This is a genomic window from Kitasatospora sp. NPDC056446, from assembly GCF_042796115.1.
Classification (GTDB): domain Bacteria; phylum Actinomycetota; class Actinomycetes; order Streptomycetales; family Streptomycetaceae; genus Kitasatospora.
Map to the genome: position 1 here is coordinate 25588 of NZ_JBHTRF010000020.1, position 98474 is coordinate 124061.

Annotated in this window: 81 protein-coding genes, 3 tRNA genes and 3 pseudogenes; 38 read left to right on the plus strand and 49 right to left on the minus strand. The window is 73.2% G+C overall.

The genetic code is table 11. The features are described from left to right. Positions 1-129: 129 nt before the first annotated feature. Complete coding sequence (locus tag ACFQ6N_RS15035) at positions 130-645, minus strand: hypothetical protein (protein WP_380649361.1); 516 nt, start codon at positions 643-645, stop codon at positions 130-132. A 436-nt stretch (positions 646-1081) separates the two neighbouring features. Between ACFQ6N_RS15035 and ACFQ6N_RS15040 the strand changes: the two genes are divergently transcribed. Then, positions 1082-2200, plus strand: coding sequence for a nucleotide disphospho-sugar-binding domain-containing protein (locus ACFQ6N_RS15040; protein WP_380649362.1), 1119 nt, complete (start codon positions 1082-1084; stop codon positions 2198-2200). A gap of 66 nt (positions 2201-2266) precedes the next feature. Here ACFQ6N_RS15040 and ACFQ6N_RS15045 read toward each other — a convergent pair whose 3' ends face one another. Next, the gene (locus tag ACFQ6N_RS15045) at positions 2267-3424 is read right to left on the minus strand and encodes a M20 family metallopeptidase (protein WP_380649363.1); all 1158 of its coding nucleotides are present in this window, start codon (positions 3422-3424) and stop codon (positions 2267-2269) included. Positions 3425-3686: 262 nt separating this feature from the next. Between ACFQ6N_RS15045 and ACFQ6N_RS15050 the strand changes: the two genes are divergently transcribed. Beyond that, on the plus strand, positions 3687-5789 hold the full coding sequence (locus tag ACFQ6N_RS15050) for a BTAD domain-containing putative transcriptional regulator (protein ID WP_380649364.1): 2103 nt from the start codon (positions 3687-3689) through the stop codon (positions 5787-5789). A 294-nt stretch (positions 5790-6083) separates the two neighbouring features. Continuing rightward, complete coding sequence (locus ACFQ6N_RS15055; RefSeq protein WP_380649365.1) at positions 6084-7406, plus strand: MFS transporter; 1323 nt, start codon at positions 6084-6086, stop codon at positions 7404-7406. Positions 7407-7457: 51 nt separating this feature from the next. On the opposite strand, the gene ACFQ6N_RS15060 is transcribed toward ACFQ6N_RS15055, so the two are convergent. Continuing rightward, positions 7458-7531: transfer RNA gene (locus tag ACFQ6N_RS15060), tRNA-Gly, on the minus strand. Between the two features lie 275 nt (positions 7532-7806). Here ACFQ6N_RS15060 and ACFQ6N_RS15065 point away from each other — a divergent pair. Together ACFQ6N_RS15065 and dcd are read left to right on the plus strand one after the other, a co-directional pair. After that, positions 7807-8028, plus strand: coding sequence for a hypothetical protein (locus tag ACFQ6N_RS15065; RefSeq protein ID WP_074001850.1), 222 nt, complete (start codon positions 7807-7809; stop codon positions 8026-8028). Positions 8029-8099: 71 nt separating this feature from the next. Next, entirely contained in the window at positions 8100-8675 is a 576-nt protein-coding gene (dcd, locus tag ACFQ6N_RS15070; protein WP_380649367.1) for a dCTP deaminase, read from the plus strand. A 137-nt stretch (positions 8676-8812) separates the two neighbouring features. Here dcd and ACFQ6N_RS15075 read toward each other — a convergent pair whose 3' ends face one another. The 4 genes and pseudogenes from ACFQ6N_RS15075 to ACFQ6N_RS15090 all read right to left on the minus strand — a co-directional run bounded on the left by ACFQ6N_RS15075 (position 8813) and on the right by ACFQ6N_RS15090 (position 14890). Beyond that, positions 8813-9703: a metal-dependent hydrolase gene (locus tag ACFQ6N_RS15075; protein WP_380649368.1), complete on the minus strand. Its 891-nt coding sequence runs from the start codon at positions 9701-9703 to the stop codon at positions 8813-8815. 87 nt (positions 9704-9790) lie between these two features. Beyond that, positions 9791-10930 (minus strand): Yip1 family protein, encoded by a 1140-nt coding sequence (locus ACFQ6N_RS15080; RefSeq protein ID WP_380649370.1) that lies wholly within the window; start codon positions 10928-10930, stop codon positions 9791-9793. A 255-nt stretch (positions 10931-11185) separates the two neighbouring features. Beyond that, positions 11186-12259, minus strand: a pseudogene (locus ACFQ6N_RS15085) (sugar phosphate nucleotidyltransferase); the annotation flags it as partial. Positions 12260-12664: 405 nt separating this feature from the next. Further along, the gene (locus tag ACFQ6N_RS15090) at positions 12665-14890 is read right to left on the minus strand and encodes a (Fe-S)-binding protein (protein ID WP_380649371.1); all 2226 of its coding nucleotides are present in this window, start codon (positions 14888-14890) and stop codon (positions 12665-12667) included. Between the two features lie 365 nt (positions 14891-15255). Here ACFQ6N_RS15090 and dnaK point away from each other — a divergent pair, with 365 nt between their 5' ends. The 6 genes from dnaK (at position 15256) to ACFQ6N_RS15120 (ending at position 22102) form a co-directional block, all read left to right on the plus strand. After that, a complete protein-coding gene (gene dnaK / locus ACFQ6N_RS15095) occupies positions 15256-17100 on the plus strand; it encodes a molecular chaperone DnaK (protein WP_380649372.1) in 1845 nt (614 codons plus the stop codon). Beyond that, positions 17097-17714, plus strand: coding sequence for a nucleotide exchange factor GrpE (grpE, locus tag ACFQ6N_RS15100; RefSeq protein WP_380649373.1), 618 nt, complete (start codon positions 17097-17099; stop codon positions 17712-17714). The genes dnaK and grpE overlap by 4 nt, the downstream gene beginning before the upstream one ends. Positions 17715-17985: 271 nt before the next feature. Next, a complete protein-coding gene (gene dnaJ / locus ACFQ6N_RS15105) occupies positions 17986-19143 on the plus strand; it encodes a molecular chaperone DnaJ (RefSeq protein ID WP_380649374.1) in 1158 nt (385 codons plus the stop codon). 34 nt (positions 19144-19177) lie between these two features. Then, complete coding sequence (locus ACFQ6N_RS15110; protein WP_380649442.1) at positions 19178-19717, plus strand: heat shock protein transcriptional repressor HspR; 540 nt, start codon at positions 19178-19180, stop codon at positions 19715-19717. Positions 19718-19931: 214 nt separating this feature from the next. Next, entirely contained in the window at positions 19932-20927 is a 996-nt protein-coding gene (locus ACFQ6N_RS15115) for a helix-turn-helix domain-containing protein (protein WP_380649375.1), read from the plus strand. Positions 20928-21484: 557 nt separating this feature from the next. Beyond that, positions 21485-22102: a hypothetical protein gene (locus tag ACFQ6N_RS15120; protein ID WP_051709310.1), complete on the plus strand. Its 618-nt coding sequence runs from the start codon at positions 21485-21487 to the stop codon at positions 22100-22102. A 202-nt stretch (positions 22103-22304) separates the two neighbouring features. Here ACFQ6N_RS15120 and ACFQ6N_RS15125 read toward each other — a convergent pair whose 3' ends face one another. Continuing rightward, positions 22305-23297: a LuxR C-terminal-related transcriptional regulator gene (locus ACFQ6N_RS15125; RefSeq protein WP_380649376.1), complete on the minus strand. Its 993-nt coding sequence runs from the start codon at positions 23295-23297 to the stop codon at positions 22305-22307. A gap of 774 nt (positions 23298-24071) precedes the next feature. Beyond that, complete coding sequence (locus ACFQ6N_RS15130; protein ID WP_380649378.1) at positions 24072-25184, minus strand: TDT family transporter; 1113 nt, start codon at positions 25182-25184, stop codon at positions 24072-24074. Positions 25185-25255: 71 nt separating this feature from the next. Here ACFQ6N_RS15130 and ACFQ6N_RS15135 point away from each other — a divergent pair, with 71 nt between their 5' ends. Both ACFQ6N_RS15135 and clpB read left to right on the plus strand, forming a co-directional pair. After that, positions 25256-26320 (plus strand): LysR family transcriptional regulator, encoded by a 1065-nt coding sequence (locus tag ACFQ6N_RS15135; RefSeq protein ID WP_380649379.1) that lies wholly within the window; start codon positions 25256-25258, stop codon positions 26318-26320. An 84-nt stretch (positions 26321-26404) separates the two neighbouring features. Next, positions 26405-29026: an ATP-dependent chaperone ClpB gene (clpB, locus tag ACFQ6N_RS15140; RefSeq protein ID WP_380649380.1), complete on the plus strand. Its 2622-nt coding sequence runs from the start codon at positions 26405-26407 to the stop codon at positions 29024-29026. Between the two features lie 147 nt (positions 29027-29173). On the opposite strand, the gene ACFQ6N_RS15145 is transcribed toward clpB, so the two are convergent. Continuing rightward, the gene (locus ACFQ6N_RS15145) at positions 29174-29461 is read right to left on the minus strand and encodes a helix-turn-helix domain-containing protein (RefSeq protein ID WP_380649381.1); all 288 of its coding nucleotides are present in this window, start codon (positions 29459-29461) and stop codon (positions 29174-29176) included. Positions 29462-29828: 367 nt separating this feature from the next. Between ACFQ6N_RS15145 and ACFQ6N_RS15150 the strand changes: the two genes are divergently transcribed. Further along, positions 29829-30386, plus strand: a complete 558-nt coding sequence (locus ACFQ6N_RS15150) for a YbjN domain-containing protein (protein WP_380649382.1) — start codon at positions 29829-29831, stop codon at positions 30384-30386. A gap of 170 nt (positions 30387-30556) precedes the next feature. Continuing rightward, positions 30557-31717, plus strand: coding sequence for a pyridoxal phosphate-dependent aminotransferase (locus ACFQ6N_RS15155; protein ID WP_380649383.1), 1161 nt, complete (start codon positions 30557-30559; stop codon positions 31715-31717). 135 nt (positions 31718-31852) lie between these two features. Here the strand turns inward: ACFQ6N_RS15155 and ACFQ6N_RS15160 are convergent, their stop codons facing one another. The 3 genes from ACFQ6N_RS15160 to ACFQ6N_RS15170 are packed head-to-tail and all read right to left on the minus strand — an operon-like array spanning position 31853 to position 34506. Next, positions 31853-32437, minus strand: a complete 585-nt coding sequence (locus ACFQ6N_RS15160) for a hypothetical protein (RefSeq protein WP_380649384.1) — start codon at positions 32435-32437, stop codon at positions 31853-31855. After that, on the minus strand, positions 32434-34188 hold the full coding sequence (locus ACFQ6N_RS15165) for an alpha/beta hydrolase (protein ID WP_380649385.1): 1755 nt from the start codon (positions 34186-34188) through the stop codon (positions 32434-32436). The genes ACFQ6N_RS15160 and ACFQ6N_RS15165 overlap by 4 nt, the downstream gene beginning before the upstream one ends. Next, positions 34189-34506, minus strand: a complete 318-nt coding sequence (locus tag ACFQ6N_RS15170) for a hypothetical protein (RefSeq protein WP_380649386.1) — start codon at positions 34504-34506, stop codon at positions 34189-34191. Between the two features lie 701 nt (positions 34507-35207). Here ACFQ6N_RS15170 and ACFQ6N_RS15175 point away from each other — a divergent pair. The 4 genes from ACFQ6N_RS15175 to pyrE all read left to right on the plus strand — a co-directional run bounded on the left by ACFQ6N_RS15175 (position 35208) and on the right by pyrE (position 39403). After that, positions 35208-35738 carry a DUF2617 family protein gene (locus ACFQ6N_RS15175; RefSeq protein ID WP_380649387.1) on the plus strand — a complete coding sequence of 177 codons (531 nt, stop codon included), beginning with the start codon at positions 35208-35210 and terminating at the stop codon, positions 35736-35738. Positions 35739-35892: 154 nt separating this feature from the next. Beyond that, a complete protein-coding gene (locus ACFQ6N_RS15180) occupies positions 35893-37536 on the plus strand; it encodes a polyamine aminopropyltransferase (RefSeq protein ID WP_380649388.1) in 1644 nt (547 codons plus the stop codon). A 179-nt stretch (positions 37537-37715) separates the two neighbouring features. Then, complete coding sequence (locus ACFQ6N_RS15185) at positions 37716-38810, plus strand: CoxG family protein (protein ID WP_380649389.1); 1095 nt, start codon at positions 37716-37718, stop codon at positions 38808-38810. Between the two features lie 56 nt (positions 38811-38866). Beyond that, the gene (pyrE, locus tag ACFQ6N_RS15190; RefSeq protein ID WP_380649390.1) at positions 38867-39403 is read left to right on the plus strand and encodes an orotate phosphoribosyltransferase; all 537 of its coding nucleotides are present in this window, start codon (positions 38867-38869) and stop codon (positions 39401-39403) included. Positions 39404-39530: 127 nt separating this feature from the next. Here the strand turns inward: pyrE and ACFQ6N_RS15195 are convergent, their stop codons facing one another. Beyond that, positions 39531-40247, minus strand: coding sequence for a DedA family protein (locus ACFQ6N_RS15195; RefSeq protein ID WP_380649391.1), 717 nt, complete (start codon positions 40245-40247; stop codon positions 39531-39533). Between the two features lie 353 nt (positions 40248-40600). Between ACFQ6N_RS15195 and fbaA the strand changes: the two genes are divergently transcribed. Next, a complete protein-coding gene (gene fbaA / locus ACFQ6N_RS15200) occupies positions 40601-41623 on the plus strand; it encodes a class II fructose-bisphosphate aldolase (RefSeq protein WP_380649393.1) in 1023 nt (340 codons plus the stop codon). 73 nt (positions 41624-41696) lie between these two features. Here fbaA and ACFQ6N_RS15205 read toward each other — a convergent pair whose 3' ends face one another. Next, the gene (locus tag ACFQ6N_RS15205) at positions 41697-42116 is read right to left on the minus strand and encodes a DUF3151 domain-containing protein (RefSeq protein ID WP_380649394.1); all 420 of its coding nucleotides are present in this window, start codon (positions 42114-42116) and stop codon (positions 41697-41699) included. A 331-nt stretch (positions 42117-42447) separates the two neighbouring features. Between ACFQ6N_RS15205 and ACFQ6N_RS15210 the strand changes: the two genes are divergently transcribed. Continuing rightward, positions 42448-43251 (plus strand): DUF3152 domain-containing protein, encoded by an 804-nt coding sequence (locus ACFQ6N_RS15210; protein WP_380649395.1) that lies wholly within the window; start codon positions 42448-42450, stop codon positions 43249-43251. Positions 43252-43316: 65 nt separating this feature from the next. Here the strand turns inward: ACFQ6N_RS15210 and ACFQ6N_RS15215 are convergent, their stop codons facing one another. The 4 genes from ACFQ6N_RS15215 to purS all read right to left on the minus strand — a co-directional run bounded on the left by ACFQ6N_RS15215 (position 43317) and on the right by purS (position 47396). Then, the gene (locus tag ACFQ6N_RS15215) at positions 43317-44129 is read right to left on the minus strand and encodes a sterol carrier family protein (RefSeq protein WP_380649396.1); all 813 of its coding nucleotides are present in this window, start codon (positions 44127-44129) and stop codon (positions 43317-43319) included. Between the two features lie 83 nt (positions 44130-44212). After that, positions 44213-46468 carry a phosphoribosylformylglycinamidine synthase subunit PurL gene (purL, locus tag ACFQ6N_RS15220; protein ID WP_380649397.1) on the minus strand — a complete coding sequence of 752 codons (2256 nt, stop codon included), beginning with the start codon at positions 46466-46468 and terminating at the stop codon, positions 44213-44215. Next, positions 46468-47145, minus strand: a complete 678-nt coding sequence (gene purQ, locus ACFQ6N_RS15225; protein ID WP_380649398.1) for a phosphoribosylformylglycinamidine synthase subunit PurQ — start codon at positions 47143-47145, stop codon at positions 46468-46470. The genes purL and purQ overlap by 1 nt, the downstream gene beginning before the upstream one ends. After that, positions 47142-47396: a phosphoribosylformylglycinamidine synthase subunit PurS gene (purS, locus tag ACFQ6N_RS15230; protein WP_049654013.1), complete on the minus strand. Its 255-nt coding sequence runs from the start codon at positions 47394-47396 to the stop codon at positions 47142-47144. Before purS ends, purQ begins: the two co-directional genes overlap by 4 nt. Positions 47397-47863: 467 nt before the next feature. Between purS and ACFQ6N_RS15235 the strand changes: the two genes are divergently transcribed. The 7 genes from ACFQ6N_RS15235 to ACFQ6N_RS15265 all read left to right on the plus strand — a co-directional run bounded on the left by ACFQ6N_RS15235 (position 47864) and on the right by ACFQ6N_RS15265 (position 52523). After that, positions 47864-48181: an Lsr2 family protein gene (locus ACFQ6N_RS15235; RefSeq protein ID WP_030056585.1), complete on the plus strand. Its 318-nt coding sequence runs from the start codon at positions 47864-47866 to the stop codon at positions 48179-48181. Positions 48182-48325: 144 nt separating this feature from the next. Continuing rightward, positions 48326-48398 (plus strand) — tRNA-Gly (locus ACFQ6N_RS15240). A 39-nt stretch (positions 48399-48437) separates the two neighbouring features. Further along, positions 48438-48510: transfer RNA gene (locus ACFQ6N_RS15245), tRNA-Gly, on the plus strand. A gap of 198 nt (positions 48511-48708) precedes the next feature. Continuing rightward, the gene (locus ACFQ6N_RS15250; RefSeq protein ID WP_380649399.1) at positions 48709-49710 is read left to right on the plus strand and encodes an ABC transporter ATP-binding protein; all 1002 of its coding nucleotides are present in this window, start codon (positions 48709-48711) and stop codon (positions 49708-49710) included. Beyond that, complete coding sequence (locus tag ACFQ6N_RS15255) at positions 49707-50552, plus strand: ABC transporter permease (protein WP_380649401.1); 846 nt, start codon at positions 49707-49709, stop codon at positions 50550-50552. Before ACFQ6N_RS15250 ends, ACFQ6N_RS15255 begins: the two co-directional genes overlap by 4 nt. Positions 50553-50646: 94 nt before the next feature. Then, complete coding sequence (locus ACFQ6N_RS15260) at positions 50647-51876, plus strand: sensor histidine kinase (RefSeq protein WP_380649402.1); 1230 nt, start codon at positions 50647-50649, stop codon at positions 51874-51876. A 23-nt stretch (positions 51877-51899) separates the two neighbouring features. Next, positions 51900-52523, plus strand: a complete 624-nt coding sequence (locus tag ACFQ6N_RS15265; protein WP_380649404.1) for a response regulator transcription factor — start codon at positions 51900-51902, stop codon at positions 52521-52523. 98 nt (positions 52524-52621) lie between these two features. Here ACFQ6N_RS15265 and ACFQ6N_RS15270 read toward each other — a convergent pair whose 3' ends face one another. The 4 genes from ACFQ6N_RS15270 to purD all read right to left on the minus strand — a co-directional run bounded on the left by ACFQ6N_RS15270 (position 52622) and on the right by purD (position 58722). Continuing rightward, positions 52622-53521, minus strand: coding sequence for a phosphoribosylaminoimidazolesuccinocarboxamide synthase (locus tag ACFQ6N_RS15270; protein WP_380649405.1), 900 nt, complete (start codon positions 53519-53521; stop codon positions 52622-52624). Positions 53522-53609: 88 nt separating this feature from the next. Further along, a complete protein-coding gene (locus ACFQ6N_RS15275; protein ID WP_380649407.1) occupies positions 53610-55148 on the minus strand; it encodes a N,N-dimethylformamidase beta subunit family domain-containing protein in 1539 nt (512 codons plus the stop codon). A 219-nt stretch (positions 55149-55367) separates the two neighbouring features. Next, positions 55368-56951 (minus strand): hypothetical protein, encoded by a 1584-nt coding sequence (locus tag ACFQ6N_RS15280; RefSeq protein WP_380649408.1) that lies wholly within the window; start codon positions 56949-56951, stop codon positions 55368-55370. Between the two features lie 523 nt (positions 56952-57474). After that, positions 57475-58722, minus strand: a complete 1248-nt coding sequence (gene purD, locus ACFQ6N_RS15285) for a phosphoribosylamine--glycine ligase (protein WP_380649409.1) — start codon at positions 58720-58722, stop codon at positions 57475-57477. Positions 58723-59089: 367 nt separating this feature from the next. Between purD and ACFQ6N_RS15290 the strand changes: the two genes are divergently transcribed. Next, positions 59090-59875, plus strand: a complete 786-nt coding sequence (locus ACFQ6N_RS15290) for an SLATT domain-containing protein (RefSeq protein WP_380649411.1) — start codon at positions 59090-59092, stop codon at positions 59873-59875. A 32-nt stretch (positions 59876-59907) separates the two neighbouring features. On the opposite strand, the gene ACFQ6N_RS15295 is transcribed toward ACFQ6N_RS15290, so the two are convergent. The 3 genes from ACFQ6N_RS15295 to ACFQ6N_RS15305 form a co-directional block, all read right to left on the minus strand. Further along, positions 59908-60555 carry a hypothetical protein gene (locus tag ACFQ6N_RS15295; protein ID WP_380649412.1) on the minus strand — a complete coding sequence of 216 codons (648 nt, stop codon included), beginning with the start codon at positions 60553-60555 and terminating at the stop codon, positions 59908-59910. A gap of 112 nt (positions 60556-60667) precedes the next feature. Next, positions 60668-61699 (minus strand): GntR family transcriptional regulator, encoded by a 1032-nt coding sequence (locus ACFQ6N_RS15300; protein ID WP_380649414.1) that lies wholly within the window; start codon positions 61697-61699, stop codon positions 60668-60670. A gap of 137 nt (positions 61700-61836) precedes the next feature. Beyond that, positions 61837-62634 carry a carbon-nitrogen family hydrolase gene (locus tag ACFQ6N_RS15305; protein WP_380649415.1) on the minus strand — a complete coding sequence of 266 codons (798 nt, stop codon included), beginning with the start codon at positions 62632-62634 and terminating at the stop codon, positions 61837-61839. A gap of 173 nt (positions 62635-62807) precedes the next feature. On the opposite strand from ACFQ6N_RS15305, the gene ACFQ6N_RS15310 reads away from it, so the two are divergent. Together ACFQ6N_RS15310 and ACFQ6N_RS15315 are read left to right on the plus strand one after the other, a co-directional pair. Next, entirely contained in the window at positions 62808-63629 is an 822-nt protein-coding gene (locus tag ACFQ6N_RS15310) for a maleylpyruvate isomerase family mycothiol-dependent enzyme (protein ID WP_380649416.1), read from the plus strand. Positions 63630-63880: 251 nt separating this feature from the next. Continuing rightward, positions 63881-64624, plus strand: a complete 744-nt coding sequence (locus tag ACFQ6N_RS15315) for a Bro-N domain-containing protein (protein ID WP_380649443.1) — start codon at positions 63881-63883, stop codon at positions 64622-64624. Between the two features lie 9 nt (positions 64625-64633). On the opposite strand, the gene ACFQ6N_RS15320 is transcribed toward ACFQ6N_RS15315, so the two are convergent. From ACFQ6N_RS15320 to pdhA, 6 genes are all read right to left on the minus strand, one after another. Further along, on the minus strand, positions 64634-65959 hold the full coding sequence (locus ACFQ6N_RS15320; RefSeq protein WP_380649444.1) for a nitrate/nitrite transporter: 1326 nt from the start codon (positions 65957-65959) through the stop codon (positions 64634-64636). A 165-nt stretch (positions 65960-66124) separates the two neighbouring features. Then, positions 66125-67303, minus strand: a complete 1179-nt coding sequence (locus ACFQ6N_RS15325) for a M64 family metallopeptidase (protein WP_380649417.1) — start codon at positions 67301-67303, stop codon at positions 66125-66127. Between the two features lie 304 nt (positions 67304-67607). Then, entirely contained in the window at positions 67608-68831 is a 1224-nt protein-coding gene (locus ACFQ6N_RS15330; RefSeq protein ID WP_380649418.1) for a benzoate/H(+) symporter BenE family transporter, read from the minus strand. A 213-nt stretch (positions 68832-69044) separates the two neighbouring features. Then, entirely contained in the window at positions 69045-70490 is a 1446-nt protein-coding gene (locus ACFQ6N_RS15335; protein ID WP_380649419.1) for a dihydrolipoamide acetyltransferase family protein, read from the minus strand. Positions 70491-70505: 15 nt separating this feature from the next. Beyond that, complete coding sequence (locus tag ACFQ6N_RS15340; RefSeq protein WP_380649420.1) at positions 70506-71480, minus strand: alpha-ketoacid dehydrogenase subunit beta; 975 nt, start codon at positions 71478-71480, stop codon at positions 70506-70508. After that, the gene (gene pdhA / locus ACFQ6N_RS15345; RefSeq protein WP_380649421.1) at positions 71480-72634 is read right to left on the minus strand and encodes a pyruvate dehydrogenase (acetyl-transferring) E1 component subunit alpha; all 1155 of its coding nucleotides are present in this window, start codon (positions 72632-72634) and stop codon (positions 71480-71482) included. The genes ACFQ6N_RS15340 and pdhA overlap by 1 nt, the downstream gene beginning before the upstream one ends. 425 nt (positions 72635-73059) lie before the next feature. Between pdhA and ACFQ6N_RS15350 the strand changes: the two genes are divergently transcribed. Then, complete coding sequence (locus ACFQ6N_RS15350; RefSeq protein WP_189913240.1) at positions 73060-73719, plus strand: response regulator transcription factor; 660 nt, start codon at positions 73060-73062, stop codon at positions 73717-73719. 65 nt (positions 73720-73784) lie between these two features. Then, complete coding sequence (locus ACFQ6N_RS15355) at positions 73785-74885, plus strand: phosphotransferase (protein WP_380649422.1); 1101 nt, start codon at positions 73785-73787, stop codon at positions 74883-74885. 5 nt (positions 74886-74890) lie between these two features. Here ACFQ6N_RS15355 and ACFQ6N_RS15360 read toward each other — a convergent pair whose 3' ends face one another. The 11 genes and pseudogenes from ACFQ6N_RS15360 to ACFQ6N_RS15410 form a co-directional block, all read right to left on the minus strand. Then, positions 74891-76624, minus strand: coding sequence for a protein kinase (locus ACFQ6N_RS15360; RefSeq protein WP_380649423.1), 1734 nt, complete (start codon positions 76622-76624; stop codon positions 74891-74893). A gap of 112 nt (positions 76625-76736) precedes the next feature. Then, entirely contained in the window at positions 76737-78164 is a 1428-nt protein-coding gene (locus ACFQ6N_RS15365) for a protein kinase (protein WP_380649424.1), read from the minus strand. Positions 78165-78447: 283 nt separating this feature from the next. Continuing rightward, entirely contained in the window at positions 78448-79062 is a 615-nt protein-coding gene (locus tag ACFQ6N_RS15370) for a bacterial proteasome activator family protein (protein WP_380649425.1), read from the minus strand. A 277-nt stretch (positions 79063-79339) separates the two neighbouring features. After that, complete coding sequence (locus ACFQ6N_RS15375) at positions 79340-80161, minus strand: hypothetical protein (protein WP_380649426.1); 822 nt, start codon at positions 80159-80161, stop codon at positions 79340-79342. Positions 80162-80339: 178 nt separating this feature from the next. Next, a complete protein-coding gene (locus ACFQ6N_RS15380) occupies positions 80340-81317 on the minus strand; it encodes an NAD(P)H-quinone oxidoreductase (RefSeq protein ID WP_380649427.1) in 978 nt (325 codons plus the stop codon). Positions 81318-81365: 48 nt separating this feature from the next. Continuing rightward, positions 81366-82355, minus strand: a complete 990-nt coding sequence (locus ACFQ6N_RS15385) for a potassium channel family protein (RefSeq protein WP_380649445.1) — start codon at positions 82353-82355, stop codon at positions 81366-81368. Between the two features lie 53 nt (positions 82356-82408). Next, a complete protein-coding gene (locus ACFQ6N_RS15390; protein ID WP_380649446.1) occupies positions 82409-83521 on the minus strand; it encodes a molybdopterin molybdotransferase MoeA in 1113 nt (370 codons plus the stop codon). Between the two features lie 92 nt (positions 83522-83613). Beyond that, positions 83614-83896: pseudogene (locus ACFQ6N_RS15395) on the minus strand (DUF6457 domain-containing protein); the annotation flags it as partial. Positions 83897-84047: 151 nt separating this feature from the next. Further along, positions 84048-84617: pseudogene (locus ACFQ6N_RS15400) on the minus strand (molybdenum cofactor guanylyltransferase); the annotation flags it as partial. Between the two features lie 108 nt (positions 84618-84725). Continuing rightward, positions 84726-85691, minus strand: a complete 966-nt coding sequence (locus tag ACFQ6N_RS15405; RefSeq protein WP_380649428.1) for an MBL fold metallo-hydrolase — start codon at positions 85689-85691, stop codon at positions 84726-84728. A 211-nt stretch (positions 85692-85902) separates the two neighbouring features. Further along, positions 85903-86667 (minus strand): polyprenol monophosphomannose synthase, encoded by a 765-nt coding sequence (locus ACFQ6N_RS15410; RefSeq protein ID WP_380649429.1) that lies wholly within the window; start codon positions 86665-86667, stop codon positions 85903-85905. A 331-nt stretch (positions 86668-86998) separates the two neighbouring features. On the opposite strand from ACFQ6N_RS15410, the gene manA reads away from it, so the two are divergent. Then, positions 86999-88189, plus strand: coding sequence for a mannose-6-phosphate isomerase, class I (gene manA, locus ACFQ6N_RS15415; RefSeq protein ID WP_380649430.1), 1191 nt, complete (start codon positions 86999-87001; stop codon positions 88187-88189). Between the two features lie 159 nt (positions 88190-88348). On the opposite strand, the gene dnaB is transcribed toward manA, so the two are convergent. Beyond that, on the minus strand, positions 88349-89965 hold the full coding sequence (gene dnaB / locus ACFQ6N_RS15420) for a replicative DNA helicase (RefSeq protein ID WP_380649432.1): 1617 nt from the start codon (positions 89963-89965) through the stop codon (positions 88349-88351). Positions 89966-90415: 450 nt separating this feature from the next. Here dnaB and ACFQ6N_RS15425 point away from each other — a divergent pair, with 450 nt between their 5' ends. Next, positions 90416-91756 (plus strand): MATE family efflux transporter, encoded by a 1341-nt coding sequence (locus ACFQ6N_RS15425; protein ID WP_380649433.1) that lies wholly within the window; start codon positions 90416-90418, stop codon positions 91754-91756. A gap of 115 nt (positions 91757-91871) precedes the next feature. Here the strand turns inward: ACFQ6N_RS15425 and rplI are convergent, their stop codons facing one another. The 4 genes from rplI to rpsF form a co-directional block, all read right to left on the minus strand. Beyond that, entirely contained in the window at positions 91872-92318 is a 447-nt protein-coding gene (rplI, locus tag ACFQ6N_RS15430; protein ID WP_380649434.1) for a 50S ribosomal protein L9, read from the minus strand. 17 nt (positions 92319-92335) lie between these two features. Then, on the minus strand, positions 92336-92572 hold the full coding sequence (gene rpsR, locus ACFQ6N_RS15435) for a 30S ribosomal protein S18 (protein WP_030059640.1): 237 nt from the start codon (positions 92570-92572) through the stop codon (positions 92336-92338). A 79-nt stretch (positions 92573-92651) separates the two neighbouring features. Further along, a complete protein-coding gene (locus tag ACFQ6N_RS15440; RefSeq protein WP_380649435.1) occupies positions 92652-93269 on the minus strand; it encodes a single-stranded DNA-binding protein in 618 nt (205 codons plus the stop codon). Positions 93270-93365: 96 nt separating this feature from the next. Further along, on the minus strand, positions 93366-93656 hold the full coding sequence (gene rpsF / locus ACFQ6N_RS15445) for a 30S ribosomal protein S6 (RefSeq protein ID WP_063348486.1): 291 nt from the start codon (positions 93654-93656) through the stop codon (positions 93366-93368). A 318-nt stretch (positions 93657-93974) separates the two neighbouring features. On the opposite strand from rpsF, the gene ACFQ6N_RS15450 reads away from it, so the two are divergent. The 3 genes from ACFQ6N_RS15450 (at position 93975) to ACFQ6N_RS15460 (ending at position 96634) form a co-directional block, all read left to right on the plus strand. Next, positions 93975-94274: a hypothetical protein gene (locus ACFQ6N_RS15450; protein ID WP_380649437.1), complete on the plus strand. Its 300-nt coding sequence runs from the start codon at positions 93975-93977 to the stop codon at positions 94272-94274. A 193-nt stretch (positions 94275-94467) separates the two neighbouring features. After that, complete coding sequence (locus ACFQ6N_RS15455) at positions 94468-95586, plus strand: lipid II:glycine glycyltransferase FemX (RefSeq protein ID WP_380649438.1); 1119 nt, start codon at positions 94468-94470, stop codon at positions 95584-95586. Between the two features lie 13 nt (positions 95587-95599). Next, on the plus strand, positions 95600-96634 hold the full coding sequence (locus ACFQ6N_RS15460; protein ID WP_380649440.1) for an alanine racemase: 1035 nt from the start codon (positions 95600-95602) through the stop codon (positions 96632-96634). Between the two features lie 61 nt (positions 96635-96695). On the opposite strand, the gene ACFQ6N_RS15465 is transcribed toward ACFQ6N_RS15460, so the two are convergent. Next, positions 96696-98282, minus strand: a complete 1587-nt coding sequence (locus tag ACFQ6N_RS15465; RefSeq protein ID WP_380649441.1) for a glycosyltransferase family 87 protein — start codon at positions 98280-98282, stop codon at positions 96696-96698. Positions 98283-98474: the final 192 nt, after the last annotated feature.

Sequence of the window (98474 nt, forward strand, 5' to 3'; positions counted from 1 at the left end):
GGGGGGGGGCCCCCCCCCCCCCGCCTCCCCGGCCCCTTCCGCCGTCGGCCGGGCACCGCGCGCCGGCCACCGGCCACCGGGCAGCGGGCGTTCGCCGCCCGCCGCCGACTGCCGGCTGTTCGCCGCCGGCTACGCCAATGAGCTCCAGTACGGGCAGCAGACGTACGGCAGTGGCGCCGGGCCGCCGTCACCGTCGCCCGGCAGCACAGCGAACCCCTCCGACCGGGCCACCCCGGGGGAGCTCACCGTCAGCCCGGCCCCGCCCGACTCCCCGAAGCCCAGCGCCAGCCGGTACCCGTCCCGGGTGGTCGCGGTGACCCGCGGGCGCTCCCGGCCGCCGTCCGGCGGGATGCCGACGCCCGGCGGGATGCCGGTGTCCAGCGAGGTGATCGTCCAGCCGCGCCGCCGCCAGTGCCGCTCCACCACGCCCACCAGCTCCGCCCGCCGGGGCAGCGAGACCACCGTGAGGACGTCGCGGCCCCGGGTCACGTACCAGAGCACCTCCGGCCCGGCCCCCGGCTGCGGCAGCCGCGCGCCCGCCCGGGGCACCGCCTCCCGCGAGGCCAGCACCGGGTCGACGGCGTCCAGCGTGTCCCGGAGCAGCGTCTCGCAGCGCTCGGCGGCGTCGAGCTGGCCGGCCGTCACGCCGGGCTCCAGCTCCGCCCACCAGGCGGGCACGGGCGGCGCAGCGCCGGGGGGACCGCCCTGGCATCCGACGTTCAGTTCGGCACCACCTGACTGCACAGGGCCCTCCGTACTCCTCCCGGCGTTCAACCCGGGGCAGGGATCGCGTCACTCCTTGGACGGCACACGGGCACCGACAGGTTCCGGTCCACACCGTTCCCGCACGCTCCGCCCGCCCCGACGGCGGGTCCCGCCGCCCCGCACGGCGCCCCCGCACGGCGGCCCGTACGGCGGCCCACGGCGGTGGCGGGACCGGCGCGGAGCACACCGCCGCCCCGGTGGCAAGGCCCTGCGCAGAACGGCCGATAACCGCGCATGATGATCGGAATGAAATTGACTGCATGTCAACTTTCAAGGTGAGACTGCCATGTCAGCCTCATCGGCAAGGAGCGAAACCATGCGCATACTCTTCACCGGCCCCGCCGCGGCCGGTCACCTGTTCCCGATGGTGCCCACCGCCCAGGCGCTGCGCGCCGCCGGGCACGAGGTGCTGTTCGCCAGCGGCAAGCCGCTCGACCAGCTCCGCACCGCGGGCTTCCCGATCGTCGAGATCGGCGACGGCCGGGAGATCCGGGCGCTGTTCGAGGAGCGCCTCGACGGCAAGAAGATCGAGTACGTCAACCAGGGCCGGACGCAGGACGAGATCTTCGACCTGGCGGCCGGGATGTTCGCGCACGCCTCCCGACCCGGCGTCGACGGGCTGCTGGCGGCCGCCGCCGACTGGGGCGCCGACCTGATCGTCTACGACTCCTTCCAGGGGTCCGCCCAGCTCGCGGCGACCGTGCTCAAGATCCCGTCGGTGGTCCACAACTTCGGGGTCAGCGCCGGCCTCCCCATGGCCGCCCGGCTCACCTCGCACCTCTCCGACCTCTACGAGAAGCACGGCCTGACCGGCCCGGCCGCCTCCACCGCGATCAACGTCGGCCCGCTCGGCGGCGACCCGGACGGCCTGCCGATGCGCTACGTCCCGTACAACGGCGGCGGCGTGGTCCCGCCCGAGTTCCTGCGCCCGGCCGACCGCCCGCGCGCGGTCGTCACCCTCGGCACCGTCCTCACCCAGCTCGACGGCGTCCGGGCCGTCGTCCGCCTGGTCGAGTCGGCGGCCGAGGTCGACGCGGACTTCCTGCTCGCCGTCGGTGACGCCGACCTCGCCCCGCTCGGCACCCTGCCCGCCAACGTCCGTGCGCTGCCCTGGGTCCCGCTCAACGAACTGCTCGGCCGCGCCGACGCGTTGATCCACCACGGCGGCTCGGGCACCATGCTGACCGCCCTCCAGGCCGGCCTGCCCCAGCTGCTCCTCCCGCAGGGCGCGGACCACTTCGTCAACACCGAGGCCGTCACCGCGACCGGCGCCGCCCTGAGCTCCACCTCCGACGCCGTCGACACCCCGCTCCTCGACCGCCTCCTCACCGACCCCGCCCTCCGCGAGGCCGCCCACCGCCTCCGCGACGACAACACCGCCCTGCCCACCCCGGCCGCCCTGGTCCCCATCCTCGAAGCGCTCGTCACCCGCTGAACCGCGGGCCGGGGCGGGCCGGCCTGGACCGGTCGCCACGACGGGCGGCCGGGTCCGGCCGCCCGCTCAGTCCCGGTCGGCCGCTCGGTCCCGGGCGGCCGCGTGGGGCCGGCCGCCCGGCACGGGCTCGTCCCGGATCGCGTTCACCAGCCCGGTCACCAGGCGCGCCCGCGGCACCATCGCGTCGACCACGAGGTACTCGTGGTCGGCGTGGGCGCCCCCGCCGACCGCGCCGAGGCCGTCGAGCGTCGGCACGCCCAGGGCGGCGGTGAAGTTGCCGTCGCTGCCCCCGCCGACCGCCGTCCCCTCCAGGCCCGGAAGCAGTCGGCGCGCCAGCCGGAACAACTGCTCCGACGCCGACTCCGGCATCGGGGGCCGGCCCACGGAACCCCGGACCACGATCTCGGCCCCGTCCAGGTACGGGCGCAGGTCCGCGAACGCGGACTCGATCCGCGCCGTCTCCTCGGCCGACTCGACGCGGACGTCGACGGTCACCGTCGCCTCCGCCGGCACCACGTTGTCGGCGGTCCCCGCCGACGCCAGGGTGGGTGTCACCGTCGTCCCGGTCTCCGGCCAGCTCAGCGCGGCGAGGTCCAGCACCTGGTGCGCCGCCTCGACCAGCGCGTTGACCCCCGCCGCGGGTTCCAGCCCGGCGTGCGCCGCCCGCCCCCGGATGGACAGCTCGAAGGTGCCGCAGCCCTTGCGGCCGGTCTTCAACGCGCCGCCCTCGGCCGCCCCCTCGAACACCAGCACCGCCCCGCAGGCACGGGCCCGCTCCTCGATCAGGACCCGCGAGGAGCCGGAGCCGACCTCCTCGTCCGCGGTCACCAGGATCTCCACGCCGGTCGTGTCGTCCAGCGCCGCCAGCCCGTGGACGGCCTGCACCAGACCGCCCAGCATGTCGAAGACGCCGGGTCCGGTGGCACGGCCTTGCGCCACCCGGAAGGGACGGCGGGCCAGCGTGCCGAGCGGGAACACCGTGTCGTGGTGGCCGAGCACCAGCACCCGGGGATCACCGCCGCCCGACCAGTGGACGTGCGGACCGGCCCCACTCTCCACCAGGACGGCCCGCCCTCCCAGCCGGCTCTCGATCATCGCCGCGACGGCCTCCGCGGAGGCCCGCAGCGCGTCGAGGTCGCGGGACGGGGACTCGATCCCGACGAGTGTGCGCAGATCATCGAGCATCGCGTCGACTCGTACGGCGGTACCCCTGTGCATCGTCATCTCCCGGACATACGGGGTGAATCGCCCGCTGGCGGGCGAAGGACTCCCCCATCGAACCCGGTCGGGTCCGGGCCCGGGCACCCGGGGGCGGTGGAGGGCGGGCCGGAGGGGGCTGCGGTGGCGGTGCTCGGCCTGGCGGCGGGCCCGGCCCGACCTGGCGGCCCGTCCCTTGTCCGGCGCATTGGTCTGGTCCACACTGATCACCGGCCGCGGTCTCCGCAGCGAGTCGGCCGCGCGCGGCCGCCGGACGAGGGGGGATGCCATGGCGGAGCGGACATCGGCCACCGGCCTTCCTACTGCGAGTGCGGAGCAGGGACGGGCAGGACGCCCGGACCCGACGGAGGACCCGACGGAGGAGCCGGACCCGTTCGGCCCACGGCTCCGGTCGTTCCGCCGCAGGGCCGGACTGAGCCAGGAGACGGCCGCCGCCCGGGCCGGGATGAGCACCCGGGCGCTGCGCGACATCGAACAGGGACGGGTCCGACGGCCCCGACCACGCACCCTCCGTCAGCTGGCCGAGGCCCTGGACCTGACCGGCGGCGAACAGGCCGACCTGCTGGCCGCCGCCCGCACCGCCCCGACGCCCGACGCCGACCGGCCGCACCTGCTGATCCTCGGCCCGCTCGCCCTCCGGCACGGCCGGACCCCCGTCCCGGTCACCAGCCCGATGCTGCGCCGCCTGCTCGGACTGCTGGCGCTCAAGCACCCCGGGCCCGCCACCCGGCAGGAGATCACCGACGTCCTCTGGCCGGCCGGGCCGCCCGGCTCCCACCAGGGCCTGGTCCACACCTACGTCAGCCAGGTCCGCCGGCTGCTGGCACCGGACGGCCCCCGGACCGCCCCACCGCCGACCGTCATCCGGACGCCCACCGGCTACCTGCTGGAGGCACCCCGGTCCCGGACCGACCTCGGCCACTTCGACGACCTGCTGGCCCGCGCCGGGTGCGTGCGCCACTCACCGGACCCGGAGGCCGCGTACGACACCCTCTCCCGGGCCCTGCGCTGGTGGCGGGGCCCGGTGCTCGCGGACGCGGACCTGGTGCTGCGCGAGCACCCCGCCGCGGTGGCCGCCAACGAACGGCGGACCAGGGCGGCACTGCTGCACGCCGACGCGGCACTGCTGCTGCGCCGCCCCGCGGAGGCCGTCCCGGTGCTGGGGGAACTGGTGGGCACCGAGCCCCTGCACGAGGGCCTGCACGCCCGGCTGATCCGCGCCCTCGCCGACAGCGGGGAACAGGCCGCCGCGCTCGACGTGTTCGGCCGCCTGCGCGCCCGGCTGGACGAGGAGCTGGGGATCGCGCCCGGCCCGGAGGTCCGCGAGGCCCACCTCCGGGTACTGCGCCGACAGCCGCCCGTCACCCGGCGCTCCGGCCGGCCCGCACCGGACCCGGTCCCCGCACCGGGCCGCGCACCGGTCCCGCACCCCGTACCCGCACCGCCTCCCGGCCCGTCCGGCCGCACGGCGCCCGCCGCCCGGTGCCACCCGCCGAAGCCCGGCCCCTCCGCCGCTCCCTTCTCGGAGACCGCCCGCGACGTCACCGTCCGGGGGCTGGTCTGCTGGAAGCTCGGGCGGCTGCACGAGGCCGCCGAGCACTTCTCCCGGGTCGCCCGGCTCTTCCACGGCCTCGACTCGACCGATGAGGAGGCGGTCTCGCACACCAACCTGGGGGTCGTCCACCGAGCGCTGGGACGCCCCAGGGACACCATCCGGATGCTCGGCGAGACCCTGCCGATCCACCTGGGGACCGGCAACAGGTTCAGCGAGTCGGTGGCACTGAACTGCCTCTCGGGCGCGTACACCGACCTGGGCGACCACGCCACCGGACGGCTGCTGGCCCACACCGCGCTCGCCGCCGCGCAGGCGCTGCGCGACCGCGCCCTGGAGGCCCATGCCCTCCTCGCCCTGGGCGCCGCCCAGGCGCGCGCCCACGACCCGGCCGACGCCGCCGACAGCTACCGGGAGGCGCTCCGCCGCGCCGAGGTCGCGGACGACCGCTTCCCGCAGGCCGCCGCACTGGTCGGGCTCGCGGCGATCCAGGCGCACCGGGAGCCGCGGACCGCCCTGCACACCGCGGAGCGGGCCGTCGCGCTCTCCCGCGAGGCGGAGTTCCGGATGCTCGAAGGCTGCGCGCTCGACGTGGTCGCCCGCGTCCGGGTGCGGCTGGGCGAGTCGCGGACCGCCCTGGAGGTGGGGCGCGACGCACTCGCCCTGCACCGCCAGACCGGGCACCGGCCGGGCGAGGTACGCAGCCAACTGGCCCTCGGCTACGCCCAGTCGGCGCTCGGCGCGCGGAGCAAGGCGTTCGGGCACTGGCGCGAGGCGCGGCGGCTCTCCCGGGCGATGGGTGGGGTCCCGATCCGCTGACCGCCGTGCCGAGCACACCGGCAGTTTCCCCGGTTCTGCCGGTCCCCGCCCACCCCCTCGCCGACCCCTACCCGAATCCCCTTGCGGCACCTGCGAGTTCGGCCCCCGGCGCCCCCGGAACCACCGCCCCGGCAGTGCCCGCACTCCCCCGCTCCGCCTACAGGAGCCCGACCAGACCGGCTCCGTACGGTGGTCGCACCGCAGATCCCGTCACCGCCCGCCCGCCCGCCCGTCCGCCCGTCCGCGTACGGCCGAACTCGCCGCGCACCACGATGCCTGAAGGACCGACCAGCCATGCCAGAACACCCGGCCGACCGCACGACCGCGGCGGCGACATCCGTCCGCAGCCAGGACCGGCCCACCCCGACGGAACCGCCTCTCGCACCGGCCCTCGAACCGGCCCTCGAACCGGCCCGCGAACCGGCGATCTGGTCCGCCGACTTCCGCCGCTACTTCACCGCCCGCAGCGCGGGCCTGCTCAGCTGGGCCATGCTGCCCGTCGCGGTCTCCGCCGGACTGCTCAGCGGCGGGTACGGCCTGGACACCGCAGGGTACGCGATGGCCTTCCTGGTGGGCCCGTTCGCGGGCCTGGTGCTGTTCGGCGGGGTGCTCGCCGACCGGTTCACCGCCCGCCGGATGATGATCGCCGCCGACCTGGCCAACCTCGGCGCCCATGTCCTGCTCGCCGTCCTCTTCATCCACGGCATCGACCACCTCTGGCAGTTGTACGCGCTGCTGACGGTGGCCGGCACCGCCAACGCGATGTTCCAGCCGGGCGCCTCCTCCACCGTCCCCCTGGTGGCCCGGGACGTGCAGGGCGCCAACGGGGTGCTGCGCACCTCCGAGGCGCTCACCGGCCTGGGCGGCCCGGCCCTGGCCGGCGCCCTGGTCGGGCTCGGTGCCACCGGCTGGGTGATGGCGGTCTCCGCCGTCGCCTACGGGACCAGCGCGTTCTGCCTGTTCACGCTCCGGCTCGGCCCGGTGCCCGCCCCGCCGGCCGACCAGGGCCTGTGGCGCAACCTGGTGGTCGGCTGGCAGGAGTTCCGCGCCCGCAGCTGGCTCTGGGGCGTGATCGTGATCTGGATGGTCTTCGCGGTGCTCTCCTGGGGGCCGCAACTCTCGGTGGCCGCCGGGGTGATCGTGCCCGAGCACGGCGCGACCGCCTTCGGCCTCCTCAACTGCGCCCTGGGCGCGGGCACCGTGGCCGGCGGCCTGCTCGCGATCCGCTACAAGCCCGCCCGCCCGCTCGCCGCCGGGGCGGTGGCCACCCTGACCTATCCGCTCTACCCGCTCGGCATCGTCCTCGGCTGGCCGGTCTGGCTGCTCGCCGCCGCCCAGGTCGCGGTCGGCGCGGGCATCGGCGTCTGGGGCGTCATGTGGGCCACCAGCGTGCAGACCCAGGTCCCCGGCGAGGTCCTCAACCGCGTCCACGCCTACGAGGTCGCCGGCTCCGTCGGCATGTACCCCGTCGGCAGCGCCCTGGCCGGCCCGGCCGTCACCGCGTTCGGCACCGACCGGGTCCTCCTGGTCGGCATCGCGGTCGCCCTCCTCACCAGCACCGCCCTCCTCGCCGCCCGCCCCGTCCGCACCCTCCCCCGCGCCCAGCCCCGCCCCTGACCCCCCGGACAACACGAAAGCCGCAGGTCACATGACCTGCGGCTTTCGGTATGGAGCGGGCGACGAGAATCGAACTCGCGCTATAAGCTTGGGAAGCTCATGTTCTACCATTAAACTACGCCCGCCTGATGAGCCGTCAGAGACCGCTCGATCCAGTCTCACTGTACCCCATCCGGGACGGTGGTTGCACGGAGCCCCAGGCGCGGCGGTGCCGGGTGGGGGCGGGTGCGGGGGCGTACTGTGTGGGCCGCGTACGAGTGCTCCGGTGGGCGGGATCGGGGCGGCGAGCCACGGTGAGGAATGTCCGGAGCATCCCCTAATGTGACGCTGTCCCGGGGCTCGGCCGCCGGGGCGCGTGTGAGTACGGGTGAGTACTGGGTTAGGGATGGGAAGGGGATCGATGGAGCAGCGCGCCGTCGTTCGTTGTGCCGAGGGGCACCTGTTCAGCACCACGACGTTCCCGATGCAGAACCTCGGTCCGGGCCGGCTCGGGCCCGGGCGGTTGATCCGGTGCCCGCAGTGCGGGCGGATGCGGAGCTCGGTGCTGGCCGACGTGCGGGAGCTGTCGGAGCCGCAACTGGCGCGGGCGATGCGGCTGGAGGCCGCGGAGTTCCTGGCCTGACGGCCGGCGGACGGGCAGGTGGGCCCCGGGCGGATTCGTCCGGGGCCCTTTCCTGCACGTAACCTCGAAGCGTGCTGCTCTCTGACAAGGACATCCGGACCGAAATCGACCTGGGCCGGGTCGTCGTCGACCCGTTCGACCCCTCGATGGTCCAGCCGTCGAGTATCGACGTGCGCCTCGACCGCTTCTTCCGCGTGTTCGAGAACCACAAGTACCCGCACATCGACCCCTCCGAGGAGCAGCCGGACCTGACCCGGCTGGTCGAGCCGGAGGGCGACGAGGCGTTCATCCTGCACCCGGGCGAGTTCGTGCTGGCCTCGACGTACGAGGTCATCTCGCTGCCCGACGACGTGGCCTCCCGGCTGGAGGGCAAGTCGAGCCTGGGCCGGCTGGGCCTGCTCACCCACTCCACGGCGGGCTTCATCGACCCCGGTTTCAGCGGCCACGTGACGCTGGAGCTGTCGAACGTCGCGACGCTGCCGATCAAGCTGTACCCGGGCATGAAGATCGGGCAGCTCTGCCTGTTCCGCCTCTCCTCGCCGTCGGAGCACCCGTACGGCTCGGAGCGCTACGGCTCGCGCTACCAGGGCCAGCGCGGCCCGACGCCGTCCCGCTCGTACCTGAACTTCCACCGCAGCGACATCTGATCCGGCGGGTCCGGTCCGGCAGGTCCGGTCCCGACGGGTCCAGGCCGGCAGGTCCGGTCCGGGAGACCGGAGGATCCGCGGAGCGCACGCCGACGGGCGGCCGCCCCTCATCGCGAGGGGTGGCCGCCCGCGGCGTTTCAGGCCCGCTTGGGGCTGGTGACGGCGACCAGCTCGGTGCCGTCCTCGGACAGCCGCAGCTCGGTGCGCAGCTCGGCCAGCTCGCCGAGGTGGTGCAGGTGGGTGCCGCCGCAGAAGATCCGGGCGCCGCCCTCGGGCAGCTCGCAGTGCCACTGGCGGCGGGCGGTGAGCTCGGGGCCGGGCGCCTCGATGGTGACCGGGGCGTCGGCGGCGACCCAGGCGGCGAGCCGGGCGTTGACGTCCTCGGTGAGGGCGGGCAGGGCGTCGGCGAGGGCGGGGAAGTCCTCGGTGGCGTCTGCGGTGAAGCCCTTCTTCTTCAGCGACTTGCCGAGCCGGTAGGTGTCCGTGCTGGCCTCGGTGTCCATCACCGAGGTGTCCATGGCGAGGCTGTCGAAGTCCGGGCTGCCGAAGGCGTCCGAGCGGCCCGGGTCCTTGCGCCAGCGCGGGGCGAGCGCGGCGTTGAGGGCGAGGGCGAGCAGGTGGCAGCCGCTGTGCGAGGCGCTGAGGGCGGCCCGGCGCTCGGTGTCGACGGCAAGCGCGGCGGTGCGGCCGGCGATGTCGCCGGGGTCGGTGTCGAGGACGTGCAGGACCAGCCAGGACCACGCCTCGTCGCCGCGCCGGACCGGGATGTCGGCGCCGACCAGCAGGGCGTCGTCGTCGGGGCCGACCGCGCCGGTCAGGCAGTCGACGACGGCCAGCTCGGTGCCGTCCACGGTGAGGGTGCCGTGGTCGGCCGGCTGGTCGGGCCAGGTGTGGTCGAGCGGGTGGAACGGGGTCGCCTCGGTGACGACGGCGTACCGGCCGTCGGCCAGCGGACGCACCGCGAGTACCGGGGACTCGCCGGTCACCGCCCCGGTCGGGAAGCTGACGTGGGTGGTGGGGAGGGTCATGCCTGGCTCCGGTGGACGTAGGGCGAAGAGGGTGGACGGGACCCCGGCGCTCGGCTGCGGCCCGTCCACCATTCTGCCCTTCGCACGTCAGCCCAGGGTCGGCAATTTGATCAGTACCAGCAGCGCCAGCAGTTGCAGCGCCGAGGCGGCGGCGGCCTTGCCCCAGGGCAGGTCGTGCAGCCGCCGGACCATGCTCGCCAGCAGGTAGGCGCAGAGCATCCAGGTCGCCCAGCCGACGACCTGGACGACGGGGCTGCCGGAGGGCAGCACCAGGTCGAGCAGCAGCCGGGGCGCGTCGGTCAGCCAGCCGATCAGCGCGGCCAGTCCGACGGTGGACTTCCACGGTCCGTCGCCGCCCAGTTGGCGGGCCAGCGCGTAGGTGACCCCGCCGAAGATCGCGCCGGCCACGGTGAAGCCGACGGCGGCGGCCAGGATGCCGGTCAGCGCCACGGTGAAGGTCGAGTTGACGATGTCGTCGTGGGTCAGCCCGATGCCGAGCACCGCGAGCGCGCCGTACAGCAGCGAGACGGTGAGGGCGGGCAGCCAGACCTGGTGGTCGCGGGTGCGGTCGAAGATCGCGGTCGGGCTGCGGAAGAGGCCGACGACCAGCTCCCGCCACTGCGGCCGGGGGCCGGCGACGTGCGGGGAGGACTGTCCGCCGGCCCGGTAGACGGCGACGTTGTCCTGGCCGTACGGCGCCTGCCGGTCGTCGCCGTACGCCTGCTCGCCGTACGCCTGGTCGTGGCCGTAGCCCTGGTCCGGACGGTAGCCCTGCTCGTGGCCGTAGCCCTGCTCGTTGCCGTAGCCCTGCTCGTGGCCGTACGGCGGTGGCTGCCGCTGCCCGTAGCCGTCGTCGTGGTAGCCCTCGTGGCCGTACGGCGGCTGCTGCCCGTACGGCTGCTGCGGGTACGGGGCCGCGCCCGCGAACGGGTCGCCGGTGGTGGGGAAGGCCCGGGTGCTGCCGGGCCGCTCGGCGGCGTACGGGTCGTACCCGCCGCCCGCCGGCCCGTTCGCGGGCGCCGGCCCGGGCCCGGCCGCCGGGTGCCCCGGTCCGCCGGGGTTGTTTCCGGGCGCGCCGGACGCGCTCGGGTGCGGGGCCGTGAAGTACTCCGGCCCGTCCGTCTCCCCGTACCCCCCGGGCGCCCCCGCCGGCGGCGGCGGAGGGGCCGACCACCCGCCGTGCGGGCGGTCGGCGCCCTGACCGCTGTCGTATCGATTACCAGCCACGTTCCGAAGGTACCCGTCCGGCCCAACCCGCGTGGGTCCCGGACGAAGCCGGGGCCGGTTTGCAGCGAGGCTGAGACGAACGGGGCCGAAAGGCCGTGCCCCGGAAGCACCGGCAGGCCCCAGGAGCTGTCGGATGTCCCAGGAGCAACGGAGGCCCCAGGGCCCCGGCGCGGGCCGCCGCTACCGCTGCGCGGTGACCGCCGGCCCGTGCACCGCCGCCGCCGCGCTGGTGCCGGCCGGGCACCCGCCCGGGCCGGCAGAGGTGCGGACCGCGCCGACCGGCAGCAGGGTGCCGCAGGCGATCCGGATGCCGTTCGGCAGCTCGTTGTCCGACTGCACGATCGCGCCGTCGCCGATCACCGCGCCGTCGAGCACCGAGCGGTCCCCGACGCTGGCGAAGGCGCCCACGATCGAGTCCTTGACCATGCTGTCCGGGCCGATCACCGCGCCCGGCAGGATCACGCTGCCCTCGACGATCGCGCCGGCCTCGACCACCGCGTCCTCGGCGATCACGGTGCCGCCGCTGAGCACCGCGCCCGGGTGGACGGTGGCGCCGGGCAGCAGCAGGGCGTCGCCGGTCGGCCCGGGGACGGCCGGGGAGTCGACCTTGCCGAGCACCAGGTCGGCGGAGCCGCGGACGAAGGCGGCCGGGGTCCCGAGGTCCAGCCAGTACGAGGTGTCGACCACGCCGCGCAGCAGGGCGCCGGTGGCGAGCAGTTCGGGGAAGGTCTCGCGCTCGACGGACACCTCGCGGCCGGCCGGGATGCGGTCGATCACGGACCGGGTGAAGACGTAGCAGCCGGCGTTGATCTGGTCGGTGACGATCTGCTCCGGGGTCTCCGGCTTCTCCAGGAACTCCAGCACCCGCCCGTTCCCGTCGGTCGGGACGAGGCCGAAGGCCCGAGGGTCCTCGACCCGGGTGAGGTGCAGGGTGACGTCGGCCCCGGCGGCCACGTGGCCGTCGCGCAGGGCGGCGATGTCGACGCCGGAGAGGATGTCGCCGTTGAAGACCAGGACCGGCTCGTCGGGGCCGCAGGTCAGCCCGGAGGCCGCGTTGCGGATGGCCCCGCCGGTGCCGAGCGGCTCGCGCTCGGTCAGGTAGACCAGCTCGATCCCGTACGGGGTGCCGTCCTGGAAGTGGTCCTCGAACACCTCGGCCAGGTACGAGGTGGCCAGCACGACGCGGGTGACGCCGGCGGCGGCCGCACGGGCCAGCTGGTGCGCGATGAACGGGACGCCGGCCACCGGCAGCATGGGCTTGGGGGTGTGGGTGGTCAGCGGACGCAGTCGCGTGCCCTTACCACCGACCAGCATGATCGCCTCGGTCATGGTCTGCGCTGTTCCCCTTGTGCTCGCTGCGGCCCGGCCCTGCGGGCCGATACCTCCGTCGGTGGTCTGGACCCGTCCGGAACGGGTCGACCGGCTCACAGCCGGTCCGGCGCCTACTGTATTTCCTTCCGACCGAATGCCCGTCCGGCGCCTGTGCGACAGACGTCACTCCCCGTCCTCCGGGAGTACCGCCGCCGGCCGCCGTGGCGCCCCAACAGCCGGGCCCGGAAGGCGCGTTGGCGGCGTCCACCGGGCCGGACATCTGTAGCAGAACTGTCGAACAGCAGGCCTGTCAAGAAGCGGCCCCGCTGCTTGACCCACGGGTCAAGCAGCGGGGCCGTCAAGCAGCGGGGCCGTGCAGCAGCGGGGCCGTCACGCCTCAGGGCGCCCCGGGCAGCGGACCGGTCAGGCGCCCACCGTCGCGGGCTGGTCCTCGGCCTCGGCCGGCGGGATGGCCTTCACCGAGTCGAGCAGCAGCTGCGCCACGTCGACCACCTTCAGGTGCTCCTTGGCCGCGCCCTCGTTCTTCTTGCCGTTGACAGAGTCGGAGAGCATCACCAGGCAGAACGGGCAGGCGGTGGAGACGATGTCCGGGTTCAGCGACAGCGCCTCGTCCACGCGCTCGGTGTTGATCCGCTTGCCGATGCGCTCCTCCATCCACATCCGGGCGCCGCCGGCGCCGCAGCAGAAGCCGCGCTCCTTGTGGCGGTGCATCTCCTGCTGGCGCAGGCCGGGGACCTTGTCCATGATCTCGCGCGGCGGGCTGTAGACCTTGTTGTGGCGGCCCAGGTAGCAGGGGTCGTGGTACGTGATCAGGCCCTCGACCGGGTTGACCGGGACGAGCTTGCCCTCGTCGATCAGGTGCTGCAGCAGCTGGGTGTGGTGGATCACCTCGAAGTGTCCGCCGAGCTGCGGGTACTCGTTGGCGATGGTGTTGAAGCAGTGCGGGCAGGTGGCCACGATCCGCTTGGCGGGGGCGTCCTCCAGCGCGGCGTTCAGCGTCTCGACGTTCTGCGCGCCGAGCATCTGGAAGAGGAACTCGTTGCCCAGGCGGCGCGGGGAGTCACCGCTGCAGGTCTCCTCCTTGCCGAGGATCGCGAACTTCACGCCCGCGGTGTGCAGCAGTTCGGCGAAGGCCTTGGTGGTCTTCTTGGCGCGGTCCTCCAGGGCGCCGGCGCAGCCGACCCAGTAGAGGTACTCGACCTCGGCGGGGTCGATGTCCTCGCCGATCACCGGCACCTCGATGCCGGTCTCCTTCTTGAGCTCCTTGACCCAGTCCAGGCGGGCCTTGGTGGCCATGCCCCACGGGTTGCCCTTGTTCTCCAGGTTCTTGAGCATCGTCCCGGCCTCGGTCGGGAAGTTGCTCTCGATCATCACCTGGTAGCGGCGCATGTCGACGATGTGGTCGATGTGCTCGATGTCCACCGGGCACTGCTCGACGCAGGCGCCGCAGGTGGTGCAGGACCACAGCACGTCCGGGTCGATGACGCCGTTCTCCTCGGCGGTGCCGATGAGCGGGCGCTCGGCCTCGGCGAGGGCGGCCGCCGGCACGTCCTTGAGCTGCTCGGGGGTCGCCTGCTCGACGCCCTCCATGTCCTTGCCGCCGCCGGCCAGCAGGTACGGCGCCTTGCCGAAGGCGTGCTCGCGCAGGCTCATGATCAGCAGCTTGGGCGAGAGCGGCTTGCCGGTGTTCCAGGCCGGGCACTGCGACTGGCAGCGGCCGCACTCGGTGCAGGTGGAGAAGTCGAGGATGCCCTTCCAGGAGAAGTGCTCGACCTGGGAGACGCCGAAGACGGCGTCGTCGGCCGGGTCCTCGAAGTCGATCGGCTGACCGTTGCTGGTCATCGGACGGAGCTCGCCGAGGGCGGTGGAGCCGTCCTCCTCGCGCTTGAAGTAGATGTTGAAGAAGCCGAGGAACCGGTGCCAGGCCACACCCATCGAAGGGTTGATGCCGATGGTGGTCGCCCACGCGAACGAGATGCAGATCTTCAGCATCGCGAACAGGTAGATCAGGTTCGCCAGCGTGCCGTGCGACAGCCCGCCGAGCGCGGAGACCAGCGGGTACGAGACCAGGTGCTCCGGCCCGTACGAGTCCACACCGTTGAGGGCGCCCTCCAGGCCGCGCAGCATCAGGATGCACAGGCCGATGCCGAGGATCGTGTACTCGACGTAGAAGGCCTGCCAGGCGATCGAGCCGGCGAACCGGGACTTGCGGCCGGACCTCGACGGGAGGCTCATCAGCCGGATCACGATCAGGGTCAGGATGCCCAGCGTGGTGAGGGTGCCGACCAGCTCGACGAAGAGCTGCCAGATCATCCAGTGGCCGATGACCGGCAGCGCGAAGTCGGCGTCGAAGAGCTGGCCGAAGGCGTTGACGATGGTCAGCACCAGGCTGAAGAAGCCGACGGCGACGAACCAGTGGGCGATGCCCACGATCCCCCAGCGGTTCATCCTGGTGTGGCCGACGAACTCGACGGCGACGGTCTTCACGCGCTGGGCGGGTTGCCCGAAACGGGTGGAGTCCGCCGCGCCGGTGCGGACCACCTTGTAGATGTACAGCGCCGCACGGGCGGCGAGCGCGGTGCCGATCACGAATGTGACCAGCGAGATGACGATCGCTGCTAGCTGCATCGGCTCTCCGTCTCCTGCGGCTTTGCGGTTGAGCAGTGTCTGCGGTTCTACGGTCGGACTTGAGTGTACTGGTCGGTAACTTGCCGGGCCGACGGCCCGGACATTACCGGTCGGTGACAGTTCTCCAGAAGGTTCCCAAGCTATGGCGGCAGTCACGTGACCGCACCCCCGCCACGGCGTGACCCCGCCCCCGCGACAGCATGACCCACCCCCGGAGCGACCGGGGCCGTCCGTACCCCACCGGCCCGACCGCACCGTCACGCTCAGCAAAGTTGAGCGACCCGCACTCATGGCTGTTGACGCTTTCGCCCGGGTCATGCATCCTTGAGCCTGTAAAGCTCAACTCTTCCGTGGAGGTATTTACGATGGCACGCGCGGTCGGCATCGACCTCGGCACGACGAACTCGGTCGTCAGCGTTCTCGAAGGTGGCGAGCCCACCGTCATCACGAACGCCGAGGGCGCGCGGACCACGCCGTCCGTCGTCGCCTTCGCAAAGAACGGCGAGGTCCTGGTCGGCGAGGTGGCCAAGCGTCAGGCGGTCACCAACGTCGACCGGACGATCCGTTCGGTGAAGCGCCACATGGGCACCGGGTGGAAGATCAACCTGGACGGCAAGGACTTCAACCCGCAGCAGATCAGCGCCTTCATCCTGCAGAAGCTGAAGCGGGACGCCGAGGCCTACCTGGGCGAGACCGTCACCGACGCCGTCATCACCGTCCCGGCGTACTTCTCGGACTCCGAGCGCCAGGCCACCAAGGAGGCCGGTGAGATCGCGGGCCTCAACGTCCTGCGCATCGTCAACGAGCCGACCGCGGCCGCCCTGGCCTACGGCCTCGACAAGGACGACCAGACCATCCTGGTCTTCGACCTCGGCGGCGGCACCTTCGACGTCTCCCTGCTGGAGATCGGCGACGGGGTCGTCGAGGTGAAGGCCACCAACGGTGACAACCACCTCGGTGGTGACGACTGGGACCAGAAGGTCGTCGACCACCTGGTCAAGGTCTTCCAGAGCGGCCACGGCGTCGACCTGTCCAAGGACAAGATGGCCCTGCAGCGTCTGCGCGAGGCCGCCGAGAAGGCCAAGATCGAGCTGTCCTCGTCCTCCGAGACCTCGATCAACCTGCCCTACATCACGGCCTCCGCCGAGGGCCCGCTGCACCTGGACGAGAAGCTCACCCGCGCCCAGTTCCAGCAGCTCACCTCGGACCTGCTGGAGCGCTGCAAGATCCCGTTCCACAACGTGATCAAGGACGCCGGCATCTCGCTCTCCGAGATCGACCACGTCGTCCTCGTCGGCGGCTCGACCCGTATGCCGGCCGTCGCCGAGCTCGTCCGCGAGCTGACCGGCGGCAAGGACGCCAACAAGGGCGTCAACCCGGACGAGGTCGTCGCCATCGGCGCCTCGCTCCAGGCCGGTGTCCTCAAGGGCGAGGTCAAGGACGTCCTGCTGCTCGACGTCACCCCGCTGTCCCTCGGCATCGAGACCAAGGGCGGCATCATGACCAAGCTGATCGAGCGCAACACCACGATCCCGACCAAGCGCTCCGAGATCTTCACCACGGCCGAGGACAACCAGCCGTCCGTGCAGATCCAGGTCTACCAGGGCGAGCGCGAGATCGCCGCGTACAACAAGAAGCTCGGCATGTTCGAGCTGACCGGCCTCCCGCCGGCGCCGCGCGGCCTGCCGCAGATCGAGGTCACCTTCGACATCGACGCCAACGGCATCATGCACGTCGGCGCGAAGGACCTCGGCACCGGCAAGGAGCAGAAGATGACCGTCACCGGCGGCTCCTCGCTGCCGAAGGACGAGGTCGACCGCATGCGCCGCGAGGCCGAGCAGTACGCCGAGGACGACCACAAGCGCCGCGAGGCCGTCGAGACCCGCAACTCCGCCGAGCAGCTCGTCTACTCGACCGAGAAGTTCATCGCCGACAACGCCGAGAAGCTCCCGGCCGACGTCAAGACCGAGGTCGAGACCGCCATCGGCGAGCTCAAGGAAGCCCTCAAGGGCGAGGACATCGCGAAGATCCGCGAGGCCTCGGAGAAGGTCTCCACCACCGCGCAGAAGCTCGGCCAGGCGCTGTACGCCAACGCCGACGCCCCCGCCGGTGCCGCGGCCGGCGACTCCGCCCAGGCCAAGGCCGAGGACGACGTCGTCGACGCCGAGATCGTGGACGACGAGAAGCCCAAGGGCGGTGCGTCGGCATGACGGACAAGCCGCAGGGCGGCAAGCCCGGCGACGACTCCGCCGCCGAAGAGGCCGTGATCAAGGCTGCCGAGGAGGCCGCGGCGGCCGGTGCCGCCGAGGGCTCCACGGACGAGCTCGCCACCGCCAAGCGCGAACTGGCCGAGCGCACCGCGGACCTGCAGCGGCTGCAGGCCGAGTACCAGAACTACCGCAAGCGGGTCGAGCGCGACCGGCTGACGGTCCGCGAGATCGCGGTCTCCAACATCCTGGAGTCCCTGATCCCGGTCCTGGACGACATCGGCCGCGCCCGCGAGCACGGCGAGGTCACCGGCGGCTTCAAGTCGGTCTCCGACTCGCTGGAGACGGTCGTCGCCAAGCTGGGCCTCCAGCAGTTCGGCAAGGAGGGCGAGCCCTTCGACCCGACCATGCACGAGGCGCTGATGCACAGCTACTCCTCGGACGTCACCGAGGACACCTGCGTGCAGATCCTCCAGCCCGGCTACCGCATCGGCGAGCGGATCATCCGCCCGGCGATGGTCGCCGTCGCGGAGCCCCAGCCGGGCGCCCAGGCGGCCCCGGACGCCGAGGCCAAGCCCGGCGAGGCCGACAAGTCCGAGGGCGACCCGGACAACTGACAACCAGTGACAGCTGACAGTCCTTGACAGCTGACAACCAGTGCGCTGCGGAGTCGTACGCCGGACAGTACGGCGGCCGGCTCCGCAGCGCTCTGTCGGCGGCGGCGCCTTCACCCGCGAGCCGGCAGCCCAGTGACGACGGACATCGGGAGGTGGCGGGAGCCGTGAGCGAGCGCAGCATGGGGGTCCCCCCGGCCGAGGGCCGGCGGAGAACCGTTGAGGGATGCGTCGACCGCTCAGCGGCTGCCGAGCACAGCGGGGTGGCGGACGCATGAGCGGCAAGGACTACGTGGAGAAGGACTACTACAAGGTCCTCGGCGTGCCCAAGGACGCCACCGCCACCGAGATCAAGAAGACCTACCGCAAGCTGGCGCGCGAGTTCCACCCCGACGCCAACAAGGGCGACGCCAAGGCCGAGGAGCGGTTCAAGGACATCTCCGAGGCGTACGACGTCCTCTCCGACGAGAAGCGCCGCAAGGAGTACGACGAGGCCCGCAGCCTCTTCGCCAACGGCGGCTTCCGGTCCGGCGGCGGCCCCGGCGGCACCGGCAGCTACAGCTTCGACTTCGGCGACCTCTTCAGCGGAAACCAGAGCAACACCGGCGGCGGCCTCGGCGACGTCTTCGGCGGCCTCTTCAACCGCGGCGGCCCCCGGCAGGCCCAGCCCCGGCGCGGCGCCGACGTCGAGACCGAGGTGACGCTCTCCTTCGAGGAGGCGGTGGACGGCGCGACCGTCCCGCTGCGGATGACCAGCCAGGCCCCCTGCCGCAGCTGCAACGGCACCGGCGCCAAGACCGGCACCACCCCGCGGGTCTGCCCGACCTGCGTCGGCGCGGGCACCGTCAGCCGCGGCCAGGGCGCCTTCGCGCTCTCCGAGCCGTGCAAGGACTGCCGCGGCCGGGGCATGATCGTCGACGACCCGTGCACCGACTGCCACGGCAGCGGCCGGGCCAGCTCCGCCCGCACCATGCAGGTCCGCATCCCGGCGGGCGTCCAGGCCGACCAGCGCATCCGCCTCAAGGGCAAGGGCGCCCAGGGCGAACGCGGCGGCCAGCCCGGCGACCTCTACGTCACCGTGCACGTCGACCCGCACCCGGTCTTCGGGCGCAAGGGCGACAACCTCACCGTCACCGTCCCGGTCACCTTCCCCGAGGCGGCCCTCGGCGCCACCATCGAGGTGCCCACCCTGGGCGGCCCCGCCGTGAAGCTCAAGCTGCCCCCGGGCAGCGCCAACGGCCTCACCATGCGCGCCCGCGGCAAGGGCGCCACCCGCAAGGACGGCACCCGCGGCGACCTCCTCGTCACCGTCGAGGTCGTGGTGCCCCAGCACGTCGCCGGTGACGCGCTGAACGCCCTGGAGCAGTACCGCGAGGCCACCGCCTCCGACGATCCGCGAGCAGCCCTCTTCCGGGCGGCGAAGGGAGCGTGACGACCAGATGTCCCCGATGAATCCGCTGAACCCGATGGGTCCGCTGAACCCCGACAGCCCGATCGGCCCCGGCGGCCCGATCGGCCCGGGCCTCGGCGAAGGCCTGCCCGGCGACGGCACCCGGCGCACCCGCCGGGCCGCCCCGGCCCAGCCGGCGTACGTCCTCACCGAGGACACCCCGGTGTACGTCATCTCCGTCGCCGCCGAACTGTCCGGGCTGCACCCGCAGACCCTGCGCCAGTACGACCGCCTCGGCCTGGTCTGCCCCGACCGCACCGCCGGCCGCGGCCGCCGCTACTCCGCCCGCGACATCCAGCAGTTGCGCGAGGTCCAGCGGCTCTCCCAGGACGAGGGCATCAACCTGGCCGGCATCAAGCGGATCATCGAGCTGGAGAACCAGGTCACCGCCCTCCAGTCCCGCATCACCGAACTGGTCGACTCACTGGAAGGCGCCGCCAGCGCCCTCCGGCAGCGCGAGGCCGCCGTCCACGCCTCCTACCGCCGCGACCTCGTGCCGTACCAGCCCCCCACCCCCCAGTCCAGCGCCCTCGTCGTCTGGCGCCCCAAGCGCTGACCCCGCGCACCCGCACGCCAAGGCCGCCGGCCCCCTCCTGTTCGGGGGGTGCCGGCGGCTCTTTTGCAGTGAGAGAGTGCTGTCCTGGGCAAGAATCGTCGATCTACCTGCGACAAGGCATCTCTTCGGCCGGCTCGTGACCGCCGCCTAAGATCCATGTCACAGCAGACGACAATCGCGTTGACTACGTGACGGTCAGCACTAGGAGCCGAAGATGAGTGGGCAAGAGCACGCAGGGCCTGGACCCAGCGCGTCACGCATCCTGTCAGAGGACGCCCGGAAGCTCTACCTGCAGGCCGTGAACGAAACCGGTCGTCTCACCCAGGACGCGGTCTCGGCAGCCGGAAGCCTCGCTCTCGAAGAACTTCTCGATCTCGGACTGCTCATACCCGACAGCGAAGAACCGGGCGCGCTCCTGGCCGCCGATCCGGCTCAACTCGCCAGCAGCCTGAGTTCAGCATGGCAACGACAAGCACTCGATTTGCTGTCGAAAGCGGTTTCCCTGCCGGCGGACCTCAACGAACTTTCCGAGGCGTTCCACGCCCCGGACACCACCGGCGGCTCGGTCGAATATGTCCACGGAAAGGCTCTGATTAATCAGAGACTTCAGCAGTCGGCAGCCCCGGGAGTCATGGAAGGACTCTCCATGCAGCCCGGCGGACCGAGGCCCGCCGAAATGCTCACCTCGTTCCTGGAACGAGACCTGGAAATTCTCCGCCACGGCGCCTCGATGCGGACGATTTACCACGCGAGCACCCGCTACCACCAGCCAACACGCGACTATGTGGCGCAATTGACGGCAGAGGGGTGGCAGTTTCGGACTCTCGACGAACCGTACGCCCGACTGATCATCGTGGATCGCCGCGTTGCCGTCATCCCGGTCGCCTCCGACTACAGCCAGGCGGCGTTCATCCACGATCCGGCCGTCATCAGCTTCCTGATCGAGGAGGTCTTCGAGAGGAGCTGGGGCAGGGCGCTGGAATTCGACGGCAACCGGGCCGTCCCGCACCAGGTGGTCTCCAGGCTCCGGCAGACCATCATCGACCTCATGCTCTCGGGCACGAACCATCGGGCCATCGCACGAAGGCTCGGGATCAGCGAGCGCACCCTCGCCCGCCACATCGCGGAGATGAGAGAGGAGTACAACGTCGACTCACTCTTCCAACTCGGGTACGTGCTCGGCCGATCACCGAAAGCAGAGGTCGACTGAAACGACCGAATCCAGACATACCGACCGCGACGCCGGGCCCGTTCCCCCCACGCGCCGCCCCGGTCGGAAGTCATCGGGAGTCAAATGCCAGGCTCAGCTCCAGTGCAGGTCATCGGCAACGGCTGCGATTGCGCCGGTGGTCACGGTCGTCTGCCCGTCACTGAAGGGGAGAAGGCCGGTGGCGAGCACAGCTGCTCCGATAAGGATCGGAAGCGCAACCTTACGGACGAGTCGACGTACGGACACGGACCCACCCTCCCATTCTCGAAGCTCTGCGAACCAGGATCAATAGAACTAGCATCCACATGATGCCGCATGCCCCGCAAGAGTGTCATCCCTCTGCCAGGCATCGAGATGCCAGGGTGCAGCGCTGGACGTAGCGGCGACCACTGATAGACGATCAGTTCGCGACAGACGGTCCCCCCGGAGATAGCAAAGTTGCCGCTGTACCGTCAAATATTCGCGCAGATCTCTCCGGATCTCTGACGCGAAAAGCCACTGTCCTCAGCGCCCGCCGGCACCACGTCCCTCCCGGTCGGCCTTCCCCCGGAGTCGACATGACCGAGCCCTACCTGCGTCACCACGACAGCCAGGCCCCCGAGGGTCGGCGTGCACGTGTGTTCCTGGCCGCGCCGCTGATGCGGCTGACCGGCCCGGCCGACAGTGTGGTCACGCTCGCCAGCCGGACGCGGCTGACGACGCTCCGCACCACCCTCCTCCGCAGCGGCGCCGCCGTGTACAGCGCGCACCACAGCGACGCCTGGACCATCTCCGGCCGGGCACCGGAGCCCCGCGTTCCGTCCGACTTCCGCGCCCTGCAGTCCGCCGACCTCGTGTTCGCCTACGTGGGCGCGCCGCTCTCGGCCGGTGTGAGCCTGGAGTTGGGCTGGGCGTCGGCGCTGCGGAAGCCGATCGTCCTCCTCGTCGACGAGGCCATCACCCACAACCCGCTGATCGCCACCATCGAGCAGGTCGCCCCCGTCCTGCCGCTGGTCTTCGACGACACCTGGTCGCAGGAGGCCCTCAACCACACGGTGGAGACCGCCCTGGACTGGGCCGGCATGGCGCTCTCCCTGCGCGAGGGCTTCTGGACCGCCCCCGGCGAGCAGTTCAACGTCCCCCGGCAGCAGCCCCCGGTCCCCGGCTACTGGCCGACCGGCGCCGCCACCGGCTGAGCGGCACTCACCCACCGGACTCACCCGTCCGGGCTCCCGCGTCTGACGGCCCGGTCGGAACCTGCCCGGCCGGGCCGTCAGGGCCTCGTGGGGGTGGTCCTTGAGGCACCGGGAGAGCGGGTGCCGGATCTCCACCATGCCCGCCGGACCCCGCCCGCCGGACCTCGGCCTGTCGGTCACCGCTCGCCCGTCGGCCGGGTGCTCAGCGGTCATCGCGGGCGCCCCTCATCAGCCAGCCCAGCTGAAAGAGCGTCTGGGCGCCGTAGCGGTCGCGCAGGCGGGAGATGTGGGCGGCGACGGTGCGTTCGCTGAGGCCCAGCCGGGTGGCGACGGCACGCTGGGTGAGGCCGCGGGCGAGGAGCCGGCCGACCCGGTCGGGGATGGTGCGGGCGGGGCCCTGGCCGAGGGCGGCGGACTCGGCGGTGTCGGCGCGGGCCCAGTCGCGTTCGAAGGTGCCGACCAGGAAGGTGATGGTGGCCGGGTCGCTGATGAAGGCGGCGGTGCTGTTGTCGTCGCTGGCGGAGATCACGGCGACGGTCCGGTCGAAGACGATGAGCCGTTGGAAGGGCTCGTCGAGGACGCGGATGTGGGAGCCGTGCCGGGTGACCTCCTCGGCGTAGGCGAGGGCGGGCGGCTCGACGAGCGCGGTCGGCTGGTAGATGGTGCGCAGCGAGCAGCCGCGCTGCAGGAGTTGGACGTCCTGGAGGAGGGCGACCTGAAGGGTGTCGGCGGGGCGCCGGCCGGGTTGGGCGGTGAGGACTTCGGAGCGGCAGTCGGAGACCAGCTGGGAGATCCGCTGGCGGATGTGGACGTGGCCCTCGACGTGGACGGCGCCGCCGGCCGGGCCGGAGGGGCGGGGCATCGTGTCGTAGGCGCGGGTGAGGCCGTCCAGGGTGCCGGGCAGGTTCTCCGCGCGGACCAGCAGCCGGGTGGCCTCGCTGCGGAGTTCGGCGCCGAGGCGGTCGCTGACCGAGCGCGGGCTGACGGCGGTGTAGCAGCGGTCCATCGGATTGACCATCAGCAGGCCGATGTCGATGAGCTGCCGGAGGGCGGCCTGGTCGAGGTCGACGGCTCCGGCACAGGGGATGCGGCCGCCCTCGGCGATGATCGCCAGGTACAGCTGTCGGGCCGCCTCGTCGGGTTCCCCGCCCGTGTGCCCCGTCTGGTGCGGCGCGACCTCCGGTTCCGCCGTCACGTCGCACTCTCCCTGCCTGATGCCTCTCCCGTGCTGCCGCCCGCGCTCCCCCGTGGCGCGGGCTGCGGGTACCGGTCGCCGAGCGGGCTCACGGTACCGGGTGCCGGTACGACGTGATCACGCGGTCGGCGGTCACGGTACCGGGCAGGACGGCGGGCACCCGGGTCCGGGTGCCGTCGCACACCGGGTTTCCGGGGCCCACCGTCCGCACGCCAATGCCACGGCGCTTCCGTCGAGGCGGAGCAGCAACGCCTCGCTGGATCCGGGCCTGGGGGCCATCACCACACATGGTCCCCACCCGGTGCTCTTCCCCCCCGTTCCACAGGCGCGGGAATGGTGCGCCCGAGGTCAGTTCCGAAGAGCGAGTCGCCACCATCGGGCTGCGGTTGCCCGGACGGCTTGGCGTGACTCCACCCTCACAGCGTGACGGCCGGTGAACAAGTGCAGCCCGAGTGCATGTTCGCGCAATTGCAACTACCTGCACCGCGGAGCGGGCGGCGGGCGCCGGGCGGCGGGCCGGGTTCCGGTAAAGACCGAGGCCAGCGGGGGGCGGGGGCGGCACCCGGCGGTACCGCCGGTTGGCCGTGCACGGCCAACCGGCCGGTGCGTGTTCCTGCAATGACGGCATGCTCCTGAGCTGCGTGTCTACGCGCGGTGACCATGTGGGGCCGCCGAGCGGACCCCGCCCGTCCGCCTCGGCGCACCGGCGGCCTACCCCCGGTGCGCCGCCCGCAGCCACCCGCAGCCACCGGCCGCCACCAGCCGCCGCCCGTCTCAGCGCGCCAGCAGCCGCCCGCGCGCCAGCCCCGCCGCCGTACCGCCCGCCGCGAGCACCCAGGCGACGGCCAGCAGCAGGTACAGCCCGACGGCCAGCCCGGTGAAGCCCCCGAAGCCGGTGTGCCGGGCGAGCGCGGAGGCGCCGGTGACGCAGGTGCCGATCGGGAAGGTGAACGCCCACCAGGTCATCGCGAAGGGCATCCCGGCCCGCCGGGCCCGCAGGTTGGCGGTGAGCGCGACGGCCAGCCAGAGCAGCGCGACGCCGATCACCGCGACGCCGTACAGCTCGGCGAGGTCGAGCATGGCGGGCGCCAGCGCGGGCAGCACCGGGCGGGCGGCGTCACCGAGCTGGTGGACGGCGGTGACGGACTGGCCGAGCGGGCCGAGCACCAGGAACAGCGAGGGGGTGAGCACCAGGGTGGGCAGCCCGTTGTGGAACAGCCCGGTGAACACCACCGGCAGCAGGACCAGGGTGGCCGACAGCCCGATCCCGAACAGCCCGCAGCAGGCGTACAGCATGGCCTGCTGCGGCGTCCCGGCCGGCAGGTGCGGGACCAGCGCCGGGCCGCAGGCGGAGGCGACCAGCGGGGCGACCACCGGCAGCAGCCAGGTCGGGTTGGCCTCCAGGGCGGAGACCCGGTGCCGGGTGATCATCAGATACGGGATGCCGCCGGCGACGGCCAGCGCGTACAGGGTGCCGACGCCCCACAGCACGGCGTCCAGGGCGACCGCCGGGCCGGTGCCGATGACCCGGGAGCCGAGCGTCAGGGTCCCGAGGCCGACCGAGAGCAGGGCCATCGGCGGGCAGCCGTAGAAGACGGCGGTGGCCGGCTGGTCCAGCAGCTGGGCGCGGGCGGCCTCGCGATACCGGGTCAGGTGGACCAGCCGGGCCGAGCCCAGCACCAGCAGGGCGGCCAGGCCGAGCGCCCACATCACCTCGCCGAAGCCGATCAGCCCGGGCAGTCGCACCGGCAGGGCGGCGGCGCCGTTGCCGAGGATCGCGGTGCCCATCACGGCGGCGTACCAGTTGGGGCCGAGCTGGGAGAGGTCGTACCGCGAAGCGCGGACGGCCCGGCGGGCGAGGGGGCGGATGTCGGACAAGGTGGACATGCTCCCCACCATCGGTCCGAAGGCGGGCCACCGGTAGCGCCGAGGATCCTATGGGGACATAGCCTGGATCTATGGCCCTCTCTCCGCACGTCCCCGAACTCGGCGCCCTGGAACTGCTGCTCGCGGTGGCCCGACTGGGCAGCGTCGGACGGGCGGCGGCCGAGCTGGGCGTCAGCCAGCCGACCGCCAGCGCCCGGATCAAGGGCATGGAGCGGCAGATCGGCGTCCCGCTGCTGGACCGCTCGCCCCGGGGCAGCACGCCGACCGGGGCGGGCCGGCTGGTGGTCGAGTGGGCCCGGCAGGTGGTGGAGGCGGCGCAGGCGCTGGACGCCGGGATCGACGCGCTGCGCGAGCGGCGGGACGCCAAACTGCGGGTGGTGGCCAGCCTGACCGTCGCCGAGTACCTGATGCCGGGCTGGCTGCTGGGGCTCGCCGAGGCCAGTCCGGGCACCGCGGTGACGCTGCGGACGGCGAACTCGGCGGAGGTCGCCGGACACGTCCTGGCCGGGGAGGCCGACCTCGGTTTCGTCGAGGGCCCGGCCACCCCGCCCGGGCTGGCGGGCGCGGTGGTGGCCGCGGACCGGCTGGTCGTCGTGGTGGCGCCCGGCCACCAGTGGGCGCGCCGCCGCACCCCGCTGACCGGGGCGGAGCTGGCGGCCGTCCCGCTCGTGCTGCGCGAGCCCGGCTCGGGCACCCGGGAGGTGCTGGAGACCGCGCTGCGGCCGTTCGGCGGCGCCGCCCGGCCCCGCCTCGAACTGGCCTCGACCACGGCGCTGAAGGCGGCGGCGATGACCGGGGCGGGACCGGTCTGCCTGAGCGAGCTGGCGGTGGTGGAGGAACTGGCGACCCGGCGGCTGGTGGAGGTGCCGCTGGCGGAGGGGCTGGACCTGCGGCGGCCGCTGCGCGCGGTGTGGCCCGCCGGGCAGCGGCCGACCGGCCCGGCCCGGGAGCTGCTGGGGCTGACCCGGCGCACGCCCGCCCGGAAGCCGGTCCCCAAGCTCACCCGGGCCCCGGCCCTCAAGCCGGCCCCCAAGCCGGACCCGACACCGACCCCGAAACCGGCCCGGACGCCGGACCGGAAGCCGGCCCGGAAGCCCGACCGGAAGCCGGGAAAGTCGGCCCCCGAAAAAACTTGAGGACAAGGTTGAGCGCAGTAGACTCAACTTAGTGCATGCTGTAGGCAGCAGCCGTGAAGGACGACGAGGGAGGACCCCCCAGCAGTGGACGCCAGCAAGTTCACCACCAAGACGCAGGACGCCCTGTCCACCGCGATCCGGCAGGCAGGCGCGGCCGGCAACCCGGACGTCAAGCCGGTGCACATCCTGACCGCCCTGCTGGAGCAGCCCGAGGGCATCGCCCGGCCCCTGCTGGAGGCGGTCGGGGCCGACGTCGCCCGGGTCGTGGCCGAGGCGCGCCGCCAGGCGGCCGCGCTGCCCAGCGCGATGGGCTCGACGGTCGCCGCGCCGCAGCTCGCCCGGGACACCGTCGCCGTGCTCACCGAGGCCGGCCGGCGCGCGGACGACCTGGACGACCAGTACGTCTCCACCGAGCACCTGCTGGTCGGCCTGTCCGCCGAGGGCGGGCCGGTCGCCGAGCTGCTGGCGCAGCAGGGCGCGACGCCGAAGGCGCTGCTCGCCGCGTTCAAGGACGTGCGCGGCAGCGCCCGGGTCACCTCGCCGGACCCGGAGGGCACCTACAAGGCCCTGGAGAAGTACGGCACCGACCTCACCCAGGCCGCCCGGGACGGCAAGCTCGACCCGGTGATCGGCCGCGACCACGAGATCCGCCGGGTGGTCCAGGTGCTCTCCCGCCGCACCAAGAACAACCCGGTGCTGATCGGCGAGCCCGGCGTCGGCAAGACCGCGGTGGTCGAGGGCCTGGCCCAGCGCATCGTGGCCGGCGACGTACCGGAGTCGCTGCGCGGCAAGCGGCTGGTCTCGCTGGACCTCAGCGCGATGGTCGCGGGCGCCAAGTACCGGGGCGAGTTCGAGGAGCGGCTGAAGGCCGTCCTGAACGACATCAAGACCTCCGACGGCCAGGTCGTCACCTTCATCGACGAGTTGCACACCATGGTCGGCGCGGGCGCCGGCGGCGACTCCGCGATGGACGCGGGCAACATGCTCAAGCCGATGCTGGCCCGCGGCGAGCTGCGGATGGTCGGCGCCACCACGCTGGACGAGTACCGCGAGCGGATCGAGAAGGACCCGGCCCTGGAGCGCCGCTTCCAGCAGGTGCTGGTCGGCGAGCCCAGCGTCGAGGACTCGATCGCCATCCTGCGTGGCCTCAAGGGCCGGTACGAGGCGCACCACAAGGTGCAGATCTCGGACGCCGCCCTGGTCGCCGCGGCCACCCTGTCCAACCGCTACATCACCTCCCGCTTCCTGCCCGACAAGGCGATCGACCTGGTCGACGAGGCGGCCTCCCGGCTGCGGATGGAGATCGACTCCTCCCCGGTCGAGATCGACGAACTCCAGCGCTCCGTGGACCGGTTGAGGATGGAGGAGCTGGCCCTGGAGAAGGAGTCCGACCCGGCCTCGGTCGACCGGCTCGCCCGGCTGCGCCGCGATCTCGCCGACCGGAACGAGCAGTTGAGCGTGCTCACGGCACGCTGGGAGCAGGAGAAGAAGACCCTCAACCGGGTCGGCGGGCTCAAGGAGCGGCTGGAGGACCTGCACGGCGCGCTCGAACGGGCCCAGCGCGACGGGGACTTCGAGCGGGCGTCCAAGCTGATGTACGCCGAGATCCCGGCCGCCGAGGCCGAACTCGCCGACGCCCAGGAACGCGCCGCCACAGCCGGCGACGGGCCCGGGGGCGCCTCCCCCTCGATGGTCAAGGAGGAGGTCGGCCCGGACGACGTGGCCGACGTGGTCGCCTCCTGGACGGGCATCCCGGCCGGCCGGCTGCTGGAGGGCGAGAGCGCCAAACTCCTGCGCATGGAAGAGGAGTTGGGGCAGCGACTGATCGGCCAGACGGAGGCCGTGCGGGCCGTCTCGGACGCGGTGCGCCGCACCCGCTCCGGCATCGCCGACCCGGACCGCCCGACCGGCTCCTTCCTCTTCCTCGGCCCGACGGGCGTCGGCAAGACCGAACTCGCCAAGGCCCTGGCCGACTTCCTGTTCGACGACGAGCGGGCGATGGTCCGGATCGACATGAGCGAGTACGGCGAGAAGCACTCGGTCTCCCGTCTGGTCGGCGCCCCGCCCGGGTACATCGGCTACGAGGAGGGCGGCCAGCTCACCGAGGCGGTCCGCCGCCGGCCGTACAGCGTGGTGCTGCTGGACGAGGTCGAGAAGGCGCACCCGGAGGTCTTCGACGTCCTGCTCCAGGTGCTGGACGACGGGCGGCTCACCGACGGCCAGGGCCGCACGGTGGACTTCCGCAACGCGATCCTGATCCTCACCTCCAACCTGGGCAGCCAGTACCTGGTGGACCCGGCCACCCCCGAGGACCGGAAGAAGCAGCTGGTGCTGGACTCCGTCCGGGCCGCGTTCAAGCCGGAGTTCCTCAACCGGCTGGACGACATCGTGGTCTTCGACCCGCTGGGCACCGCCGAGCTGAGCCGGATCGTCGACCTCCAGGTGGCCCGCCTCGGCGAGCGGCTGAACGAGCGGCGGCTCACCCTGGAGGTCACCGAGGCCGCCCGCGACTGGCTGGCGCTCACCGGGTACGACCCGGCGTACGGCGCCCGTCCGCTGCGCCGGCTGGTGCAGTCCGCGATCGGCGACCAGCTGGCCCGGGCGATCCTGTCCGGCACGGTGCACGACGGGGACACCGTCCTGGTCGAGCGGGACGAGGAGGGCGACCGCCTCACCGTCCGCGGCCGGGGGCCGCTGGAGAAGTAGGCGACGCCCGGCACCGCGATCCACGGGCCGAGGTGCGCACCACCGCACGGGCCGCAGTGCGCCCACGGCGCGGGCCGAGGTTCGCCCCAGCCCACGGGCCGCCCCCTTCCACCGCACGGAAGGGGGCGGCCCGCGCCGCGTCCGCGGTCAGTCGCCCGCGCCCCGCCGCAGCCGCCGCCTCCTCGACCGGTCCCGCCAGGTGCGCGCCAGCCGGTGCAGCTCGGCCGCCTGCGCCTCCGGCAGGTTCCAGGTCTGGGTGAGCAGCCGCAGCGTCGAGACCCGGGGGCAGGACACCCCCCGTTCCAGGTCGCGGATCGAGCGCACGCTCAACCCCGTGGCGTCACCCAGCCGCTCCTGTGTCATCCCCTGGTCCAGCCTGATGCTCCGCAGCAGCGCCCCGAGCGTCGCGCCCTCCCCCGTCACCGTTCCGTCCAACTCTGTCCCCCCTCGACTCAGAACAGCTCAACTTGCCCTCGCAGAACGGGCTTTGTGTGAAGCGAGTTCCATCGCACGCTAACCGCATCCGGTCCGCACGGCAGCGGAAACCGGTGCGCCCGGCGCGTGACGTGGCTCACTCAAGCCCCGCCGCGCGACCCCCTCCCGGCCCCCGCCCGGACCCCGGCCACACTCCGTCACCGGAGACCCTCGCGAACCCCGCCGACGCCCCCCGAACAGCGCCGGAACGAAGATCGACGCGACCTCGGGTGCCCCTGTGAGCGAGGGCCCGAATGAGGCAGGATGGAAGGTGGAAAGGGCGGCCTCTCATTGCCGGCCACCACGTGCACTGAGGAAGAGGACCCCCATGAGCATCGACCCGTCGTCCATCCCGTCCTTCGGCCTGCCCCAGGGCGGCCAGCCCGGCGGCCAGGGCGGGCGGCCGGCCGGCCCGCCGCCGATCATCGTCCCGGACCAGGGCCTGGTCACCCAGCTGCTCGACCAGATGCAGCTCAAGCACGTCGTGGACGAGGAGGGTGACCTCACCGCCCCCTGGGAGGGCTTCCGGGTCTACTACATGTTCCGCGGCGAGCAGAAGGAGCTCTTCGCGGTGCGCGCCTTCTACGACCGCGCGTACCCGCTGGAGAAGAAGGGCGAGATCCTCGACCTGATCGACGAGTGGAACCGCGAGACCCTCTGGCCCAAGGTCTACACGCACACCCACGAGGACGGCGTGGTCCGCCTGATCGGCGAGGCCCAGATGATCGTCGGCACCGGCGTCAACCTGGACTACTTCGTGACCACCACCGCCAACTGGACCCAGGCCGCGGTCGGCTTCGAGCAGTGGATCGTCGAGCGCCTGGGCCTCCAGGACGACATCGAGGGCGAGGACGGCGAGACCCCCGAGGGCACCGACGAGGCCTGATCCCCCCGACGGCCCCGGCACCCCGCCAGGCACCGGACCCCGACGTCCGCCACGCCCCGGCAACCGCCCGGGACGGCCCGCCACCGCGCTCACGCCGGTGGCGGGCCGTTCTTGTCCCCCGGCCCCGGCTGTCCCAGGATGGGCGCGACGACGACCCGTGAGGAGCCGCAATGGGAACCAGGCCTCTGCTCAACCGCCGACTGGCCGGGATGGGCACGACGATCTTCGCCGAGATGTCCGCGCTGGCCACGGCCACCGGCTCGATCAACCTCGGCCAGGGCTTCCCCGACACCGACGGGCCCGAGGAGGTCCGCGAGGCGGCCGTCCGGGCCCTGCGCGACGGCCGCGGCAACCAGTACCCGCCCGGCCCCGGCGTCCCCGAGCTGCGGCAGGCCATCGCCGAGCACCAGCAGCGCTTCCGCAGCCTCGCCTACGACCCGGACACCGAGGTCCTGGTCACCGCCGGCGCCACCGAGGCCATCGCCGCCACCCTGCTGGCCCTGCTGGAGCCGGGCGACGAGGTGATCGCCCTGGAGCCCTTCTACGACTCCTACGCCGCCTGCATCGCGATGGCCGGCGCCACCCGCGTCCCGCTCACCCTCCGGGCCCCGGACTTCCGCCCCGACCTCGACGAGCTGCGCACCCTGATCACCCCGCGCACCCGGCTGCTGCTGATCAACACCCCGCACAACCCGACCGGCACCGTGCTCACCGCCGACGAACTCGCCACGATCGCCGCCCTCGCCGTCGAGCACGACCTGCTGGTCGTCACCGACGAGGTCTACGAGCACCTGGTCTTCGGCACCACCCACCACCCGATCGCGGCCCTGCCCGGCATGCGCGAACGCACCGTCGCCATCTCCTCGGCCGGCAAGACCTTCTCCTTCACCGGCTGGAAGGTCGGCTGGGTCACCGCCGACCCGGCCCTGGTCACCGCGGTGCGCACGGCCAAGCAGTACCTCACCTACGTCAGCGCGGGCCCCTTCCAGTACGCGGTCGCCGAGGCCCTGCGGCTGCCCGACGCCTACTTCGACGGCTTCCGGGCCGACCTGCTCCGCAAGCGCGACCTGCTGGTCGACGGCCTCTCCTCGGCCGGCTTCCGGGCCTTCACCCCCGAGGGCACCTACTTCGTCACCACCGACATCACCCCGCTCGGCGAGAAGGACGGCATCGAGTTCTGCCGCGCACTGCCCGAACGCTGCGGGGTCGTCGCCATCCCGAACGCGGTCTTCTACGACAACACCGCAGCCGGTCAGAGCCTGGTCCGGTTCACCTTCTGCAAGAAGGACGAGGTCCTCCGCGAGGCAGTGGCACGGCTCCAGCGGCTCTGACCGGCTCCACCGGTTGCTCCTCGGCGGCTGCCCTGTGTGTCGTACACCCAGCCAGGCGCCGCAGGAGATCGGAGCAGGGCGGCGACTGTCCGCTGTACGAGACCCGCACTCGCCACCAGCCCGCCCCCTGACGGATCAACCCGACCAGTACGGGTCCTCGGCCAGCGTCACCTCTTCGGTGGTCGACCCGTCAGGGGCCCCGCTCGGACGGGCGAAGGGCGAGTTGCGGACGTACTGGCCCAGGTCGACCCGGACGGTCGCCCGTCCGTCCGCCGAGACGTCCAGCTCGAGCTCGCTGCCGTCCGCGGTCGTGGCCTTGACGGTCGACGCCGACCCCGCGGGACGCGTCGTCGAGTAGCCGAGCTGCTTCCAACGGGCCTCGATCCGGTTCGACAACTCGACGGCTCTGGCGGGCGAGATCCGGGTCACGATCCGGCCGGTCTCGCTGATGCGGTACTTGTCCACCTCGTCGTTGAGCCCGGTGTCGTACTGCTTGGAGTGGATCAGCCCGTAGGCCGTCCGGACCGGCGGTTCGATACCCGCCGTGGTGCTCTCCAGCATCCGGTCCAGTCTCGACACCCCTTCGCGCATCGGCGTCTGCGCGGGCTGACGCACGTCCCACCAGCCGTACGCGAGCCAGGCGACGAACCCCGCCAGCACCAGCCCGCCCACCCCCAGCACCCGCAGGCACCCGCGGCGCACGCCGCCCTCCCCGCTCATCGGGGCGGCACCGTCACAACCTGGTCGCCGCGGCCGCTCACCACCTGCGCGATGGCCTGCAGAGACTCGTTCGGCTCGATCGTCCCGTCCGGGTGGCGAACGACCTCCGAGCTCCTGGAGCCGTCCTGATGCGCGACCTCCTCCTCACGGGCGTCGAAATAGACGGAGTGCGCCGGGATGTCACCCGTCAGGGCTCCCGTCCACCCCTTGTCCGGCCCGTCCGGAGCACCGAAACGCTTCGCCCCGAACTCTCCACTGGCCGGATCCGTGCCGAACCACACCGTGTTGGGGTCGGGGGTCAGGTCGGGGAGCTGCGCCACCTTGTCGTTCTTGGCCGCGGCCGCGAAGACGTGCCCGTCTTGGACGCCCAGGTCGGAGGCCTTGTGGACATCCATCCCCGGGCTGCCGATGATCACCACGTCATCCGAGTACAGGCCGCCCGGCTGCTTGGAGGCCTCGCCGGCGGTCAGGGATCCGTAGCTGTGCGCCACCGTCGTGACATGGGCGGGTACCGCGCCTTCGTGCGTGGCACGCAGGCTCTGCATGAAAGCGCTGTACGCCTTGCCGCCCTCCTTCGCATTACCCGTGCCGGTGACCTTGAGGTCGTTGGTGAGGTCGTTGCCGTTGATCTGGGGCGCGTCGTAACCGAGCCAGACGATGGACGCGTTCTTCTTCGTGGGGTCGTTCTGGGTGGCCGCGTCGTAGATGTTGCGCGCACGCTGGACGTCATTGTTGACGAAGTGCCCGTTGAGCATGGTATTCAGGCCCGGCACATACGCCGACACATTGTCCGCGGTGTCCGGATTGCCGTAGGAGACGATCGCCCGACCGTGGGACTCCATGCCGACCCCGAGGAGGAACATCGGAGGCTGCTTGGTCTTGGGGTCGGTGTCGTCGAGATGGGCGCCGTTGGCGGCGAGCTTGTCCCGGAGCGCCTTCAGGCCCTCCAGCTTGCCATCGTCATAGCCAGACCGGTGCGGCTTCTGCTCCAGGTACTTGATCATCCCGTCCAACTGCGCCCGGTTGGCCTTGTCCCGCACCTCGGAGGGGATGCCGTTGCGACCGCCGAGCAGGTCGGGGTGCAGGGTCAGCATCTTCTGCTGCTCGTCCGGGGTCAGCCCCTTCCACCAGGCGTTGACCTCGGTGGCGGTGGCATCCTTGCCTGGCCATCCGAGGCTCCTCAGCCCCTCGTCAAGGGAGTTGACGGCGTCGAGCTGGATCTGCGCCGCCTCGGGGTTGAGCCCGTCGAAGGTCGCCAACCGAGCGATCGCGTTGAGGCGTAGCGCGACCTTCTGATCGACCGCGTCCGCCTCGGTTATCGCCTTGCCGATCCGCTCGGCCAGGGCCTTGGCCCGTTTCGGGGCGTCGTAGTCAGGGTCGTGCTGGTCCGCCGCGCTCGGCTTGGGATACGTGACCGACCCGTCGGCGCCGACCGTGAACTCCGCCTTCCGGGCCTCCGCCAGCGCCTCGGTCAGCTTGGACTGCGCGAGCTCGAACGCCTCGGCGGCATGGCGCAGCAGCGCGCTCGTCGCCTGCATCGCCACGTACGAGCCGTCCAGCGAGTTGTTCGTCTGCTTCAGCTTGCTGCTCGCGGCCTTCCCGGCGGTCCCCGACCAGTTGGTGCCGACCCAGCGGGAGGTCTCCTTCACCGCCTCGAAATGGGCGTGGTTGGCCTTCCCCAGGGAGTCGTAGGCGTTGGCGAGAGCGGCCAGACGCGAGGGCTGCGCGTTTTCCAGCTGGTACAGATCCATCTACCGGCCCCCGTAGACCAGGCTCTTGTGAACGGCCTCGTACACACCGTCGTAGTTGTCCGCCGCGGTGATCATGTTCTTGCCGTTGTCGCCGATGTCCTTGGCAAGTTGGCGCTGCCCCTTCTCCCACGCCTCCGTGCACGCCGTGATCGCGGCGCCGGAGAGCCAGCCGCTCAGACCGGCCGCGGCCTCGTCCGAGGGCTTGTGCACCCGGGCCAGTTCGGCCGGCATCTGCTCCGCGATGTCGTGGCACTGCTTTCCGACCTTCTTCAGGCCGTTGGTGTCCACCTTCACCGCGTCGTCGCTCTTACCGCTCACTCGTCACATCCGCTACGTGTGGGATCGATTGCTCCGTTCGGAGTCGATCGAATCAATAGCCGGTTGATCGGACCAGAGTACGAATACTCAACTGTCACGAGATGCGGGAGTGCGACGCGGGCCGTAGCCTGGTCCGCTTCACTTTCTGCAAAAGGGATGACGTCCTCCGGGAGGCCGTGGCCCGTCTGCAGCGCCTCTGAGGGGCCGCGCGCCCCCTTTCGCGCCCTTCGAACAGGGGCGGCACTCTCCCGACACCCGTTCTGACGGACCCTCAACTGTCGTGACCGACTTGCCTGTTTGCCCCTGACGGAGCGACGTCGACGTTCCTCCCGGCCGACCCCGACCGCCCTCCCCGCCCCGTGCGTGGAGGGCGGCGGCGCGTGATGCGCGCATAGGGCGCACCACCAGCGCGCACGGCGCACAACCCGGCGACAGGGGCGCGCGCTGTGCAAACTCGTACACCGGGTCGATCAGAGCCGGGAAGCAGGTGTGCCCGAAACGGTGAATGCTTGACAAAGTTGGGTAAATCACCGGCGGACCCGGCGTATTCGTGCTTCTCTGCTGCTGAATCTCCAGCCGGAATCCTTCCTTCCACGGTCGGCCGCGCCCAGGGCCGCACAGCCACGAACAGCCTCGCCATCGCCTAGGCCTACTCGCTGCTGCTCGGCGGGCGCGCACGGAGCTGAAACGCGGAGCCGAGCATGCTCACCACACTGCAGACCTCCTACACGGACACCCGCGCCGGTGACCTGGCCTGGTGCCTCGGCGGCGACCCGCTGCCCGCGCTCGCCGTCCGCGACCTGAGACTCGACGGAGGCGGCCGTCCCGGCACGACCGGCACCCTCCAGCTGCGGCTGCTCGGCGCCTCCCACCAGGTGGTGATCGACGCCGGCCCCGGCCGGTGCCTGGAGACCGTCGCCTGTCTGCCCGGCCGCCGCACCCCGCTGCCCGCCCGGGTGGCCAAGCAGGTCGGCGGCTGGGAGTACGAGTTCGCCGCCCGGATCGAGGCGCTGCCGCCGCACGACTTCGCGGCCCGCGCCCAGGAACTGCTGGCCCTGGTCGAAGGGCACCCCCGGGGTCTGGCCGGGGTGTTCCCGGGCGACCCGAGCGCCTTCACCGCACTCGTCACCCAGGGCGGCGCGGACCGCCTGCTCTGGCGGACCTGGCACGCCTACCCGCAGGAGGGGCAGCTGGTGTGCACCCGCTCCTCGCTGGTGGTGTCGGGGGCATGACCGCCGGAAGCCCGGGCGAAGGCACGGATCCGGACATACCCCGCAAAGCACAGGCCTACGAATCGCACGCAGGAACGATTCGTCAATCCGGCGTCGTCCACTGTCCGTCGGATGGGCGCAGCTATCCGTGCCGCACGTCCCCTAGCGTTTGTTCGTGATCAACCATCCGGCCGGTCCGCCCGCACGCCCGCGAGTGGACCTCGACGACGGCACCCCACCCCGGCCCGGGCACGGCCTCGCCCCACTGCCCACCCGCCGTCGGTCCCGGCTGAGATCCCGCCCCCGGCTCGCCCGCCTGACCGTCCTGACGGCCGCCTTCGTCTGCGCGGCCTGCGGTCTGGTCTACGAGCTCGAACTCGTCGCGCTCGGCGACTACCTGCTCGGGGACACCGTCACCCAAACCTCCGTCGTGCTCTCCGTCATGGTGTTCGCGATGGGCCTCGGCTCCCTCCTCGCCAAGCGGCTCACCCGCCGGCCCGCCACGGCCTTCGCCCTCGTCGAGTGCGCGCTCGCCCTCGTCGGCGGACTCTCCGTCCTCACCCTCTACTCCTGCTGGGCCTGGCTCGGCCGCTACCAGGCCGCGATGGTCGCACTCACCTGCCTGATCGGCATCCTGATCGGCGCCGAGATCCCCCTGCTGATGACCCTCATCCAACGGATCCGCCGCGAGGACGCCGGCCGGGCCGTCGCCGACCTGTTCGCCGCCGACTACGTGGGCGCGCTGATCGGCGGGCTCGCCTTCCCGTTCCTGATCCTGCCCGCGCTCGGCCCCGGCGACGGCGCGCTCCTCACCGGCGCCGTCAACGCCGTCGCCGGCTCCGCCCTCGTGCTCTGGCTCTTCCGCGAGGAACCCGCCCCCCGCATACGACGGCTGCTCTGGGCCGGCTGCCTGCTCGTCCTCGCCCTGCTCGCGGCGGCCGCGGCCGGCTCCGACGCCATCGAGGACGCCGCCCGGCACGCCCTCTACGGCGACCAGGTCCGCTACGCCACCCGCGGCCGGCACCAGGAGATCGTGCTCACCGGCCCCGCCGAGGGCCCGCTCCGGCTCTACCTGGACGGACGGCTCACGGTCTGCGGGCCCGACCGGTACCTGGCCGACGAAGGCCTGGTCCACCCGGCCATGGCCGCCGGCCCCGACAGCCGGGTCCTGCTGCTCGGCGGCGGCGACGGGCTCGCCCTGCGCGAAGTGCTCCGGCACCGGGGCGTGCGCTCCGTCCGGCTGGTCGACGCCGACCCCGACCTCCCCCGGATCGCCCGCACCGACCCGGCACTCTCCGCCCTCGCCGGCCACTCCCTCGACGACCCACGGGTCCGCACCACCGCCGCCGACCCGATGGTCTGGCTCCGCGGCGCCGACGCCCCCGGCGGCGACGGACCGTACGACGTGGTCCTCGCCGACCTCCCCGCACCCGCCGACGGCGGGCCGGTGAAGTTCCACTCCCAGGAGTTCTACGGCCTCGCCGCCCGGCTGCTCGCCCCCGGCGGCCGGATCGCCGTACGGGCCGGGGCCGACCCGGACGGCCTCTGGCAGATCGAGTCCGGCCTGCGGACGACCGGGCTCCGGACCGCCCCGTACGCCGTCCCGGGCAACCCCGCCACCGGCTGCCGCCCCGGCCCGCCGGACGCCGCCCAGAACTACCTCCTGGCCGCCGCCACCGGTCCCGCGCTCGCCCTCGCCCCCGACGCGCCGCCGCCCCGCGCCCTCACCGTCGACACCCTCCGCACGAGCGCCGCCCGCCTCGGCGCCCTCCGCCCCGCCCGACCCCCGGCCGCCCTCACCCTCCTCGGCCCGCGCTGACCGCGCCCGCACCGACCGGCACCGACCGTCACAGGCCGCCCGGACGCGGACGGGTGGGTGCCCGAAGCACCCGCCCCGGGGGCGACCGGCCGCCGCCCCGGGGCGAGGCGGGTGGGGCGGGGAAAGTCGGGTGGTGGTGGGTAGGGACCGGGCGCCGCCGGGTCGGTAGGCTCCGTGGCATGGAGCATGAGGTTGTCGTCGCGATGTCCGCCGAGCTGGTGCGGCAGGCCTTGCAGGATCCGGCGCTGCTGGCACGGAGCGTGCCGGGGCTGAGCACCGAACCCGCCGCGGTCGGGTCCGGGCCCGCCGAGGAGATCGGCGGGCGGCTGAAGCTGCGGGTCGGCGGCTCCACGATCACGTACAAGGGCGTGCTGTCGCTGATCGAGGGCCGGGAGGGCGTGCTGACCGTGCTCGCCGAGGGCCAGGAGGCCCGGGGCAGCGGTGAGGCGACCGCCACCGTCCGGGTCAGCGTCGCGGACGGCGCCGAGGACGGCACCGCCGTGATCCGCTTCACCGGCGACCTGAGCGCCACCGGCCGGCTGACCGAGTTCGACGAGGAGACCCTCGACGCCACCGGCCGCCGCCTGCTGGACCGGTTCGCCGCCGCCCTGACCGCCCCGGAGGGCGCGCAGGGCCAGGAGCAGGACGAGGACGCCGAGGCCGGGACGGAGTCCGGGACGACGGACGACCGGGCCGACGACGGGACCGACACCGCGACCGGCGACCGCGCCGGGGCGGCTGACGTGGCCGAGGTGGCCGAGGTGGTCTTCATCGAGGACCGCCAGGACCTGCCCGGCGACGACGTCGACGACGACCTCTCCGACCTGATCGCCTTCTCCGACGCCGACGCCGAGCGCTTCGGCCTCCCCACCGGCTCCGCCGCCGACGAGGACGAGGACGGCGCCGAGGGCACGGTGGCGGACGACGTCGAGGAGGGCGACGGCCCCACCGGGCCGGACGCCGTCGCCGAGGAGATCCCGGTCGAGCCGCTCTTCGCCTACGAGGAGGACCCCTCGCTCACCGGCCCGGTGCGCCGCAGCATCGTCGGCCGGTCCGCCGAGGAGGTGGACCACGCCCCGCCGCGCGGCCCGTACGCCCCGGCGCTGCCGGCCCGCAGCGCGCGGGCCCGGGCGGCGACCCGCTGGGGCGGCGAGGCCGGCGGCATCGTGGTGCCGGGCACCGGCGGCCGCAGCGCGGTGCCGTGGGTGATCGGCGGCTCGGTGGCCCTGCTGGGCGGTGCCGTGGTGCTGGTCAGGGCCCTGCGCCGACGCTGACCGGGAGCGCCGCGGTCGTCGGCGGGGCCGGAGGACAGGCCCTAGACTGAACGCTCATGAGCAACGACCGCGACGCCCTGCTGGCACAGATCAAGGACAAGGCCGTCGTGCACGGCAAGGTCACCCTCTCCTCCGGCAAGGAGGCCGACTACTACGTCGACCTTCGCCGGATCACGCTGGACGGCGAGGCCGCCCCGCTGGTCGGCCGGGTGATGCTGGACGCGACCTCGCACCTGGAGTACGACGCCGTCGGCGGGCTGACCCTGGGTGCCGACCCGGTGGCCGCCTCGATGCTGCACGCCGCCGCCGCGCGGGGGCAGAAGCTGGACGCCTTCGTGGTCCGCAAGACCGGCAAGGCGCACGGCCTGCAGCGCCGGATCGAGGGCCCTGAGGTGAAGGGCCGCCGGGTGCTGGCGGTCGAGGACACCTCCACCACCGGCGGCTCGGTGCTGACCGCCGTCGAGGCGCTGCGCGAGGCGGGCGCCGTGGTGGTCGGCGTCGCGGTGATCGTGGAGCGCGGCGGCGCGGGTGCCGTCGAGGCGCAGGGCCTGGAGTACGTGACCGCGTACGACCTGGACGACCTGGGCCTCTGACCCGCACGGGCGAACGCCCACAGCGGATCCCCCGGACGACGACGGACGACGACGTACGACAGAGGGCCGGGTCCGTTTCACGTGAAACACGTGGAACGGACCCGGCCCTCGGCTGTGGGCCCGGTGCTCAGCCGCGCCGGTGCCGGCCGCTCGCCTGGGCCGGGGTCTCCTCGACGCTCTCGGCGCCGCCGGCCTTCTTCTTCTTCCGCTCGCGCATGACCTCGATCAGGATCGGCGAGATCGACAGCAGGACGATCAGCAGCACCGCCGGGATCAGGTACTTGTCGATGACCGGGGCGAGCGCGTCGCCGAAGAAGTAGCCGATCAGCAGCATGGACTCGGTCCAGAGCACACCGCCGACGACGTTCCACAGGAAGAACGTCTTGGCGGGCATCTCCAGGGTCCCGGCGACCGGGTTCAGGAAGGTGCGGATGATGGGCATGAAGCGCGCCAGCACCACGGCCTTGCCGGAGCCGAACTTGTTGAAGTACTCCTCGGCCTTCACCACGTACTCGCGGCGGAAGATCTTCGAGTCGGGCTTGTCGAACATCTTCGGCCCGACCTTGACCCCGATCAGGTGTCCCAGCTGGGCACCGGCGATCGCCGCGATCGGGCAGCCGACGAGCAGGACCGCGATCGGCAGCTTGGCACCGTCGCCGAGCACCGACGAGGCGGCGTTCGAGGCGGCGACGCCCGCGAGGATCAGCAGCGAGTCCCCCGGGAAGAAGAAGCCGACCAGCAGGCCGGTCTCCGCGAAGATGATCGCGATCAGCCCGATGGCGCCGAGGGACGAGATCAGGGATTTGGCGTCAAGCACATTGACGGCCAGCTGGTTGTAGTCCACGGGCGCAGGATAGCGGGCGTACCTTGCGGACGAGCGGGCGTACCGTGCCCGGACGGCCCGGTTGGGCCCCGCCGGAGGCGGACCCGCCCCGGCCGGCGGGCGCGCCCTGCGGCGTTCCGACAGGCGGGCTCCTGCTGACCTGCGGGCACGAGTCTGGGAAGATGGCCCAGGCGTCCGGTCCGCGGCTGCTCACCACCCTCATGGCTGTCCCGCGGAGGTCGCCTCGAACCTTGGTGCCGGAGAGCCACACCGCAACGCCGCGCGTCGGCGGGCCGGCACGGAGTCTTCACGAAGGCGTACACAGCGTCGGACAGCACCCGTCCGTACGCCGCAACCCGACAGGAGCGGATCGCATGCCCATCGCAACTCCCGAGGTCTACAACGAGATGCTCGACCGGGCCAAGGCGGGCAAGTTCGCCTACCCGGCCATCAATGTCACCTCCTCGCAGACCCTGCACGCCGCGCTGCGTGGCTTCGCCGAGGCCGAGAGCGACGGCATCATCCAGATCTCGACCGGTGGCGCGGAGTTCCTGGGCGGCCAGCACAGCAAGGACATGGTGACCGGCGCCGTCGCGCTCGCCGAGTTCGCCCACATCGTCGCCGCCAAGTACGACATCACCGTCGCGCTGCACACCGACCACTGCCCCAAGGACAAGCTGGACGGCTACGTCCGCCCGCTGCTGGCGGTCTCCGCCGAGCGCGTGGCCAAGGGCGAGAACCCGCTGTTCCAGTCGCACATGTGGGACGGCTCCGCGGAGACCCTCTCCGACAACCTGGCCATCGCCGAGGAGCTGCTGGCCCAGGCCGCCGCCGCCAAGATCATCCTCGAGGTCGAGATCACCCCGACCGGTGGCGAGGAGGACGGCGTCACCCACGAGATCAACGACGAGCTGTACACCACGGTCAACGACGTCGTGCGCACCGCCGAGGCGCTGGGCCTGGGCGAGCGGGGCCGCTACCTGCTGGCCGCCTCGTTCGGCAACGTGCACGGCGTGTACAAGCCGGGCAACGTCGTGCTGAAGCCGGAGCTGCTGCGCGAGCTGCAGGACGCGATCGGCAAGCAGTACGGCAAGACCGACCCGTTCGACTTCGTCTTCCACGGCGGCTCGGGCTCCTCCACCGAGGAGATCGCCACGGCGCTGGAGAACGGCGTCGTGAAGATGAACCTGGACACCGACACCCAGTACGCCTTCACCCGCCCGGTGGCCGGCCACATGTTCGCCAACTACGACGGCGTGCTGAAGGTCGACGGCGAGGTCGGCAAGAAGAACACCTACGACCCGCGCACCTGGGGCAAGCTCGCCGAGGCCGGCATGGCCGCCCGCGTGCGCGAGGCCGCCGAGCAGCTGCGTTCGGCCGGCAAGCGCCTGAAGTGACCCTCGCGGTCGCCGCGTGAGACACGGGTGCCCCCGGCGGTCCTCCGCCGGGGGCACCCGCACGTCCGGTCGGTTACTGCTTGAGCTCGGCGTACGCCTCCGCGCTGCTGTCCTTCAGGAACTGCCAGCAGCGGGCCTCCTCCTCGGTCTCCTTGATCGCGCCGGCCGCCCTCGCGAGCCCGGCCAGGCAGCGCAGGAAGCCGCGGTTGCCGCGGTGCTCCCACGGCACCGGGCCGTGGCCCTTCCAGCCGCTGCGCCGCAGCGCGTCCAGGCCCCGGTGGTAGCCGGTGCGCGCGTAGGCGTACGACTCGACGTAGCGGCCGGCCGCGTTGGCGTCGTCGGCGAGCATGGCCCACGCGAGGCAGAAGGACGGGAACTCGGCCGCCACCTGGGTGGGTGAGGCCGACTCCTCCGCGAGCATCCGGTAGGGCCGCTCCTCCTCGGGCAGGAGGGTGGGTTCGGGACCGTCGAGCAGGTTCCTGTGAATCGCCATGCCCTGAAGTCTGCCACCCGGAACGCAGGGGTCAACCGTCGGACCGCGGTCGGCGACCGCCGGGGGCCGGCCGGTGCCGGACGGTCACCGCGGTCCCGCCCTCCTGCCGCCGGTCCTGCCCGCCGGTCCGGTCCCTCGGTCCTGTCCGCCGGCCGCCGGTGCGGGCCAGGCGCGGGGCTCCGGAGCTGCATACCGGGTACATGGACATTCACCCGTTCGCCATGCCAGGGTGACGCTCGTGCCCGCAGTCCGACCCGCCGAGAGGCGAGCCGCCCCGCACCGCAACCGGGGCCGGAGACGCCGTCGGCCGGCTCGGAGGTTCGGCCCTGGCATGCTCACGGCACTGGTGTTGTCCGTCCTGGTGCTGGGCGGCACGGCCGTCGTGCTGAACCGGACCACCGGTACACCGGCCGCCGCCCCGACCACCCAGGCGCGGATCGCCCCGGCCGGCGAGGAGACCGCCACGGCGGCGCCCGCCCAGGACCCGACCCCGGATCAGCTCCCCACCCCGACGCCCCCGCCGCCACCGCCACCGGCCCCGGCAGTCACCCCGGCCGCACCCGACCCGGGCCCCACCAAGGGCGCGGGCACCTTCACCGTCGCCCCGGCCACCGCCAAGGCCGTCGGACGCGGCACCGTACGCCGCTACCGGGTCGAGGTCGAGGACGGCATCGGGATCGACGCCGCGGCCGCCGCCGCCCAGGTCCACGGCGTCCTCGGCGACCCGCGCGGCTGGACCAACGACCGCAGGAACGCCTTCCAGCTGGTCGCCGGCGGCCCGTACGACTTCACCGTGAAGATCGCCTCGCCCGCCACCGTGGACCGGATCTGCGGCGCCTCCGGCCTGGACACCCACGGCGAGGTCAACTGCAACGTCGGCAACCAGGTGGTCGTCAACTCCAAGCGCTGGAAAACCGGTTCACCGCAGTTCAGCGGACCGGTCGACGAGTACCGGGCACTGATCGTCAACCACGAGGTCGGCCACCGGATCGGCCACGGGCACGAGGACTGCCCCGGCCCCGGCAAGCCCGCGCCCGCGATGATGCAGCAGATCTACGGCCTCAAGGGCTGCACGCCCAACGCCTGGCCGTACACCGCGGACGGCACCTACCTGAGCGGGCCCGCCGTCCCCTAAGCCCGCCGTCCCCCAAGCCCACCGTCCCCTGGCCCGCCGACCCCCGGCAGGCGCCACCCAGGGGTTCAGCCCAGCACCGGCAGGTGGGCCGCCAGGTCGCTGCGCTCCCCGGAGGCGGCGACCGCCGCCGACTCCACCGCCGCCGCCCAGTCGGCCCGCCCGGTGGCCAGCCGGATCCAGGTCAGCGGGTCGGTCTCGACCACGTTGGGCGGGGTGCCCCGGGTGTGCCGGGGGCCCTCGACGGCCTGCACCACGGCGTACGGCGGGATCCGCAGCTCGACCGCGCCGCCCGGGGCGCGGTCGGCGAAGGCGTCGGCGAGCAGCCGGGTGACGGCGGCGACGGCCTGGCGGTCGTGCGGGAAGGCCGCCGGGCCGAGCGCGGCGGCCAGGTCGTCGGCGTGCACGACCGTCTCCACCAGCCTGGTCACCAGCATGTCGGAGAGCGCCATCGAGCCCAGCCGGATCTCGAACCGCCGTGCCGGGTCGGCGGCTTCGGGCTTCTCCAGCAGCCCGGTCAGCGCGTCGGCGGACCGCCCGAAGGCCGCTGCCACCGAGGCCGCGTCGCCGCCGAAGTCCGCCCCGGCCCGCACCCGGGCCTGCTCGTCCAGCAGCGGGGCGACGGTACCGACCGCGGCCACCCAGCCGAGCAGGTCCAGCGGGGCCCGCCCCTCCTGTGGATCGTCCAGGTGCGCCGGGACGTAGTCGAGTTGGACGGCGAGGTGCGCGAGCAGCTCCCGGACCCGCCAGTCCCCCAGCCTGGTCGGCAGGTCCAGCTGCCCGGTGTCGAGCGCGTCCACGGCGGCGCGCAGTGCCCCTGTCTGGGCGGCCAGCGCGGCACGGACCTTCTGCGGTTGGTAGGTACGGGACTTGGCAGGCATGGCCCCAACATACGCCGAGGGACGGACGGTCCGGTCGGACCGTCCGTCCCTCGGCGTACGCGTGCGTCGGGCCGGTGCGGCCGTCAGCCCAGCAGGGCCTCGATGACGCCGGTGTGGGCGTCCTTCAGCTCCGCCAGCGAGACGCTGAACTGGCCCTGGACGTCGAGGGCTTCGCCGTCCACGACACCGATCCGGGTGGCCGGCAGGCCACGCGCGGTGCACATGTCGTTGAAGCGGAGCTCCTCGCTGCGCGGCACGGCCACGACGGCGCGGCCGGCCGACTCCGAGAACAGCAGGACGAACGGGTCGGCGCCCTCGGGCACGATGATCCGCGCGCCGTGGCCGCCCTTGAGGCAGCTCTCCACGAGCGCCTGGCCGAGGCCGCCGTCGGAGAGGTCGTGCGCGGCGTCGATCATGCCGTCGCGCGAGGCGGCGATCAGGATGTCGCCGAGCAGCCGCTCGCGCTCCAGGTCGACCTTGGGCGGCAGACCGCCGAGGTGGTCGTGGACGGCCTGGGACCAGGCCGAGCCGCCGAGCTCGTCCGCCGTGTCGCCGAGCAGGTAGAGCAGCTGCCCCTCCTCGGCGAAGGCCAGCGGGGTGCGCCGGGTGACGTCGTCGATGACGCCGAGCACCGCGACCACCGGGGTCGGGTGGATGGCGACCTCGCCGGTCTGGTTGTACAGCGAGACGTTGCCGCCGGTGACCGGGGTGCCGAGCACCAGGCAGGCGTCGGCCAGGCCGCGGGTGGCCTCGGCGAACTGCCACATCACGTCCGGGTCCTCGGGGGAGCCGAAGTTGAGGCAGTCGGAGACGGCGAGCGGCTTGGCGCCGCCGGCCGCGACGTTGCGGTACGCCTCGGCCAGGGCCAGTTGGGCGCCGGTGTACGGGTCCAGCTTGGCGAAGCGGCCGTTGCCGTCGGTGGCGACCGAGACGCCGAGGTTGGTCTCCTCGTCGATCCGGATCATGCCCGAGTCCTCGCCGACCGAGAGCACGGTGTTGCCGAGCACGTAGCGGTCGTACTGGTCGGTGATCCAGGACTTGGAGGCCTGGTTCGGGTGGCTCGCGACCTTCAGCAGGTCGGCCTTGAGGCCCTCGCCGGTGGTCGGGCGGGCCAGCCGCTCGGCGGTCGGGGCGTCGGCCTGGAGCGCGTCCTGCCAGCTCGGGCGGGCGTACGGGCGCTCGTAGGTCGGGCCCTCGTGGGCGACGGTGCGCGGCGGGACGTCCACCACGAGCTCGCCGTGCCAGAAGATCTCCAGGCGCTCGCCGTCGGTCACCTCACCGATGACGTTGGCGATGACGTCCCACTTCTCGCAGATCTCCAGGAAGCGGTCGACCTTGTCGGGCTCCACGATCGCGCACATGCGCTCCTGCGACTCGCTCATGAGGATCTCCTCGGGCGAGAGCGTGTGGTCGCGCAGGTGCACGGTGTCGAGCTCGATCCGCATGCCGCCGGAGCCGGCCGAGGCCAGCTCGCTGGTGGCGCAGGACAGCCCGGCGCCGCCGAGGTCCTGGATGCCCTTGACGAGCTTCTCGCGGAAGATCTCCAGGGTGCACTCGATCAGGAGCTTCTCCTGGAACGGGTCGCCGACCTGGACCGCCGGGCGCTTGGCCGGCTTGGTGTCGTCGAAGGTCTCGGAGGCCAGCACCGAGACGCCGCCGATGCCGTCGCCGCCGGTGCGGGCGCCGTACAGGATGACCTTGTTGCCGGCGCCGGAGGCCTGCGCGAGGTGGATGTCCTCGTGCTTCATGACGCCCACGCACAGCGCGTTGACCAGCGGGTTGCCCTGGTAGCAGGAGTCGAAGACGACCTCGCCGCCGATGTTGGGCAGGCCCAGGCAGTTGCCGTAGCCGCCGATGCCCGCGACGATCCCGGGCAGCACCCGCCGGGTGTCCGGGTGGTCGGCCGCGCCGAAGCGCAGCGGGTCCATCACGGCGACCGGGCGGGCGCCCATCGCCAGGATGTCGCGCACGATGCCGCCGATGCCGGTGGCCGCGCCCTGGTAGGGCTCGATGTACGACGGGTGGTTGTGCGACTCGACCTTGAAGGTGACCGCGTAGCCCTGGCCGACGTCGACCACACCGGCGTTCTCGCCGATGCCGACGAGCATCGCGTCCGAATCCGGCTTCTTGTCGCCGAACTGCTTCAGGTGGACCTTGCTGCTCTTGTACGAACAGTGCTCCGACCACATGACCGAGTACATCGCGAGTTCGGCGCCGGTGGGGCGCCGGCCGAGAATCTCCCGGATGCGGGTGTACTCGTCCTGCTTGAGGCCGAGTTCGGCCCAGGGCTGGGCGGCGTCCGGGGTCTGCTCGGCGTTCTTGACGGTGTCGAGGCTCATCAGGCGTTCACCAGCTGCTTCAGGACGGAAGTGAAGAAGCCCAGGCCCTCGGTGGTCGGACCGGTGAGCGACTCCACGGCGTGCTCCGGGTGCGGCATCAGGCCGACGACATTGCCGGCGGCGTTGCTGATGCCGGCGATGTCGCGGTACGAACCGTTCGGGTTGACGTCCAGGTAACGGGCGACGACCCGGCCCTCCGCCTCCAGCTCGTCGAGGACGTGCGCGTCCGCGACGAACCGGCCCTCGCCGTTCTTCAGCGGCACGACGATTTCCTGGCCCGCCGAGTAATCCCGGGTCCAGGCGGTGCCGGCGTTCTCGATCCGCAGCTTCTGGTCGCGGCAGATGAAGTGCAGCGAGTCGTTGCGGGTGAGCGCGCCCGGCAGCAGGTGGGATTCGCAGAGCACCTGGAAGCCGTTGCAGATACCGAGCACCGGCATTCCGAGCTTCGCCTGCTCGATGACGGTCTCCATCACCGGCGAGAAGCGGGAGATGGCGCCGCAGCGCAGATAGTCGCCGTAACTGAATCCGCCCGGCAGGACGACGGCGTCGACCTGGTGGAGATCCTTGTCACGGTGCCAGAGGGCGACCGGCTCGGCGCCGGCGAGACGGACCGCCCGCTGGGCGTCGCGGTCGTCGAGGGAGCCGGGGAAAGTGACGACGCCGACGCGGGTGGTCACTTGCCCTCCTCCTCGACCCGGACGGTGAAGTCCTCGATCACGGTGTTGGCGAGAAAGGTCTCGGCGGCTTCGCGGATACGGGCGAGCGCCGCGTCGTCGACCGGGCCCTCCACATCCAGCTCGAAACGCTTGCCCTGGCGGACGTCGGCGATCCCGGTGAATCCGAGACGGGGCAGTGCACGCTGCACCGCCTGGCCCTGGGGGTCGAGGATCTCCGGCTTGAGCATGACGTCGACTACGACGCGTGCCACTGGCACTCCCGGTGGTGTCTTCGGTGAGGCGGGGGAACTCCAGACTACCGGTGGTTCCGGGCGGGATTGCTGGCCGGGGATAGCGACGCGCGTAGACCCGGGCCCCTTACGGCACAAGGGATCCAGGAGCCTCACCCCCCGTCAGGGACGCCCGGTTTCCCCGGATTCGGCGCCCCCAACGGCACCGCCCGAAGAACACCCGAATACGGCACTTGGGGACAGATCCGTCCGTCCCGTACACCGGTATCCGGCAGTACCGCGAAGACACGTGAATATCCGGAAAAGAATGCCGGACTCTTCGATTTCGGCCCCCTTCGGGTGCAGAATAGGGCCACCTGTCGCGGCAAGTGCTGCGTACCAGGCGGGCCACCCGGTCCGCCCGTATGCGCTTGCGCGAGTTGGTGCACATCAGGCCCCGGGCGTACCCCCGCGGACCGGTGGCCGAATTGCCGAGAGGATTGACACCCATGGCTCAGCGTGTAGTTGTCACGCTCTCCGACGACCTGGACGGCGGCGCAGCCGCGGAAACCGTCCACTTCGGCGTCGACGGGAAGTCGTACGAGATCGACCTGTCCGTGGACAACGCGGAAAAGCTGCGGGAGGCCCTCGCTCCGTTCGTCGCCGCGGGGCGCCGCCAGAGCCGCACCGGAAAGTCCTTCCGGCGCACCGCCCTCACCCCGGACCCGGCCGCCGTGCGCGCCTGGGCCCTGTCCCGCGGCATGGAACTGCCGGCCCGCGGCCGCATCCCCAAGCACGTCTACGAGGCCTTCGCCGAGGCGAACTGAGCCGTCCGGGACTCCGTTCCCCCGGTCGCCCCGCCCGCCTGGACCGAAAGGGTGGGGCGACCACCCCGAGCGATGCTGTAGAGTAATCCTCGTCGCCGCAACGGAGAGATCCGAAGAGGCGGCGGGTGCCCCACCAGGCACCATGCGGACGTGGCTCAGTTGGTAGAGCATCACCTTGCCAAGGTGAGGGTCGCGAGTTCGAATCTCGTCGTCCGCTCGCAGTGCGCGAGCACAGCACAACTCAATATCTTGACCTGCGGACGTGGCTCAGTTGGTAGAGCATCACCTTGCCAAGGTGAGGGTCGCGAGTTCGAATCTCGTCGTCCGCTCAGATACGAAGGGCTCCCTCGGAAGAGGGGGCCCTTCGGCATTCCCGCACGTTCCCGCCCGGCCCCGCACGTTCCCGTCGCGAATTCGGCCCGAACCGCACCCCCATGACATTTGTCATCGCCGACCCGTGGATCCCCACGGCGATGTCATGACGGCGCGCACTGCCCGCGCGGCCGGGGCGGCGGAAGGCTTGGGGCATGGAAACGAGCCGGCCCTCCCGCCCCAGCGACAGCGTGATCGAGGTCACCGACCTGCACCGCCACTACGGCAGCGGCACCAGCGCCTACCACGCCGTGCGGGGCGTCGACCTGGCCGTCGGCCGCGGTGAACTGTTCGCCCTGCTCGGCACCAACGGAGCGGGCAAGACCTCCACCATGGAGGTCATCGAAGGCCTGGCCGCCCCCGGCGGCGGCACCGTCCGGGTGCTCGGCCACGACCCCCACCGGGAGCGCGCCGCCGTCCGCCCGCGGATCGGCATCATGCTCCAGGAGGGCGGCTTCCCCGGCGACCTCACCGTCGCCGAGACCGGCCGCGCCTGGGCCGGGACGACCAGCGGCGCCCGCCCGGTCGGAGAGGCGCTGGAACTGGTCGGCCTCGCCCACCGCCGCGACGTCCGGGTCAAGCAGCTGTCCGGCGGCGAACGGCGCCGGCTCGACCTCGCGATGGCCCTGCTCGGCCGCCCCGAGGTGCTCTTCCTGGACGAGCCCAGCACCGGCCTCGACCCCGAGGCGCGCTCCGCCGTCTGGCGGCTGGTCCGCGAGCTGCGCGCCCAGGGCACCACCGTGCTGCTCACCACGCACTACCTGGAGGAGGCCGAGGAGCTGGCCGACCGGCTGGCCATCATGCACGGCGGCCGGGTCGTCACCACCGGCACCGTCGCCGAGGTGATCGCCGGCCGTCCGTCCCGGATCGCCTTCGAGCTGCCCGGGTTCACCGGGGTCTCGCTCCCGCTGCTCGCCACCGCCGAGGTCACCGTCGACGGCCGCAAGGTCATCGTGCAGACCACCGACCTCCAGCGGACCCTCCACGACCTGCTCGGCTGGGCCCACCTGCACGGGATCGCGCTCGGCGCCCTGGACGCCCGCAGCGCCTCGCTGGAGGAGGCCTTCCTCGCCATCGCCTCCGAGGCCGCCCACCAGGCCCCGCCGCAGACCCCCGCCGCCCCCGCCCGCCGCCGCCTGATCGGATCCGCCCGATGACCACCGCCGCCACCGCCACCGTCGGCTCCGCCGCCGCCACCGGCCCGCAGAGCACCGCCGTCCGCCGCCTGCTCGCCCTCGGCCGCGCCGAGGCCACCCTGCTGCTGCGCAACCGCACGGCCATGTTCACCGCCCTGCTGCTGCCGCTGTTCCTGGTCGTCACCCTGCGGGGCACGCTCGCCCAGCAGGCCGAGAGCAACCCCGGGCTGGACGTCGACTCGCTGCTGGTCTACGGCTCGGTCGGGATGATGCTGTCCTTCGTCGTCTACTACAACCTGACCGCCGCCTACGTCGGCCGGCGCGGCGAGCTGGTCCTCAAGCGGCTGCGCACCGGCGAGGCCCGGGACATCGAGATCCTGCTCGGCACGGCCGTCCCCTCGCTGGCGCTCGGCCTGCTGATGGCCGCCGTGATCGGGATCGGCGGCACCGTCGGACTGCACCTGTCCGTGCCGGTCAACCCGCTGCTGATGCTGGTCGGCCTGGTCCTGGTCCTGGCCACCATGATCGCCCTGGCCGCGCTGTCCAGCGCCTTCACCAGGACCGTGGAGAGCGCCGGCATCACCACCCTGCCGGTCATGCTGGTCATCCAGCTCGGCTCCGGCCTGTTCTTCCCGCTGGAGACCATGCCCGCGCAGCTGGCCGACATCTGCCGCCTGCTGCCGACCACCCCGGCCTTCCAGCTGATCCGCGTCGGCTGGTTCGGCACCGACGGCTCCGCCGCCGCGACCGGCTTCGCCGGCAGCTGGGGCGCCGCCGCCCCGCACCTGGTCACCGGAGCGATCTGGCTGGGCCTGGCGGTCTGGGGCGCGGTGCGGTACTTCCGCTGGGAGCCGCGCCGCTGACCACGCAGGTGATCCGAAGGACCACCCTCCGTTCGACCTCTGATATGAAGGCAACCGCATGATCGTGGTCGAACTGGGGGCGGAAGAGATGGCAATGCGGTCACCCTGGCGGGTCTGGAAGGGCTACGGCAACCCCCAGCGCTCCGAGCTCTACCTCCGCTGGTCGACCTACCTGATGCCGCTGGTGCTGCTCCCGACCACGCTGGTCCTCGCCGGCTCGCAGCCCGACCCCCAGCAGTCCGTCGGCGCCACCCGGATCGCCCTGCTCGTCGCGCTCGCCTCGACGCTGCTGAACCTCCGGGCCATCCGCACCTCGCTCGACCACTACCTCAAGCGCCCCACCGACCACCTGCGCTGGCTGGCCGTCAACGGGGCGTTCACGGTGGCGGGCTCCTGGGCCGTCGTCCTGGCCGGCCCGGCCGGCGGCGGGGCGGACAGCCACCAGGGCCCCTCGTACACCGCCGTGGTCGCCGTCCTCCTGCTGAACGTCTCCTTCGGCCCGACGGTCATCGGACTCCCGCTGCCCCGGGCGGCCCTGGCCGCCGTCGGCGCGGTGCTGCTGGTGGCCCCGGCGATGGTGCTGGCCGGGCTCAGCCTCGCGACCACCACCGGACTGCTGGTCGGGACCCTCCTCGGGCTGCCCTTCATCGGGGCGAGCTGCCGCAGCTTCGCCTGGCTGACCTCGGTCGTCTGGGACCAGGAGCGCGCCCGCGAGACCCAGTCCCGGCTGGCCGTCGCCGAGGAGCGGCTGCGCTTCTCCCGCGACCTGCACGACGTGATGGGCCGCAACCTCACCACCATCGCGCTGAAGAGCGAACTCGCCGTCCAGCTCGCCCGCCGGGGCCGCCCGGAGGCCGCCGACCAGATGGCCGAGGTGCAGCGGATCGCCCAGGAGTCGCAGCGCGAGGTCCGCGACGTCATCCGCGGCTACCGCACCGCCGCCCTGCACGCCGAGGCGATCGGCGCCCGCGCGGTGCTCCGCTCCGCCGACATCGCCTGCGAGATCGACCTCGGCGAGCGGGCCGACGAACTGCCGACGGACGTCCAGTCGGTGTTCGGCTGGGTGATCCGCGAGGCCACCACCAACGTGCTGCGGCACAGCGAAGCCGGCCGCTGCCTGATCCGGCTGCGGCAGGAGGACGGCCGGGCGGTGCTGGAACTGGAGAATGACGGGGTGCCCGCCGTGCCGCTGCCCTCCCCGGGCGGCGGCACCGGGCTGCACGGGCTGCGCGAGCGGCTCGCCGCCCATGACGGCGAGCTGACCGTGCCGGCCGTCGAGGCCGGCACCTTCCGGATGCTCGCCACCGTCCCGCTGTCCCGCTGAGCGACCCGAGGAAGGCCCGCCCGATGACCGAACCCACCGCGCCCGTCCGCGTCCTGCTCGCCGACGACGAGCACCTGATCCGGGGCGCGCTGGCCGCGCTGCTCTCGCTGGAGGACGACATCGAGGTGGTCGCCCAGGCCGGCACCGGCCCGGAGGCGCTCGCGATGGCCTGGTCGCACCGGCCCGACATCGCGGTGCTGGACCTCCAGATGCCCGGCAAGGACGGCATCGAGGTGGCCGCCGAGCTGCGCCGGCTGCTGCCGGACTGCCGCTGCATGATCGTCACCGGCCACGGCCGCCCGGGCTACCTGAAGCGGGCGCTGGAGGTCGGGGTGCGCGGCTTCCTGCCGAAGACCGTCTCGGCGGCGGACCTCGCCGGCATCATCCGCACCGTGCGCTCCGGCGGCCGGTACGTCGACCCGGAGCTGGCGGCGGACGCGATCAGCGCGGGCGAGACCCCGCTGACCCCGCGCGAGACGGACGTCCTGGAACTGGCCGCGGACGGCACCCCGATCGCCGAGATCGCCGCCCGGGCCGCGCTCTCCCAGGGCACCGTCCGCAACTACCTGTCCTCGGCGGCCGGCAAGCTGGGCGCGGAGAACCGGCACGCGGCGGTGCGGATCGCCCGCGAGCACGGCTGGATCTGAGGGCCGGCCCGCGGGCACGGCCGGATCCGGGCGTGCCCGCGGGCTCACCGGGTCACCGCCGGGCGGGCCACCGGATCACCGGCTCACCGCCGGGCGGGTCACTGCCAGGTGGTGCCGGTCAGGCGCTCGTACACCTCGATGTACTTGGCCCGGGTCTGCTCGACCACCTCGGCCGGCAGCGCCGGCGGCGGCTGCTCGCTGTAGCGGTCCCAGCCGGAGGCCGGGGAGACCAGCCAGTCGCGGATCAGCTGCTTGTCGAAGGACGGCTGCGAACGGCCCGGCTGCCACTGGTCGGCGGGCCAGTAGCGGGAGGAGTCCGGGGTGAGCACCTCGTCCCCGATCAGCAGCTCGCCGTCCAGCAGGCCGAACTCGAACTTGGTGTCGGCCAGGATGATGCCGCGCTCGCGGGCGATGTCCCGGGCCCGGGCGTAGACGTCCAGGGTGGTGCGGCGCAGCTGGGCGGCGAGTTCGGCGCCGATCCGGCGGGCCGTCTCCTCGTAGGGGACGTTCTCGTCGTGCTCGCCGACCTCGGCCTTGAGCGCCGGGGTGTAGATCGGCGCGGGCAGCTCGGAGCTGTTCTCCAGGCCCTCCGGCAGCGCGATGCCGCAGACCGTACGGCTCTCCTGGTACTCGCTCAGGCCGGAGCCGGCCAGGTAACCGCGGGCGACCGCCTCGACCGGGATCATCTCCAGGCTGCGGCAGACCAGCGTGCGGCCCTTCCAGTCGGCGGGGGCGCCGGCCGGGACCTCGGTGGAGATCACGTGGTTGGGCACGATGTCGGCGATCCGGTCGAACCACCACAGCGAGAGCTGGGTGAGGATACGGCCCTTGTCGGGGATCTCGTTCGGCAGCACCCAGTCGTGGGCGGAGGTCCGGTCGCTGGCGACCATGACCAGCTCACCCGACTCGTTGCGGTAGAGGTCGCGCACCTTCCCGGTGTGCAGGTGGACCAGGCCGGGCACCTGGACCGGCTCGGGCTTGGTGACAAATCCGCTCAAGGTGTCTCAGTCCTCAGGGGTCGTTCGCGGCGTGGGCACTGCGAAAGGGGAGGTCACTGCCCCCGCAGTCTTTCACGACCGCCGGACCTCAGTTCTTGCAGAGCCGGTCCAGCAGGTTGGCGGTGGCCCGCTGGATCCGTTCGTCGGTCAGTCCGGGGCGGCCGAGGGCGGGCGACCAGGCGAAGGTTCCGGCCGCGAAGACGTACGCGCCGCTGGGCGCCCGGTACAGCGAGGTCTCCTGGTAGCGGGTCCGCCCGGCCGGGTCCCGGTAGGGCGAGTGCGCCAGCAGGACCCGCTCGACGTGCTCGGGCAGCGCCACCTTGGGGTAGTAGCGGTCGGCCTCGCCGGCGACCAGTCCGGGCAGTTCGTCGCCCTCCTGGAGGCCGGTGCCGTCCCACAGCCAGTGCGCGGTGTGCCGGGCGACCAGCGGGACGGGGGCGGCCACCCGGCCCGAGTACTGCACGCCGAGCAGGTGCTGCTCGGGCTCCCCCGCGTCCCGCCACAGCGCGCTGGAGGCGCCGGGCACGCCCGCGGCCGGGCTGCCGGGCCCGACCTTCTGGCGCTTGCGGCAGTTGAGCAGCCGGTTGGGCTCGCCGGAGGCGGCAGCGGTCAGCTCGACCCGCCAGTACATGGTGTTGGCGGAGAGGAACACCAGCGAGGTGCCGCCGTCCCGGGCCCGCTCGGCGGCGCGGCGCATCGGCGCGGACCAGTACTCGTCGTGGCCGGGGAAGACCAGCGCCCGGTGCCGGGACGGGTCGACCAGGCCGGCGTGCAGGTCGGTGGCGGTGGCGTAGGAGAGGTCGTAGCCGTAGCGCTCGGCCCAGCGGATGAAGTCGTACGCGTGGCCGACGTGCAGCGGCAGCCCGGCGGTGGCGTGCGGGCGGTCGAAGGAGACGGTGACGGCCGCCTCGTGCTCGCCGACCAGGCCGCCCCGGTCGTCCCAGGCGTGGTAGAGGCTGGCACCGGTGCGGCCGTCCTCGGGGAACAGGTTGTACGCCTGCCAGGTCACGTCCGGGAGCACCAGGAGCAGCTCGGCGGTGTGGCCCTGCTCCTCGAAGTCCCGCACGGTGAACGGGATGTGGCTGCGGTGGGCGAGGTCCGCCGTGGTCAGCACGGCGACGTACGCGCCGGGCTTCCAGTGCGCCGGGACCTGGAGCCGCCAGGAGTGCCACCAGTGGTGGCAGGAGACCGTCCGGTCGACCACCAGCGGGGCGGGCTGGGCGAGTCCGGCGATCAGCGGGCTGTCGGTGATGTGGCGGGCGCCGTCCCCGCCGTAGTGGCCGATCCGGTAGACGCTCACGGTGAACTCGCGGGGCGGGTTGACGGTGACCCGGAAGTCCACCGAGCCGCCGGGGCGGACCACCCCGGCCGAGGCGAAGCCCTTGATCTGCTGGTCCCCGTCGTTGGAGCTCTGCGGGGTGCCGACCGGCGGCTTGGGCCGGGCGCCGGCGCTCAGCGGCTGCTGGCCGGGCGCGCCCACGGAGACGTACCAGGGGACGGCGCCCTCGGCGTCGGCCAGGTACTGGTCCGGGCTGCGCAGCCAGGGCAGCGGGCCCTGGCCGAAGGGGTCGGAGACGCTGTAGGCGTGCGTTCCGGACTCCCAGCGGCGGTTGAGTTCGATCCCCACGCGCCCCTCCCACGGTGCACTGCGCCCGGTTGGCACGTGCCCCCCGGATGTGCGTGCGGTCTAATACACCACAGAGTGCTGGCACTCCGTCACCCTCCGGTGCCAATTGGCTCCGGGAATTCCGCGGGTCGTCCGGGCAGGGCCTCCGGCCTGCGGCGACGGGCGGCGGCCGGCCGGGCCCGGGGGCGCGTGCGGGGGCGTCGAGCGCCGTCCCACCCGTCACAGCCGGACGGGTTTCTCCAGTCGGACGTCGGCGGCGTCCAGCCAGGCGCGCAGCGGGCCGTCCTGGCCCTGCTCGACGGCCTGGGCGACCGGCCCGGCCAGGTCGGTGCGGCGGACCCCGCCGAGCAGCAGCACCGGGCCGTCCAGCCAGTCCAGGCCGGGGGCGCCGCCGGCGGTGTCCACGGCCGCGCAGCAGACCATCGCGGTGACGTGGTCGACCAGCAGGTCGCGGCCGGTGCGGTCGGGTTCGAGCAGCGGGGCCGGGGCGGTGGTGCGGGCCAGCTGGGCGGCCAGGGCGGCGGCCAGCCGCTCGCCGTCGCCCTCGGCGAGCCGGACCAGCAGCCTGGTGAGGGTGGGGGCGCCGGGGCGGGACTGCGGGGCGAGCCGGTCCAGGGCGGCCTGCAGCGCGACGGCGCCGGCCCGCCAGCCGGCGTCCACCGCCTCGGCCGGGTAGTCGGCCCACTCCAGCTCGTGCCAGGCGCCGGCCGCGGGGCGGCCGAAGAAGAGTTCGGCGGCGAGCCGGGAGACCGCCCGGTCGACGGCGCCCGGGTCCTCCAGCAGGTCGCAGGCGGGGCGGTCGCCGAGCCGGCTGCCGTAGCCGTCGGCCAGCCGGTCGCGGCGGGACAGCTCGGTCAGGGCGGCGACCACGCCGGCGTTCAGGTGGGCGGGGTGGCGGCCGAGCCGCCAGGCGGGCAGCGCGACCCGGGTGAGCAGCCGGTCCCAGCCGGCGTAGGCGAGGCCGACCTGCTCCTGGGCGGCGATCCGCAGGCCGTAGTCGACCGTCCTGGCCTGCTCGGAGGCCCAGCTCGCGACCGAGCGCTCCAGCTCGGCGGAGTGGCCCCGGCAGGCGCCGAGCAGTCGGCGGGCGATCCGGCGGGTGATCCGGTCGGCGAGCCCGGCCGGGCCGCGCCGGGGCGGCCGGGGCGGGGCGGCCAGGGTGCCGCCGCCGAGACCGGGGGCCGCGCCCTGCCCGGAGTCCAGGCAGGCGTCCAGGCTGCGCAGGAAGCGGCGGGCGGCGGCGATCTCCGGGTCGGCGGAGGCGGCGGTGCCGGCCACCACCGGGGCGAGCAGGGCCCGCAGCTCGCCGGCCCGCATCCACCAGAGGAACGGCGAGCCGATGACCAGCACCGGGCCGGGTTCCCCGGGGTGCGGCCGCAGCGGGGCCGGCCGCCGGGCCGGCGGGACGTCCTCCAGCCAGCTGTCGCAGTCCGGGGTGAGGGCGACCACGGAGGGTGCCGGGACCTCCAGCCGGTCGGCGAGCTCGTCGATCAGCCGGTACAGCTCGGGGGCCTCGGCGCGGGCCAGCGGGACGGCCGGGGTCCGGGGCGGTTCGGCGCGGCGCAGGGCGCGGGCGGTCAGCCCGGCGACCAGCAGGGTCAGCGCGGCGACCGCGCAGACCGTCCAGCGGGCGACGTCCCACCCGGCCGCGTCGGCGGCGCCGGGCGCGCCGATCCGGCCGGTGAACCGGCCCGCGAGCAGGACCACCGCGACGGCGGCGGGCAGGACGGCGGCGGCCCGGGCGAGGCCCCGGACCCGCAGGACCGCTTGGGCGTGAGCGCGCGCGGTGTCGACAGCGGCCATACGGTGCGGCACCCCCTTCGGAGCCCTCGGGACCCGGCTACGGGCCCTGAGCCGACTCGAAACGATCAGTTCCGACCGGGAAGCGGAGGTGTCCGATCCCGGTAGTGCATGCTGCGTGGCGCTACTGCCATCTTCGACGCCCCGGTCCGGGTGGTCGTTCCGGATCGCCCCGGTTTCCACTCGTCCCGGTGACACCGCCCGGATTCCGGACGTCCGCGACCGGTCCGGTGCGAAGCACCCGTCGACCGCCGGGCCGGACGCCGTCCAGCATCCCCCCGCGGCAGCACCGCTACCCGGCGGCGCCCCCGCGCACGGGCCCCGCGCGCTGCGATCCAGCGCACCATAAGGCCGGGCACGTGGTTACGTCAGCCGGATGCGGGTGCTGTCACCCGATGGGCTGGAATCCGGCGACCGAACGGTGCGTCCGCCCCCGGAACCGCTCCGGACCCGAAACGCCGAGGGCGCTGCGGCCATGGGGGTTGGTCCCCACGGCCCGCAGCGCCCTCGACGGGGCCGAACTTCCCTACGCGGTGGCCGCCTTCAGCGCGATGTCGGTACGGTGCTGGCCGCCCTTGAGCGAGATCCGCCGCACCGCCTCGTACGCGTGCCCGCGCGCCTCGGCCAGGTCGGCGCCGGTCGCGGTGACCGACAGGACCCGGCCGCCGGCGCTCAGCACCTCGCCGTCCTCGCCCGCCCTCGTCCCGGCGTGCAGCACGAACGCGGTGCCGTCCGCCTCGGCCTCGGCCAGGCCCTCGATCGGGTCGCCGGTGCGCGGCGCGGCCGGGTAGCCCTCGGAGGCGACGACCACGGTGACGGCCGCGCCCTCGTCCCAGCGCAGCGGCTCCAGCTGGTCCAGGGTGCCGTTGGCGGCGGCCAGCAGCACGCCGGCCAGCGGGGTGCGCAGCCGGGCCAGCACGACCTGGGTCTCCGGGTCGCCGAAGCGGGCGTTGAACTCGATCACCCGGGTGCCGCGCGAGGTCAGCGCCAGGCCCGCGTACAGCAGGCCGGAGAACTCGGTGCCGCGGCGGCGCAGCTCGTCCACGGTGGGCTGCAGGACGGTCTCCAGGACCTCCTCGACCAGCCCGGCGGGCGCCCACGGCAGCGGCGAGTAGGCACCCATGCCGCCGGTGTTGGGGCCCTCGTCGCCGTCCAGCGCGCGCTTGAAGTCCTGCGCGGGCTGCAGCGGGACGACGGTGGTGCCGTCGGTGATCGCGAACAGCGAGACCTCGGGGCCGTCCAGGTACTCCTCGATGACCACCCGGTCGCAGGAGGCGGCGTGCTCCAGCGCGGCCGCGCGGTCGGAGGTGACCACCACGCCCTTGCCGGCGGCCAGGCCGTCGTCCTTGACCACGTACGGGGCGCCGAAGGCGTCCAGCGCCTCGGCGGCCTCGGCCGCGGTGGTGCAGACGTAGGAACGGGCGGTGGGGACACCGGCCCCGGCCATCACGTCCTTGGCGAAGGCCTTGGAGCCTTCCAGCTGCGCGGCCGCGCCGGACGGGCCGAACACCGGGATGCCGGCCGCGCGCACGGCGTCGGCGACGCCGGCGACCAGCGGTGCCTCCGGGCCGACCACCACCAGGGAGGCGTCGAGCCGCTCGGCGAGGGCGGTGACCGAGGCACCGTCCAGCTGGTCGACCGGGTGGACCGTCGCCACCTGTGCGATCCCGGCATTGCCCGGGGCACAGTGCAGCTCGGTCACGGCGGGATCTTGGGACAGAGAGCGGCACAGGGCGTGTTCGCGGGCGCCGCCGCCGATGACGAGGACCTTCACGCCTGGCAGCGTAGTCGGTGGCCTGTTCCGGCCGCTCTCCGGTCCCGTCCGATCCTCCAGGAGAACAGCTCCGTACGCCCACGGTCCAGGAGGATCCTCCAAGCCCGGAGGGGTCGGAGGGGCCGTGGGTGCCCGGGTCACGACCGCGGGTCACCGGGACCTCGCTCGGACGGGTGAAATCTCGCCGCCCCCCGCAACCCGCTCACCTCGGGTTCCGATGGCCGAAACCGGTAACGATCAACCGGGAAGCTCCCCCACGGTCAGCCATTTGGCGGTAAGAAGTGCTGTTGGACAACCACCGGCAGACGTCGTGTCAGTCGATGCGCCGACAGACCATGCCGCCCGCCCGCCACAGGGAGCCCCACAGGTGAGCCAGCCGGAAATGCAGCCCGAGGAGAGTGCCTGGGGCAAGGAGATCGGTGAGGAGGACCCGCCCGCCACCGCCGTCGTCCGACGGGCCGCCACCCGCGGCCGGGCCGATCTGAGCACCCGACAGTTCCCGCTCGGGGACTGGGGCGAGCCGGCCGAGCGGCTGGAGGAGCTCTACCGCTGGTCCGAGGAGCGGGCGGTCGAGGCGATCGAGTGGTACCGCCGGGACCGGGTCTGGAAGCGCCGCTGGGCACGCCTGCTGCGGTTCGGCACGGCCGGCTTCGCGGTGGCCGGGGTGACCGCGCCGCTGGTCGACCTGGCCGGCGGCTTCGCGCACGGCACCGCCTGGGGCTACGTCGGCCTGGCCCTCGCCGCCGCCTGCCACGGCGCCGACCGGGCCTTCGGCCTCACCTCCGGCTGGATGCGGGACGTCTCCACCGGGCAGGCCCTGCAACGACGGCTGGAGGCCTTCCAGTTCGACTGGGCGTCGGAGTGCGTGCGCGAGGTGCTCGGCCCGACCGAGGGCACCGCGGGCGAGGCCGCCGAACGCTGCCTGGGCGTCCTGCGCCGGTTCTGCGAGGACGTCTCCGACATGGTCCGCACCGAGACCTCGGAGTGGATGCTGGAGTTCCGGGCCTCGATGACCCAGCTGCCCACCCAGACCCCCGGGAGCTGGGGCGGGCGCTCCGAGCCGGGTGTGGGCGCCCAGGTGCGGGTGCTGCCGCCGCCGGGCACCCGGCCCACGATGCCGCGCCAGCGGCCGCCGGAGGGCCCGCTGCGCTGAGGCCCGCCGGTCGCGCCGCCCCGGGGCGCGTCCTACGCGAAGACGATCATCGAGCCCTGGGTGACGCTCCTGGTCGCCGCCGCGTACAGGCCCGACCAGGCGTGCCGCTCCCGGGCGAAGGGGTGCACGTCGTCGATCGGCGGCCCGAAGGGCTGCTCCAGGCCGGTCGGGCCGAGCGGCCGGGTCGGGTCCGGCGGGTTGAGCGGGTCGATGCCCAGCGCCGGTGCCACCGCCTGGAGTTCGCGCAGCAGTCCGTGGCTGGAGCCGAGCGGCCCGCCGGAGGCGAGCAGCGCGTCGTCCACCAGCGGCACCGCGAACTCGACCGGCACGTACGCGCCGGCGTGGTCGAAGTGCCAGACCAGGTGCGACTGTTCGGCGCTGCTCTCGAACATCTCCAGCAGCTGCTCGTAGTCGCCGCCGAGCGCGTCGACCGGGGTGATGTCCAGTCCGGTGAGGCCCAACAGGAAGGCGCGGCGCAGGAAGTGCAGCGAGTCGTAGTCGAAGGCGGCTATCGGCTCGACCGGGCCGCTGATGCCCGGGACGAACTCGTACACCGGCACCTCGGGCAACCCGCGGGAGGCCAACACCGCGTTGTAGCGGGCGAGGTCGTCCCGGAAGGGGTTGTCGGGGCTGTGGCTCAGCACGTCCACCAGCGGGACGAGCCAGAGGTCGCAGGCCATGCCGGCAGTTCCTCTCCGGACGGTGGGGGATCGCCCGAGGGGACGGGACGACGACGGGGGGTCGGTACCCGGACGGCCCTTTCGCGGGGCGCCCGGTGCGACGCCCGCCACCCTACCGGCCCGGGGCCGAGTGCGGGTCGGACCGTCCCCTCGGGGCCTCGGGGGGCTGCGGGGGCAGCCGCCGGCCGAACCTGCCGTACGGCACCGAGCGCGGCTGCGGCACCAGGCCGAGGCCCAGTCCCAGCTCGCGGCCGAGCTCACGGCCGACCTCGGCGCCGCGCGGCAGCCGTTCGCCGCGGGCCGCGGCGGGCTCGGCGGGCGGGCCCGGCGGCGGCTCGGGCGAGGACCCGGCGGCCGACGGCCCGGCGGGGCCCGGCGATCCGGCCGGGACGGGCGGCGGCTCCGCGCCGGTGCTCTCGGCGAGCAGCCCCAGGACCGTCACCGACTCCAGCGGCTGCCCGGCCAACCCGGCCAGCAGCCGGGCGGTGTACAGGTCGTACTCGCAGATGATCCGGTGCGCGCCGGCCAGGTCGTGCGCCTCGATCGCCCCGACCAGGTCCGGGTGGCGGTCCCAGCAGACCCCGGCCAGGCTGGGCAGCTCCCGCAGGTAGGGGGCGGCGAACATCCAGGACTGCACCCGCAGCCAGTCCAGGTAGTCGGCGATCCGGCGGTTGCCGAGCAGTCCGGCGACCTCCTGCCAGAACCGGCGGTCGCAGCCCACCATCACGTCCAGGTTCCCGGCCCGGGCGGCCCGCACGGCCGCGTCGGCCCGGCGGTGCAGCGAGGGCAGCCGGCTGAGGTCGGGCAGGGCGCGGCGGGTGGAGAACTGGCGGTGGAAACTGTCGGTGAGCAGCACCCGGGACTCGAAGATCTCCAGGAAGTCGTCCCAGCACAGCTCGGGCACCGTGAAGCCGCGGTGGTGCTCGGCGCGCAGCAGTCCCTGCGCGCCGAGGTCGACCAGGGCCTCGCGGGCCGGGGTCGCGGAGACGCCGTACAGGTCGGCGATCTCCTTGACGGTGAAGTTGCGGCCGGCCTCCAGCCGGCCGGCCATCATCTCCTCGCGCAACGCGCCGGCGATCTGTTCGCGCAGGCTGTTGCGGTGGATGACGGGGCGGGGGGTGTCGCCTGCGCCGTCGCCAGGCATGGGCGCGACCTCCTCGGGCGGGCCTACCGGGCCGGCCTTCGACGGACCGGCGGGAACACGACGAGTGCTCATCTTCTCAAACCCGCCGGGTCCAGGTACGAACCAACCCTCCCGCAACGCCGGACGCCGGGTCCGGCTCAGCGCTGGACCGGCGCCGGGATCCCCAGCAGGCGGTCCCGCAGCACCGGGAACTCCTCACGCGCCCGGGCCACCTCCGCCGGGTCGAACTCCACCGTCAGCACCTGCTCGCCCGGCCCCGCCTCGGCCAGCACCCGGCCCCACGGGTCCACCACGATGCTGTGCCCGGCCTGCTCGACCCCCGCGTGCGTCCCGGCGGTGTTGCAGGCCAGCACGAACGCCTGCTCCTCCACCGCCCGCGCCCGGGCCAGCAGCGTCCAGTGCTCCCGCCGCCGGGCCGGCCAGGCCGCCGGGACCACCAGCAGCTGCGCGCCCGCGTCCAGCAGCGCCCGGAACAGCTCCGGGAAGCGCAGGTCGTAGCAGGTGGCCAGGCCCAGCGTCCCGAACTCGGTCGGCGCGGCGACGATCTCCTGCCCGGCGCCCATCACCACCGCCTCGCCGCTGTCGAAGCCGAAGCGGTGGATCTTGCGGTAGGTGTGCACCAGCTCGCCGTCCGGGGCGAACAGCATCGAGGTGTTGTAGATCGGCCCGTCCGGATCGCGTTCGACGATCGAACCGGCGTGCAGCCAGACCCCGGCAGCCCGGGCCGCGGCCGCCATCGCGTCCGAGGTCGGCCCGTCCAACGTCTCCGCGCCGTCCGACCAGAGGTCGTAGGCGAAGCCGCCGAGCGGCCACAGCTCCGGCAGCACCACCAGGTCGGCGCCCTGCTGCGCCCGCACCAGCGCCGCCGCCCGGGCCCGTCGCTCGGCCGGCGGCTCGGCGTCGGAGACCGCGAGTTGGATCAATGAAGCGCGCACAGTACCACCGTCCACGGCAAGAGACCTACGATCGTCACCCGAAAGCGCTGCCCAGCTGTCTCCCGGCAGCGTAACGTGCGGTTAGCGTGTGCGCCCGGAAGCCGGACCATCCCGGCCGGCGGTGACGGCAGGGCGCGGACGGCAAGGAAGCTGACGGAGGGCCGGAGATTCCCGTGACGGACAACCAGACCGTGCAGGCTTACACGGAGGCGTGGACCCAGAGCATCGAGTCCATATCGGAGCTGGTCGCCCCCCTCCCCGAGGGCTCCTGGAACCGGGCCACCGAGTGCCCCGGCTGGTCCGTCCGGGACATCGTCTCGCACGTCATCGCCGTCGAGTCCGAGCTGCTCGGCGACCCCCGCCCGATCCACTCACTGCCGCGTGACCTCCGTCACGTCACCACCGAGTTCGCCCGCTACGTCGAACTGCCGGTCGACAAGCGCCGCTGCCACACCGCGCTGGAGATGACCGGCGAACTGGACTACACGATCATCCGCCGCTCCCGGGCGCTGCGGAACGCCAAGCAGACGCCCGAGTCGCCGGTCCGCTGGCCGGCCGGGCCGCTCGCCCGGGACGTCCCGTACCACGAGCTGCTGCGGATGCGGGCCTTCGACGTCTGGGTGCACGAGCAGGACCTGCGCCGGGCCCTGGAAGCCCCCGGCAACCTCGACGCCCCGGCCGCCCTGATCACCCGGGACCTCCTGCTGGAGCTGCTGCCCAAGGCCGTCGCCAACAAGGCGGGCGTCCCGGCGGGGACGGCCCTGGTCCTGGACGTCACCGGCCCGGTGGAGTTCCTGCGCACCGTCCGGGTGGACTCCACCGGCCGCTGCACCGTGGACGAGTCGATCAGCCTGGCCCCCGACGTCCAGCTCACCATGGACTGGGAGACCTACCTCCGGCTCGCCTGCGGCCGCGGCCGGCCCGGCCCGGTGACCGTCGAGGGCGACAAGGAGCTGGCCGAACGGGTCCTGGCCAACTTCTCGGTCACCATCTGACCCGGCGCGCACCACCGGCACGCACCACCCGGCGTACACACACCGACGCACGCCGGGTCGGCACCACTCGTGCGTCCACACGTCAACACAGCACCAGCCACCTCACCTGTTCGGCCTCGTTGTTCCGGTCGGTCCTGCCATCACCCGGAAGAAGGAGGGACGTCCCCATGGACGACGAACAGGAACAGCGGGAACAGATGGTGCTGGTGCGGTCGAGCTTCCCCGTCACGGGGCAGCCGATCCGGGTCGTGATGATCGACGGGGAGCCGTGGTTCGCGACCATCGATGTCTGCGCGGTACTTCACCGGAGCAACCCGAGCTGGGCCAGCAAGATCGTGACGCCCGAGGACACAAGGACCGTCGATATGCGCTCGGTATGCCTCACTTCAAGTGAGGCATACCGTGTTTCCGCAGGTGGGAATGGACTCGTCCGCGGAAATCCCTTCCTCAACCTCGTCAATGAGGCAGGGCTCTACCTCCTCATCATGAGGTCGAAGAAGCCTGCTGCGCGCCCCTTCCAGAAGTGGGTCACCCGCGACCTCCTGCCCTCCGTCCGCCGAGGGGACACCGACGTCCCGACCCAGCAGCGGCGGATGGCGGAGACCCTGGCCGAGGCGATCGGGCAGCAGGTGCGGATCGTCGCGGAGATCGAACACGAGGACTGGCCCGGCCTGACCGTCCACTCGGACGGGACGGTGCACTGCCGGCACGGGGAGATGGTCCTCCACCTGCCGGGCCGGGAGGAGGACAGCGGTCCCCCGTTCGGCGCCTACTTCGCCTGCCCGGGCGGGGAGCGGGTCGGCATCCGGGGCAGCCGGATCGTCCCGGGCTGCCCGAGGCTCAAGCTGGTGGACCTGATCCGCCTGCGGAAAGCGGCGAAACCCGGACCCGCCCGAGTGCCCGCGCAAGGGACCCTGACCGTGGAGCTGCACGGAGCCCGGATCCACGGAACCGCACCGCAGATCGCCGAGCTGATGCGCGAGTACGGGGGCTGACCCGAGAGGCTACGGCTGCGCCACCGTGAGCTTGCGCCGCAGCCGGAGGATCATCGCCGCGCCGACGGCCAGCGGGACGTACTGCCAGCAGAACGCCCAGCGGAAGGCGTCGGCCGAGTAGGCTCCGGCGCCGTCCGGGGAGAGGGCGTCGAGCAGCACGCCGATGCCGAACAGGGTGATCATCGTGCCGATGAAGCCGCCCATGTTGACGATCCCGGAGGCGGTGCCGAGCCGCTCCCCGGGGTTGCAGGAGCGGGCGTAGTCCAGGCCGACCAGCGAGGCCGGGCCGTTGCTGCCCATCACGAGGATGATCCCGACCAGCAGCCAGGCCGGCGGGTGCCCGCCGGGCCAGGCCAGCACCAGCGCCCAGCCGAGCGCGGTGGCGGCGATGGCGGTGAGCACGATCGGCATCCGGGCGCGCGCGGTGCGGGAGAGCAGTCGGCCGAAGAGGAACGCGAAGGCCATGTTGCTGAGGACCAGCAGGGTGAGCAGCCCGCCGGCCCCGGCCCGGGACATGCCCTGTGCCTCGACCAGGTAGGGCAGGCCCCAGAGCAGGCCGAAGGCGTTGCCGGGGAACTGGGTGGTGAAGTGCACCCAGAGGCCGAGCCGGGTGCCCGGTTCCTGCCAGCAGTCCAGGACCTGCCGGCGCAGCGTCGGCCGGGCCGCCCGCCCGCCAGGCGGCTCGACGGGCCGTACGGGTGCGGCCGGGGCCTCCCGGAGGAACAGCGCGACCAGGGCGAACACCGCGACCCCGAGCAGCGCGATCGCGGCGAAGGTGGGCGTCCAGCCCTCGCTGTGCAGGGCCTGTGCCAGCACCACGGTGGTGACCAGGTTGCCGCCCATCCCGGCCAGGCCGGTGAGCTGGGCGACGAAGGGGTTGCGGGCCGCCGGGAACCAGCGGGCGGCGATCCGCAGCACGCTGATGAAGGTCATCGCGTCGCCGCAGCCGAGCACGGCCCGGGAGGCCAGTGCGGGGGCGAAGGAGGAGCTGAACGCGAAGGCCAGCTGGCCGGTGCTCAGCAGCACGACCCCGAGCAGCAGCACCCTGCGCGGCCCGAACCGGTCGACCAGCAGGCCGACCGGTATCTGCATGGCCGCGTAGACCAGTACCTGGAGGATCGAGAAGGTGGAGAGCGCCGAGGCGCCGATGCCGAAGCGGTCGGCGGCGTCCAGGCCGGCCACGCCGAGGCTGGTGCGGTGGATGACGGCCAGGATGTAGACGCTGACGCCGACGGACCAGGCCAGCCAGGCCGCACGACCGCCGGGCGGCGCCGGGTGTGCGGCGACGGACGCGGCGGCGGGCACGGCGGCGGGCACGGGAGCTGAGGCGGACAGGGGCAGGGCTGACTTGGCTGGCTCCACGGTCATAGTGCGACCAGATTAGTCATCCCATGATTGGACGCCCAGGGTGGGGTTCGGTCGCTCGGGTGCGAAGCCGCGGGCCCCCGGGCCCTCGGATCCGCCGGTGTGCCCCCGACCCCCGGCCCCGGGCCTCCCACCTCAGCCGGTCAGCGTCCAGGACACCGACCGGGTCATGAAGCGGTCCCGGAAGGCCTCGTCCCGCACCCAGTCGGTGGTGTCCCGGACGGTCGCCGTCACGGTGGCCGGCCGGCCCGGGGGCAGGTCCAGCTGTGCCGTGTCCAGCCAGGACGCGTCGGCGGACTGCGGCGTCACCGGGACGCCGTCCACCTTCCACTCCACCTTCAGTCGGCGCGGGCCGGTCAGCGGCAGCGGACGCACGTCGAGCCGGGGCCGGCCGGCCACCTCCCCGGGCGCCGGGAGCGGGGCGTCGGTCGGGCGGACCTTGCGGTACAGCTCCTCGACGATCGCCTCGCGCGAGGGCAGGTTGTACGCGCTGCCCAGGGTGCGCATGACCGAGTCCGGGGTGGGCCGGTAGAGCCCGTTGGCGCTGCGGTACGCCCCGACGATCCCGGCGCCGTCCGGGGACTCGGCTCCCAGCCAGCGCCACCACTTGGCCTGCTTCCGGCGCATGTCGTCGGCGTTGAGGGTGGAGAGGTTCGGGTAGTCGGCGTCGTCCGGGGCGCTGTCGTACTCGTCGCCGAGGTCCCCCACGGTGTGCCCGATCTCGTGCTGGATGATCCGCCCGGCGTCCTGGCTGCCGCCCGCCAGGGTGGTCACCCCGGTGCCGCCGGCGCCGCCGTACTCGGTGGAGTTGGCCAGCGCGATCAGGTACTGCGGCCCGGCGCCGCCCCCCGCGTACCGGGCGGTGGCGGCCTCGTCGGCGCAGAGCAGCCGGGCGGTGCCCTCGCACCAGAAGTGCATGCCGAGCGGGGTGGCCGGGTTGCGGCCGCGGCTCTCGGTCTCGGCTATGCCGGAGGCCTGGGAGACCACGTCGACCCGCCGTATGTTGAAGAAGCCCTGGTAGGTGCGGAAGGGCTCGATGTCCATCAGCGCGTGCCAGGCCTTGTCGGCCTGCTGCCGGAACAGGTCCTGTTCGCCGGCCGTGTAGCCGTCGCCGAGCAGGACCAGGGTGATCCGGTTGGCCGGGTCCCCGGTCCGGCGTATGTCGACGGTCGGGGCGGCCCCGGATATCCGCTGGTCGGCGCGGAGCGCGGTGTGCGGCGGCACCGCCCGGTCGGCCGGGGCCCCCGGCCCGATCACGCCGAACGGCGAGGGGCCGACCAGCTCCAGGGCGGCGGGCAGCAGGGCGGTGGACACCAGCACGAGCGCGGCCAGACTCCGAACGAGACGGCCAGGGTTGCCAGGCGGCATACGGGTGCGTCCTCGGGGCTCCGGTCACCCGGCGTCGCCCGGGTGGTGGAGCGGAGACGTACCCGGACCGGCGTGTCGCCCCCACCGGGGGGCGCAAATGTCACCGACCTGGCCGAACGATCCACATCCTCCCATCTGTACCGGTCATACCAACCAGTTCCCGGTCAGCCCCACCGGGCCACGGCCCGACCGGCCCCGGCTCCCCGACCCCCGGCTCACCCCGGCTCACCCCGGCTCACCGCCGTCCGGCTCACCGCTTCCGGAAGCCCAGCACCAGGTGGGTGCCCAGCCCGAACAGCAACCCCCAGAACGCCGAACCGATCCCGAACAGGCTCATCCCCGAGGCGCTCGCCAGGAAGGTCACCACCGCCGCGTCCCGCCCGCGCTCCTCCGCGACCGCCGCCGCCAGGCTGCCCTGCAGCGCGGCCAGCAGCGCCACCCCGGCGATCACCGCGATGAGCTCCTTCGGCAGCCCGGTGAACAGGCCCACCAGCACCCCGCCGAAGCTGCCCACCAGGACGTACAGCACCCCGGAGGACATCCCGGCGACGTACCGGCGGCGCGGGTCCGGATGGGCCTCCGGGCCCGAGCAGATCGCCGCCGTGATCGCCGCGAGGTTCACCCCGGGCGAGCCGAACGGCGCCATCAGCAACGACACCGCGCCGGTCGAGCCGATCAGCAGCCGGTCGTCCGCCCGGTAGCCGAAGGCCCGCATCACGCCGAGGCCCGGGGCGTTCTGGGAGGCCAGCGCGACGATCGTGAGCGGCAGCGCCAGCCCCACCAGGGCCGGCCCGGAGAACGCCGGCACCGTCAGCACCGGCACGGTCGGCCCGCCCGCTCCCGAGTGCGGCGACAGGCCGACGGTGAGCGCCGCCAGCACCCCGCCGGCCACCAGCGCGGCCGGTACGGCGTACATCGGCGCGAAGCGCTTGGCCAGCAGGAAGGCCGTGAAGCTGCCCACCACCAGCACCGGTGCGCTGTGCACCGCGCCGAAGATCCCGGCGCCGAAGGAGAACAGGATGCCCGCGAGCATCGCGTTCACGATCCCCACCGGCACCGCCCCGATCAGCCGGCCGAACCAGCCGGTCACCCCGAAGAGCGTCACCACCACGGCGCTCACCAGGAACGCCCCGACCGCCTCCCGGTAGGGGTAGTCGCCGAGGCTGGTCACCAGCAGCGCGGCCCCCGGGGTGGACCAGGCGGTGATCACCGGCGTCCTGGTCCACCAGCTCAGGGCGAAGCCGCTCACCCCGCTGCCGATCGCCACCGCCCAGATCCAGGAGGCGGTGTGCGCGGCGTCCAGTCGTCCGGCGGCCGCCGCCGCGAGCACCACCACCAGCGGGCCCGAGAAGGACACCGCGACGCACACCAGTCCGGCCAGCAGCGCGGGCCCCGACACGTCCCGTCGCAGCGACCGGCGTTCCCTGCTTCCGACCGCCGCCTTCTCCGGTCGGATCGTCAGCTCATCAGTCATCCCGGCAGTATCCCGAAGCCCGTCGGAAGAAGCCCGAAAAAACTTTCGCACCCACCTGCGCTCCTCGCCCTCGGGGCCGGCGTCCTGGTCGCCGTCCGCCGGCTCCGTCCCCAGCGGTAGCCGAAGGGCGGGTACGGAAAGGGGCCCTCCTCCTTCGCACGGCGGTGCGGAGGAGGAAGGCCCCTTTCCTGCGTTCTCAGGCCCCGGCGGCCGTCAGCCCCAGGTGATCAGACGCTTGGGCTGCTCCAGCAGGCCGGCCACGTCGGCGAGCACCCTGGAGCCCAACTCCCCGTCCACCAGGCGGTGGTCGAAGGAGAGCGCCAGCGTGGTCACCTGGCGCGGCACGACCTTGCCCTTGTGCACCCACGGCAGCTCCCGGACCGCGCCGAAGGCGAGGATGGCGGCCTCGCCCGGGTTGAGGATCGGGGTGCCGGTGTCGACGCCGAAGACGCCGACGTTGGTGATGGTGACCGTGCCGCCCTGCATGTCGGCCGGCGAGGTCTTGCCCTGGCGGGCGGTCTCGACCAGCTCGCCGAGCGAAACGGCCAGCCCCGAAAGGGTCTTGGACCCGGCGTCCTTGATGTTCGGGACGATCAGGCCGCGCGGGGTGGCCGCGGCGATGCCGAGGTTCACCTGGCCCTTGAGGACGATCTCCTGGGCGGCCTCGTCCCACTGGGCGTTGATCCCGGGGTGCCGCTTGATCGCGGTGAGCAGCGCCTTGGCGACCAGCAGCAGCGGGCTGACCCGGACGTCCCGGCCCAGCTCGCCGCTCTCCTTGAGCCGGCGGACGAACTTCATCGTGCGGGTCACGTCGACCTGGATGAACTCGGTGACGTGCGGGGCGGTGAAGGCCGAGGCCACCATCGCCTGCGCGGTCGCCTTGCGGACGCCCTTGATCGGCACCCGGACGTCGCCCGTGCCGGGGACGAGCACCGGGGCCGCGACCGGCTCGGCCACGACGGCCGTCTCGACCGGGCCGGCCGGCGGGGCCGCCTGGGCCGCGACGTGCGCGTGCACGTCCTCGCGGGTGATCACGCCGTCCCGGCCGGTCGGCGTCACCGCGCGCAGGTCGACGCCCAGGTCCTTGGCCAGCTTGCGGACCGGCGGCTTGGCCAACGGCCGCTCCCCGGCGGGCACTCCGGCCACCGGCGCGGCAGCGGCCGGAGCCGCCGCAGCAACGGGAGCCGCCACAGCGACGGCAGCAACCGGAGCGGCCGGAGCCGGCGCCGGCGTGGTCGCGGCGACCTTGGTGGTGGTCGTCCGCCGTGCCCGGCGCTGGGTGCCGCCGGTGCGCGGGCCGTACCCGACCAGCACCTCGCGGCGCTCCGGGACGACCTCCTCGTCGGCGTCCGGGGCCGGCGCCGCCTCGACGGGGGCGACCGGTGCCGCGGCCCCGGCCTCCCCGGCGACCGCGATCGAGATGATCACGGTGCCGACGTCGACCGTCGTGCCCTCGGGGAAGTGCAGCTTCTCGACCACCCCGTTGAACGGGATGGGCAGCTCCACGGCCGCCTTGGCGGTCTCCACCTCGCAGACGACCTGCCCGTCGGTGACGGTGTCACCGGGCTTGACGAACCAGCTGAGGATCTCGGCCTCGGTGAGGCCCTCGCCCACGTCGGGCATCTTGAACTCGCGGAGCGAGCGAACTTCGGTGGTCATCTTCGCTCCCCTGGATCAGTACGCGAGCGCGCGGTCGACGGCGTCGAGCACGCGGTCAAGGTCGGGGAGGAAGGCCTCCTCGACGCGGGACGGCGGGTACGGCGCGTAGTAGCCGCCGACCCGCAGAACCGGGGCCTCCAGGTGGTAGAAGCACTTCTCCGTGAGCCGGGCGGCCAATTCGGCGCCCATGCCCAGGAAGACCGGTGCCTCGTGCACCACGACGGCCCGTCCGGTGCGCTTGACCGACTCCTCCAGGGTGGTGAAGTCCACCGGGGAGAGCGAGCGCAGGTCGACGACCTCCAGCCGGCGGCCGTCCTCCTCGGCGGCCGCGGCGGCCTCCAGGCAGACCTTGACCATCGGGCCGTACGCGATCAGCGTCGCGTCGGTGCCGGGCCGGACGATCCGGGCCTCGTGCAGGCCCAGGTCGGCGGTGTCGCCGACCTCGCCCTTGTCCCAGTAACGGCGCTTGGGCTCCAGGAAGATGACCGGGTCGTCCGACTCGATCGCCTGCCGCAGCATCCAGTGCGCGTCGTGCGCGCTGGCCGGGGTGACCACGCGCAGACCGGCGGTGTGCGCGAAGTACGCCTCGTGCGACTCGCTGTGGTGCTCGACCGCGCCGATGCCGCCCGCGTAGGGGATGCGGATGGTGACCGGCATCTTGACGTGCCCGAGCGCACGGGCGTGCATCTTCGCGAGCTGGGAGACGATCTGGTCGAAGGCCGGGTAGACGAAGCCGTCGAACTGGATCTCCACCACCGGGCGGTAGCCGCGCAGCGCCAGGCCGATCGCGGTGCCGACGATGCCGGACTCGGCCAGCGGGGAGTCGATCACCCGGCTCTCGCCGAAGTCCTTCTGCAGGCCGTCGGTGATCCGGAAGACACCGCCGAGCTTGCCGATGTCCTCGCCCATGAGGAGGGTCTTCGGGTCGTTCTCCAGCGACTTGCGCAGTGCTCCGTTCAGCGCCTTCGCAATGCTCAGCTGACCGGCCATCAGTGGTTCTCCCCCGCCTCGAAGGAGGCCGCGTACTCGACGTACTCGGCCCGTTCCTCATCGACCAGCGCGTGCGGCTCGCTGTACACGTGGTCGAAGATCAGGGTCGGGTCCGGGTCCGGCATGCCGCGCACGCCCTCGCGCACCCGCAGCCCCAGCCGCTCGCTCTCGGCGTCGACGTCGGCGAAGAACTCCTCGTCGGCCAGGCCCTCCTTCTCCAGGTGGGCGCGCAGCCGGGTGATCGGGTCCTTGGCCTTCCAGGCCTCGGTCTCCTCGGTGTGCCGGTAGCGGGTGGGGTCGTCGGAGGTGGTGTGGGCACCCATCCGGTAGGTGAACGCCTCGATCAGCACCGGGCCGCCGCCGTTGCGGGCGTGGTCGAGCGCCCAGCGGGTGACGGCGAGGCAGGCCAGCACGTCGTTGCCGTCGACCCGGACGCCGGGGAAGCCGAAGCCGGAGGCGCGGCGGTACAGCGGGATCTTGGTCTGGGTGGTGGTGGGCTCGGAGATCGCCCACTGGTTGTTCTGGCAGAAGAACACCACCGGCGCGTTGTAGACCGAGGCGAAGGTGAAGGCCTCGTTGACGTCGCCCTGGCTGGAGGCGCCGTCGCCGAAGTACGCGATCACCGCGTCGTCGGCGCCGTCCTTGGTGATGCCCATCGCGTAACCGGTGGCGTGCAGGGTCTGCGCGCCGATCACGATGGTGTACAGGTGGAAGTTCTTCTCGTTCGGGTCCCAGCCGCCGTGGTTCACGCCGCGGAACATGCCGAGCAGGTTCAGCGGGTCGACGTCGCGGCACCAGGCCACGCCGTGCTCGCGGTAGGTGGGGAAGGCGTAGTCGCCGGTGCGCATGGCGCGACCGGAACCGACCTGGGCGGCCTCCTGGCCGAGCAGCGAGGCCCACAGGCCCAGCTCGCCCTGGCGCTGCAGCGCCGTGGCCTCGCCGTCGAACCGGCGCACCAGCACCAGGTCGCGGTAGAGGGAGCGCAGTTCCTCGGGAGTGGTGGTGAGGGGGTAGTCCGGGTGCTCGACCCGCTCGCCTTCCGGCGTGAGCAGCTGGATGAGCTCCGGCTGGGCGTCCGTACCCGTGGCGCGGAGGGTGTCAGGGACAGCGGGGGCCGCCTTCTTGCGAGCCCTCGCCGTGCTTTTGACGGTCACGTTCACTCCTCGGTCTGTCCGGCCGCCCGGGGTCGCCGGTGACCGGTCCGGTCACCGCCTCGCGGGGCGCGCGTGGGTGTGCGCACCTACTGCGGGGCAGGTGGTGATCCTGTTCCGACGGCGTCCCTCACGAGAACGTTACCCAGCGTCCGCCCGTGACGCGCTTGCGCTAGGACGTCCTACTTGTTCAGGGTCTACAACCCCGAGGGTGCCGCGCCCGGACCGCCGTCGGAAGGGTGGGGGTGACGGGCGACGTGACGCAGCTCTCAATTCGAGCGCCTTCAGGACACCAGCGCACGTTATCCGGGCAGACGCCCGCGCGTAAGGGGGTTCTCGGTATCGGTTTCCACGGCTCTGGCCGGATCACGTCATTGGGGCGCTGCGAGCGATAGGTCTTTCCTACGGTGATATGGGAGGCTTTGGACGTGACTGATAACGGACAAATCAGGGTCTTCCTGCTCGATGACCACGAGGTCGTCCGGCGGGGCGTGCACGACCTGCTCTCGGTCGAGGACGACATCGAAGTGGTCGGCGAGGCCGGTACGGCCGCCGAGGCGCTCACCCGGATCCCCGCGGTACACCCCGACGTCGCGGTGCTCGACGTCCGGCTGCCGGACGGCAACGGCGTGGAGGTCTGCCGCGAGATCCGGTCCCGGCTGCCGGAGATCAAGTGCCTGATGCTGACCTCGTTCTCGGACGACGAGGCCCTGTTCGACTCGATCATGGCCGGCGCCTCCGGCTACGTCCTGAAGGCGATCCGCGGCACCGACCTGATCACCGCCGTCCGGGACGTCGCGGCCGGCCGCTCGCTGCTCGACCCGGTCGCCACCAGCAGGGTGCTCGCCCGACTGCGCGACGGCGGCGAGAAGGAGGACGAGCGGCTGGCGCAACTCACCAAGCAGGAGCGGCGGATCCTCGATCTGATCGGCGAGGGGATGACCAATCGTCAGATCGGCAACGAGTTGCACCTGGCCGAGAAAACGGTCAAGAACTACGTCTCCAGTCTGCTCGCCAAGATGGGCATGGAGCGACGCACCCAAGCGGCCGCCTTCGTGGCGCGGCACCAGGCGGACCACCAGTACTGATCCGGCGACTGCACATATCTGACGACCTGTCAAGGGCCCCCGCCAGGGGGCCATAACCTCTGGCTGTGACTTTCAGCCAGACCCTCGCCTGCGCCCCGGCCCGCCCCGACCTCTCCGCACCACCGATGGGGACCCTCAGTCCGCCCGTCCCGCACACCGCACTCGACGAGGTCCTGGCCCGCTACCGGGTGGGGCGCCTGCTGGCCGCCGAACCGGTCGCCGAGGGCCTGCTGAACCGGGGGTACCGGGTCACCACCGAGGCCGGTGCGTACTTCCTGAAGTGCTACGTCGACACCGCCACCGCCAGCCGTCCGAAGATCCTCGCCCACCACCGCGCGATGGCCGCGCTGGACACCCTCGGGCTGCCCGTCGCACCCCCGCTGGCCTGCGCCGGGCGGTCCGGGACGGTGGCCTCCCTGGACGGGCGGCTGTTCGCGCTGTTCCCGTGGACCGAGGGCCGGCACCGGCACGGCACCGAGCTCGACCTCCCGCAGTGCGACGCGCTCGGCGCGCTGCTCGGCCGGCTGCACGGCGCGCTGGACGACGTCTGCGCCCCCTTCGACCCGCCCGCCGGCTACCGCAGCGCCGACCCCGCCGACAGCGCCGGACTCGCCCGTGACCTGCGGCGCCGCGCCCGGGAGCACCGCCCGTACGGCGACCTGGACGCCCTGGTCGAACGACGGCTCGCGGAACGGCTGGAACTGCTCGCCGACCACGCCCACCGCCGCCCCGCCCCGCAGGCCGCCCCGCCCGCGGGCTGGACCCACGGCGACTTCCACGGGCTCAACCTGCTGTACGGCGACGGACCGGCGGGCGGCCGGGTGGCGGCCGTCCTGGACTGGGACAAGCTCGGCCCGCAGCCGCGCGCCGAGGAGGCCGTCCGCGCCGCCACGCTGCTCTTCAACGACCGGGTGTCCGGCGTCCTCGACCTGGTCCGGGTCCGCCGCTACTCACAGGCCTACCGGGCCTCCGGCGCCGCCACCGCCGAGCACCTGGCCGCCGCCGCCCACCGGGTCTGGTGGGAGCGGCTGAACGACTTCTGGATGCTGCAGTGGCGCTACCAGCGGGCCGACCACCGGGCCGACCCGCTCTTCCCCGCCTCGGCGGGCCAACTGGAGTGGTGGTGCCAGGAGTACGAGCAGGTCCTGGACGCCTTCGCCAACTGACCGGTTCAGGGGGTCTGCGGCGCCGACGGCTTCGTGGTCTGCGGCGGCGGGTTGGTGGGGGTGCTGCCGCCGCCACCGCCGCCCGGGGTCTGCGTCGAGCCGCCCGTCGAGCCGTTGGTCGGGGACGCCGGAGCGCTGCCCGTCGTCGAGTGGGTGGGGCTCGGCGAGGGGGTCGCCGGCTGGCTGTGCTTGCTGGAACTCGGCGACGGCGACATGTTGTTGCCGGTGTTGCCGGAGTTGTTCCCGGAGTTGTTGCCGGGCTCGGTCGGCTGCTGCGGCCGCTTGCTGCCGGAGACCGACGCCGGCGGGCTCGGCAGACCGTTCTGCGCCGGGACGGTCGGCTCGGTCGTGCTGACCACCGGGGCGGGCGTCGGGGGCAGCACGTGGTCCGTGCCTCCCCCGCCACCGCCACCGCCGCCACCGCTGAGCGCGAAGGCGATCCCGGCACCGGCCGCGACCAGCACCGCGACCCCGCCGGCCACCCAGGCCCACGGCCCGCGCCGCCGGCCGTGCCCTTCGTCGTCGCCCTCGCCGCCGCCGTACGGGGCCCCGGCCGCCGGGTAGGGCGTGGCCGGGGTGTGCGGGCCGCCCTGGTAGGGCAGCACGGAGGTCTGGTCGCCCGGGCCGACCGCGCCGAAGGCCGTGGTGGCCGCCGTCTGGTCCGGCCGCAGCACCTGGGTCGCACCGGTGTCGCCCGGGAGGCCGGCCGTCCCGGCCCAGGCCGCCCCGCCCGTGCCGTGCATCTCGCGCAGCGCGTGCTGGAGATGGGCGCGGAACTCGTCGGCGTCCTGGAAGCGGTCGTCCGGGTTCTTGGCGAGCGAGCGCAGCACCAGCGGGTCGAGGCCGGCCGGCACCCGGCCGTTGGCCTGCGAGGGCGGCACCGGCATGTCCTGGACGTGCTGGTAGACCACCGAGAGCGGGGTGTCGCCGGTGAACGGCGGGCGCAGCGTGAGCAGCTCGTACAGCATGCAGCCGGCCGCGTACAGGTCGGAGCGGTGGTCCACCGGCTTGCCCAGCGCCTGCTCCGGCGACAGGTACTGCGGGGTGCCCATGACCATGCCGGTCTGGGTCATCGTGGTGGCCCCGCCGGTCAGCGCCCGGGCGATGCCGAAGTCCATCACCTTGACCGCGCCGGTGGTCGTGATGATCACGTTGGCGGGCTTGATGTCGCGGTGGACGATGCCGTGCCGGTGGCTGTAGGCGAGCGCCTCCAGCACCCCGGCGATGATGATCAGCGCCTGGTCGACCGGCGGCGCGTCCTCGTCCGCCAGCAGTTCGCGGACGGTCCGCCCCTCGACCAGCTCCATCACGATGTACGGCGTGGACTCGTCCCCGACGTACTCCTCGCCGGTGTCGTAGACCGAGACGATCGAGTGGTGGTTGAGCGCGGCGACGGCGTGTGCCTCGCGGGTGAACCGCAGCCGGGCGACGTCGTCCTGGGCCAGCTCGCCGCGCAGCAGCTTGACGGCGACGGTGCGGCCCAGCCGCACGTCCTCGGCGGCGAGCACCTCGGCCATGCCGCCGCGGCCCAGCCGGTGGGTCAGCCGGTAGCGGCCGTCACCGACGGTGCCCAGCGGTGCGACGGTGCCGCGGCCGGGGGTGTGCGGGCCGCCGCCGAAGGCGGGCGGCAGCGCCGAGGTCCCGGCCTCGCTGCCGGGCTCGGGAATCCTCGGCGTTCCGCCGGTCCGGCCGGCCGCTCGGGCACCCGCGTCGTCGTCCGGCTGCTGCGTCTGTGCCATCGCTCCTCGCCCCGGGCGGTCGCTCGGATCGCGGTGCCCTGTCGCTTACGTATCCCCGAACGCTACCGCTTCCGTCCCGTGCACGTGGCACGCGCGAACCGGCCGGAATCCGTCAGAGCAGGCCATTCCGGTCGGCCGGGAGGTCGGCCACCAGCACGTTCGCCGGGCGGTCCGCGTGGCTGAACTTGCCATTGGTCTTCTTGTCGGCGTTGTTGACCACGATCGCGATGATGATGCCGGCCAGCACCAGCACGCCGACGATGATCCCGACCACGACCACGGCCGTCGAGCAGCCGCCGCCGGACGGCTTCGGCTGCTGGTACGGCGGCATCGGCTGCGGCGGCGGGGTGTGCGCCTGCTGCGGGAAGGGGTGCGGCGTGTGCGGGGCCTGCGGACGCGGCGCCTGGTACGCCGGCGGCGGGGTCTGGTACTGCGGCGGCTGGCCCTGCTGGAGGTACTGCGGGTGCGGCGTGTGCGGGGCCTGCGGGTGCGGGGTCTGGTACGCCGGCGGCGGGGTCCGGTACTGCGGCGGCTGCTGCTGGAACGGCTGCGGGGTCTGCGGTGCCTGCGGCACCGGCGGGGCGGCGTGCACCGAGCGCGGGCCCTCGTTGATCACCAGCGGGGTGCTGGCCTGCAGCCGGTGGCCGCTGTCGCCGCCCTTGGCGGCCGCGATCAGCCGCTCCGCCTCGTCGCGCATCGCCGCCGCGCTCTGGAACCGGTGCGCCGGGTCCTTGCGCAGCGCCTGGGCGACGAAGGCATCCACGTCGGGGGTGACCGAGCGGTTGAGGGTGGAGGGCGCGGGCGGCTCCTCCTGGACGTGCTTGTAGGCGATCGAGAACGCCGAGTCGCCGTCGAAGACCAGCTGGCCGGTGACCATCTCGAAGAGCATCACGCCGACCGAGTACAGGTCCGAGCGGGCGTCCACCGGCTTGCCCAGCGCCTGCTCGGGCGACAGGTACTGCGGGGTGCCGACCACCATGCCGGTCTGGGTCATCGACGTGACGCCGGACTCCAGCGCCCGGGCGATGCCGAAGTCCATGACCTTGACGTTGCCCTTGCGGTCGAACATGACGTTGCCGGGCTTGATGTCGCGGTGCACCAGGCCCATGTCGTGCGAGGCCTCCAGCGCGTTCAGCACCCCGACGGTGACCCGCAGGGCCGCCTCGGCGGGCATCGCGCCGTACTGGCCGATCGCCTCGTTGATCGCCTCGCGCAGGCCCTGGCCGTCGATCAGCTGCATGACGATGTACGGCGTGCTGGAGCCGTCCGGGGCGATGTCCTCGCCGCTGTCGTACACCGTGACGATGTTGGGGTGCTCCAACCGGGCCACCGCCTGGGCCTCGCGGCGGAACCGCTCCTTGAACGAGTCGTCCCGGCCCAGCTCGCTGTGCATGCTCTTCAGCGCGACCTGCCGGTCCAGCACGCTGTCGTAGGCGAGGTGCACGGACGCCATGCCGCCCTCGCCCAGCAGCCGCTGCAGCACATAGCGGCCGTTGCCCAGGGAGAAGCCCTCGACCGCCGCGTTGCCGTGCTCGCTCATGGTCCTCTGCTCCCCCTCGGCGCGGCCGTGCTGCCGCGACCGTGACGTTCGGTGTCGTCCGTGCGTGGTGGGCCCGGCCCGCTGGCCTGGCGGACCCCTGTCGCGGCGGTTCGACCGGCCTGCGACAGGGGTCAGGGTATCGGCTCGCGCCGACGGTGATCGGTCCAGGGCCGGTCCTGCCCCCGGGCCGTGAGCGCCGGATCACGGCGGCTCGGCCCGGGGCGGACCGTCGCGGTACGTCCGGTCCGGCGGACCGTCGCGGTGCGGCCGGCGGGTGCCCGGTCTAGAGGTACGGGCCGGAGCGGATGCCGCGGCCCTGGCCCGGGTCGTCCTCGTCCTGGTCACCGCCGTGCAGGCCCGGGGGCAGCGCCCGCCGCATCTGCTCCAGCTGGGCCCGCGCCGCCATCTGCTGGGCGAACAGCGCGGTCTGGATGCCGTGGAACAGGCCCTCAAGCCAGCCGACCAGCTGGGCCTGGGCGATCCGCAGCTCGGCCTCGGTCGGGATGGTGTCGTCGGTGAACGGCAGCGACAGCCGCTCCAGCTCGGCGACCAGCTCCGGGGCCAGGCCGAGTTCGAGCTCCTTGATCGAACTCGCGTGGATGTCCTTCAGCCGGACCCGGCTCGCCTCGTCGAGGGGCGCCGCCCGGACCTCCTCCAGCAACTGCTTGATCATGCTGCCGATGCGCATGACCTTGGCGGGCTGCTCGACCATCTCGGTCACCGGCAGCTCACGCGGGATGCCGCCCTCGTCGTCCCCGTCCCCGATCGGGCCGGCGAACCCCTGGCCCACGGGCAGCCCGTCCGGTCCGACGATCAGCACCTTCTGGCCGTCCTGCGGCTGCCCGCCGGCGGCCTGGTAGGGCTCCTGCGACGAGCGCTCGTTCATCGGATTCGTCATGAACAACATTCTCTCTCACTGGGGTTGGTCGGGCGGAAGCCCCCGTTCGTCCCGCCGGCCTGCGCCACCCGTCACGAAGGTACGCCCCCGGGCGCCGCACGGGAATCCGTACGGGTACTCAGTTCCGGCGGCCCGCGGCACCTGCCGCCCGGCCCCGCGGAAGCGCCCTCCGCCCGCCACGAACGCCCCCACGACCCGCACCGGACCCGCACAACCGCCCCGCCCCGGCGGGCCGCCCCGCCGTCCGGGCCGCCGCCCGGGCCCGCTCAGCCCCTGCTCAGCCTCTGCGCAGCCGCAGGCCGACCAGCCCGACGCCGCAGCCGATCAGCCCCAGGCCGACGCCGAGCGGGAGCTGCACCGTGGAGGCGTCCTGCCAGTGCAGCGGCAGCACGACGGGGAAGGCGGCCGCGGCGACGGGGCGGCCGTCGGCCGTGACCGTGTCCGGGGCGACGGCGTCACCGGGAGCGGCCGGGTCCGGGGTGCCCGGGTCCGCCTCGGCGCCCGGGTCCTGGTCCGGCGCCTGGTCCGGCACCTGCTCGGGGGCCTGCTCGGGGGCCTGCTCCGGCGCCTGGTCGACGGCGGCATCGGAGCGCTCCGGCACCGACGCCGGGCGGTACCGGTGGGACCGGGGGACGTCGTCGTCCTGGTACGGACGGGGCACCGGGTGCTGCGGCGGCGGTGCGGCCGCCGGGGCGGGCGCGGACGCGGGCGCCGACGCGGGCGCGCTCGGGGCTGCCGCCACCACCGTCGCCCCGCCGCTCGGCTCCGGACCCGCCGCAGCGCTCGACGGCCCCGACTCGGGGCCGGGCTCGGGGCCGGGCGCGGAGCTGGGCGCGGAACTCGGCTCGGAGCCCGGCGCCGGAGAAGAAGCCGGAGAAGAAGGGGAGGGAGCCGGGAACGGCACCGGAGCGGGGAACACCCCCACCGAGGGCGACGGCACCGCCATCGCCCTCGGGGCGGCGGCCAGCGGGAGCGCGAGCCCCAGCACGGCCGCCGCGAGCAGGTGCCGGCCGCGGTCCGGCCACGGGGTGCGACGGGTCGCACGGCGGAGCGGCGCCACGGGCAGCGGTCCGAGGGGTGCGTGCGGTGATGCGGCCACGGTCGGAGTCCTTCCGACGGCCGCCCGCGCCCGGGGGCGGGGTCGGCGGCGGGACAGCTCGGAACCAGCCTCGCACGGTCCGACAATCCGAGCATTTCGGACATCTGCCGCGCGCCCGCCGCACTCCCCCGCCCCCGGCCCTCCGGCCCTCCGGCCGCTCAGGCGCCCTCAGGCGCCCTCAGGCCCGCAGCACGACCTTCCCGACCTGCTCCCCGGCCTCCACCACCCGGTGCGCCTCCCCGGCCTCGGTCAGCGGCAGCACCCGGTCCACCACCGGCTTGACCACCCCGGACGCGACCAGCGGCCACACATGCTCCCGCACCGCCGCCACGATCGCCGCCTTCTCCGCCAGCGGCCGCCCGCGCAGGTTGGTGGCGATCACCGCCGCCCGCTTGCGCAGCAGCGTGTTGAGGTCGAGCTCGCCCTTGACCCCGCCCTGCAGCCCGATGATCACCAGCCGTCCGTTGACCGCCAGCGCGTCCACGTTCCGCTGCAGGTACTTGGCGCCCATGATGTCGAGGATCACGTCCGCCCCGGCCCCGCCGGTGGCCTCCTCGAGCACCTCGACGAAGTCCTGCCGCCGGTAGTCGATCGCGATGTCCGCGCCCAGTTCGGTGCACCGGGCCAGCTTCTCGGCGCTGCCCGCGGTGACCGCGACCCGGGCGCCGACCGCCTTGGCCAGCTGGATCGCCATGGTCCCGATGCCGCTCGCGCCGCCGTGCAGCAGCACGGTCTCACCGGGCCGCAGGTGCGCGGTGAGGAAGACGTTGGACCACACCGTGCAGGCGACCTCCGGCAGCGCGGCGGCCTGCTCCGGGCCCAGCCCCTCGGGCACCGGCAGCAGCTGCCCGGTCGGCACCGCGACCCGCTGCGCGTAGCCGCCGCCGGAGAGCAGCGCGCACACCTCGTCGCCGACCGCCCAGCCGGACACCCCCGGCCCGAGCTCGACGATCCGCCCGGCGCACTCCAGCCCCGGGTAGGGCGAGGCGCCGGGCGGCGGGTTGTAGAAGCCCTGCCGCTGGAGGAGGTCGGCACGGTTGACGGCGGTGGCCGCCACCTCGACCAGGACCTCGCCCTCGCCGGGCACCGGGTCGGGCACCTCGGCCCACACCAGTGCCTCGGGGCCGCCGGGTACGGGAATCGTCATCGCATGCATGCCCCGAACCTACTGCGGGTCGAGGCGGTCCGAGCGGCAGGGCCCGCGTCAGTCGGCCGACTTGATGACGATCACCCGGTCGGTGAGCTGGAGCACCGCGGCCTCCGGCTCGGTGTAGTTGAGCACCCGTCGGCCCCGGACCACCGCGACCACCAGGTCCTCGCACGCGCGCGGGCTGTGCCCGGCCTCGGCCCGGGTGACCGGGCGCTCCACCACGTCCAGTCCGTTGCCGTACGTCAGCAGGTCCTCCATCACCGCCCCGGCGTGCGGGCTGAGCATCGACATCCCGAGCAGCCGCCCGGCCGAACTGGAGCTGGTGACCACGACGTCGGCGCCGCTCTGCCGCAGCAGCGGGGCGTTCTCGTCCTCCCGGACGGCGGCGACCACGGTGGCGCCCTTGTTCAACTGGCGCGCCGTCAGCGTGATCAGCACGGCGGTGTCGTCGCGCTCCGGGGCGACCACGACCCGCGCGGCACTGGCCAGGCCGGCGCGCACCAGCGTGTCGGTGCGGGTGGCGTCGCCGACCACCCCGACCAGGCCGTGCCGCGCGGCCTGGTCGATCACCTTGCGCTGCGGGTCGACGACGACGATCTCCTCCTTCTTCACCCCCTGGCCGAGCAGGGTGTCGACGGCGCTGCGGCCCTTCGTCCCGTACCCGATGACGACGGTGTGCTCGCGCACGGTGGACCTCCAGCGGTTCAACCGCCATTGCTGGCGGGTCCGTTCGGTGAGCACCTCCAGGGTGGTGCCGACCAGGATGATCAGGAACACCACGCGCAGCGGGGTGATCACGAGGATGTTGGTGAGCCGGGCGCCGGCGCTGTACGGGGTGATGTCCCCGTACCCGGTGGTGGAGAGCGTCACGGTGGCGTAGTACGCCGCGTCCAGGAAGCTGATGCCGCCGCCGGCGTTGTCGTTGTAGCCGTCCCGGTCGAGGTAGACGATCAGCGTGGTGGCGACCAGGACGGCGAGCGCCAGCAGCAGCCGCGAGCCGACCTGGCGCACGGCGGGCTCGGCCCGGCGGGCGGGCAGCACGATCCCGGCGTCCGCCCAGGGTTCGGTCCCGGGGGCCGGCGGGCGTCGCAAGCGGCTCACGGGACCTCCAGCAGTTCGACGGCCTCCCCGGCGGCCGCGCCGCCGGGCGGGACGACGGCCAGCGCCTCGGCCCGGGCGAGCCCGCGCAGCATGGCGGGCCCGTCGAAGGCGAGCGGGACGACGCCGTCGGCCGTCCGGCGGACGGGCTGCAGCCGGGTGTCCGAGGGGTGCCCGGGCAGCGCCGCCGCGGCGGGTGCGAGGGCGGGGGCGCCGACCGGCCGGCCGCTGCGGGCGTGCAGCAGCGGCAGGGCGAGCGTGACCATCCCGGCGACGGCGGCGAGCGGGTTGCCCGGCAGGCCGACCAGGTGGCGTCCGCCGGGCAGCCCGGCGAGCAGCATGGGGTGCCCGGGGCGGACGGCGACACCGTCCACCAGCAGCCGGGCACCCGCTTCGGCGAGCGCCCGGTGCAGGAAGTCGACCGGCCCGGCGGCCGTTCCGCCGGTGGTGACCACGATGTCGGCGGTGGAGTGCCGCAGCGCGTCCCGGAGCAGACCGAAGTCGTCGCGCACGTACCGCACTTCGTCGGTCTCGGCACCGGCGGACCGCAGCCAGGGCAGCAGCAGCGGCCCGAGCGCGTCCCGGACCAGGCCCGCGCCGGGAATCCCGGAGGTGAGCAACTCGTCTCCCAGGACGAGCAGTTGGACCACCGGGCGGCGGTGGACGAGCAGCCGGTCGTGGCCGCAGGCGGCGGCCAGGCCCAGCACGGCCGGCCCGACCGGGGTGCCCGCGGGCATCAACTCCTCGCCCCGGCGGCACTCCTGGCCGCGCGGACGGACGTCCTGGCCGGTGGTCAACCGGTGCGGTCCGCAGTCGCGCAGCAGCGTGCCGTCCGTCCGCCCGTGCTCCCGGCGCAGGACGGCGGTGGCGCCGGGCGGCAGCCGGGCACCGGTGGCGATCTCCGCCGCGGTGCCGTCGGCCAGCGGCGCGGGGTCGTCCGGACCGGCCAGCACCCGGCCGGCCACCCGCCACGGGCCGGGCCCGGCGACCGCCCAGCCGTCCATCGCGGAGGTGTCGAAGGCGGGCAGGTCGGTCAGCGCGCCGAGCGGCTCGGCCAGGGTGTGGCCGAGCGCCTCGGCCAGCGGCAGCCCCGTCCCGGGCAGCGGGCGCATCCCGGCCCGGCGCGCGGTCTCGCGGGCCCGGGGCCAGCTCTGCGCGCCGGGACCGGTGGGCGGGGCGGCCACGGCGGACTGTCCGACCGTGCTCACTGCTCGCCCGGCCGGTCGGCGGCGGCCCAGCGTTCGGCGACGGCCTCCGTGCGCCGGGCGGCCTCGGCGACGGCCTCCGGCCCGCCGCCCCGCTGAGCGGCGGCGTAGCCGATCAGGAAGGCGGTCAGCGGCGCGGCGGGCCGGGCCACTCCGTGTGCGACCACCCGGGCCGTGTCGAGCAGGCCGTGGACGTCCACGTCCAGGTCGATGCCCAGGTCGGCCTTGACCTCGGTGATCCAGTCATCCAGCGTGCGCTCCATGGGCCCCATGCTGCCTGATCGGCGGTTTCCCCGAGGTGTTCGCCCCGTGTGCGGGGCGCGTCGTTTCCCTCACGGGCCGGTGGCGGGCACGGTGAGGTTTCCGGGATCCGCCCCCGGACTCCCGTCGTCCGTCCGGAGACGGGGGTTCGACGAGGGTCTCAGTCCCGGTCCCGCTGCCGGGCCTGCTCCAGGTCCTCCCAGGTGTCGCAGTCGTACGCGACGCCGTCGGTGTCGGCGACCCGCGACCGGGCCAGTGCGCCGACCAGGCGGTGCAGCGGGCGGCCCGCCGGGTCGCCGAGGGCGGTCAGCGCGGCGCGCAGCGGGGCGGTGCGGTAGGCGGCGGCGAGCGGCTGGTCGCGCCCGCCCGCGTCGACCAGGACGGCGGCGTCCACGGACGGCCCGGCCCCGGCGAGGGCGGCGACCAGCCGTTCCACCGTCCGCCGGTCCAGGAACGGCAGGTCGGCGGCGAGCAGCAGCACGGTGTCCGCGGTGACCAGGCCGAGCCCGGCGGCGACGGCGGCGACCGGGCCGCCGCCGGGCGGCTGCTCCCTGGTCCAGCGGACGCCGGTGCGCGCGGTCGGCCGGGCCGGGCCGACGACGACGGTGGTGCGGGCGCCCGCGCAGGCGGCGAGCACCCGGTCGAGGAGGGTGGTCTCGCCCACGGTCAGGCCGGGCTTGTCGGCCCCGCCGAGGCGCCGGGCGGCCCCGCCCGCCGGAACGATCACGTCGTACGGCGTCATGCGGCCAGTATCCGCCTACGGAGCCCTGCCCGACCCGACCCAAGCCCGGGCCGACCCGACGCAAGCCCGGGCCTGAGCCCGGGCCCGACCCGAGCGCTGCCTGCGGCGCTACTCGGCGTCCTGCCCGCCGCCCGGCTCCGGGCCGGGCTCCGAGGCGTCCTCCGGGGCCTCCCCCTCGCCCTCCGCCGCCACCCGGGCGGTGTTGGCCGCCGCCCCCAGTTCCAGGATGACCGGCAGCGTCAGCTCCCCGTACCGCTCGTTCATCGCCGTGGCCAGCGCCTCCGGGTCGTCCGGGTGCTCGGCCAGCAGCCGGTCGAAGTCCTGGAGGTACTCGCCGGTGAAGGCGAGCACCCGGGCGGCGTCGTCGCCCTGGTCGGGGGCCCGGTGCCCGGCGATCACCCGGTCCGCGCCGAGGTCGGCGATCCGGCCGAGGTTGTGCCCCCAGGTGGTGCGCTGCGCCGGGCCGGTGTCGGCGGTCCAGACGTGGGTGCCGTTGTAGACGAAGTCCCCGGCGATCACGGTCCGGATGCTCGGCACGTGGACGACGGTGGAGTCGCCGCAGTCGGCCTGGCCGAGCAGCAGGACGGGGATCACCTGGCGGTCCAGCATGAGCGGCTGCGGCAGCAGCGGGGCGGGGACCAGCGGGTGGTCCGGGATGTCGTCCCCGTACACCGGCTTCCACTGGGCGACCTTGGCGGCGGCGGTGCGCAGGATGCCCTCGACCACCGCCGGGGCGGCCAGCAGCCGCGCGTCGGGGAAGAGCTTCAGCACCTCCTCGGCGCCGAAGTAGTGGTCCGGGTGCTGGTGGGTGACCACGATGGCGAGCAGCCGGCGGCCCTTGCCCGCGACCCATTCGGCGAGCTCGCGTCCGGCACTGCGGGTCAGCTGGGCGTCCACCAGGATCGCGGTGTGCTCGCCGAGGATCAGCGTGGAGGTGGCGAAGAAGGCCGACTCGGGGCCGGTGAAGACGGCGACCTCCAGCGGCCGGGCGGGCCGCTCGGCGTCCGGGGGTGCGGCCGCTTCGGCGTCCGCCCGCTCCGCGCCGGCGCTCTCGTCGGACGGGGACGACGTCACGGGCTGCTCCCTCGGGTCGGCGGTCGGGTTTCCTGCGCCCTACAGCATGGGAGCACCGGTGCCCGATTGCCCGGAAGGCGCGCCCGGCGGGGGTACGCGTTCCGGTCCACGTCACACCACGGCCCGGGCGGCAGGCGCCCGGAAACGCCGAAGGGCCCGTCCGCCGTCCTCCGGCGGTCGGGCCCTTCGGCCGTCAGGACTCAGGAGCGGGTCAGCGCCGCTTCGCGCCGCGCAGTCGGGCCACGCGGTCGGCGACACCCCAGGAGGTCACCCGCCACAGCGCCTCGACCACGATGCCGCGGCTCATCTTGGAGGCGCCCAGCTCGCGCTCGACGAAGGTGATCGGCACCTCGGCGACCTTGAACCCGGCCTTCACCGTGCGCCAGGCCAGGTCGACCTGGAAGCAGTACCCGGCCGAGGCGACCTCGTCCATGCCCAGGCCGAGCAGGGTCTCCTTGCGGAACGCCCGGTAGCCGCCGGTGACGTCCCGGATCGGCACGCCCAGCATCAGCCGGGAGTAGGTCGAGCCGCCGCGCGAGAGCAGCAGTCGCGACTTCGGCCAGTTCACCACCCGGCCGCCGGGCACCCAGCGCGAGCCCAGCACCAGGTCGGCGCCGCGCAGCGCGCCCAGCAGCCGGTCCAGTTCCTCGGGCTGGTGGGAGCCGTCGGCGTCCATCTCGACCAGCACGTCGTAGCCGTTGTCGATGCCCCAGCGGAAGCCCGCGAGGTAGGCGGCGCCCAGGCCTTCCTTGCCCTTGCGGTGCATCACGTGCACGTTCGGGTCCTCGGCGGCCAGCTTGTCGGCGAGCTCACCGGTGCCGTCGGGGCTGTTGTCGTCGGCGACCAGCACGTGGGCCTCGGGCACCGCGGCGCGGACCCTGCCGACGATGCGTTCGACGTTCTCCGCCTCGTTGTAGGTCGGGATGATCACGAGGACCCTGCCGAGATCAGCAAAACTCTGCTGGTTCACGGTCACGTACAAACCTCTCGGCCGATGGCGGGGAACTCGGGGAACACCGTCGCCCGCACTCTGGAACGCGGCTCCACCGGCAGCCCTCCGACGGGGTGACCACGGTGGGGAACTGCGCGCGGGGCGGACACTACCGCGTCCTGGCATCCTACTACCGCGCCCGGGAACCGCCGGTCCCGCCATGGCACTCCCACCGGATGCCCACCGTTTCCCCGTGGGTGACACCGTTCGGCTAGGGTCGATGCCCTTGCCCGTGCCCGGACCACCCGCACCGCCGGGCCCGCCCCCGGCGATCCGGCACACACCCGCCAGACAGCGAAGGATGAGGACCGCGCGCATGGACAGGCTCGTCAACACCGTCCGCCCCTACGCCTGGGGGTCGCTCACGGCCCTGCCGGAGCTGCTGGGGCAGCAGCCCACCGGCGAACCGCAGGCCGAGCTGTGGATGGGCGCCCACCCCGGCGCCCCGTCCCGGGCCGACCGCGGGGACGGCCCGCGCCGACTGGACGAGCTGATCGCGGCCGACCCCGAGCGCGAGCTGGGCGCCGCGAGCGTGGCCAGGTTCGGCCCCACCCTGCCGTTCCTCTTCAAGGTCCTCACCGCGGGCATCCCGCTGTCGATCCAGGCCCACCCCACGCTCGCCCAGGCCCGCGCCGGCTTCGCCGCCGAGAACGCCCTCGGCATCCCGCCGGACGCCCCCGAGCGCAGCTACCGCGACGCCAACCACAAGCCCGAAATGGTCTGCGCGCTGGGCGAGTTCGAGGGCCTGTGCGGCTTCCGCCGGCCCGCCGAGGCGGCCCGCCTGATGGCCGGGCTCTCCGTCCCCGGGCTCGACCCGCTGATCGGGCTGCTGGCCGTCGGGGACGAGTCCGAGGCACTGCGCGCCACCCTGGCCGCGATCCTCACCATGGACGCGGAGAGCGCCGGGCGGGCCGTCCGGGAGACGGTCGAGGCCCTGGCCCGCACCGAGCCGGACGGGGAGTACGCCCCGTACGCCCGGATCGCCAAGGACTTCCCGGACGACCGGGGCGTGATCGCCGGCCTGCTGCTCAACCACTTCCGGCTGCGGGCCGGCGAGGCGCTCTACCTGGGCGCCGGGGTGCCGCACGCCTACCTGGCCGGCGCCTGCGTCGAGCTCCAGGCCAACTCCGACAACGTGCTGCGGGCCGGCCTCACCCCGAAGCACATCGACGTGCCGGAGCTGCTGGCCGTCGTGGTCTTCGAGGCCGGCGCCCCCGGGGTGCTGGCCCCCGTCCGGGTCGACGGCACCCCGGGCGAGGAGCTCTACCCCGTCCCGATCGACGAGTTCCGGCTCTCCCGCTTCACGCTGGACGGCGCCGGGCGCACGGTCGACGGCCGCACCCCGCAGATCCTGCTCTGCACGGCGGGCACCGCCCGGCTCACCGCCGCCGACGGCACCGTCCTGGACCTCGCCCGCGGCCAGTCCGCCTTCCTGCCCGCCACCGGCACCCCCACCCGGCTCGACGGCACCGCCACCACGCTCTTCCGCGCCACCGTCACCGTCTGACGCTCCACCGGTCCGGCCGGCCGGTCATCCGGTCGCCCCGGCCCGGGGCCGGGGCTGCACTGTGGCCGACGCCCCGGCGCCCGGCCCGGCCGCGGCACTGCCCGCACCGGTTCCGACCGGACCCGCCCGCTCCCGGACCGGCCCCGGCCCCGCCCGGGTTCAGTCCCGGGTCATGTCGACGAAGCGCGAGTAGTGGCCCTGGAAGGCCACCGTGATCGTCGCGGTCGGGCCGTTACGGTGCTTGGCGACGATCAGGTCGGCCTCGCCCGCCCGCGGGGACTCCTTCTCGTAGGCGTCCTCGCGGTGCAGCAGGATGACCATGTCGGCGTCCTGCTCGATGGAGCCGGACTCTCGCAGGTCGGAGACCATCGGCCGCTTGTCGGTGCGCTGCTCGGGGCCACGGTTCAGCTGGGAGAGCGCGATGACCGGGACTTCCAGCTCCTTGGCCAGCAGCTTGAGGTTACGGGACATGTCCGAGACCTCCTGCTGGCGGTTCTCGGCCCGGCGGGAGCCGCCGGACTGCATCAGCTGGAGGTAGTCGATGACGACCAGCTTGATGTCGTTGCGCTGCTTGAGCCGGCGGCACTTGGCCCGGATCTCCATCATCGACAGGTTCGGGGAGTCGTCGATGAACAGCGGCGCCTCGCTGACGTCGGGCATCCGGCGGGCGACCCGGGTCCAGTCGTCGTCCGTCATGTTCCCGGAGCGCATGTGGTGCAGCGCGACCCGGGCCTCGGCGGAGAGCAGGCGCATGGCGATCTCGTTGCGGCCCATTTCGAGCGAGAAGATCACGCTGGGCAGCTTGTTCTGGATCGAGCAGGCCCGGGCGAAGTCCAGCGCCAGGGTGGACTTGCCCATCGCGGGGCGGGCCGCGATGACGATCATCTGGCCGGGGTGCAGCCCGTTGGTGAGCGCGTCGAAGTCGGCGAAGCCGGTCGGGACGCCGGACATCTGGCCGTTGCGGGAGCCGATCGCCTCGATCTCGTCGAGGGCGCCCTCCATGATGTCGGCGAGCGGCGCGTAGTCCTCGTTGGTGCGCTGCTCGGTGACGGCGTAGATCTCCGCCTGGGCGGCGTTGACGATCTCGTCCACGTCGCCCTCGGCCGCGTACCCCATGCCGGCGATCCGGGTGCCCGCCTCGACCAGGCGGCGCAGCACGGCGCGCTCGTGGACGATCTGGGCGTAGTACTCGGCGTTGGCCGCGGTGGGGACGGAGTTGACCAGGGTGTGCAGGTAGGAGGCGCCGCCGACCCGCTGCAGTTCGCCGCGCTTGGTCAGCTCGCCGGCCACGGTGATCGGGTCGGCCGGCTCGCCCCGGGCGTACAGGTCGAGGATCGCGCCGTGGACCATCTCGTGCGCGGGCCGGTAGTAGTCGGCCGGCTTGAGCACCTCGACCACGTCGGCGATGGCGTCCTTGGAGAGCAGCATGCCGCCGAGGACGGACTGCTCGGCGGCCAGGTCCTGCGGGGGGACCCGCTCGAAGCCCTCACCGCCGCCGCCGTCGCCGTCGTCGCGGCGCTGCCGGCCGCCCTCCGACTGGCCGCCGCCCTTCTGGAAGCCGTCACGACCGCCCTTGCCGCCCTTGCCGCCGCCCTTCTGGAAGCCGTCGCGGCCGCCGCCCTGGCCGTCGCGGCTCCGGGCGACCGGGAGCCGGTCGCCGGGGCCGTCCGGGAAGGGCGCGTCGTCGAAGGCACCGGCCGGGAAGGGGTCCTCGGCGGGCTGCCAGTCCTCCTCCGGCGGCGGGGCGTCGTGGTCGTCGTACTGGGGGCCGGTCACGCGTGTTCCCCGATCAGCGAGTGGTGCGAGTTGGAGCGGGCCTTGCCGGTGGCTGGTGGAGCGGATCCGCTCCTCTTTGTACGCCACGGCCCCGACAAATCGGACGCCGGGGCGGTGGGAGTGTCGGGCGGACGGCCCACGCTAAGGCGCCGGGAGCCCTTGCGCCAAGGCGGTTATCCACAGGGGGTGTGGATGAACGCCCCGGTCCTGTGGAGAACTGCCGCAAAGCTGTGGACACCCCTGTGGATGTCCCTGTGGATAACCTGACGATCGATCCACCGTCAACCTGCTGACCTGGGACTACCTCTTCCGGGGCCTGTGCATGAGAAATTCTTCACACACCTCCGAACGGCTGTGGGCGCGGAGCGGACGAACCGCGCCGCTCAAGATTTCGAGTAATAGGCATAAAGCAGTTACATCCATTACCTGTGGATGAGTAGCCTGGAGCCCATGACCGCCTCGCCCCCGACTCCCGCCCCGGCCCGCCGCCGGCACGACCGGGAGATCCTCGCCCTGGCCGTCCCGGCCTTCGGCGCACTGGTCGCCGAACCGCTCTTCCTGATGGCCGACTCGGCGATCGTCGGCCACCTCGGCACCCCCCAGCTGGCCGGCGTCGGCGTCGCCTCCGCCGCCCTCACCACCGCGACCGGCGTGTTCGTCTTCCTCGCCTACGCCACCACCGCGGCGGTCGCCCGCCGGATCGGTGCCGGGGACCGCCGGGGAGCCGTGCAGCAGGGCATCGACGGCGTCTGGCTCGCCCTCGGCCTGGCCGTCCCGGTGGTCCTGCTGACCCTCCTGGCGGCCCCCTGGGTGGCCGACGTACTGGGCGCCTCGGAGACCGCCGCGCCCTACGCGGTGACCTACCTGCGGATCAGCGCCCTGGGCATCCCGGCGATGCTCATGGTGCTCGCCGCCACCGGTGTGCTGCGCGGCCTCCAGGACACCCGCACCCCGCTGCTGGTGGCCGTCGCGGGCTTCGCCGCCAACATCGGCCTGAACGTCGGCCTGGTGTACGGCGCCGGGCTCGGGGTGGCCGGCTCGGCCTGGGGCACCGTGCTCGCGCAGACCGGGATGGCCGCCGTCTACCTGGTCGTGGTGGTCCGCGGCGCCCGCCGGGAGCGGGCCTCGCTGCGGCCGGACGCGACCGGCATCCGGGCCAGTGCGAAGGCCGGCGGCCCGCTGCTGGTCCGGACGATCAGCCTGCGCGCGGTGCTGATCATCGCGACCGCGGTGGCCGCCCGGCTGGGCGACGACCAGGTGGCCGCGCACCAGATCACCATGACGCTGTTCAGCTTCCTGGCCTTCGCGCTGGACGCCATCGCGATCGCCGGCCAGGCCATCATCGGCCGCTACCTCGGCGCCTCCGACGTCCCGGGCGCCAGGGCTGCCACCCGCCGGATGGTCGAGTGGGGCATCGGCTCCGGGGTGCTGCTCGGCGTGCTGGTGGTGGCCGCCCGTCCGCTCTACGTCCCGCTGTTCACGCCCGACCCGGCCGTGCAGGCGCAGCTGGACACCGCCCTGCTGCTGCTCGCGCTGAGCCAGCCGGTGGCCGGCCTGGTCTTCGTGCTGGACGGGGTGCTGATGGGCGCCGGGGACGGGCCGTACCTGGCCTGGGCCGCGCTGGGGACCCTGGCGCTGTTCGCCCCGGCGGCCTTCGCGGTCCCGGCCACCGGTGCCGGACTGGCCGGGCTCTGGTGGGCGATGAACCTGTTCATGCTGGTCCGGGCCGGCTTCCTGGCCTGGCGCGCCCGGGGCGGCAAGTGGCTGGTCACCGGGGCCGTGCGCGGCTAGCCGGGACCTTCCGGCAGGGCCCCGCGGGGTGCGGCCCCTCCCGGCGCCGGGAACGACCGAGGGCCGGGCTCCCCCCGACGGGAGGAGCCCGGCCCTCAGGCCACTGCTACGGAACTCAGGCAGCGACGACCGCGATGTCCAGGTTGGCCTGGACGTCGGAGTGCAGCTTGACCGAGACCTTGTGGGTGCCCACGGTCTTGATCGGCGAGGCGATCGCGACGGCGCGCTTGTCGACCGACGGGCCGCCGGCGGCCTTGATGGCCTCGACGACGTCGGCCTGGGTCACCGAGCCGAACAGACGGCCGGCGTCACCCGAGCGAACGGCCAGCTTGACCTGGACGCCCTCCAGCTTGCCCTTGACCTCGTTGGCGGCCTCGAGGGTCTGGATCTCGTGGATCTTGCGGGCGCGACGGATGGCGTCGACGTCCTTCTGACCGCCCTTGGTCCAGCGGATGGCGAAGCCACGCGGAACCAGGTAGTTGCGGGCGTAGCCGTCCTTGACCTCGACGACCTCGCCGGCGGAACCGAGACCCGGAACCTCGTGCGTGAGGATGATCTTCATTATTCGGTCACCCTCTCTTAGCGCGCGGTGCTGGTGTAGGGCAGCAGCGCCATCTCACGGCTGTTCTTCACGGCCGTGGCGACGTCACGCTGGTGCTGGGTGCAGTTGCCGGTGACCCGGCGGGCACGGATCTTTCCGCGGTCGGAGATGTACTTCCGCAGCAGGTTCGTGTCCTTGTAGTCAACGTAGTTGACCTTGTCCTTGCAGAAGACGCAAACCTTCTTCTTCGGCTTGCGAGCAGGCGGCTTCGCCATTGTGTGCTCCATTTGGGGTTCACGGCCCGGCGGGCGTCCGGGGACGCCGGCGGCCGGGCCGCACGAAATCTGTCAGCTCTTAGAACGGGGGCTCTTCCGAGAAGCCGCCACCACCACCGGCCGGGGCACCCCAGCCGCCGCCGCCCTGGTTTCCACCGGACGGGGCGCTGGACGCCCACGGGTCGTCGGCGGGGCCGGACTGGCCACCGGAGTTTCCACCCCAGTTGCCGCCCTGCTGACCGCCACCGCCGCCCCAGTTGCCCTGGCCGCTGCCGCCGCCCTGCTGGCCGCCGAAGCCGCCGCCGGGGGCGCCGCCGCCCGGGCCACCGGACCGGTTGGCACGGGTGACCTTGGCGGTCGCCGAGCGCAGGCTCGGGCCGACCTCGTCGACCTCGACCTCGAAGACCGTCCGCTTCTCGCCTTCCTTGGTCTCGTAAGACCGCTGGCGCAGTCGGCCCTGCACGATGACGCGCATGCCGCGCTGCAGCGACTCGGCCACGTTCTCCGCCGGCTGCCGCCAGACGTTGCACGTGAGGAAGAGGCTCTCGCCGTCCTTCCACTCGTTCGTCTGACGGTCGAAGGTGCGGGGGGTGGACGCGATGCGGAACTTCGCGACCGCCGCACCCGACGGGGTGAAGCGCAGCTCGGGGTCGTCGACGAGATTGCCGACGAGGGTGATGACGGTCTCGCCTGCCATGGTGGTGATGACCTCTCGGGAAGATGTCCGTTCACCGCTGTTTCACGTGAAACAACGGTCGCGAGCTACCCGAGACCCGAAGGCCTCAGAGGTGGCTCAGTGGGTGTCCGGGCGCAGGACCTTGGTCCGCAGAACCGACTCGCTCAGGCCCATCTGGCGGTCGAGCTCCTTGACGACCTCAGGCGTGGCCTTCAGGTCGATGACCGAGTAGATGCCCTCGGACTGCTTGTTGATCTCGTAAGCCAGACGGCGACGACCCCAGGTGTCGACCTTCTCCACCTTGCCGCCCGCGTTGCGGACGACCGTGAGGAAGTTCTCGATCAGGGGGGAGACAGCGCGCTCCTCGACCGAGGGGTCGAGGATGACCATCACCTCGTAGTGACGCATGGGTAACCCACCTCCTTTGGACTCAGCGGCCACGGTCTCTCCGTGGCAGGAGGGTTGTGCGTAGCGTCGGCACCGGAGCAGTGACGACTCCGGCCACCGTAGCGGCCGGGTCGGACAATCGGGCCCCACCCGCCCTCGAAGGGGCGTCGCCCGTAAGAGGGCGCAAGGGGGCACAACTACACCAGTGCAGACGGCACAGCCTACCCGCACCCGTACGGCCGAACAAAACGCATAGGGGTTGTGAGACCGGCCCAACCGCCGCAATCTGGACGGAACGGGATTCCTGCCCGTTCGTCTCCACGCCAGGAGGTGGGACTCATGGCCCAGTCCGTCCACCGCATGCCCGCGCTCACGCTGAACACCGACGGCCACCCGCACCCCCGCGAGAACACCCTGGTGGCACTGACCGCCGTCCTGGGCGTGATCGCCTTCACCACCTCGTTCTTCCACAACCTGCACCTGCTGAGCTCGTGGACCGGCCTGGCCGGCATCGTCACGGGGTTCTGGGGGATGTTCGTCTCGGTCACCACCGCCGAGCGCTTCGTCCTGATGATCACGCTCGGCGCCTCCGCGATCGGCTTCTACCTCGGCATCGCCCGGGGCGGCCTCTGGGGCTGATCCGGCACCCTCCCGGCACGGGCCCGACGGGCCCCTCCGGAACCCTCGGCGCCCCCGTCGCGTATCTGCAGAGGACAGGTACCCGACGGGGGCGCCGTCGTGCCCGCCACGACGGGGGCCCGGACCCCGGACGATAAGGTCAGCCCCAGAACCCGGGGCCCACCGCAGCCCGACCGACGAGGAGCACCGAGCAATGAGCCTGCGCCTGAGGACGATCACCCGCGAGGAGCACCTCGCCTTCATCAGGAGCCGCGCCTCGGCCAGCCACATGCAGGTGCCGTCGTGGGGCGACGTGAAGGCCGAGTGGCGGTCCGAGTCGATCGGCTGGTTCGACGAGGCCGACCAGCTCGTCGGAGCCGGCCTGGTGCTCTACCGCCAGCTGCCGAAGCTCAAGCGCTACCTCGCCTACCTGCCCGAGGGCCCGGTCATCGACTGGTTCGACCGCGACCTGGACCGCTGGCTCTCCCCGATGCTGGCGCACCTGAAGTCGCAGGGCGCGTTCTCCGTGAAGATGGGCCCGCCGGTGGTCATCCGCCGCTGGAACGCGCCCACCATCAAGGAGGCGATCGCCGCCAAGCAGGCCAAGCGGCTGCGCGACGTCGAGGCCGACTGGTACGAGGCGCGCGCCTTCGAGGTGGCCGACCGACTGCGCAAGGCCGGCTGGCTGCAGGGCGAGGACGGCGGCGCCGGCTTCGGCGACGTCCAGCCCCGCTACGTCTTCCAGGTGCCGCTGGCCAACCGCTCGCTGGACGACATCCACAAGAACTTCAACCAGCTGTGGCGCCGCAACATCAAGAAGGCCGAGAAGAGCGGCGTCGAGGTGTTCCAGGGCGGCTACGACGAGCTGCCGATCTTCCACCAGCTCTACCTGGTCACCGCCGAGCGCGACAAGTTCACCCCGCGCCCGCTGGCCTACTTCCAGCGGATGTGGAAGGCCCTCACCGCCGAGGACCCGAACCGCATGCGGCTCTACATCGCCTACCACGAGGGCGAGCCGCTGGCCGCGACCACGATGCTCGTGGTCGGCGAGCACGTCTGGTACTCCTACGGCGCCTCGGCCAACCACAAGCGCGAGGTCAAGCCGTCCAACGCCATCCAGTGGCGGATGATGCGCGACTCCTACGCCCTCGGCGGCGGGGTGTACGACCTGCGCGGCATCAGTGACACCCTGGACGAGAACGACCACCTGTTCGGTCTGATCCAGTTCAAGGTCGGCACCGGCGGCCAGGCGGCCGAGTACCTCGGCGAGTGGGACTTCCCGCTCAACAAGCTGCTGCACAAGGCCCTCGACCTCTACATGTCCCGCCGCTGAGGAGGCTGACCCGATGACGCTGTCGCTCTACCTCGAGACCGAACGCTGGCGCGCCCACCAGCGCTCCGTCCTCGCCGAGTTCCCCGGCCTGGTGCCGGTCGCCAAGGGGAACGGCTACGGCCTGGGCAACCACCGGCTGGCCGAGGAGGCGACACTGCTGGGCACCGGGGTGCTCGCCGTCGGCACGGCGTACGAGGCCGCCGACGCCGCCGAGTGGTACGGCGGCGAGCTGCTGGTGCTCACCCCCTACCGGGTCGGCGAGGAGGTGCTGCCGCTGCCGCACGCCCGGGTGATCCGGACGGTGGCGAGCGTGGCCGCGCTGCGGACCCTGCACGGCGCCCGGGTGGTGCTGGAGTGCATGACCACCATGCGCCGGCACGGCGTGAGCGCCGCCGACCTGCACACCGTCGCCGCCGAACTGGACGGCGTCAGCTTCGAGGGCCTGGCGCTGCACCTGCCGATGGACCGGCCGGACGGCTCCAGCCCGGTCGAGGAGGTCGCCTACTGGGTGGACACCGCCCGGGCGGCCGGCATCCCGGTGCACACCGTGTTCGTCAGCCACCTCGGCGCGGCCGGCATGCAGCAGCTGACCCAGCGCTACCCGGAGACGGTCTTCCGCGCCCGGATCGGCACCCGGCTCTGGCTGGGCGACCACGCCGCGCTGGAGGTCCGGGCCACCGTCCTGGACGTCACCCCGGTGAAGAAGGGCGACCGCTACGGCTACCGCCAGCACCCGGCGCCGGCCGACGGCCACATCCTGGTGGTCGCGGGCGGCACCGCGCACGGCATCGGCCTGGAGGCGCCCAAGTACGTGCAGAGCATGGCCTCGCGCGCCAAGGGCATCGCCCGGGCCGGACTGGCGACCGTCAACAAGACCAAGTCGCCGTTCCACTGGTCCGGCAAGCAGCTCTGGTTCGCCGAGCCGCCGCACATGCAGGTCTCGCTGCTGTTCCTGGACGGCGAGACCGCGCCCCCCGCGATCGGCGAGGAGCTCGGTCTCCAGGTCCGCCACACCACCACGCACTTCGACCGCGTAGTGGACCGCTAGGCGCTCTCCTGGCCGGCCCGCTGGCCGGCCCGCCCGCCGGACGGGTCACGGCCTCACGGCCTCACGGCTTCAGGACGTCCCGGCCCGGCTCCGACAGTCCAGGCTCGCTCAGCCACTGCTCGGGGCCGGCCGGCGCGTACGCGGCGTAGGTCTCCTCCTCGCGCAGCCGCCGGGCGGTGCCCAGCACGGTCACGTCCGGGGCGTGGTCGAGGACCCCGCCGGACGGGTCGTCGCTGCCGTCCCAGCGGACCGGGTCGCGGTCCGGCTCCAGGACGTCCCGGACGACGAGGACGACCAGGTAGAGCGTGCCGATCAGGTGCAGCCCGATCGCGAAGTGGTACCAGGCCTCGCCGATGCCGTGCTGCTTGGGCCCGGTGACGAGGCCCAGGTGGGACCAGATCCCCAGGGTGTACAGCACCTCGCAGGCCTGCCAGACCAGGAAGTCCCGCCAGCGCGGCCGGGCCAGCACCGCGAGCGGCAGCAGCCAGAGCGCGTACTGCGGCGAGTACACCTTGTTGACCAGCACGAACAGCGCGACCACCAGGAACGCCAGCTGCGCGAAGCGCGGACGGCGCGGCGCCGAGAACCCCAGCCACGCTATGGCCAGGCAGCCCAGCACCATCAGCACGCCGATGTAGAGGTCGAGGTCGGCCAGACCGGCGCCGCGGACCTGCATCAGGATCAGCCAGAACGAGCCGTAGTCCTCGCCGCGGTGCTTGCTGAACACGTAGAACGTCGACCAGCCCTGCCAGTTGGCGAGCATGATCGGCAGGTTGACCACCAGCCAGGCGCCCACCGCGCCGCCCAGCGCCAGCCGGAACTCGCGCCACTTGCCGGCCCGCCAGCAGAGCACCAGCAGCGGCCCGAGCAGCAGCAGCGGGTAGAGCTTGGCGGCGGTGGCCAGGCCGATGAAGACGCCGGCCCAGCCCGGGCGGGCGCCGGCCCACCAGGCCATCGCCACGGCGGCCAGCGCGACCGCCAGCAGGTCCCAGTTGACCGTGCCGTTGAGCAGCAGGACGGGCGCGAGCGCGAACAGCAGCGCGTCCCAGGGGCGGCGGCGGTGGGTGCGGGTGAGCGCCACCACGGCGACCACCGCGCAGGCCATCAGCAGCCCGGCGTTGATCGCCCAGAACCACTGCTCCTGGTTCTGCTGGTCGCCCCCGCCGGGCGTCAGCCAGGCCGCGACCTGCATGAACAGGCCGGTCAGCACCGGGTACTCCAGGTACTGGAGGTCTCCCGAGGAGCCCGGGATGCGGTCCACGTACGGGTGCAGCCCGGCGGCGAAGCCGCGCCCGGAGAACAGGTGCGGGATGTCGCTGTAGCAGGCGTGGATGTACTGCGGCGAGCCCGGCTGGAACCAGGCCTGCTCGTAGCAGGGCAGCTTCTGCACCATGCCGAGCACCGAGACCACGATCACCGCGAGCGCCAGGAAGCGGGCCGGGATCCACCAGGAGACGCCGAGCAGCGCCCGACGTCCGGGCGGCCCGCCGATCACCTCGCTGCCGGCCGCCGCCACCGGGTCCTCGTCGGCCGGCACCACCACGGTGTCGGCCTGCGGCACGGCCGTAACGACGGCTGCCGGGGTGGGCCCTGCGGCGTCTCCGGGCCCGGCCGGGGCGGCGGTTTCGTCACGATCGCTCGTCGTCATGCCGGACATCCTGCCGCACCATCTCCGCCGGGACGAGGATGACCCCGCAACGGTCTGCGGGGGTTCCGGGCGGGCGGGTCCGCGAATCATGACGAAACGGCGGTGGCGGGCCCGCCGCCGGGACCGCCCCCCCCCGGCCCGGGGGACCGGGGGGCGCGGGGCTGCCCGCGCGCGCCGCGGGCGGCACCGGGG

Coding starts and splice junctions, on each gene's coding strand:
- ACFQ6N_RS15040 (WP_380649362.1), top strand. CDS start 1,082: ATGCGCATACTCTTCACCGGCCCCGCCGCGGCCGGTCACCTGTTCCCG.
- ACFQ6N_RS15045 (WP_380649363.1), bottom strand. CDS start 3,424: ATGACGATGCACAGGGGTACCGCCGTACGAGTCGACGCGATGCTCGAT.
- ACFQ6N_RS15050 (WP_380649364.1), top strand. CDS start 3,687: ATGGCGGAGCGGACATCGGCCACCGGCCTTCCTACTGCGAGTGCGGAG.
- ACFQ6N_RS15055 (WP_380649365.1), top strand. CDS start 6,084: ATGCCAGAACACCCGGCCGACCGCACGACCGCGGCGGCGACATCCGTC.
- ACFQ6N_RS15065 (WP_074001850.1), top strand. CDS start 7,807: ATGGAGCAGCGCGCCGTCGTTCGTTGTGCCGAGGGGCACCTGTTCAGC.
- ACFQ6N_RS15075 (WP_380649368.1), bottom strand. CDS start 9,703: ATGACCCTCCCCACCACCCACGTCAGCTTCCCGACCGGGGCGGTGACC.
- ACFQ6N_RS15090 (WP_380649371.1), bottom strand. CDS start 14,890: ATGCAGCTAGCAGCGATCGTCATCTCGCTGGTCACATTCGTGATCGGC.
- dnaK (WP_380649372.1), top strand. CDS start 15,256: ATGGCACGCGCGGTCGGCATCGACCTCGGCACGACGAACTCGGTCGTC.
- grpE (WP_380649373.1), top strand. CDS start 17,097: ATGACGGACAAGCCGCAGGGCGGCAAGCCCGGCGACGACTCCGCCGCC.
- dnaJ (WP_380649374.1), top strand. CDS start 17,986: ATGAGCGGCAAGGACTACGTGGAGAAGGACTACTACAAGGTCCTCGGC.
- ACFQ6N_RS15110 (WP_380649442.1), top strand. CDS start 19,178: ATGGGTCCGCTGAACCCCGACAGCCCGATCGGCCCCGGCGGCCCGATC.
- ACFQ6N_RS15115 (WP_380649375.1), top strand. CDS start 19,932: ATGAGTGGGCAAGAGCACGCAGGGCCTGGACCCAGCGCGTCACGCATC.
- ACFQ6N_RS15120 (WP_051709310.1), top strand. CDS start 21,485: ATGACCGAGCCCTACCTGCGTCACCACGACAGCCAGGCCCCCGAGGGT.
- ACFQ6N_RS15130 (WP_380649378.1), bottom strand. CDS start 25,184: ATGTCCACCTTGTCCGACATCCGCCCCCTCGCCCGCCGGGCCGTCCGC.
- ACFQ6N_RS15135 (WP_380649379.1), top strand. CDS start 25,256: ATGGCCCTCTCTCCGCACGTCCCCGAACTCGGCGCCCTGGAACTGCTG.
- ACFQ6N_RS15150 (WP_380649382.1), top strand. CDS start 29,829: ATGAGCATCGACCCGTCGTCCATCCCGTCCTTCGGCCTGCCCCAGGGC.
- ACFQ6N_RS15155 (WP_380649383.1), top strand. CDS start 30,557: ATGGGAACCAGGCCTCTGCTCAACCGCCGACTGGCCGGGATGGGCACG.
- ACFQ6N_RS15160 (WP_380649384.1), bottom strand. CDS start 32,437: ATGAGCGGGGAGGGCGGCGTGCGCCGCGGGTGCCTGCGGGTGCTGGGG.
- ACFQ6N_RS15165 (WP_380649385.1), bottom strand. CDS start 34,188: ATGGATCTGTACCAGCTGGAAAACGCGCAGCCCTCGCGTCTGGCCGCT.
- ACFQ6N_RS15175 (WP_380649387.1), top strand. CDS start 35,208: ATGCTCACCACACTGCAGACCTCCTACACGGACACCCGCGCCGGTGAC.
- ACFQ6N_RS15185 (WP_380649389.1), top strand. CDS start 37,716: ATGGAGCATGAGGTTGTCGTCGCGATGTCCGCCGAGCTGGTGCGGCAG.
- pyrE (WP_380649390.1), top strand. CDS start 38,867: ATGAGCAACGACCGCGACGCCCTGCTGGCACAGATCAAGGACAAGGCC.
- fbaA (WP_380649393.1), top strand. CDS start 40,601: ATGCCCATCGCAACTCCCGAGGTCTACAACGAGATGCTCGACCGGGCC.
- ACFQ6N_RS15205 (WP_380649394.1), bottom strand. CDS start 42,116: ATGGCGATTCACAGGAACCTGCTCGACGGTCCCGAACCCACCCTCCTG.
- ACFQ6N_RS15210 (WP_380649395.1), top strand. CDS start 42,448: ATGCTCACGGCACTGGTGTTGTCCGTCCTGGTGCTGGGCGGCACGGCC.
- ACFQ6N_RS15215 (WP_380649396.1), bottom strand. CDS start 44,129: ATGCCTGCCAAGTCCCGTACCTACCAACCGCAGAAGGTCCGTGCCGCG.
- purL (WP_380649397.1), bottom strand. CDS start 46,468: ATGAGCCTCGACACCGTCAAGAACGCCGAGCAGACCCCGGACGCCGCC.
- ACFQ6N_RS15235 (WP_030056585.1), top strand. CDS start 47,864: ATGGCTCAGCGTGTAGTTGTCACGCTCTCCGACGACCTGGACGGCGGC.
- ACFQ6N_RS15250 (WP_380649399.1), top strand. CDS start 48,709: ATGGAAACGAGCCGGCCCTCCCGCCCCAGCGACAGCGTGATCGAGGTC.
- ACFQ6N_RS15255 (WP_380649401.1), top strand. CDS start 49,707: ATGACCACCGCCGCCACCGCCACCGTCGGCTCCGCCGCCGCCACCGGC.
- ACFQ6N_RS15260 (WP_380649402.1), top strand. CDS start 50,647: ATGCGGTCACCCTGGCGGGTCTGGAAGGGCTACGGCAACCCCCAGCGC.
- ACFQ6N_RS15265 (WP_380649404.1), top strand. CDS start 51,900: ATGACCGAACCCACCGCGCCCGTCCGCGTCCTGCTCGCCGACGACGAG.
- ACFQ6N_RS15280 (WP_380649408.1), bottom strand. CDS start 56,951: ATGGCCGCTGTCGACACCGCGCGCGCTCACGCCCAAGCGGTCCTGCGG.
- ACFQ6N_RS15295 (WP_380649412.1), bottom strand. CDS start 60,555: ATGGCCTGCGACCTCTGGCTCGTCCCGCTGGTGGACGTGCTGAGCCAC.
- ACFQ6N_RS15300 (WP_380649414.1), bottom strand. CDS start 61,699: ATGCCTGGCGACGGCGCAGGCGACACCCCCCGCCCCGTCATCCACCGC.
- ACFQ6N_RS15315 (WP_380649443.1), top strand. CDS start 63,881: ATGATCGACGGGGAGCCGTGGTTCGCGACCATCGATGTCTGCGCGGTA.
- ACFQ6N_RS15330 (WP_380649418.1), bottom strand. CDS start 68,831: ATGACTGATGAGCTGACGATCCGACCGGAGAAGGCGGCGGTCGGAAGC.
- ACFQ6N_RS15335 (WP_380649419.1), bottom strand. CDS start 70,490: ATGACCACCGAAGTTCGCTCGCTCCGCGAGTTCAAGATGCCCGACGTG.
- ACFQ6N_RS15340 (WP_380649420.1), bottom strand. CDS start 71,480: ATGGCCGGTCAGCTGAGCATTGCGAAGGCGCTGAACGGAGCACTGCGC.
- ACFQ6N_RS15360 (WP_380649423.1), bottom strand. CDS start 76,624: ATGGCACAGACGCAGCAGCCGGACGACGACGCGGGTGCCCGAGCGGCC.
- ACFQ6N_RS15365 (WP_380649424.1), bottom strand. CDS start 78,164: ATGAGCGAGCACGGCAACGCGGCGGTCGAGGGCTTCTCCCTGGGCAAC.
- ACFQ6N_RS15370 (WP_380649425.1), bottom strand. CDS start 79,062: ATGACGAATCCGATGAACGAGCGCTCGTCGCAGGAGCCCTACCAGGCC.
- ACFQ6N_RS15380 (WP_380649427.1), bottom strand. CDS start 81,317: ATGCATGCGATGACGATTCCCGTACCCGGCGGCCCCGAGGCACTGGTG.
- ACFQ6N_RS15390 (WP_380649446.1), bottom strand. CDS start 83,521: ATGCGCCCGCTGCCCGGGACGGGGCTGCCGCTGGCCGAGGCGCTCGGC.
- manA (WP_380649430.1), top strand. CDS start 86,999: ATGGACAGGCTCGTCAACACCGTCCGCCCCTACGCCTGGGGGTCGCTC.
- ACFQ6N_RS15425 (WP_380649433.1), top strand. CDS start 90,416: ATGACCGCCTCGCCCCCGACTCCCGCCCCGGCCCGCCGCCGGCACGAC.
- rplI (WP_380649434.1), bottom strand. CDS start 92,318: ATGAAGATCATCCTCACGCACGAGGTTCCGGGTCTCGGTTCCGCCGGC.
- rpsR (WP_030059640.1), bottom strand. CDS start 92,572: ATGGCGAAGCCGCCTGCTCGCAAGCCGAAGAAGAAGGTTTGCGTCTTC.
- ACFQ6N_RS15440 (WP_380649435.1), bottom strand. CDS start 93,269: ATGGCAGGCGAGACCGTCATCACCCTCGTCGGCAATCTCGTCGACGAC.
- rpsF (WP_063348486.1), bottom strand. CDS start 93,656: ATGCGTCACTACGAGGTGATGGTCATCCTCGACCCCTCGGTCGAGGAG.
- ACFQ6N_RS15450 (WP_380649437.1), top strand. CDS start 93,975: ATGGCCCAGTCCGTCCACCGCATGCCCGCGCTCACGCTGAACACCGAC.
- ACFQ6N_RS15455 (WP_380649438.1), top strand. CDS start 94,468: ATGAGCCTGCGCCTGAGGACGATCACCCGCGAGGAGCACCTCGCCTTC.
- ACFQ6N_RS15460 (WP_380649440.1), top strand. CDS start 95,600: ATGACGCTGTCGCTCTACCTCGAGACCGAACGCTGGCGCGCCCACCAG.
- ACFQ6N_RS15465 (WP_380649441.1), bottom strand. CDS start 98,282: ATGACGACGAGCGATCGTGACGAAACCGCCGCCCCGGCCGGGCCCGGA.